The sequence below is a fragment of the Rhizobium sp. LARHSG275 genome (genome assembly GCF_052871115.1).
Window position 1 is genome coordinate 1 of the sequence record NZ_JBIXJN010000013.1, and the last position, 108,573, is coordinate 108,573.

A 108,573-nucleotide genomic window follows, 5' to 3' on the forward strand; every position below is an offset into this window, starting at 1 on the left:
CGGACCACTTCTGTGGCAGGCCGTCCGTAATCTCCTCACGCGAAGTCGTCGCCACCTCTGCGAGCCGCCGCGACGACGCCGAAAACAATGCGATTATCTCCGCGCCCGCCTAACCTAGCGCATATGAGGGTTAGGGTGAGGGGCAGCCGCTCGCGCCAACCGGACAGCAGTGGGCCTGACCCGAGTATCCATGGAGCCGCCCCCGCAGACGCAATTTCCGTAAAGCGACGGCGCGGTTTTGCGCCCGGAAATTGCGCAAAATCCCCTGACGAGCAATAAACACCAGAAAAGGTCGGCTTCCTCGCCCCTCGTAGTCCATTTGGGTGATGCTCTTTTCGCTGACTTGCATTAGAAGTTGTTTCAACGCAACCTAATTACCCTGCTCGAAAGCGGGCGATCAAAGGTTGTGCATTGTCGAATTTGCGTGCGGTTTTCCGGGCGAGGGCAAGAACCGGAAACCGAGAGCAAATCTTGGGAAGGTAGCGATCTGTTTTCCCAGGAATTGCGTAAGACGAGGTCAGGCGGTTCTGCTTTACAAGAAAGCTGAGCCGCTCCTGGGTTGAGGGACCCCCCGTCCGGTTTTCCTGGCCGGACGGAAACAAGGCTTTGCGGGACATTGTTGCAGTCCCGCAAAGCTTTTTTTGTGCCTTGTTTTCTGTTTGGGCACCTTTCAACCGTTTCAACGCCGGCCGCAGCCAAGATTTATTGTGCAGCGCAACATTCTGCCGCATTTGTCGATTTTCATTTCAACACCAACGGATTAAGCTAGCCCCGATTTGGTGTTGGGGGGAAGATGACCAAGTGGGTCTATAGGTTCGGCGACGGGCAGGCTGAGGGCCGGGCGCGCGATCACGAGATTCTGGGTGGCAAGGGCGCCAATCTCGCGGAAATGTGCGCTCTCGGACTTCCGGTGCCGCCGGGGCTGACGATCGTCAGCGATGCCTGCAACACCTATTACAGGAACGGCCGTCACATCGAGGATGCGGTGAAGGCCGAGGTGCGCGCCGGCATATCGGCGATCGAGGCGATCACCGGCCGCCACTTCGGTTCCGTCAGCCAGCCGCTGCTGCTCTCGGTGCGCTCCGGCGCCCGCGTCTCCATGCCGGGCATGATGGACACCGTGCTCAATCTCGGCCTCAACGACGAGACGGTGCAGGCGCTCGGCCACGATGCCGGCGACGCGCGTTTTGCCTGGGACAGCTACCGCCGCTTCATCCAGATGTATGCCGATGTCGTCATGGGCCTCGGCAACGACGCCTTCGAGGAGATCCTGGAAGACGAGAAGGCCAAGCTCGGCCATGAATTCGATACCGAACTCAGCGCCTCGGAATGGCAGCACATCGTCTCGCTCTACAAGAAGCTGATCGAGGAGGAGCTGGAGCAGGAATTCCCGCAGGATCCCGAAGTCCAGCTCTGGGGCGCGGTCGGCGCCGTCTTTTCCAGCTGGATGAGCGCGCGTGCCGTCACCTACCGCCAGCTGCACAATATTCCGGAAGGCTGGGGCACGGCGATCAACATCCAGGCGATGGTCTTCGGCAATCTCGGCAATTCGTCGGCGACCGGCGTTGCCTTCACCCGCAACCCCTCGACCGGCGAGAGGGCGCTATACGGCGAATTCCTGGTCAATGCCCAGGGCGAGGATGTGGTGGCCGGCATCCGCACGCCGCAAAGCATCACCGAGGAGGGGCGGATTTCCTCCGGCTCCGAAAAACCCTCGATGGAAAAGCTGATGCCGGAGGCGTTTCGCGAGCTCTGCCGCATCTGCACCGAGCTCGAGATCCATTACCGCGACATGCAGGATATCGAATTCACCATCGAGCGCGGCAGGCTGTGGATGCTGCAGACCCGCTCGGCCAAACGCTCGACCCGGGCGGCGATGAAGATCGCCGTCGACATGGTCGACGAGGGGGTGATCACCGAGGACGAGGCGGTGCTGCGCATCGAGCCCTCAAGCCTCGACCAGCTGCTGCATCCGACGATCGATCCGCGCGTCACCCGCCAGGTGATCGGCACCGGCCTGCCGGCTTCGCCCGGCGCTGCCACCGGCGCCATCGTCTTCACCGCGGAGGAGGCTGTCGAGGCCGAAGCCGAAGGCCGCAAGGTCATTCTGCTGAGGGTCGAAACCAGCCCCGAGGATATTCACGGCATGCATGCCGCCGAAGGCATTCTGACGACCCGCGGCGGCATGACCAGCCATGCGGCAGTCGTTGCCCGCGGCATGGGCATCCCTTGCGTCGTCGGCGCCGGCACCATGCGCATCGACCAACGCAACGAGCGGCTGCTCGGCGTCGGCGTGACGCTCAAGAAGGGCGATATCATCACCATCGACGGCTCGGCCGGCCAGGTGCTGAAAGGCGAGGTGCCGATGATCCAGCCGGCGCTGTCCGGCGATTTCGGCCGCATCATGGGCTGGGCCGACCGCGCCCGGCGCATGACGGTGCGCACCAATGCCGATACGCCGGCCGATGCGCTCGCCGCCCGTTCCTTCGGCGCCGAAGGCATCGGCCTTTGCCGCACCGAGCACATGTTCTTCGAGGGTGAGCGCATCCATGTCATGCGCGAGATGATCCTGGCCGTCGACGAGAAGGGCAGGCGGCTGGCGCTCGACAAGCTCTTGCCGATGCAGCGGCTGGATTTCACCGGCCTCTTCACCGTCATGCACGGCCTGCCGGTGACGATCCGCCTGCTCGATCCGCCGCTGCACGAATTCCTGCCGAAAACCGACGACGAGGTCGCCGAAGTCGCCTTCGCCATGGGCATGGAAGCATCAACCCTTCGCCAGCGCGTCGATGCGCTGCACGAGTTCAACCCGATGCTCGGCCATCGCGGCTGCCGGCTGGCGATCTCCTATCCCGAAATCGTCGAGATGCAGGCCCGCGCCATCTTCGAGGCGGCGGTCGCCGCAGCCAAGGAGACCGGTGCTGCCGTCGTCCCGGAGATCATGGTGCCGCTCGTCGGCCTGCGCACCGAGCTCGATTACGTCAAGGCGCGCATCGACGAGGTCGCCGGCGAGGTGATGCGCGAGGCCGGCATGAAGATCGACTATCTCGTCGGCACGATGATCGAGCTGCCGCGCGCGGCCCTTCGCGCCCATGTGATTGCCGAAGCCGCCGAATTCTTCTCCTTCGGCACCAACGACCTGACGCAGACCACCTTCGGCATCTCGCGCGACGACGCCTCGGCCTTCATCCCCACCTATCAGCGCAAGGGCATCATCGAGCACGACCCCTTCATCTCGCTCGATTTCGACGGTGTCGGCGAATTGATCAGCATCGCCGCCGAACGCGGCAGGCGCACCCGCAACGACATGAAGCTCGGCATCTGCGGCGAACATGGCGGCGACCCGGCCTCGATCCGCTTCTGCGAAACGATCGGCCTCGATTATGTCTCCTGCTCGCCCTTCCGCGTGCCGATCGCCAGGTTGGCGGCGGCGCAGGCGGTGATTGCAGGCAGTCTGGAAGAGATCCGGCGCGGTCCGAAAGACCTGCGGGCAATCGTGTAGGATATTCGCTGGAGTTTGGGGCAGGGCGCCCGTGGCAGTCAGTGATACCGCCGCCAGTGATCGCGATAGATATAAGGCCCGTTCAGATCCCAGGCCATGTCGTTCATCAGCTCGGCACTTTGCGCCCGCGATTCGGCACGCCGGTCGAGATCGATGCGCTGCAGGCAGGTGGCAAACCCATCCGTGCCACGCCGGAAGCCATAGCCCAGACAGCGCTGCTCATCCGCCGCCCGCCGCTCCTCCGGCGTCATCGTCTGGCAGGCGGACAGCCCGGCGACGATGGCGGCGAGGGCGGTGATGAAAATGGGGATGCGCATGGGTTTGGTCCTTGGAATGCTTTTGCCTGAGGAAAGGCCATTCGGTAGGGGGCGTCAAGCTAGTGCCTCGGTTCGGATATTGCCGAGACTGGGTGATTAGGCGAGCCGTGTACCGTGCGGCCCCCTTCCGCCCTACGGGCACCTTCTCGAGGGGAGAAGAGGGCATCGAGACGTTGCGGCACATTCCCTTCTCCCCAGCGGGGAGAAGGTGGCCCGAAGGGTCGGATGAGGGGCCGCACGGCACGCCATTCATTGTTGCCTTCGCTTGCGCTCAGCGCATTCGCGACTTTGCGGCTCACCCTTCACGCCGCCCCAGCCGGATCCCCGATCGGCAGCAGCGCCGGATCAACCGGCGGATCCAGAGGATTCTTCGTATCGTCCGGATCCTGCGCCGGCGTCTGTGGCGGTTTTTGCTGGATGCGATCGGGAGTGCCTGATGTCGGCGTCGGGCCGCGCGGCATATCGGCATTGGGTGTCGGGATCGGGTGTTTGTTGGGCATGAGTGCCTCCTTTTCGAAAAAGGAACGGCAGCCTCGGCACTTGGTTCCACTTTTGCCGGCCAACCTTTCTATGCATCAGGGCCATTCCTATGTATGAGGAAAGCTTGCAAACCTTGGAACGAGCATGGCCCTTCGCGATCGATTTTCGAAAAAACTGAACTGTCCGCAATGCGGCAATGAGGGCTTTGCCGAAGCCTCGGAAGTCGATGATCCCAAGCGCAAGCATCCGGATTTCAAGGTCGATCAGCTGCCGCGCGGTTTTGGCGTGCAGCGGCCGTCCAACCACCAGGAAAATTTCGTGATCAAGTGCGAATGCGGGCGCAAGTTCCCTTTCCGCAGCGTCGCGGAAGCTGCGGCCGAGCGCCGGTAGAGCAATTCCAGGAAAAGTGTGAAGCGGTTTTCCGTCCGGAATTGCGTAAAAAAATGAAACTCAGATCCGCTGCAGCACTTCGATGAAGGCATCGGCGAAACGCACCAGCGGCGCGGTCTCTTCGTCGGGCGCCTGCATGCGGATTTCGGTGCCGTTATCATCGAGCAGCGCCAGCACGACGCGCATCTCCCGGCCATCGCCTGGAATGCGCAGCACGGCGATGCGCCGGCAATCGTCGATCAGGCCGCCGGCCGGCAGGTCGAACAGCAATTCGCCACCGGAGCGTGCCGCGGCCTGGCGCACCGCCGCGCAGAAGTCGGTATCGCCGCCGGCATAGCTTTCGAGCGAAAGTTCGAGCTCGAGCAGTTCCAGCGGCAGCATCGTTTCGGATTGGTGGTCGATCCCGCCAAGCGCGGACGCCTGCGGCCTTGCTGCCATGTCGGGTGAAATCATCCCGTCTCTCCTCTGCATCTGGAGATGAAACCGCGGCAGAATGGCCTTTTTTTGACATATCAGCAAGGGCTTATGAAGAGGGCCCCGCTTCGCCATGGCCATCGCCCAGGATTCCAACGCAATGCTTCAGACAATCGTTTCAATTTAGCCGAATCTTGCCCCATAGCCGGATGATTTTAGGCCGGGCCGGCCTAAAATCTGAATCCGGATCTAAATCAAAGAATAGAGCATGATGTCGTCCGAAAACCGCTTCACACTTTTCGACATCATGCTCTAAACAGGGTTGAGGCGATTTGCGTGGTCGAACGCGCGGGCGCTGACGAGCAACCGGTAAGTTTGATGGCCATCCGCTATGACCGCCCCGTTTCCAGCGCCGCCCGCTTTTCGCGGCTGCTCGGGGCGTTTTCCCTGGTGCTGGCGCTGGCTGTCATGATCGCCCATCGCTTCGGTGGCCTCGCCACACCCTATCTGGTGCTGCTGCTGATTGCCGCCGCCGGCGGCGCGCTTCTCGCTGTCATGCTCGCCGCACTCGGGCTGCGCAGCCTCTGGATGACGGGGGCCGAAGGCGGGCTGGCGGCGCTGGCGGCGCTGATCTATGCCGCCTTTCCGCTCGGCCTCGGCACCTATGCCGCCGAGCGCTACATGACGCTGCCTGATATCTATGACGTTTCCACCGATCCGGTCTCAGCACCCGACTGGCTTTCGCAGCCGTATTTCAACCAGATCTGGCTGAAGCGCAGGGTTGAGGTGACGGCGGAGGATCGCGAAAAGCAGCTCGCCGCCTATCCCGAACTCACCGGCCGGCGCTATGAGGGCGCGCTCGACCGCGTGCTGGAGGCGGTGCGCAAGGTCGCCAAGATGAGCGGCATGACCATCACCAGGAGCAGTGGCGACACCGAGCCCGGCCGCGATCCCGAGGACAGACCGGTCAAACCGCCCGAGGCGAGCGACGATGCCGTGGCCGATGCGCCCGATATCATCCCCGTGCCGACGCCGCGCCCCTATGACGACGATGTCGCCAAGCTGATCCGCGGCGTCAACGGCGTGACGCTGCAGGGCACTACCCGCACGCTGATCCTCGGCCTGCGCTTCGATTTCATCATTCGGCTGCGCGAAGAGGCCGAAACCACCTTCGTCGACATCCGCGTCGCATCCCGCTACGGCCAACACGACCTCGGCTTCAGCGCCGAAATCGCCGGCGATTATCTGAAGGCGCTGGATGCCGAGCTGTTGGGGATTGCGGGTGGGTGAGCAACGGTGGCGCAGAGCGCCAGCAATCGATCCAGTGAATCGATTGCAGTTGCGAACGCCCTGAGCCTAAAGCGAAGGGCCGGGAGAGGGTGCGGCAGGCTCGACAACCTTCTACCCCAATAAGAGGACAGGGGCTGTTATCCGAAGCGAGGCCCCGGCCGAGGAGATCGCCGAGACCTGCCCCTCATCCGGCTGCCGCCACCTTCTCCCCGTAAACGGGGCGAAGGGGATATGCCGCGACCTCTCGGTTCCCTCTTCTCCCCAGCGGGGAGAAGGTGCCCGTAGGGCGGATGAGGGGGCCGGCGAAGCCGGTCTTTCTTCACAACGCTCATGCGGAATTCGACAGCGCTCGCGTCGGCATGGCGGGATAGTTAAAATGAGAGGGCGTGCCGTGTGGCCCCCTCATCCGACCCTTCGGGCCACCTTCTCCCCGCTGGGGAGAAGGGGAGACATGCCCCCCCTCACTCCACCACCAACCACCCCGTATACCGCACCACCAGCCCCGTCAGTCGCCCACCAATCTCCACATGGAAGTGGAAGCGCCCATCGCGCTCCTCCTCATAGGTCTCCCCGCCAGGCGCCAGAAACATCGGCAGCGGAATGCCGCAGAACCGCCAGCCGCGCACGACGAGCCGCAGCTTTTCCCCATCCGGCACCAGTGCCATCAGCCCCCGGAACGGCCCGAAGACCTCGGCGAGCAGATGCCGGTCGCGGCCCTTTGCCTCGACCTGCCAGCTGCGGAACATCGTGCCGCCGAAATCGCGTGTCCAGATCTCCTTGTCGCCATCGGGCACGAAACGCACCGTGACCGGCACATCCTCGCCCGCCGGAGGAAAGCCGATCACCCGAGCGACGATCCTGGCCAACAGCCCGCCGCCGCGCTCGATCAGCGCCCGGCCGGAGGCGACGCGGGCGCCGCCGGCATGCAGGGCGGCGAGGGCGGGCGGCAGCTGATCCCAGGCGCTGCCGAGGATTCTCTGGTAGAGCGGCTGGCGTGCCTCCTCGTTTTCCATCGTTATGCCGGATGTGATCGAAAACCGCTGGAAGGCCGCTTCGAAATCCGCAAGCTGCAATTCGCCGGCCGCCGGCCGCGCCCCATTCTCCGGCCGCACGCCGGTCAGCAGCCGGCGCACCAGTGCTTCGACGCCGATCACGGGAATGAACGGCCCGTCATCACCTTCGGCAATCAGATGCCAGCCGCAGGAGAGCCGCTTTCCGGCGTGATCGACGCCGCCGACGCGGACGAACATGCCGCCGCGATGTTCGCCCATCGCGAATGCGTGGCTGGCACGCTGCAGCAGCCGCGCAAACGGCAGCAGCGACGGCAGCAGCCGGAGGCGGACGAGCCTGGCCGCGAGGCTGAGCAGGTGCTGCAGCGGCTGCGGCTCCGTGCCGACCCCGGTGAAAGTCGATTGCAGGCCAGCAAAACGCGCCGGCAGCAGCTTGAGATCCGGCGCATCCACCAGCAGGAATTTCCGGCTGCGCAGCGGCTTGACCCCCGGCGGCGCAACCGTCACCCGCATCGCATCGATCAGCCCGCGCCCGGAGGCCGGCTGCCCATCGCGCAGCACCGTGATCTTCTTGCCGGCATAGCTTGATATCGCCCTCACGACATTGAGCCCGATCTTGACATGCGCCGACGGGGCGATGCCCGCCGCGACACTGTCGACCTGGGAAAAATGCGGCGCCATCGCCTCGAGCGCGGCGAAGGAAAGCGCAGGCAGGCTGCTGAGCCCCGACAGAGCGAAGGTGCCCTTGGCCTTGGCCGTCGCATCCAGCCCACCGATGCCGGCGACGAAGCCGGTGCTGTCGGCGATATCGGCATAATCGATGCCGAGATCGATGCAGGCTTCGGCCACCTTATAGGCATTCTTGCCGAAGCTCTGGAATGGCCCCGAGGCATCGACGACCAGATCAGGCCTCATCCGCGTCAGCTGTTCGGTGAGATCGCCATCGCGATCAAAGCGCACCGCCTGCACCATCGCGCCGAGATTGTTGCTGCCGAGGCCCTCGGCGCCATCTTTCGGAGTCCGGAGATCGGCAACGAAATCGTCAGCCTTCTCAAGCGAGCGCCCCGCAACCAGCAGCCTCAGCCGCGGTTCATCGCCCAGCAGCCGGGCAAGCCGCCCGCCAAACGTGCCGTAGCCGCCGATGATGAGCAGGCAAAATCGCTCGCCGCTCATGCGATGAACCGGCTGCGATGCTGCGGCGTCGGCACCATGCAGCTTTGCCGGCCGGCAATCTTCAGCCTGTTGCGGGCGATGAATTCATAGAGCGCATCGGCCGCCCGCCGCGGCAGCAGCCGGAAGAGCTTGACCAGCGAATAGGGAAAGCCGAGCCCCGCCACCATGCGGATCGAGCCGTCGGACTTGAAGAAGGCGCGGCCGTTTTCGATGAGGATATTGGTCTCGTAGTCGCGCGCATGCAGCCCGTAATGCCGGTAGAGCGCTGCGCCGAGCGGCGTCTGCGCCGCGAGGAAGCGGTATCGCTGCTGCTTGTCATGTTTCAGCGCGAACTTCACCCAGCCGGAGCAGAACACGCATTCGCCATCGAAGACGATCAACGGCCGGTCATCGGCAAAATCAGGCACATCAGGATCTTCGCGATAGCTGTATTCGGCGCGCCCCATGCTCATTTCTCCCCTCATCTCCCTTACGCCGGCCGGTAGCTGGCGGCAAGCGAAGGCGGCCCATCCGCCGCAATCATACCGCGCTCCATCAGATCCTCGATATGGGCGAGCACGGAAAGGGCGGCCGCCCCATGCAGCTTCGGATCGGTATCGCGATAGATCGCCTTCACCATCTCGGCGATGCCACGATCGCCCGCCCGGATCCGCGCCAGCACCGCCTGCTCGCGCTTCAGTCGATGCGCTTTCAGCGCCCGCAGGAAACTTGCGGGCTCAGTCACCGGCCCGCCATGGCCGGGCAGCAGCAGGCCGTCCTGGCGCTCGATCAGCCGGTCGAGCGATTCCATGTAATCCGCCATCGAACCATCCGGGGGTGCCACGATCGAGGTCGACCAGGCCATGACATGATCGCCGGAGAACAGGATGTCGCGGCCTTCAAGCGCGAAGGCGGCATGATTGGCCGTATGCCCCGGCGTCAGCACCGCGCTCAGCGACCAGCGATCGCCCGCAATCGTCTCGCCATCGCCGATCGCAATGTCAGGCACGAAGGACAGATCCGAGCTTTCGGAAAAGGGATTGATCTCGCCATCCCTCAGCGGCCGCGCCGGCCGGTGCGGCCCTTGCCCCACCGTCACCGCCCCCGTTGCCGCCTGCAGCCGCCTGGAAAGCGGCGAGTGGTCGCGATGCGTGTGGCTGATGAAGATATGCGTCACCGAGCGGCCGCCAAGCGCTGCCATCAGCGCCTGGAAATGCGCCTCGTCCTCCGGCCCGGGATCGATGACCGCGACCGAGGAAGCCCCGACGATATAGCTGTTGGTGCCGAAAAAGGTGAAAGGCCCGGGATTCTCAGCCGTGATCCGCTCGACCCCTGAAACGACCGGCACGGCCTGCCCATAGGCCGGCTCGAAAGCGGGGTCGAATGCGGGACTGTCCATGAAGGAATGATCTCGGGCCGATGACGTCGCCAATTCCTAGCACGACGGCGGCCGCCGCGCATATAAATCTGCGCCGGGTTAAACTTAGTCATTGTGACGGGCGAAGAGCTTTGCTAATCAGGCGTCGATTTGAGCAGGCGGTTTCCGCTCAAGCTCTGGTGGGGCGTCGCCAAGCGGTAAGGCAACGGTTTTTGGTACCGTCATCCCTGGTTCGAATCCAGGCGCCCCAGCCAAGCTAAATTTGGTCCGTTCTGGACACATAGGTTACGCTTTTATTCCTCATCTTTGCGCCGTTATGAGGAGGCACCCCTCGTCGCCTATGGTAACATTATATAGATAACCATAGGATTGTATTTATATCTTCGCCGTCGTCGGATCAGACCTGAACCAAGTCTTCCAGGAATTCCGAGCCCGGTTTTAGGGCAGAGACGAAAAGATGATCCCTCGCGCGGGTCGCAGCGACGTAGAACAGCTGCCGTTCAGTCGCCACAACCTCGTCCAACTCGAACTCGTCGGCGACGTCATTGATGCGCGCTGCCAGCGGCAGGACGCCTTCATCGCAGGCGACGATCAGCACCGCACGGAATTCCAGCCCTTTTGCAAGATGCATGGTGCCGATTAGCACCGCTTCTTGAGCGTTTCGTCCCGCAAGCGATGAAGTGGTTCTAACGTCGGCAAGTTCGGCAATCTTCGATGCGCGGGCGATCTGGTCGTTTGACCGGCAAAATATGCCGATCTCGTTGGGACTTATCCCCTGTTCGAGAAGGTTGATGAGGAACCTAGAGGCAGTCATGGCTTCGTCCTCGATGGTTGGGGCGACGACGATAATCGGTTCGACGCCATTGAAGACTGAAACGGTACCCTTGCGCTGGTCTTCCTCGCCGTCGACGTCTCGAACATTATCGGGCAGGAGGCGATCCGCCATTCTCCGTATCTGATGCGAGGTTCGATAGTTGAGCTTGAGCGTGAACGACCGCCCTCGGATGTCGACGCCGAGCCCCTTCCAGGAGAAGGGTTGCTGGAAAATTCGCTGGCCAATATCACCCGCGAAGAAAAGTGCATCCTGTCTGTCGGGCACTATGGCGCTCAAGAACCGCAACTCTGCGACGCCAAGGTCCTGGGCCTCGTCAACAACGACATGCGTGTAAGGCTTTTCGCCGCGATCCCGGAAATGTTCGGTGACCACCGTGAACAGATCGGCGGAGGTCAACAGCGACTTCGACCTCAATTGCTTGCGAACATCGCCAAAGACAGCCCAGAGTTCTTCCCGTTGCTTCGAACCAAGCCGGTTCTTTCGTCCCATCCTCGGTACGGCCGCATAGGCTTCGGCGCTATCGATCTGCCAAGCGTCGATAACGTGCTCCCATTCGGAGTTCAGAAATTGCGGCGTGTATTTGGTGACGCTGGCGGCGATTGCCGCCTCGTTGACAATTGCCCGGAGTTTTTCTCGACCGACCAGATATGCTCTCCTTCCGGTGATAAGAGCGTACAGGTCAGCCGCGGCCTGCTCGAACGATGACATCGTCACGCTGTCGGCGAGGGAGGGGTTATCAACAAGCAGCACATTAAGCTTGCGCTTCAGAGCGGCGGCGAGTGGCTCCGAGAAGGTTGTCAGAAGCAGTTTCGCTTGCGGCTCGTTGCGTAGAGTGCGAGCGACACGGTGCAGCGCGACCACGGTCTTGCCGGTGCCGGCGGAGCCGACGACGCGAACTGGCCCGGAGGAGTCCCGGTCCACCAGCGCCCGCTGCGATGGATGAAGGAACACCGCCCACTTTTCGAACGGCTGATCCAGAGCGGCCGCCAGTTCCTCATGCCCTTCCAGGATACGGAAGCGCCGCTGTGCATCGGGATGGCTATAGGGATCGACAGCGACCGGCGCGGACTTTTTCAGAATTCCCGTTGCCGCATAATCCAGCAGCGCCTCGGCGGCTTCCTGCGGCAAATGATCCGCGAGCGCGAAGAACTTTTCCTCGCTGGCGTCAAGCACATCCTTGACCCAGTCCTCGGGAACGCCAATCGACAGAGCATCATCGGTGGAGAGTTTCGCAAACAGTGGCAGTGTGGAAACCGACGGGGCGGCCGGAACGAGGAACGGAAGTTCGGGCTGTCTTGCCGGTGCCAGCTGGACTGCAATCTCCTCGACGCGCTCGCGCACCTCTACGATCTGCACAGCGCCGGTGCGCGGATGGGTCTCGATTCTGCGTCGCTCTGCCCATTTGTAGGCATCGTCGTGATGGTCGACGTAGGCGAGCATCACGCTGTCGCCGGTCTTGTGGATAATAATCCGGAGATCACGGCTGACACGCACGGACCAGAAGTTCGGGTCCTTGGATGCATCGATCCTGTGGAACTGCAGACCGGGGCGGTTCGGATCGGTCTGCAGGTCGAACGCCGTCAACTTCACCTGCTTCTGCTCGTCATGGGTGAGCTTGGCGAGTGCGGCGGTGAAGCTGTCGGCGAGGATGGTTGTCATGGACTAGCTCAAGAAGTACCGACCGAGTTCGTCGCGTCTCAACCGACCCATTGAGGCAGCTCGGCTTAGAGAGGCAGGCACTGACGACAGTTTCATGCCGGGCATAAACTTCTCGATTGCCTCTTTTACTTCCCCGGACGTAAGACCGCCGCCAGACTCTGTGATTGCGCGGACGCAGAGCTGCAATATCTGCCCGTGTCCAGCACGCTGCGGATTTTCCTCAAGACCCAGGAAAATCTCGAGCTGTTCCTTGCGCTTTTCCAAAGCCTCAATCTGTTCGACAGTCTTTTCGAGTTCGGCGAGCGCTTCATCGCGCATTGCGGCCTCTTCATCAGCGATGCGTTGTTTCTCTTCTGCGATTCGCCGAAGTCTTTCTTCCAGTGAACTCACTTGAATTTCCTTTTTACTCTGCTGCTTCCGCGCCGAATTCGGGATCGCCCTGCAGCGACGCCAGTTTCTGCATGATCCGCTTTTCCCGCTCGGCAACGAACTGAGGAAGCATCATGATTGACCACAAATGCTCGTCCTCGGGGATCAGGTGCTTGGCGAGGAAGGAGTGATCCCGCGTCCTGATCCAGTCTTCGAAAGTTGCGTTATTCTTTTCAAGATTTTCTGCGCCGACGAGCAACTGGAGATTTCCAACACGGTTGGCGCAAGAGATCAACTCATCGATCTTCGACATGGGGATATTGTTTTTCATCAGGTGTCTGCGATCGACGCGGCTCTGGGGAAAAATGTGGTCAATGTGATGGGTGGTGGTCCCCCAACTCTTGTTATCGTAGAGCAGCGACAGCAGCAGGAACATTTGCTTGCTCCCATACTGCAGTTCCATCACCCCCTCGAGGGTCTCTCCGGTGAGGTAGGACGGCCGCTTGATTTGGCGCGACAATGCGGAGTTGAGATCGACGAGCGGAAAATTTCTTGAGGTCGATATTGCTGCTGCAATCGTATTCTTCGCTGCCCCGATCGTGCTGTCTGAAGTCCCGCCGAATACCCGGTTCAGAAGAGCTGCGATGAGCCAGCGGCGAATGCGCTCGGCATTCGAAATGTAGAACGATGTGGTCGCACTCATCAGGTCGAGATCGAGCTTGTGGAGGTAGTAAGCAATCGGCAGCAGAGCGTTCAAACTCGTAAGGTTCTCGCGATCGATACCGAAGCTGTTGACGAGCTGGAAGGTTCGCTTGAGGGATTGCTGGATTTTGGTCCAGTTCCCTCGCATGATTTCCAGATTACGGTTGGTGAAGTTCTTCACCTGATAGACATGATCGAGGTCTGAAAGCAGCAGGCACGCCTTCATCACGAAGTCTTTGTTGACATCGTTCTTACGATCCAGCCGGCTGTTCAGTGTTTCGACGAAATTGTAGATTTCTTCGCGCGCCGAGATGTCCGTCCATTTGGACGAGATCATCGACAGCATGAGATCGGACTTGCTGAGCTTGGTGCCACCGTCATTGGCGCGCACAAAAATCCCAAGTACACGGTCGTAGTCCTGGTTGGTCTCGGTATAGTAGCTCACAATCCTGTCGACCCAGATCATCTGGTGAAGTCGATCGAGATTTCGTTTCGCGGTCTCCTCCGTCATCCAGGTCTTTGATGGAGGCAGCCGACCTAGGGTTCTTTCGACAAAGACCTTGAAACTCTCGGGGTCCGGATAGTTCAGTATGTCCCCAACCTTGATCCATAGGTTTGCAGGGCCTGATTGTGGCGGTTTGTCGAAGAGCTCGAAACCATAGGGGTGTTCGATATCGTCATTGACGTCTTCTGATTTCGGAATCAGCGACGGATCGACAAGCAAATCAATGTAAAGCGTCTTCCGCTGCCAGGCATCAGGACTGTCCCAACGCCTGCCCTTTGATTTGACGGTGAAAGAGCCGCGCAGGCCGATGAGCAGGGACGTCAGCCGCTGCTGACCATCGAGAACCAGCGTCAGCTTACGTCCCTGTGTGCCGGCGAGCTCATTGTGCACTTCGCCGAACCGGAAGTGCTCGGCGAATTTGTAGATCTGCCAGCTCATCTCATTCTCGGGTGCGACGTCCCAGAGCAGGAAGGAACTGATTGGGTAGCCCTTCATGAGAGAGTCGAACAACGCAACCATTTGTTCGGGGCCCCACACATAGGGGCGTTGGATGGCCGGGAGGAAGTATTCGGCGTTGATCTTCTCGACCGTGGCAGCAATGGTCGTTGAATCATATGGCATTAAGTGTGTTCCAATCTGAAATCAGGCAAACCCGAGAGGATGGCTTAGGTCATTTGCGTTATTATCCAGTAACCAACACCTTCATCGCCGCAGCCGCCCTTGCAAGGTTTACCGTTCTTGAAGCTTCGAAACATTCAGCAAAATTGCTGCAGCGCTCTATACTTCTGATCTAGTATCCTTAGGGGAACCCGTCCGTCTCTGAAAAATCCTTCCCGTCAGGGATTTCCCAAATCGTGGCGGGGATGACCAGCTTGGCAAGATTGATGGGATCCAAGACAGAAACAGCTAACCGATGGAGGCTTATGATATCGTCTACATCAATAATGTCGTCCGGATCATTACAGGAGAAAGCTGTCGTCCGTTGACCGTCGAAATGCAGACGGTTTGCTAGAACTATCTTTCGCTCGGCCAACAGCCAGACCTCTGTGACCGAGGCGAGCACCCAATCATCTGAGGCCTCACTGGCGGCTACAGTGCCTCTGAGCGGAGTGCCCGCGTCCAGGGCCGCTATCACGATTTCTTTTCTTGCTCTGGCACTGACAAATTCCGACGGAGCCATCCTCCTGCCGAGCGACCCCCGAGGCGGTGGGCGCTTGTCCGTGCACTGATGCTTTGGCCAATCGCCTCCGAGGTCATCAAAAAATACACGCGATCCAAATTCGTTTTGATAGTAGTAGACCCGCGCCCCACACACTGGGCAGTGCGCGTTTGGATTCACGAAACTCGCTGCTTGTCGTCGTGACGAGACGTAGTACTCGCTTAGAACGCGTCTAGCGCGTTCGACACTGTCCTGACGAACATAAATTCGACGCGAGGAGTAGCCGCCAGGGTTCCAGCACCATCCGCAAGTGCAGTTCGAATAATGGTTGTGACCCGGCATATCTCCTCACACCCCAAACACTTTCAGCACCTCGTCCCCGAAGTGATTGATGACCTTCACCGCGATCCGTCCCGTGCTCGGGCGCGCAAACGGCCGTGACGTATCGGCATAGAGCGTCTCCCAAGCGTCCGGATCGATCTCCGCCTTCAGCGCAGTCTTCAGCGACTTGTAGGGATCGTTCGCGCCGAGGAAATAGGCGTGGCGAACGAAGAAGCTTTCCTCGTCATAGTCGGTATCGATGAACCAGGCAGCGATGCCCTTCACGTCATCGGAGCGGATATCGCCGGTGGAGGGGTCGAAGACGTCGACGCCGTGCACCTTCACCTTGATTTCGCCGTTAGGCGCATCGAGGATTTCGACGTCCGGCTCGCCGAACACGACGAAGAGGTTGCCCTTCCCGGTGTTCTTCAGGTCCGCGGCCATGTGCAGGTCGGGGTTCATGCGCGCCTTCAGGATGGCGAGTGGGCCGAGGCGGTTGAGGTCGGTCGCCTGGGCGTCGAAATTGAAGGCGGAGGCGACCAGCACGTCGAAGCGGGCGTCGGAGGCCTCCCGGGCGGCGGCGGTGATCTGGCTGCGAGTCAGCGTGCCGAATTCCGGGCCGATCAGGATCGCCGCGCGTTTCTCCACCGCGCCGCCATCTGCATAACGGCCCTCGGCGGCGATATAGTTGCCCGGCCAAGGCTCGATGGAGTTGAAATGGATCGTGTCGGCCTTGGCCTGCTGGTGCACGCCAGCTCTGCGCAGATGCGAGAGCACCATCTCCCCAAAATCGGCCTCCGGCATGTTGGCAGGCGTGGAGGCGCGCGACGTGATCGTGCCTGATGCCGCAAGGTCCGCTCCCAGTGTATCCTCGCGTGCGGCTACGACGCGGTGCGGCGACAGGCTCTCGACGGTGAAGGGTCCGGCGACGCGCACCTTGCTCTTGTCCTCATAGGGGCGGTCATAGAGCAGCTCGACATCGGCAGCGCGGGCGATCGAGGCATCGATCTCCGTCTGCCGGGCAGTGCGGCCTTCCCACCAGTCGGCATGCAGTTTCCGCGCCTTTTCGGTCATCAGATGCACCTTGGCCTGTCCGTCCTTGCTGTCCAGCCAAGCGTCCAGGTTGCGGGGGATTTCCCATTCCTCGAAGGTAGTCGAAAGCGCGTTGTTCAGTTGTCGGCGCAGCGGCTCTAGTACCTCCTGCCACTTCTCCCAGATCACATCGATCTCGGCATTGTCAGCGATGCTTTTCAGTGTGATATGCGGCGCGCGCTCATAAATGAAACCCTGACGGATATCAGCCGTTATCGGATTGTCAGCAAGAATCCTGCCGGAAACCACCTGCTCCTTGGCCCGGCCTTCACGGGAGTCAGCCAACAAGTAATAGGGATAGCGTGCGCTCATCAACCTGGTGCGAGCCAGCGCGAGCGCCACCCGGGAGGTGTCGATGGTAATCCAGCGACGGCCCCACTGTTCGGCAACATAGGCTGTGGTGCCGGAGCCGCAAGTGGGATCAAGCACGAGGTCGCCGGGATCGGTCGTCATTAGTATGCAGCGCTCGATAACTCTCGGAAGAGTTTGCACCACGTAAAGGCGATCTTCCCCGAACCCAGAAGTTTGTGTGTCCGTCCAAATGTTCGTGTATGGCGTGACGGGGTAGTCATCTATGAAGTATACAAAACGCAAGTTCTCGCCTTGAGGATAAAGGCGCTTGGTTTTTGCAATACGCTCGACGCCACTGTTAGTTACACTCCAATGGCGTCCTTTCGTGGGATTATAATTTCTGCCCTCATAGAAGATCGGCCTATCTCGTTCGCTAGGTCCCATAGATACGATGGGATAGGGCTGAAAGATCTTGCGTACTTCGATTTTTTCTTTCTCAAATTGTGTGAGTGAGGCTCGAACACCATTTGCGGCTTCGCCATACTTGTACTGTGTTGCACCCTCGTCTCCGGGTTTTCTGTCGAAGTATAGCCGGCGATATTTGGTGGAGGCAGATCTTCCATACCAAAGCACAGTGTCAAAAATAGACGAGATATATGAGCTGCTGTGACCGCCTGTGGTCTTGAATTTCAACTCAGAACGAAATCCATCTTCCCCAAACACCTCATCCATCAGCGCCCGAACGCGATGCACGTTCTCATCGCCGATCTGAACAAAGATCGAGCCGCTTTCGGCGAGTAATTCCCGCGCCACCATCAGCCGGTCGCGGAGATAGGTGAGATAGGAGTGGATGCCGTCCTTCCAGGTGTCGCGGAAGGCCTTCACCTGTTCCGGTTCGCGGGAGACGTCCTCCTTCTTTCCGTCCTTCACGTCCCGGCTCATGGTCGAGACCTGCCAGTTCGAATTGAACTTAATGCCATAGGGCGGGTCGAAATAGATGCACTGCACCTTGCCGCGCATCTCCTCGCGCTCTGCTAGGCTCGCCATCACCTGCAAGCTGTCGCCGAGGATGAAGCGGTTCTGCCAATGCTTGGTATGCTGGTAGAATTCGGCCCGCGCCTCCGGATCGGCAATGCCGTTGAAATCGGCAAACAGATCGGGCGCGTCGGTTTTGTCCTGGCGCGCCTTGTTGGTGCCACGCTTGAGATCGTCGATGATCGCCTTGGGATGCACCTTTTCCTGAATATAGAGCGGCGGCGCATTGACCACGAGATCGGACCAATCCTGCCGGTCCTTGCCGCGCCAGACGAGTTGGGCATCGCCGATCTCCATCTCGCCCGTCTCGGCAAGCTGCCGCATCTGCGCTTGCGTGATCTTGATCTTCGCGCCGTTCCAGATGATCTGCGGATCGCGGTCCAAATCCCGGTCGCGCTGCTCGCCCTTCGCCAACGGCCGGTCACGCGGGATGCGCATCTCGCGTGCTCCTTCTCCGAGCAGCTCAACCTGCTGCTCGTAGAGGGACGCCATCTCAGCCGTCGGGTTGTTCAGTCGCACCGCTCCGTCATGGGTCAGCGTGGAAACGTCTTTTTCGCGCGGCGCCTTGGCCATGATTACTTCTTCCTGCTTGTTTTAGGCCGCTCGGAGATAAGGTTTTGCAAGCGTCCTTCGAAACCGCCCTCAATCATCTTTCCCATTTTCAGCAATCGTCTGCTTTGCTCTGATCCAATTGCATCCAGAAAAGCACTAATCTTATTGATGATGAGCGATCTGCCGACGGGATTGCTGGCGGATAGCCAGAGATATTGATCGACAATGCGTTCCGCGTGAAAATGCCTAGCGGCGAGGCCGTTATGTTCCAGTGCGGCATTCATTTCCTGTGTCAGAGCGGCAAACTCGGCGTTGGCGAGCCTCTCGTAGAATTTAACGGCCTTCTCCCGCGCCGTTCCCGACTTGATGCCCAGCGCCTCTGCGGCCAACCGGTCGAACATCGTCCAGCCGTCCGGTGCGACAAACCACGAAAGCTTGGTGACGCCAGACACTAAATCGTAATGAGTGAGGCGGTCGTTATCGTCATGGTTTCCCTTCAGCTCGGTCACAATATCAAGGCACAAGTTGAACCGATCCGTCATGCTTTCGCATGCGCTGAAGTCACGGTTACGGCGGTTTACCGCTTCGGCGATCCTTGTTGCTCGTCTCGCGGAAATTTCACCGTCCGGATCGTTCTTCTCTTTTCGAATTCCGCGGGCTATCCCGTAATCCTTGGCGATCGATCTCACCAATTGCGCGTCGATAGCTCCTGTTTGACCGATACGCTTTAGATAGGCGAGATCGTGGCTCGCCCACCACCACCAATATCGAATGGCGGCCAAGACCGGGAGCGAATTGAGATTTCCCTCTGACTGTCGAGAATCGATCATGCCGACTCTCGCGCTGTCGTCGCACCAAAGGCTTCGACGAGCTTCGCGTATTCCTCCTCCATCGCAAACGCGTCACGGAATTCTGCAAAAGCCCAGCGGCCATAGACCTTTAGATTGTTCACCCCCGGCACCCAGAGGTTCGTCATGGTCTCGGCCTTGATTTGTTCGTCGAGACCACGGAAGCCTTTGACCTCGATGATCAGGTTCAACGGATCGTCCGGCCCCCGGTCGTCAGCGAGCTGAACGATGAAATCGGGCAGGTAGCGACGCGGCGCGCTGCCGGAGCGATAGGGGACTTCAAAGCCGAGCGCCTGATTCTTCACGTAGGAGATCGTTGCCGGATGGGCTTCCACGACACGGGCAAACTCTGCCTCCCAATCACTGTCGCAGACCACGTAGTTCACGTGGCTAAGCCGCGTTTCCCAGAGGGTCTGTTTCGTCGTGATGAAGGAAACGTGGTCAGTGTAACCGTGCGGATTGTAGGGATCGAGCATAGCCTTCACGACGCTCTCGCCCTCTTCGCCGGCGCTGCGGACGATCGCCTGGTAGATCAGTTCCGAAGCTTTCTCCGCCAGCTCGGCATAAGTCAGCATGCCCGCTTTGGTGCCTCCGGTTAGCTTCAGGCATTCGTTGACCCAGCGACGCGTGATCGGCTGCACTTGATTATAGAGCATGTAAGGCGGGTCTTCAGTGCCGTCTCTGAGGTAGCGTTCGATCAGGAATTTCGTCAGACGGATCGCCACTTCCGATGTCCGCATATCGTCGAGTGCGTCGGGCGAGATGTCGATGCCTTCGCCGACAAGCCCCTCCAGCCGAACAGTACACGGGCCGACAAGCTCTGGTGTTAGCGTCAGGATGGAATCTGGGCCGAAGGAAGCGGAAAAGTGATCTGAGGGAAGTTCTGTGCGGTAACCCGCAACGCGCGGAAACTGGATGGAGAGGTTCGAACGCTCCTTGAGTGCATAGACGCGCGTTGTTGGCTTTGGCGGATTGCGAACTACAGTTTGCGGTTCGGTTGCGAAATCGAAAGGAATGCCAAGAATGTCGGCATATTCCGTATTGAAGAGACCGCGATCATTGAGTTCATAGGACTGTCGGCGAAGACCGCGACCGATAACCTGTTCACACAGCAACTGGGTGCCGAAGGCGCGGACACCCAGGATATGGGTCACGGTGTTGGCATCCCATCCCTCCGTTAGCATGGATACGGATACGACGCAGCGGACTTGCTCGCCAAGCCGTCCCTTTTGCCCGACTGTATTCATCACCTCGCGGAGAAGCTCGGCTTCACTGACTTTTTCTGCTTCGGCAGCACCATCACGTTCGGCTTTTTCGCGTTTGAACTGCTCGATCTCCGCCTTGGCGATCTCGCGGAAGTTGCTGTCGAGAGCTTCACCGGACTCCAGCTGCTGCGAGTCGATCAGCAGCGTGTTCATTCGCGGCAGCGGGTTGCCGTTGCGATCGTAATTGCGAAATAGCTCAAGGTTTCCTTGGTGCTTGGTCTGTCGCTCGCCTTCGACCTCTCGTTCCCAGCCCGAAATCCACTCGTAAATCAGCTTGGAACTGGAGGTGTTGTTACACACGACGATGAAGACTGGAGGCACACCGATGCCCACCTTTCGCCAAGCCTCGAACTCTTGTTCGTAATGTGAGTAAAGCGAATAGAGCGCAGTCTGTAGTTCGGCCGGTAGGCTGTGTGGGTCGAGGTCGCCCGATTTCCCCGCCCCCTTCTTCGGCATCTTCTTGCCGATGTGGTCCCACAGATTACGATAGACAGGCGTCGCTGCATTGACGGAGTTGTCGGACACCGGAACCCGAGGCAACTTCACAATGCCGCATTCGATCGCGTCGACCAAAGAGAAATCCGAGACGACCCAAGGAAATAGCGTTCCCTCCTCATAACCTGAACCGCGCAGGAAAAAGGGCGTCGCCGAAAGGTCATAGACGGCACGTACGCCAACCTTGCGCTTCAACGCTTCAATGCCTGAAATCCAGAGGCGAGCCGCTTCGTTGTTCTCCTTCGCCTCCTCCTTTTCCTCGCCCTTTAGTTCGTCCTCTTCATGGGTCCCCGGGCGTTCGCGATAGCAATGGTGGGCTTCGTCGTTAATCACCACGACGTTCTTCATCTGGAGGAGATCGCCGCAGGCGCGCTGCAGCATCTGTCCTTCCGTTTCCAGTTCCTCGATCTGCTCGCCTTTCCAGCCCTTCATCAACCGGAGGCCGACGGCATTCAACTCGTGTGCCTTGCGGCGCTGAAACACGTGGTAATTGACGATCGCGATCTTCGCCTTGTTGAGATCGGCCATCATGTCCTGAGGCACGAGCTCGCGCGAGCGGTAATAGCTGTTGCCGTCGGAAGGGTTGAGAACTCGCAGACGGTCCTTGATCGTGATGCCCGGCGCAACGATCAAAAAGCCGCGGGAGAAGAGAGTGGAGTTCGGCTGACGCGCTGCATTGATCGACTGCCACGCGATCAGCATTGCCATGACCGTCGTCTTACCGGCGCCGGTCGCGAGTTTCAGAGCGAGGCGGAAAATCTCGGGGTTTGCATCCTGATTGGCCTCTTCCAGATGTCGGAATAAGTGCGAGTACTGCTTGTTTTTCCGTGCGACCTCAGAAAGCCAGATCGCGGTTTCAACCGCTTCCGCTTGACAGTAGAAGGGCCGAGGGCCGGAGAAGCTATCGCTCCGCCAATGTTGAAGCAGACGCTGCGTGACTGGTGTTACGCCCCAATCGTTAGGATTGGGAAGAGAGCGCCACGATGCGATATGGCCGCGAATTTCGTTGATGATCGGCGTCGGATTATAACGGCTGCCGCCATCCCGAGCCTCTTGGTCGAGATCAAGCGAGGCTTGTGTTTTTTCTCCGACCTTGCTCTTCCGACTCTTGGGTACGGGAGCGACATATTTCGAGCGACGCCGGCCTTCGATAGGCGGATGATCGAGCGGCTCCCCGCTTTCTGATAGTGCATGATGCCGCGTGGGAACGTCATATGGAGAGTTCAAAATTGGTTCGGCGTAAAAGGGTTTGGTCATATTCATGCGCTCATGAGTCGGCGCGGTAATTGAAATCTGAGAGCGGGCGGTTTTGCAACTTATGATTTCTTCTATCCATAAGAAACTCCAAACGATATCCGGTGAATTTCGGCCAGGATAGAATTTTAAGAGGGCTCAAGGCGCGTTGATCCAGCCGCTCTCTTCCCGATAGTCTTTCAGTTCGAGAGTAGAATGCGGCGATGGGTGCCGCTCTTGTATTTGCGAAAGCAGGATGATGAGCAGGCAGCACGCGCCTCCCTTTTAGTACAGCGGGAGGCGAGCCGGGGACTAGGTCGCAAGGGTAATGTCCTGCTGGACGAGAGCGCGCTTGACCTTACTCCCTCCCCACAAACAGCCGGACGCCAGTCAGTTCCGCAAGCTTCCCCACCAGCGCATCCTGAAACCCAGCATGCGTAACCTCCGGCGAAGCCTCCCGCCGCTGCCGATGATACCAATACCCACCGCTGAACCTGGCAGCTTCGTCCTCGCTCGTCGCAAGCCATGTCTGCGTAAGATGCCCCATTTCGAGGTCATCGGGCGCGCCGGGCGCCGCCCATCTTGGTCGGCACCCAGCCGGGGTCGACGGCGTTGCTGAGCACATCCGGCCAGTGGCGGGCGACGGCGGCGGCGAGGGTGGCGATGTAGAGCTTGCTTTCGGAATAGGCTTGGCTGGCGTTCCACGGCCGCTTCTTCCAGTCGATATCGCCAAGGGCGCTGCCGCCGCTACGGTGCATGCCGCTGGTGAGATAGATCAGGCGATCGGGGGGGCGGGTGATCCAGGCGGTGAGCAGATAAGGGGCAAGCACATTCACCGCCAGCGTCTTGGCGTGACCATCAGGCGTTTCGCCGCGGCTCCGCTCGAGGTAGATGCCGGCATTGTGGATGACGGCGTCCATGCGGCCGATGGTGTTGACCTGAAGGGCGATCGATCGCGTTTCGACGGCGCTGGCGAGATCGCCGATGACGATGCCGAGTGCTGCAGCCGAAATTTCGGAGATATCGGAGGCACGCTCGCTGGAGCGGGCATGCAGCACGACCTCGTGGCCTTCCTTCATCAGGGTGCGAGCGGCGGCGAGGCCGAGGCCATCGGTGGAACCGGTGATGAAAATGCGGCTCATGGGGGCTCCTTTCGCGGTCGTCGCGCGTTTGCCCGTTCTCGTTGCCAGCTTTGGTGCGAGCTCATTGACTCTCAAAGAATAGCGATTTCAGACCTCAAGCCAGGTTGACTGTCACGAATCAAACTCAAAACTACTTGTCTATCAATATCTGCATTTTTTGATAGACAAACGCCGTTGAGTTGATCATGGTGCAGACAAGGCTATTTGCCTTGCAAATTTCGCGAAATCTGGAAGTCAAATATGGTCCAACATCCTCTCGACCTATCGGATGCTGTAGAATACCACTACGATCAGTTTCCTCCAGAGAGGATTGATGCCAACCAGCTTATAATGCCGATCGCCTCGGCATCAGCCGCGCTTGCCCGTTATGATCAGATGCTGAAAGGCATGCACAATAGTGAAATCCTGCTTGCGCCATTGCGCAATCAGGAAGCTGTCGTCTCATCCCGAATGGAAGGAACCGTAAGCACTCTCGACGAAGTCCTACGGTATGAGGCAGATCAGGAGGAAAGCGGTAACGAGCCGGAAGGCCATTATCGGAATGAAGCGATCGAAGTCTTCCTCTATAGCCGAGCCCTGACTGCGGCGCAGCGCAGCATCGAGCAAGGCGCGCCCCTTTCAAGCTTCCTTATCAAGAGCGCTCACAAGGTTCTGCTCGGCTTTGGTCGAGGTGCACATCTTTCTCCCGGTGAGTTCAAGATCGAACAAAATTACCTGGCCGACCGCATGCGCCGCAAAGTGCATTTTGTCCCGATGCGCCCGGAGCAGCTTAATGATGGGATGGAGCGACTTTTCTCGTTCGTCGAGGATAGGAATTGGCAGATACTGATCAAGACGGCCGTCGCCCACCTTGAGTTTGAGGCATTGCATCCTTTTAAGGACGGCAATGGCCGAATCGGGCGAATGCTCATCACCCTAATGCTATGGAAATATGGAGCAATATCCGCTCCGCACTTCTATATCAGCAGCTATTTCGAAGATCGACGCGACGAATATATAGACGGGATGCGCGAGGTTTCGAAATCAGGTGCGTGGACCGAGTGGATTGTGTTCTTTCTAGAGGCGCTTGAAACCCAGGCGAATAAGAACCTTGCGACCGCAGAACGGATTCGTGATCTTTACGACGAGCTCCAGCGGGAATTTCCGCAGATCCTCACATCTCAATGGAGCACCTCGGCGCTCGACTTTTTGTTCTCGCGTCCCGTGTTCCGGAACAATGTATTTACAAGCAAATCGGGGATTCCGGAAGCAACTGCACACCGGTTCACGCGCATCCTGGTCGAGAAGGAGCTGGTTAAGACATTGGAGCCCTCCGCAGGCAGGCGTCCGGCTCTATACAGCTTTGAGCCGCTGCTGCGAATTGTTCGCGAATAGGCGCCGGCTGCGCCTCACCCGCGCTCTTCAAACAACCGGACACCAGTCAACTCCGCAAGCTTCTCCACCAGCGCCTCCTGAAACCCCACATCACCAACCTCCGCCGCCGCCTCCCGCTGCTGGCGATGATACCAATACCCACCGCTGACCTTCGCGGCTCCCGCATCGCTCGTCGCAAGCCATGTCTGCGTAAGATGCCCCATTTCAAGATTATCGGGCGCGCCGGCACCGCCCATCTTGGTCGGCACCCAGCCAGGATCCACGGCATTGCTTAGAACATCCGGCCAATGGCGGGCGACGGCGGCGGCGAGGGTGGCGATGTAGAGCTTGCTTTCCGAATAGGCCTGGCTGGCGTTCCACGGCCGCTTCTTCCAGTCGATATCGCCAAGGGCGCTGCTGCCGCCGCGGTGCATGCCGCTGGTGAGATAGATGAGGCGATCGGGGCGGGTGATCCAGGCGGTGAGCAGGTAGGGGGCAAGCACATTCACCGCCAGCGTCTTGGCGTGACCTTCCGGCGTTTCGCCCCGGCTGCGCTCGAGGTAGATGCCGGCATTGTGGATGACGGCGTCCATGCGGCCGATGGTGTTGACCTGAAGGGCGATCGATCGCGTTTCGACGGCGCTGGCGAGATCGCCGATCACGATGCCGAGCGCCGCAGCCGAAATTTCGGAGATATCGGAGGCGCGCTCGCTGGAGCGGGCATGCAGCACGACCTCGTGGCCCTCCTTCATCAGGGTGCGGGCGGCGGCAAGGCCGAGGCCATCGGTGGAACCGGTGATGAAGATGCGGCTCATGAGGTTTCCTTTCGCGGTCGCGTGGAGGGCGTCTGTCAATCAGCTCAATGCGGGAGTTGGGGTGTGGGTTCCTGGGGTTGGTCGATATGTAGGCGGTTCGGACCGATCTAAGACCCCTCCCCAACCCCTCCCCACAAGGGGGAGGGGCTAGCCCAGCATCACCGCTTTGCCCGAGATCATCTCGTCGTTTGCCGATCTGGAGTTTTGGGAGATGCGGTGCGGCAGGTTAAGCCCCTCCCCCTTGTGGGGAGGGGTTGGGGAGGGGTATTTGCCCCGCAAGCGGGGGTCCGAAGAAGGGGTGCCGGCAGGTGGACGAGGGCTTTTTAGGCGGAGATTTCAGCGCTTTGACTCGAAGCTCATGCAGCACTCATCGGCAGCGGCATGGATCCTCGGGGCAAGCCCGAGGAGGACGGAGAGTGGGGAGAGGCGACCGGCCAGAGGCGCGACGTCGGGCGTCGTTTCCCGTTTCCCTCAACCTTTTAACGTCAACCTCGCTGTCTCGGCCCGGTCTGTTATCACGCCGGCGATCGCGTCGATCGGGTCTCGATCGGGCGATACGTCTGCCAACTCATCGGCGACCTTGCCGGTCAATGTCAGCACCTTGTCGCAAAGCTCGTTCACGCGGCGGCGCAACAGCGGAGTGCCGATGCCGGCTTCTTCCGCAAAGGCCTTCCAGCCCTCGGCATCCATTTCGGCCAGTGTGGCGCACTTGCCGATTCTCATCGCCAGCCTTGGCGACAGTTCCGGATAGATCACGGTGGAGACGAGGTCATAGAGTCTTGCCAGCCGCGGGCCTTGGCTATCGTAGAGGATGGAGAAGTTCTTGCCGTGGGCATCGGCATTTCCGGCGATCAGGTTGAAGATGGCCGCGTCCAGCAGCCTCAGCACGTCGACAGCCGGCCTTGCCGAAATCCGTCTTATGAGATCGAAGCAATCCTTGAAGGCCGGCCCGCCTTCACTCGCATATTTCGTTTCCGGGGGTACGTTGAGTGCCTGGCAGAAATCTTCCTGATGGATGCGATGAACCAGGCCGCCGGCGCCGCGCACGCGGTCATATCGTTCGACCAGAAGGAACGGGCGTCCCTGCACATATCGCGGTTCGACGGCCGCGACATCGAGCCCGATGGCGGCCGCAAGCCTCATCACGAAAGCTTCGTTCTCGGTCGTCGCCTTGAAGCGAGCGATCGGCGGCTTCAGAATATGGGTTGTGGCCTGGCCGGGCAGGGGAAGCCCGATCCGGCCATCGACCAGAACAACCGGCAGTTTGGACTGCGCGCCGGCGAGCGACAGTCTGAGGCCCTCCTCACCGGCCAGCAGAGGCCGCACGGGCAGCGCCTCCAACACGGCAACGATGCCTGCTTCGTCCAGGGGCACGAGCTGGCGATCGGCAATCGGCCCCGTCCCCGCCGGTGCTTCACCTCCGGCAAGCAGTTGCAGCGCACCGGCGACATCGCCGCCGAGGTGATCGAGAAGCGCAAAGTCATTGGCGGGAGACACGCCCAAGGCCCGTGCTGCGGCCAGGCGCTGGCTTTCCTCGGGCAGCAGGCCGGCGAAAAACGGTCGGCATTCCCGGCGGGTAAATCCCTCCGCTCGTTTCGGCAGAGAGGCCGAGAGCGGTAGCGTTTTGTCATCGTCCAGCCAGGCTCGCGCATAGACAAAGCCGATATCGCCGTGTCTGTCCTGCGTGAATTGACCGACAATGCGGCCGCCCCACCAGACGTTGAGAAGCCTTGATGTCATCGCCTGCGCTCGCCGGGAGCCAGAATGTCGAGGGAGCAGCCAAGCGTTTGCAGAACCTGCAGGACTTTGCCGATCTGCGCCGTGGGCTTGCCGGCTTCGAGGTCGACGATAAAGCGAAGCCCGACACCGGCAACGCCGGCAAGCTCGTCCTGCCGCAGATTTTGCTCCTTGCGGGTGCTTCGAACCAGGGCGCCGATGTCGGCTGGACTCTGTACGTGTTTTGGCATGTGGTTTTCCCGATCGGGAAAATATAGCGAATGCGGAGACGGTGTCCAGAGAAATTTACCGATCGGGATATTTCGAGGGATGCGGAGCGGGTTGATGCACCAAATTTCCCGCTCGGTAAGATGGCGAGTGGCGCTTCGTAGCTCTCTCCTCATGAGGATTTACGGCCCCCTTCGTGCCTGGCTGCCCCTCACCCTAACCCTCTCCCCGTAAAAACGGGGAGAGGGGACGTGCCATACGAGACGCGAGAGAGGGACGGAGAGGTTGCGGCATATCCCCTTCGCCCCGTTTACGGGGAGAAGGTGCCGGCAGGCGGATGAGGGGCTGGTCTCGCCGATCTCCTGAGCCCGGACCAAAACACTACCCCCCATCACCTCCGCCGCTCCGCCCCCGCCGCGATCGTCTGCACCAACTCATCCACCTCCCGCGCCAGCCGCTCCAGCGGCAGGCCGACGAAGCGGCCTTCGAGGCTGATGCTGACGACGCCGTGCACGGCGCCGAACAGCGTGCGGGCGCGGATGGCGCGGTCTTCGGGCGGCATGTCGGGTTGCAGTTCGGCCAGCGGTTCGGCGATCACGTCCATCAGGAAGAGGTGCTCGTTAAGATGCCATTGCGGCGTCGGGCTCGATTCCGGCGGGAAGTGGTCGAACAGCGCCTTCCAGAGGTTCCGGTGCTCGACGGCGAAGGCGAGATATCCCTGCGCCAGGTTGCGCAGCCGGTCGGTCGGTGGCTTGTCGCGGGTCTCGGGCAGGGTGAGCCTCGCCTCCAGCGCCTTCAGCGTGGCGGAGTTGACGTGGATGACGAGCTCGGCGAGATCGGAAAAGACCGTGTAGAGGCCGCCAAGCGCGCAGCCGGCATCCTGGGTGATGTCGCGAGCCCGGAGATTTGCCAGCCCGTCCTTGGCGATCCGCTCGCGCGCCGCCTCGATCAGCCGGGCCTTCAGGTCTTCGCGTTTTTCTTCTCGCCTGCCGGCCATTAACCATTCCCCTTCGATTTTTGAACGTCGTTCAAAATTTATCTTGAACGACGTTCATGATTCTGCCATAACAGCGCTCGTGAACAACGTTCATAAACCGGAGGAAGGAAATGTTCAAACTGATTTCCATTTTGTTGCGGGGCAGGGCGCATGATGCCGAGCAGGCTTTTGCCGACTGCCACGCCGTGCCGCTGCTTGCCCAGCAGATCCGCGATGCCGCCCAGTCGATCCAGTCGGCCCGCCGCAGCGTGGCGGTCGCCATCGCCCAGAACGAACAGGAGAAGGGGCAGCATGCAACGATCGTTGCCCGCATCGCCGATCTCGAGACCCGCGCCTCCGCCGCATTGGCGAAGGGCAATGAGGGCCTGGCCCGTGAGGCGGCCGAGGCGATCGCCTATCTCGAAGCCGAGCGCGATGCGTCGGAGAAGGCGCAGAGCCAGTTCACCCAAGCGATCGACAAGCTGAAGGGCATCGTCCGCGCTTCGGAGGCAAGGCTGCAGGAGCTGCAGCGCGGCGAGCGGCTGGCGCGCGCCACGCAGGAGGCGCAGAAGCTTGACGTGGTTGTTGCCGGCCCGGGCCTGGCGACGCTCGACGATGCCGAGGAGACCCTAGCCCGCCTTCGCCTGCGCCAGAGCCAGAATGAGCTGACGGCCGCCGCGCTGAAGGACATGGAAGGCGCCATCCGCCCGGCCGGCATCATCGAAAAGCTTGCCAATGCCGGCTTCGGCGCGCCGCTGCGCTCCTCTGCCGATGATGTGCTGGCGCGGCTGAAGAGCCGCATCACGCCTGCTGCCTGAAACCGCATCCATCCAAGCATTCATCCATCGAACCATAGGGACAAAGACAATGAACGACAGTTTCCAGAAACATTCCGCCAGCTGGGTCAGCTTCTCCTACATCTCCTTCGGCTCGGCCGCCTTCATGCTGGCGCTCGGCCTCTACATGATGCCGCTCGATCTCTGGGGTAAAGGCTATCTCGCCATGGGCATTCTGATGCTGGTGCAGACCACGGTGAACGTCACCAAGACGCTGCGCGACAACGCCGAATCCGAGAAGCTGATCCGCAAGGTCGAGGATGCCCGCACCGAAAAGCTGCTCGTCAAGTTCAATCGTAGCGATGAAGATTGACCTTCCTTAACCACAGCGCAGAGTTGTTGACGCATTCAACTTTTGCGTAACAACTCTGTGGCCTTCTCGTGTCAGCCGAAAGAGGAACACCGCCGTGCAACACAATCTGATGACCTCAAGGAAATTCGCGCCGCTGTTCTGGACCCAGTTCCTCACGGCCTTCAACGACAATTTCCTCAAGAACACCCTGGTGTTCCTCATTCTCTTCAAGATGTCGGCAAGCGAGGGCGCCGCCCTGGTGACACTCGCCGGCGTTATCCTCATCGTGCCCTTCCTGCTGCTGTCGGCGCTCGGCGGCGAACTCGCCGACAAGCATGACAAAGCTGAGATTGCCGAACTGCTGAAACGCTGCGAGATCGCGGTCGCCGCCGTTGCCGTCGTCGGTCTGGCATTCTCCTCCATCTTCGTGCTGATGGCGGCGCTGTTCGGCTTCGGCGTCGTCTCGGCGCTGTTCGGGCCGATCAAATACGGCATCCTGCCCGATCATCTCGAACGCCGCGACCTGCCGAAGGCCAATGCCTGGATCGAGGGTGGCACCTTCATCGCCATCCTCGCCGGCACGATCATTGCCGCCTTCGCCTTCTCCGGCGGCGACAATGTGCTGATCTTCGGCACGATGATGATGGGGCTTTCGGTGCTCTGCTGGCTGGCCAGCCGGATGATCCCGCCCACCGGCTCCAAGGCGCCGGATCTCGAAATCGACCGCAATGTCATCCGCTCCAGCTACACCCTCGTCATGGAAATCCGCCAGGACAAGCGCCTGTGGCGTTCGGCGCTGATGAATTGCTGGTTCTGGCTGGTCGGCGCCTTCGTCCTCTCCATCCTGCCGACCATGGTCACCGAGCTGCTCGGCGGCTCCGAGATCGTCGTGCCGGCCTATCTCACCGTCTTTGCCATCGCCGTCGCTGTGGGATCGGCGATTGCCGCCTGGATGTCCTCCGGCCGCATCGTGCTGCTGCCGGCCCCTGTCGGCACGGCGCTGCTCGGCCTCTTCAGCCTCGATCTCGCCTGGAACCTCTGGGGCCTGGCTTCGGTGAGCCATGCAACGACGATCGCCACCTTCTTCGCTGGTCAGAACACCATCCGCGTCGCCATCGATCTCGCCGGCATGGCCATCTCGGGCGCCTTCATCGCGGTGCCCACTTTCGCCGCCCTGCAGACCTGGGCGCATGAGGACCGTCGCGCCCGCGTCATCGGTGCCGCCAATGTGCTGTCTGCCCTGTTCATCACCGTCGGCCTCGGCCTCGTTGCCGCCGTCCAGGCGATGGGCGCTTCCATCCCTCAGATCCTGATCGGCCTCGGCATCATCAATTTCGCCGTTGCCTGGCTGATGCTGAAGACGCTGCCGACCAATCCCTTCCGCGATTTCATCTCGATCCTGTTCCGCGCCTTCATGCGCCTCGAAGTCGAGGGTCTGGAGAATATCAAGAAGGCCGGCCGCGCGCCGATCATTGCGCTCAACCATGTCAGCCTGCTCGACGGCGCCTTGGCGCTTGCCATCACCGAGGAAGAGCCCACCTTTGCCGTCGATTACAAGATCGCCCAGGCCTGGTGGGTGCGCCCCTTCCTGAAGATGTGCAAATTCCTGCCGCTCGACCCGACAAAGCCGATGGCGACGCGTTCGCTGATTAAGGTGGTGCAGGACGGCAACCCGATCGGCATCTTCCCCGAGGGCCGCCTGACGGTGACCGGCACGCTGATGAAGGTCTATGACGGTGCGGCCATGGTCGCCGACAAAACCGGCTCGATGGTCGTGCCGGTGAAGATCGACGGGCTGGAGAAGAGCTATCTCTCCTATCTCGACAACGGCAAGATCCGCCGCCGGCTGTTTCCCAAGGTCAAGGTCACCATTCTCGAGCCGGTAAAGCTCGACGTGCCGCCGGAGCTGAAAGGCCGCAAACGCCGCACGGCGGCAGGTGCTGCCCTCTACCAGGTGATGTCGAACCTCTTGTTCCAGACCGCCGATACCTCGTCGACAGTGCTCGATCGCGTCATCCGGGCGGGCCACGAATTCGGCATGAAAAAGCTTGCCGTCGAAGATCCGGTCACCGGCCGGCTGACCTATGGCAAGCTGCTCGCCGGTGCTGCCGTGCTCGGCGCCAAATTCCGCACGATGTTCCCGGAACAGAACCTCGGCGTCATGCTGCCGAATGCCAATGGCGCTGCCGCCACGCTTTTGGGCGTGATGACCGCGGGCAAGGTGCCGGCCATGCTGAACTTCACCGCGGGTGCTGCCAATATCCTCTCCGCCTGCAAGGCCGCCGAGGTCAAGCATGTGCTGACCTCGCGCGCCCTCGTCGCCCAGGCGAAACTCGGCCCCGTGATCGCCGAGATGGAAAAGCAGGTGACGATCGTCTGGCTCGATGATCTCCGGGCCGAAATCTCATTCAAGGACAAGATCATCGGTCTTCTCCGCAAGAGCCGGCCGCTGGTCAAGCGCCGGCCGGACGATCCCGCCGTGATCCTCTTCACCTCGGGCTCCGAGGGCACGCCGAAGGGCGTGGTGCTGACCCACCGCAACATCCTGTCGAACGCCGCACAGGCGGCTGCCCGCATCGATTTCCACAGCGGCGACAAGGTGTTCAACATCCTGCCGGTGTTCCATTCCTTCGGGCTGACGGCCGGCACCGTGCTGCCGCTGATCTCGGGCGTGCCGGTTTATTTCTATCCGTCGCCGCTGCATTACCGCATCGTGCCGGAGCTGATCTATGTCTCCAACGCCACGATCATCTTCGGCACCGACACCTTCCTCAACGGCTATGCCAGGACGGCGCATCCCTACGATTTCCGCTCGATCCGCTATATCTTCTCCGGCGCCGAGCCGGTGAAGGCCGCGACCCGCCAGACCTATATGGAAAAATTCGGCCTGCGCATCCTCGAAGGCTACGGCGTCACCGAGACGGCGCCGGTGATTTCGATCAACACGCCGATGTACAACAAGTCTGGCACGGTCGGCAAAATCCTGCCGGGCATGGAATGGAAGCTCGAACCGGTGCCCGGCATCGATGAGGGCGGAAGGCTGCATGTGCGCGGCACCAATGTCATGGCCGGTTATCTCCGTGCCGAAAAACCCGGCGTGCTCGAGCCGCTCGCCGACGGCTGGCACGATACCGGCGACATCGTCACCATCGACGAGGACGGCTTCGTCAAGATCCGCGGCCGCGCCAAGCGCTTCGCCAAGATCGGCGGCGAAATGATCTCGCTCGCCGCCGTCGAGACGCTCGCCGCCGAGCTCTGGCCGGGCGCTCTCTCGGTCGTCTCCTCGATGCCCGACGCCAAGAAGGGCGAGCGCCTGGTGCTGCTTACCGACGCCCCGACCGCCACCCGCACCGAATTCCTCGCCTTCGCCAAATCCAGGGGCGCCATGGACATGATGGTGCCGGCCGAGGTCAATATCGGCAAGGTACCGGTGCTGGGTTCCGGCAAGGTCGATTTCGTCGCGGCGCGGAAGTTGGCGGAAAGTGCGGTGCAGCCGGGGGAGGCGGCGTAGGCGTCGTGTGGCAGGCCTCAGGCGCAAACCGGAATTGTTGCAGGCGCGTTGCAAGACCCCTCCCCAACCCCTCCCCACAAGGGGGAGGGGCCAAGCCGTGGTCCCGGCGGCGACCAAAGGAGAGGTCCTGCCGGCTGTTACCGTTAGTTTGGTACGATGCGGGGTCACGTGAAGCAGTGCGGCACGTTAGCCCCTCCCCCTTGTGGGGAGGGGTTGGGGAGGGGTCTTGAGACGGGCGCCGGCGCGGTGATCCCCCGCAGGATCGACAGGCAGACGCTGTCGAAATCGCTTTCGACAACTGGCTGCGCGTCTTTGCGCTGACCTGGAAGAACAGCCCGTCATCGTGAGGCTAGGACGATTTCGTCGCGCGGCTGGTCGTCTTGAAATTGCGCTCGGCGCGGATTTCGAGAGATTATCGGCCGCGCTCAGCGGCTCGATACACGCACTGCGCCGGCAGCTCGGAGACTGCGCTGGACGGCGGCGACCTGTCTGGATGCGATATCCACCGAGACCTCGATCTCGCCTTCGAGTGGCGCATCGCGACGGGCGCCATCGTCATGAGAGGCATCCCCGCCTGATGGCGCCGAGCCGGCGCTGTTCCGGTCGCTTGCCGACTGGATAAAGATGTCGGGCCTCGAAATCCCATGCTGCTGAACCAGATGTTCGACCGCCAGGTCGGCGGCTTCGCGTGTTTCGAACCTGGCTCGGATCGTGGTCGTGCTGTCGTCCGCCATTGGCTGCCTCCTGATATCGATGTCCACAGGATGAGAACGCCTTGGGCGGCTGGTAGTTTCGACGGCGGTCCCGGCCGCCGACTGGAATTGTTGATATCGCATTCCGAGCCTGCTATGTTCTGTTTTTGTTTCGGCGCGCAATGTCAGAGGCCGATCCCATCGCGATCGCTGAAACCGCCATGAACGAGACAAGCTCACCCCCCATCCGGAAAATCGTCCATGTCGACATGGATGCTTTTTATGCGTCGGTCGAGCAGCGCGATAATGCGGACTTGCGCGGCAAACCGATTGCCGTCGGCGGGTCGGCCGCCCGGGGTGTGGTGGCGGCGGCGAGCTATGAGGCCCGCAAATTCGGTGTTCACTCGGCAATGCCGTCTGTGACCGCCAAGCGCAAATGTCCTGACCTGATCTTCGTGCCGCCGCGCTTTGCCGTCTACAAGGCGGTGTCGCAGCAGATCCGTGAGATCTTTGCCGAATACACGCCGCTGATCGAGCCGCTGTCGCTCGACGAGGCCTATCTCGATGTGACGCAAAATCTGAAAGGCATGACGATCGCCACCGAGGTGGCTCTGGAGATCCGCGCCAAGATCAAGCAGGTCACCGGCCTCAACGCGTCGGCCGGGATTTCCTACAACAAGTTCCTTGCCAAGATGGCAAGTGACCTCAACAAGCCGAACGGCCAGGCTGTCATCACGCCGAAGAACGGGCCGACTTTCGTCGAGCAGCTTCCCGTCCGGAAATTCCATGGCGTCGGACCGGCGACCACCGAGAAGATGCATCAACTCGGGATCGAAACAGGCGCCGATCTCAAGGAGAAGACGCTGGAGTTCCTCGTCGAGCATTTCGGCAAGTCGGGGCCCTATTTTTATGGCATCGCCCGCGGCATCGACGAGCGCCAGGTCAAGCCCGACCGGGTGCGTAAATCCGTCGGCGCCGAAGATACCTTCTCAGAGGACCTCCACGCCTTGGAGCCTGCTCGCGAAGGGCTCCAGCCGCTGATCGAAAAGGTGTGGGCTTACTGCGAGGCCAACGGCATCGCCGCCAAGACAGTGACGCTCAAGGTGAAATATGCCGACTTCAGCCAGATCACGCGCAGCAAGACGGTTCTGGCACCCCTGCCGGCAATCGCCGACCTCGAGGATCTGGTCAACCTGCTGCTCGCGCCGATCTTTCCGCCGCGAAAGGGCATACGGCTGCTCGGCGTCACCCTCTCCTCGCTGGAAGGACGAGCACCGGCAGCGGAACCGCAGCTGCGGCTGACTTTTTAGACCGTGGCGCCGCATTACCGAGCGCCAATTCGAACGCCTCATCCGACTCTTCGCTGACATCCTGAGCTTTGCTCGCGCTCTCCTCGCGTCAATGCGCCTGGCGTCTTTGATATCGGTCGCCAACCTGACGCGCCGGTCTGGGCGGATGCGCGGCGGGTTTGGCCTTCCAGGGGGCCAGCACCGTCGGCATGCCGGCTTCCAGGCAGGCTGCGACAAAAGCCTCCCGCGCGACCATGCTTGGTATGATGCCGTTGAGGGCGCCGCGACACGTCTTCACCGCCCGATCATGGCGCTCTCCATGACGCAGCGGCCACTCGTTCTCGAGAAAATCCAGGGCGTCGTAGACGCTTGTGAAGGCGCGCTCCAATCCGCACTGCAACCGGAGTCTCACCGGCCGAACCCATGGGACATCGTTCAGCGGCATTTTTTCCTCCTTTCACGCCACCAATGATCCTGATCGAAATGATATTGTGGGCGACAGCGGACCGTTCAAGAGCCTAGGACCAGCCCAATTTTTGATCGGCGCGATGACGCAACCTTGCGTCTCCGGCTGCCGCAGGCGCCCGGTGCCCATCCTTGAACGACCGCGACGATCGTCCGTCGCCGCGTTGGATTTCATCCACCCGGATATCCCCGATTTCGAGCCGGGCCGGAACCTCCTCGGACCTCCGAAGTTTGCGGGACGAGGAAATTCCACATGCATCTGATACGCCAAATCCAAGGGCGCCATGGACATGATGGTGCCGGCCGAGGTCAGGATCGGCAAGGTGCCGGTGCTGGGTTCGGGCAAGGTGGATTTCGTCGCGGCGCGGAAGCTGGCGGAAGCTGGGGTGCAGGCGGGGAGGCGGCGTGAGGGCGTAGCTTATGAGATTGTTGAAAACTCAGCCCCTCACTGTAACCTTACCGGGGTCGAGCCACGTGTCTCGCCCCGTCCTGCAGACCCCCGTAAACGGGGCGAGGGGACGTGCCCTGCCAGAGGTTGGTGTGGAACGGAGAGGTCGCGGCGTTGTCCCTTCGCCCCGCGAGCGGGGAGAAGGTGGCGGCAGCCGGATGAGGGGCGGCTCTCGGCACCAAGCAACAATGGCCCCGTGCCGAGGAAACCGTCCGTTACTTCTGTTCGGGCGCCAAAAACTCTGCGCAATAGGACGGGCCGTCGACGCCGGGGATGTCGGCGACGGTGCGGATGTCGCGGATCGTGTAATCGGAGTTGGTGGTGATTTCGGCCTGGCAGCGCAGATAGGCGGTGCGGGCCGACGCGATCTGCTTGCCGCGCTTGCCATCGGCGCCTTCGGCATATTTCGCCGGGATGCGCAGGGTCTTGTAGCCGCCCCGCCAGGTATAGATGGTGCTCGAGCCTTGCTCGCTGTCGCTGATCGGCGGCCCGTAGGCGGCAAAGAAGACGCCGGCCGATTTGCCCACCCAGCGGGCCTCGATCGGATTGCCGGCGGAAGGAATGGTCGTGCATCCGGCAAGCGCAATGGCAAGCCCGGCCGCGGTCATCATGCGGAAATTCATCGTGTCGTCCCTGATCTCTAGCGCATTGGCTGGCAAGCCGCCCCCGTGAGCGGTTTCGCCTGTCCCGTCTGCCCTTTAGCGCGGAACCCGGCAAAAGAAAATTGCCCCATTGAGACTTAAGTTCGATTTGCGGCAGGTGTGTCTTTTTGCTGCAGCCGCCGACCTCCCAACCTGTCACAACCCCGTCAAAATTTCCGCCGGCTTTTTGGAATTTGGTGCTTGTGCAACCAGATAGGCTGTTCTATAGAAGCGCCGCTGGTCACGGAGTGTAGCGCAGTCTGGTAGCGCACCACGTTCGGGACGTGGGGGTCGAGTGTTCGAATCACTCCACTCCGACCAGTCTGAAGCCCCGCTCCGGCGGGGTTTTTCGATTCTGCGGATCTCAGCCAAAATTCCCCAGGATTTCACCATTCGATTCATGCGACACGCTTTAGCTCTTGGTTTTATGCATGTCGGCATCCCAGAACAGCACACTTCCTGGATGGGCACGGTTCAACCGCGGCGACCGAAAGCCCGTCCTTCCCTTCGTTATGCTTTTTCTGCAGGAAAGTTATAACCAGGCGCGGCTGAACAGGAACGGTGCATCGGCTCCGTGAGGCGCAGAACCTGCGTGTGGCATCATCGCCAAATCCTGCCGCGTCCCTGGCCGTCCTCGCGCCTTGCGCGCTATGGATCAAAAAGAAGCCCCGCCGGAACGGGGCAAATTGGGAACGGACGGATCGCACAGGAAGGAAGGGTTGGCGTACGGCCCCGTCACAAGAGGGGCACCTGTGCGATCCTTTTGAACTAACCCATTGATACTCGGAAAAGTTCCTGTGCGGTTCCGCACCAATCGTCAGCTGGATCGCTCGTCGCACCAGTCGTTCCGCCGCTTCGGTCACAAGCCGTGAAAAGCCAGCGCCTGAAGGATTGCAGTCGGCACCTTGTTTCATTCGAATAAGAGCACATTTCGATGGAGTAAGCGTCGTCAGGAAAACAAATGGCTTACGAGCCTGATATGGCCATCGTCTTCGATAGCGTGACAAAGGCGGTGATCGTCAGTTTCCGCGGCGTCACGGTCTATCTGCCAGGTCCTTACGTTGACCGAAAGGCGGCGGTCCTGACCGCCGAAGCGCATTGCCGCCGACTTGGCTGGCGAGATTGATTGCGGCTTTTAGCAACGATCCGCAAAAGGCAGATATTTATTTTGTGAATCGCTCGTCCTTTCGCAATGAGCGCGCATGCCGAGGCAAAATGTGCTAGGGTCTTTGGCCGGTATCGAAAGGCCGCTGCCGGTTTATCGCCGCTGATCATCAACAATTTCAGCGGCTTATGTGCGGTTTTGTCATAAACGCACACTTCCCCGGGACCTATGGCCAAACCAACGGCCGTCCCGTAGTTTTTCACCAACTCACAGGCGTTTGGTTTTGACATCCAAGCTCCCATGCGGAGCCGCTATGACTCACATTGACCAATCGACTGTCGAAAATACCCTGCTGAAAATGTTGAGCGCGGAACGCTTCGCACGCCTCTCGGAAGGGATGGAGCGCGTCGACCTGCCATTACGGCATGCTCTTGTCGATCACGACGTGCCGACTACGCATGTCTGCTTCTTGGAAAGAGGCCTGGCATCCATGGTTGTCAGCAGCATCGACGAAGAAGTGGTGGAAATTGGCCATATCGGGCGCGAAGGCGTATCCGGGATGCACGTCGTCCTGGCGGTAGAGACCACCCCCACGCGCACCTTCATGCAAGTCGCAGGGTCGGGAATTATAGTGCCGATGGAGACGTTTCAGCGCGCGCTCGCCGATGATCCCGAGATGAAGGATTTCTTCCTTCGCTATGTTCACACAACCGTGCTGCAGCTCGCCCATTCGGCGCTCGCGAACGCCCGCTACAATATGCATGAACGGCTGGCTCGGTGGATCCTGATGTGTCATGACCGCCTTGAAGGCAACAACCTGGCTATTACCCATGAATTTCTGGCGTTGATGCTCGGCGTCCGGCGTTCCGGCGTCACCAATGAACTACACGTCCTTGAGGGCGTCCACGCCATCCGATCGACCCGCGGAAACGTGCGAATATTGGATAGGGAAAAATTGATCGAAATTGCCGGTGGCTGCTATGGAGTGCCGGAGCGCGAATACGAAAAGGTGCTGGGTCTTCCGCTCCGCGCCAGGTAGATCAATCCATTCGCTTAACCGCTTCCGAAAAGGGCAACACGAGCAGGATATCGCCTGCTTCATTTCTGATCTCGATGCTTCTTGACGTAATGTCATATCCGAGCAGCACGGCACTGCTCATCAATGCGCGAGCATCACGCACCGCTTCCATGCGAGCAGCGTCCAGACCGGGAAGCTCGGTTCCTTCCCAGTCTTCGAGCGACCCGGCTTCCGACAGGATATTGAAGTAGAAGCGTGGCATTCGAAATCCTTCAAAGCCCGGCAGGATAAGTCGCTTATTTTGCCGTTCAGCAGGTTTCAAATCAACAGTATCGGGCATGCTTTCGTCATCGATGCCGATGCCCTTACGGCCACTGTGCGCAACCGCACTGATAGTTGGCAGCGAGGAGCCAATGGCTTAAATTTTTTAGCGCGAGCTTGAACTCAAGATTAACCCGGAGCGGCAAGGCGTAGGAGGATGATATGATCGATTTCAATCTCTCGCTCCGGACGAAAGACGTGAACGTGCTTACGGAGGCTATTCGGACCTGGTACCGGCATAATCATGTCACGCCGACGGAACGAGCAACGCAATTGCTCTGCAGCGCGGCTGCCGATCTTTATAGCCAAGGGCACAGGACGCCGGAGGAACTGGCTACGCTGCTGATCACCAGGTTTGACAGCCCCTATTCGGTGCAGGTCAACGCAGCGACGTCCACTGCTCATCACTAAAGCATGTCGCGCAAAAGTGTGCAGCGGTTTTGCGACAACGACATGCGTAAAAACAAAGACCTAAAGCGCGACAAGCGAATCTGAAAGATCGCGACGCGCTTTAGCGATCGGTTTCATCCCTTGGCGGACCGTAGGCGCTCTCGGATTTTGGAGGCATCGAAATGCTTCAGTCCCTCATTACATTGTCCGATCAAGACATCGAAGTCGTCATCACTGCGGTTCGGCAGTGGTGTACAAAGAACCACTGTGAGATCGATAGCAACGAAGGCCGCCACGCCCTGACCCTGGCCATCGATCTCGTCCAGAACTCCGCCCGGGATAGGCTCCTCCAGAACCTGACGGAGCGCCTTGGCCCCCGGTCCGGTCAGATGGACGCGGAAACCTTCGGCGCTGGCTGACCAGCAACGAGTGCCTCCATCTAGGGTCAGGACTCACTAATCAGAGCCAGAAGATGACGGCCGCAGCTGTGGGAAGACGTTGCCGCTAATAGCCGTCTTTGGCGCCTCGCGGACGTTATAACCATTGCTGGATCTGTCGTATTCGTCCCCCGTGGATGGAACTGCTTTCATAGTCGGGCGTTTTTGCCAGTTAGATCGGGTACTGCCGGCATTCCGCCGGTGCCGAATGGGAGAAAAATCATGAGAACGATATTGATTGCGATAGGCGCGTTAACTGCTTTAGCCGGATCCGCTTTTGCGGCCGAGCCTGCCAAGATGGTGGACACGAAAATGGGCAAGGTCCTGGCGACTGAAAAAGGCATGGTCCTTTACACCTTCGACAAAGATACAAACGGCAAATCCAACTGCGATAAGGATTGCCTGAAGAAGTGGCCGGCTTTCCACGCCGGAGCCAAGGCCAAGGCAGAAGGCGAATGGACTCTGGTCAAAGCTGCGGATGGCAAAGAGATGTGGGCCTACGAGGGCAAGCCGCTCTACACCTATGTCGAGGATAAGAAAGCCGGTGAAGCCAAGGGCGACGGCGTTGGGGGAGTTTGGCACGTGGCCAAATAGCTGAACCGGCGACCGTCTGAACTGGCGGTCGCCGGATCGCCTTGAACCGCAAGACCGAGAAGCCGCGGCCGATGGAAAATGCGGCGCTGCGCTGCGATCTCAGCCGCCGACTGTGATCTCACCACCCGCAACACGTTTGACAAATATCTTCAAACCGACATGCCTGAGTTTCTTCCAACTGCCGTCGGAAACCATAGACCGACTGGATCGGAGCGGCGATCTCGCACTTGCAATGACACGTTGATTGCAGCAGTTTCCGAAGGTACCTTTGGATTCATTGCGGGATCGCATGACCAGTTCGCTCACGAAATTCGCTTGTCTCGACTGCCAACGGGTTTTCAAACGCCGTGCCGATGCTACCCAAAAGACTTGTCCACGTTGTTCGGGCATAACTTACAGGACCGGATCAGATTTTCGGCCGCCGACCGCGACGGACAAAAAGGGTTGGGCTGTCGCGGCCTTCCTTATCAGGAGGGGTTTTCCTTATTACCGCCTTGGCCTGAAATACCCCACTTCCCTGAAGGAAGCTCAGCAGTTTGTCGAAAAAAATGCTGCCTTGGCCGTGGATATGACTAACAACAGGTCCGTCCCGCTGCACTGGCCGAGAGATCATCGCGCATAAGCCTCGTGGCCAACCCGCGTTCGGCATAGTGCCCATACCAGCCTCGGGTAACCCATCAACCGTGGGCGTCCTGTCAATGTGGGAGCAGAACGACGCTTATGGTTCAGATCGGCGCGGATGCAATGTAGCGACGACACCCAAGTCCAACACGGAATTCTGGACGAGCAAGTTCGAGAAGACCGTAGTAACCGATGTTCAGACGACAGAGATAATCCCGACACCTGTATCGAAGTTTTGAAGTTCGACTTGGCTTTCAGAGGCGCGAACGGACGTGTTTATCTCAACATGCGGGGGCAGCGACTCGAAAATAAGATAATTATTGGGAGGAGGTAAGCTTCTTCAAGTATATCCGAATAAATCAGTCCCGACTGCGATAAGTGCCTGAACAATGTCTTCTTGGGGCAAAGCTGCCGCCCGTCATGGTGGCAGTCTTTGAAACGGCATAAAGCCTCGCGGTCAAGGTGCGAGAGGGACAGCGCTTGCAGACCGTATCACCTGATCGGCGCATCATGGCCGAGATTGAAAGGTTGGGTTGGCCCGGATGCGGCAGGGTCGGCGCTCGAGCCTATTGGCTCGGAGCCCCGGCGCTCAACAGCGCTCGCACCAATGCCGCCTGGTTGCGGACGCCGGTTTTGTCGAAGATGCGCTGTAGCTGGGTGCGCAACGTGTTGACACTGACCCCGAGCAGATCGGCGGCGGCGGTGAGGTCATGGCCATCGACGATCAGGCGCGCAAGCCGGGTTTGCGCCGGCGAGAGGCCGAAAACCTCCCGCGCACTCGCGATCCGGCGCACCAGCGTCTCGGCGTCGTCGAAGGAGATGAGCGTCTTGCTGTCCTCGAGCAGGACCCAGCAGTGGAGCGGAATCCCCGCCGCGTCCTCGCCGAGCGCCACCGACCAGGCCTGCTTCGGCGCGATGTTCAGCGGTCTCTGGCTCTGCAGTTCGCGAAATGCCAGGCGTACCGCCTCGCGCAGCGCAGGGTCGCGTTCGCGCCGCCGGGCACGCAGGCGGCCGGCGGCGGCGGCGAGCCCGGGATGGCCAGGCATCCGCTCCCGCGCCAGCCGGTTCGTCCAGAGAATCCTTGCATCCGCGTCGACCTCGATCAGCGGGCAGTTCGCCTCCTCGACGCTGCTCTCCATCATCACCATGCAGCCGATCTTCCAGGCGCCGTCGATCCGGTGGAGGATCCGGAGCTGGCGCTTACGATCTTCGCCGGTGTCGCTGCCGATCTGATCGAAGGTCATCCAAGCCATGTTGCCGTCGACGACGAGGTTGACCTTTTCCCAGCGGACGCGCTCCGAAAAGGCGTGTTTCTCCGGGAATCGCTCGACGATTTTCCTGATCCGCGCGGCGATCGGATCCCAGCCTTCGTCCACCCGGACGCCGAGCGAGGCGAAATATTCCATCCGCCGGGTCTGCGGCGACTGCACCCAGTGGCTCGCCAGCGCCTCGAAGTCCCGCTGCAGCCAGGCCTCGGTTTCGGCGCGGATCACGGCCGTGATCGCCGCCCGGTCAGCCTCGCTGTCGTCCATCGCGCGGTCCCCCACAACGGATCGCAGCATAGCATGATCGCTCTGTCGGAGCATGACGGCACCTCATGTGTGGATGACGCCAGCCAGAAGCAGCGTCAGGCCGGCGGTCGCGGCAGTCAGCCCGAGGAGCCGAAGCCTCAGGCGCGGCACGGTGATCTGATTTCGGTAGTATCGGTCCTCGGCCGCGGCACCCATCGGCGTCGGGCGGCGGCGGTTTGGCATATGCGCGGCGACGAGACTCTGAAGGTCCATTGTGTTGCCTCCCGGTTCGGGCTTCATCTGCCGCATTCTCGCACGCATCCGAGCCGGGCTCTGTCATGCGGGCGGAGGACATAGGGCTCGGCGCGCGGCTGGCGAACGAAGAATCATCTCAACTGGAACGAGTCCCGAAGTGATTCGTTGAGTCGCGTGTCCAGCGTGAGGGGGCTGCATCATGAGCAAGCGACGAAGCTTCAAACCGGTGAAAATCACCATCAATGGCAAGACCAGAACGGTCTACAATGTCGTTCAGGCCGGCAACACTTTGCTGAACGATTGGCCCGAGCAGACGCCGGCGGCCAAGGTGGCCGAACGGCTTGTACTTGATGTGTTCAATGATGCCGCCGAGCCCGAGCAGGTGCGGCGGGCATTCATCACCGCGGCGAAGGCCAGCGACATCAAGTTCAGCTCCTGATCGGCGTGTCTGGCAAAGTCCTGGCTCACTTCCATGATACCTGCTCCTGGTTTCGCAGATCCCGGGTTTTGAACTGCGTCTCCATCCAGCCGGCCGTAACGATCGCCGCGAGGAAGCCGAAGGCGAGGCAGGCGATGGCCTGGGTTCGCCACGAGACGAAGGTGAGCGGCGCCGGGGTGGTGGGCTTTTCAGCGCATTTGCCGGACGGGCAGGCGCAGCCGGAAAAGGCCTTGATCAGGCAATTGCGCATGCTGCGCCGCCTTTCACCGTGTCGATGGCGGAGAGGATCTTCTGGTGAAGCGGGCATCCGTGATCGGCGCTGCCATCGAAAAAGCGTTCGGCCTCCACCAGCGCCGCCAGCAGATCGGGTGCCCCGGCGGCGACGCGGGCCTTGGCGCAGGTCCTTTCGGTTGCAACGGCCCGTTGGGCGGCAGGAAGGGAAGGGCGCTCGGTGGAACCAGGTGTAAGCTTGGCGGCAGGCATCTTCGTTCCCCTCAGGCGTAGAATTGATCGTTGTTGGCGATGCCCATGATCTCACGGGCGTAGCGGTAGTGCTCCTCGACGGAAGCCGCCGCACCGCGCAGCCAGGACGGGCCGCGGATTAAATGTTCGGGACGGCGCAGGAACGCAAAGCCAAGCGCGCCCATGCGCTGGGCCTCGATCGCCATATAGGCGCGGCAGTCGCCGATCGTCTGCGCGCCATTCCAGCGGGCATCCCGCCTGCTTTCCTCGGTCTCGATCTTGCGAATGTGCTGCTCGCCTGTCCTCTCGCGCCTCTGATCGGCTTATTAGCGAAAGGTATATATAATACCCTATCGCGTCAACCATGAAAGGTATAAAAAATACCTCAGCGGTTGACGGGGTACGAATCATAGGTCTATGTCTGGGGCCAGTGATTGGGCGACCGGGTGCAACTCCCGAGCTGACGAAGCCCAGCGGCGCGGGAAGCGAAAGTCCTTAAGTGCGCTGTCAGAAAATCAGGACGAGGGCGAAGCGAATGGCCCCTCTGGCACGTGTCCCATCCCGGCTCCGGCCTTCAGGACTTGGCCAATGCTCCCCCGGCTTCATGGGCTTTGCTCATGGGGTAGGGGGAAGCTTTGGCCGGAACCCTCCCTCACCAGCCTTCAGGAACCTTCTCCTCCCAAGCCTAAGAGATAGGGTAGAGAACTGAAGTTGAAGTATGAAGCTACGAGAAAAAAGAGGCCGGCCATGCGCATGAAATCGAAATCACCGACGAGGTGATCGAGGCGGGCCTGGATGCCATCCGGCAAGGTTCAGAGCGAAATCCTAAAGACCATAGATCTCCCGCGCGGCGCTGAACGCCAGGAGAAACACTGCAAAGGTCACGATATAGAACCAGATTCTGCCGGTGCGCGATGTCGGTTTTAGCATCTTTTACCCTTCGTACGACGTTTGAATCATTGAGATATTCTTTAACGGACGACCTGACGTCGCGACGTTATTGGCAATCGCTTGCCCTCAGATCGAAACTCGACTGCCCATCCTTGAAGGCGTAGTTGTAGACGGCGAGTTCGGCCTCGCCCGAATCAAGCTTCGGCTTCCAGAAAGAGCACACGGACGGGGCAATGCCTGATTTCATAACGGCCCCATCCGTTAAAGGGAGGGAATCGCTCAGACGGTAAAAATATCGGACCGTCTTCCCCTCGACAGAGATGCGCTCAAGAGTGGTAATGGCGTCAATCTTCTGCGGCAGGTTAGCGTTCGCCTCGTCATTCTGGATTCTGGGAATGACGATCAGTTTGGTGACTTGGCTTGAACTGGCAAGAAACAGAACAACAATGATCGTTCTAGCGTTCGGAAATCGCTTGGCCGCCAGATGGCCGATAGCTGCGCCGATCGCCCCGAATATCCCCCCAACCAGGCCGTAAACAACTGGCGCCGGCCATGTTCCCATAAAAGCAAGCATTTCCCCTCCAATGTTATCTTCTGCTGATCTGCCCGGCAGCTTGGTGATGTGCGCACACGGGTGCCGGTAGTACACCCAAAAACGGTGAGATCCTCGAGCGCGCCTGGCATGGAACCTCACATCTCGATGATCGATCGGCGGACGCGGCCGACGATGGTGACGGCGCCCTGGAATTCCGGCGGCGGCACGTCTTCGTAGGAAGCCGGCTGAAACGGCGGCTCGTCGTTCGGGCGATAGCGCTTGTAGGTTGCAGCCCCCGTTTCGTCGGCGACGACATAGAGCGCGTTCGGCGCCAGGCGCTTGTCGCGCAGATTGACGAAGATGATCGAGCCGGGCGGCGAGATCTTGTTCATCGAATTGCCTTCGACCTCGAGCGCGATCCATTCGCCATCGGGCAGATCGAGGGCGGCGACCGTCGGGAATTCCGAAAAATCGGTGATTGGCGCCTGCTCGCTCAGTTGCCCGGCGCTGACCCAGGAGATTTTTGGCACGTCGGCGACGGAGGCGGGCAGTTCATCCGGATCGAGCGCGTTGCCGGCGCCGAACTGCAGCCAGTTGAGATTGACCTTGAAAGCGCGGGCATATTTCTTCGCATCGGCAATGCCGAAGCCGTTGCGGCCGGATTCATGCGCCTTGTAGACATTGGCATTCCAGCCGAACCGATCGACGATCGCCTTCGGCCCGGCAAAGCCCGCATTCTTTCGGGCCATGACGAGGCGCTTTGCGCGTTCTTCGCGCTCAAATTGTTCCTGATCTTTCAACATGATATAAAAAATACCCTAAAATAAGGTACATGTCATGCCCTAATATGCTTGACATGTAGGGTATTAAATGTACCCTAATCGCCATGACAAACAGCGACATCATCAACGACGGGCCACGTTCTGCGGCTGGGGAGACGGCACCATGAGGTTCACCATTTCCTCGGAAGAGCGGCTCGCCATGGACGTCATGCCGACCGGCGTCATCATTCATCGGCCGCAAGGCCCAAGGGGAGGGCGGATGTCGGTGATATCAGTTCGCAACGAGGATATTCCCTTCCTCGCCAGGGCCCTGCAGCAGGTGCTGAACGCCAACCGGAAGGTGGAATCGATATGACCGTCTCCACCGCAACACCCGCCCGCTACACCGGCTGCCCCATGTGCAGCAAGGCGCTGTCGATCGCCGAAGTGATCGAGCGCCACTGCGAAAATTGCGGCCGGCCGACCAGCCCGGAAGACATGCGGGAAACGATGATCCCGCCCGGCGCTCTATCGATCCCCAACCCCGATAGCCCAGCCCCTCCCTGAAGGCTATCGGCCGCTGGCGTCGTTGCCCTCCCTCGGCGACGCCAGCATCTCGGACGCGACTCTGTCGCGCCGAGCGGGCGCGGCGATGCCGCGTCCGACCCAGGCGGCGGCCTGGCAGACGACCGGAGCCTTTGCTCGCGCAAGAGCCGGCTCCGGTCGTCACCGATGAATTTGAAATCAAGCACGTGGCGAGTTGCCCGCTCCGGCGGGAACGGCGAGCCGCGTTCGAAATCGGAAAGAAGGATCAAGCGATGAGCTTCCAGGCCGAGGCCGCGCCGGCGCATCAAAGCACTGACATGAACGTGCTCGACCTCTTCCGCACCGGCCGGGACTACATCGAAATATCAGCCATCCTCGGGGTGTCGGTGCCGTCGGTGGAAACCGAGATCCACCGGCTCCGAAGCGCCGAGAAGGGCGACACCGCCAGCAGGACCAAGCCGGCTCAGAGATCCGGCGGTTTGCCCGCCGCACCGCCAGGCCCGGCGCCCCGGTCAATTTTGCCGGCGGGCGGCTGAGGCTGCGGATTTGAAGAGGCCGTCTCAAGCGGGAAAGGCACATCGCATGGCTAAGGACACGGTGAGTGAGATCATGGAAATCCTCCGCCCGGTGCTGGGGGAGGAACTGGCGGCAGCGATCATCGAGCATCGCAAGCGCACGTTGAAGAAGCCGCTGACGGTCTATGCCGCGCGGATGCAGGCCAGGGAATATCTGATGACCGGCGATCCGGTCGGCGCCGCCGAGATGCAGATCTTCCGCGGCTGGCAGGCGATCAAATGCGACTGGTACCTCAAGGAGAAGGCGAGGGAGGCCGGGTCGGTCAACATCAGCACGAGAAGGACAGCAGTGGATGCCGCACGAGATTTCCCCTCTGGTGAAGATCATTTCGGGGATGCTTTCTGGCTTCCCGGCATCCGCAGGCACTGATCCCGACATGCAGATCCGCGCCTATCTCGTCGCCGTCGAGGGCCTGCCGGCAGAGGCGGTCTGGCGGGCCGCCAAACGCTTCATCTGCGGAAAGGTCAGGGATCATAACCGCGCCTTCGCCCCGAGCTCGGCGAGCTTTGCCGAAGAGTGCCGCCATCAGCAGGCGGCGATCGAGGCCGAGCGCCGGCCGCGCCTCGAAGCGGACCCCGAGGTGCCGCGGCCGAAAGTGCCGGCCTACAAGATGCAGCTGCTGCGCGATGCGGCCAATGGCAGCCGCAACGCCAAGCGGGAGCTCGCCCGCATGTTTCCCGACAACCCGATCATCGCCCGCGCCGCACGAGATGCACAGGAGGCCACCAAGTGACCATCACCTTTTGGACGGAAGACAAGATCGTCAAGGCGGAAAAGCTCTGGAAGGAAGGGCTGTCGGCGAGAGAAATCGCCAACCTGTTCGGCTCGAAGAAGAACACCGTCATCAACATGGCGCATCGAAACCGCGACAGGTTTCCCTCCAGGCAGGACACCTGGCATCCGCAGCCGAAGGCGGGCCCGCCCGTCCAGCCGATCCGCCACCCCGACCGCGTCACGCGGGTGACCCTGTCGGGCGCCCATGTGACGATGCCGCGCGTGCCGTCCATCGATGGGCCTGCGGAGCCATGAGCCACGTCACCCCACGCGAAACCGAAGTGATCCGCTGGATGGCGGCGGGCAAGACGGCCGCCGAGATCGGCACCATTCTCGGCATCTCGCCGATCACCGTGAACACCCACATCGCCAACGCCAAGATGAAGCTCGGCGTCTTCAAGGAAACGGCGCTGGTCGCCGCGGCACTCAGAAACGGCATCATTCGATAGAAGGACGATCAGCATGGGCGGCAAAGCCACCAAGGTGAAGACAGGACGGGTTAACAAGGGCGCCGGCCGGCCGCGCAAGGAAAATGTCGAGCGTTTTCCCGGCGGCAAGATCAAGCCCTTCGAAACCGAGAAGGACAATATCAGCGTGGCGATCTCAGCCCGCCGCCGCATCCACGGCTTCGGCCGGACGGTTGATGACGAGACGGTCAGGAGCCCCTTTGCCGGCTACACCCTCGGCCGCATGTTCCTCGACGGGCTGATCACCGCCGAACAGCGCCAAGCCGGCGACGACTATGCCGAGGCGATCGCCCGCTACCACAAGACGACAGGCATCCCGGCCCCGAGCCCGAGGGCGCAATCGCTGTTCTCCGTCAAAGGCCACGAAGGCGAGCAGACCGAAACCTTCGCCGACCGCGCCCGCAAAGCCAGCAACCGCATGATGGCGCTGCAGGGCATCCTGCTCCGCTGCCCGGACGGGCCGCAGGTGCGCAGCATGGTCTATAACGTCACGGTGATGGACTACGCCCATCTGCGCCAGATGCCGCCGCAGCAGCTCTTGTGGCTGCGGAGGGGGTTGACGGCTTTGCGGGGGGCGAGGGGTGGTTGACGAGGTGAAGGGTGTGAATGCCTTCTCACGGCGCGCCACGCCGAGGGTTGCCCCTCACCCTAACCCTCTCCCCGTTCTGACGGGGAGAGGGGACGTGCCATACGAGACGCCAGAGAGGGACGGAGAGGTTGCGGCATATCCCCTTCGCCCCGTTTACGGGGAGAAGGTGGCGGCAGCCGGATGAGGGGCAGGCGACGATCTCTGTGCAGGATCGCCGCATGAGATGACATCCCCCTGCTCGTATCCAAAACGCCGCGGGTCCATGTCCGGTTGACGCCGGAGCTACTCGGCCCACCGCCGTTCAAAGAACTTCGTCTTGACGCCCAGATAAATGAGCGCGAGCAACAGGCCGATGCCGACATAGGAGTTGGTGTAGAATGTTGCGAGAAAGGTCAGGGCGATGCCGCTGCCGACGATGAGCCCGAAGCGGATCGAGTATGGTTTACCTTTTCCTGCCCAGCCGAAAACAACGGACATGACCAGCCACACCAGGAAAATGAAGGTGATCGGCCCCCATTCGGATAACCAGAACGGTCGGAGCAGCACGCCCGACATGGACAATGCCAACCCCGACACCAACAGCAAGGCTTTCGTCATCCACGTCTTCATGATCCACCCGCCGAAAAAATAATAGGCGTGGCTTCAAAAGCTTTATAAGCGGTTAATGGAGTGCCTTCCGTCGTCTGCTCTATGGAGCGCTACGGCAGCTATCCACCGATGGCGGACTCTTATCGACGTCGGACGGACCCTTTTCGTTGCCGCTCCATCAGAGTATTTTGCTCCCAAACTGTCTCAACTTGGCGCTGGAGAGTGCAGTGTTTGCGGACGGCGGGCGCACGTTTCTGCTCTTTTTGGCCGTCGCATCGTGTCAGCTGACCTTCGCGCCACGATTGGGTGCGGCAGAGGACACCGTGACGATCGACAGCGGAATGCTGAAGGGTGAGAGGTCGGGCACGGTCGTCAGCTTCAAAGGCATACCCTATGCCGCGCCGCCGGTGGGTGACCTGAGATGGCGCAATCCGAGACCAGTGGAGACATGGAGCGGTATCAAGGATGCCCGCGATTTCGGCCCGTCCTGCATGCAGACCGACGACCTACCGAAGTCGGAGGATTGTTTGACCCTCAATGTCTGGACACCCGCCAAGCGTTCCAGGACACCCCTGCCGGTGATGGTTTGGATTTACGGCGGCGCTCTTGCCCATGGAAACACCCCTCAATATCCCGGTGGTCAGCTAGCCGCCCAGAGAGTTGTGTTCGTCAGCATGAACTACCGCATGGGGCGATTGGGTTATTTTGCCCATCCGGCGCTGATGAAGGAATCCCCTGACGAGCCCGTCGGCAACTATGGTTACATGGACCAGCTTGCAGCCTTGAAATGGGTCCAGAAAAATATCGAAGCCTTCGGCGGCGATCCGAAGAAAGTGACGATATTCGGAGAGTCGGCCGGTGGCGGCTCGGTGATGGCGCATATGATATCGCCGTTGTCACGGGGGCTTTTCCGCGGCGCCATCCTACAGTCACCGGGTCTGCCGACCGCGCGTGCTGAGGTCACGCCTTTGTCAACATTGAAAGAAGCAGAGAAAACTGCGTTGGACTATGCGGCTTCCCTCGGAATCAATGGAAGCGATGCCGAGGCTCTCACGGCCCTTCGGGCGCTGCCAGCGGAAAAGCTGACCGAAGGTGCATCGGCACAAGAGGTGCTGGCGGGGATGTCGACAGGCAAGCCCGTCATCGGCATCTCAGGCGCGATGATTGACGGACGCTTTTTGCTCGAAACGCCGGAAGCGGCTTTTGCGGCCGGCCGTCAAGCGCAGGTTCCGGTCATCGTTGGGGCAAATGATCGGGATATCGGTATCGGTCAGGCCGCGACGAAAGACGATCTCTTCGCGCTCTTCGGGAAGCATGCCAGCGAAGCCCGCAGCCTCTACGATCCCACCGGCCAACAAACCCTCGATGAGTTGAAGCAGCAGGTTCTGGCCGACAAAACGCTTGTCGAACCATCCCGGCACCTCGCTGACGAGATGATCCGCGCTGGTCAACCGACGTGGTGGTATCGTTTCTCCTATGTCGCCGAGGCTCTGCGTAACGATCCGGCATGGAAAGGCACTCCGCACGGCTTCGAAATTCCGTTTACGCTCGACATTCCAGACGCACTGGTGAAAGACAAGGTGACGCCTGCCGACTGGGCGATGGCCACATTGGCGAGTGCTTACTGGGTCGAATTTGCAACGAGCGGTGACCCCAATGGAGGCTCACGGCCAAAATGGCCTCACCACGACCCCTTCGTCCACAGGGTCATCGACTTCACCAATCACGGCGTGACGTTCGGAGCCGATCCGCTGAAGCCACGGCTCGACCTCTGGGAAAGGTACTGGGAGGAACAGAAGTGACGGGGTGGTGCGTCGGCGAAGCCCGATGTCAGGGTTCCCAAAGAGACGGGTGGCGGACGTTCAGAGGTGCGGAGATCGTCGTGACCCGACCCGGAACGACCGCGTTGGGCGGCCGGCAGCATGACGGAGCCGTCATTGCGTGAGGCTGCACCACCGGCCGCGTCCACATCCGTCATGGCCAACGCGATCTCAACCAGGATCGCCCTGGGCCGCGGCTGAAATTTGTTTCTTGCCCTCTGTCTCCCTGCTATCATGGACGTCGGGAGACAGCGCCATGAGCGAGAACCGAAAGCTGGCTGCGATCCTGGCCGCGGACGTGGTCGGGTACAGCCGCCTTGCCGGCGCCGACGAGGACCTCACCCTGGCGAGGTTGCGCACGCTGCGCAGCGATCTCATCGATCCGACGATCGCCGTGCACCATGGCCGGGTGGTGAAGCGCACCGGCGATGGTGCGCTGGTCGAGTTCCGCAGCGTCGTGGACGCCGTGCGCTGCGCCATCGAGGTGCAGAACGGCATGGTGGAGCGCAATCACGGCGTCCCGCAGGACCGTCGCATCGAGTTCCGGATCGGTATCCATTTGGGCGATGTCGTCGAGGAAAGCGACGGCGATCTGATGGGCGACGGCGTCAACATCGCTTCGCGATTGGAGGGCGTCGCCGCGGCGGGCGCCATCTGCCTGTCCGAGGATGCCTATCGCCAGGTCAAGGCGAGGCTCGACCTCTCGGTCAACGATCTCGGCAGCACGCAGCTCAAGAACATTGCCGAGCCGATCCGGGTCTATTCGCTGCAAGTCGGCAGCGCAGCGACCAAGTTAGCCGCGGCCTCGGAAACCGCAACGAGCCAACCGGCGACGGCAGCGCCACCGAAGCTGTCGATCGCCGTCCTGCCCTTCGCCAACATGAGCGGTGACGCCGAACAGGACTACTTCGCCGACGGCATCTCGGAAGACATCATCACGGCGCTGTCGAAGCTGTCGCAGCTCTTCGTCATCGCTCGCAATTCGTCGTTTACTTTCAAGGGCAAGAACGTCCATGTGCAGGAGGTGGGCACGAAGCTCGGCGTGCGGCATATCCTTGAGGGCAGCGTACGCAAATCCGGAAACAGGGTACGCATCACCGCGCAGCTCATCGACGCGACCACCGGCGGGCATCTATGGGCGGAGCGGTTCGATCGCGACCTCACCGACATATTCGCGGTTCAGGACGATGTCACCCAGCAGATCGTCGGCGCGCTTGCGGTCAACCTGACCGAGGGCGATCGGCAAAGACTTGCGCCGGGTCAGACCCGGCATCCCGAGGCGTATGACTGCTTCCTGCGTGGCCGGGAGCTGTGGCACCGGCTGACGAGGCAAACCAACAGCGACGCCCGCGATCTTGTGCAACGTGCCATCGAACTGGACCCGAACTTCGCCTCGGCGCACGCCTTCCTCGCCCTGACCCACGGGCTCGACTACCTGAACCGGTGGAGCGCGTCGCCGCAGCGCTCGCTCGAGCAAGCCGAAGCGGCGGCGACGCTGGCGGTAGCGCGGGATGATAGCGATCCCGTGGCGCACTGGGCGCTCGGTATGGTCAAGCTTTACTCGCGACAGCACGATGCAGCCATCAGCGAGGCCGAGCGTGCGATCGTCCTCAATCCGAACTTCGCCGAAGGGCAGGTCAGCCTCGGCGAGACACTCATCTATTCGGGCAGGCCTGAGGAGGCACTCGCCTATTTCGATCGGGCGAGGGTCCTGAACCCGTATTTTCCGGATATCGTCCTTCACTTTCAGGCCTTGGCCTTGTTTCAACTGCGAAGGTACCAAGAGGCCGTCGAACTGTTGCTGCAGCGCGTCAGCCGCAACCCCGTCACCGATGTCTCGCGCGCGCTTCTGGCCGCCTGTTACGGGCACCTCGGCCGTTTCGAAGAGGCTCGCGCGACGTGGCAAGAGGTGATGCGCGTCAATCCCGACTACTCCCTGGAATACCGTCGCAAAGTCTTGCCCTTCAAGAACCCCGCCGATTTCGAGCTCGTCGTCGAGGGGCTACGCAAGGCCGGTGTCGTACAATGACGGTGATGAATGTCCGATCTCGAACCTGTTGCCGCCATGTGCACAGAGGATGAGCAATAGCAGCGCCGGCGCAACGACGACCTCCAGCGTGATCGCTGGCAAGATCTGCTTTCAGGAAGAAGCTGCGGTGTCGTGCAGGACTGCGCTTCGCTCAAGGCCGCAAGACGCGGCCAATCAGAGGTGTGTTGCCATAGTCACCGCATCACTTTCATCCGGTCATACGAGCAAGCGCATTGCCAGATTTTGGACCGTCTCGCGCACGTCGCCGCCCTTTGCTTCCGCCAGATAGGACATCGATCCGCCGATGATATAGGCAGCTTTTGCCGAGGCATCCTGCACTCCGCGGAGGGACAGCTCCAGTTCGAGCCGCACCTTAAGCGCCGTCCGAAACCGGGGCAGCAAAGCATCGCCACGCTTGCCCGCCATTGCGCCGGCGAAAAAATCCGGTGCTGCGCTCACGTGCGAAACCAGCCAGTTCAGCGTCGCCAACGGTTCGCTTGGCCGCGTTGAAGGCTTTATGTCACCCAACATATCGGAAAAGATTTCGTCCAGTAGGTCAGCTTTGGTGTCGAAATGCTCGTAAAAGGAGGAGCGCGCAACGCCCGCTCGACGGCAGATGGCGCTTGCAGTGATTTCGGACCAATCACCCTGCTGTAACAACTGCATCAGGGCCTCCTTCAATGTGGCTCGCGTGCGCGCGGCGCGCGGATCATCGGACATATTGGTCTCCACCTGTCCGTGATGATCACGGCTCATCTGGTTCTGCCGCTCAAATTTGTTACCTCTCTCGAACTTATCAGACACCTGTCTGAAAACTCAAGGAGGGCCGAACATGGCTATCGAGAATAAAATTCGGCGGGTCATCCGCTGGGGACTGTACCCGGTTTCGTGGATCTGGGTGGTCTACGCGCTGAACCGATTCCTGGCGATGGGTGTGGACGAGCGCCCCGCCTGGATATTGATCACCCTGCCACTCTTGTTGACCTATCTGGTTATCGAGTTGACGTTGCCGATGCAGAAACGCTGGTCGATGACCTGGCGAACACTGTTGCCGGACCTTGCCTATATCGTATCGTCCGGGACGACCGTGGCATTGGTCTCCGCGGGACTTGCGATGCTGACGATCACCATTTCCAGCAAAACCGGTGGCCCAGCACGTGATTGGCCGATCTGGATTCAATTGCCAGTCCTGTTCCTCGTCTTCGAGTTCATGAATTACCACCTCCATCGAGGCATGCATGAACTGCGGGGGCCACTGGGAAGGTTGCTCTGGCGAATCCACGCTGCGCATCACTTGCCGGAACGGCTTTATCTGCTGATGCACGCTGTTTCGCATCCGTTCAACGCAGTGCTCGTTCAGGCGTTTGCGATCATTCTGCCGATCTGGCTCATGGGATATTCGCCCGACACGGTTCTGATCTTTCTCGTGATCAATGCCTTTCATGGCATCGTCAGCCATTTCAACGTTGATCTGCGCCTGGGATGGGCCAATTACATCTTCGTTGGTCCGGAAGTGCATCGTTACCACCATTCTGCGGACGTGAATGAGGCCAAGAATTACGGCGCAACCCTGACACTTTGGGACCAGATCTTTGGCACCTTCGTTTTCCATCCGGGCCTTGCACCACAGGACCTGGGCGTCTCTCCGGACGCAAACCTGCCCCCCTATCAGCAGATTCCGTCAGTCCTGGTCTTACCCTTCCGACGCTCTGGTCAGGAAAAGCCTTGAGCAGGCGGACCATGTTTTCGATAAGTGAGATCTCGGTGCTGATCGTAGGCCGTCTGTTCCAAATCTCGTTTGGCGGTTAACTCTTGACGTTTTTAGGACGATTGTCCTAAATAGCTTTGTAGGGCACGCAACCCGCTCTTGAACGCGCTGCCGGATCAAGTTCTGGTCGAAATCAGCGACATTCCAACCCTTCGGGACACAACAGCCGCTTTCCTGGCGGAGGCCTTGGAATCCCGTTGCGGGCGCAGCGCGGCCCTCAACCGCCTCTGTGAAGTGATGGTTTTGCTTATTCTGCGGACGGCGATCGACCGCGGTGCAACCGGACCTGGCTTACTGGCAGGCCTGTCCCACCCCTCATTATACCGGACATTGGTAGCTATGCATGATGCTCCGACTCGCGCTTGGAACATCGAAGACCTTGCTGCGATGGCGGGGATGTCACGGAGCCATTTCATGGCGCTGTTTCGCGAGGTGGTCGGCACAACGCCGCAGGCTTACTTGACCGGATGGCATTTGACCGTTGCTCGACGGAAACTCACCAAAGGAGCGAAGGTGAAGGCGGTGGCGCGTCAGGTCGGCTTCGGCAGTGCTGCTGCATCTTCTCGAGCATACTTCCGGAAGTTCGGAGTGTGGCCATCAGTCCGATCGTAGCACTGAGTATCTAAATCATGTTCTGCGGACCTTCCCTTTCGGATTGTTGCATATGTCGAGGCTGGTCACTCGCAGCATCCATTTCCGGGTTATCGAGAGCTTTGTGGTCAAGGTGACCCAGCCGTGGCGTCACTACGGCCGGGCCTTGGCAGGTCAATCTTGCTAACAGTTTGACCGAAAGAGCTGGATCAGGCAGCCCGGCGGTCAAACCAACGTGCAAGCCAATGGTCGATCGACAGTTTTCCCGGCCCCCATGCCATGAGCGACAGCGCCATCGCAGCCCAGGTAATGTGGATCGGCCATCCGTCCGGCACCGTGATCTCGACGATCAACGTCATGAACAGCAGGCCGGTTGCCGCAAACCGGGTAGCGAAGCCCAGAACCAGCAAGATCGGAAAGGTGATCTCGGCAGCGCCGGACAGGAAGGCCATGGTGACTGGCGCCGGATAGGCATAGGGACCGCCCGGCAGATGGAGCATGAATTCGTCGGTGAACAATGTGATCGCCGTATCGTTCAATTGCAGGAAACCATCCCACTTCAGAATGCCCGACTTCCAAAAGGGCACGGCCAGAGCGAGGCGCACAACCGCCTGAACGATGCTCGGCTGCGCAAAGGCCCGAACCAGTCTCTGTGCCATCTCCACAAGTGTCACGATCGGCTGAAACCTGTCTCTGATCGAAGTCTGTTGGGTCGTCGATATCATCATGCGTCTCCCAGAGTGATGCCGCAAAATACCCCCGCTTCGATCATGCCGGCCACGCTGGCCGCGATGTCGAACGACGGACAAGCGTCGATAGCCTTGGCTGCGGCGACACTAAGCGGTTCGCCGGCAATGAGGGAAATCAGGAACTCCGCGCCGCCCAAAGGAAGATGACGCACCGCCACCTCCATATCCGGCCGCGTTATAAGCGCATCTTCCGGGTCGACCGCTTCGATCGGACTTAAGGAGCCGTCACCGCGATTGGCGGCAAAGATCGTCAGCGCCGGATAGTCCGACCGAACGATCCTTGTTGCCGGGTGCGCTGCAAAGACCAATTCACCGAGACGGTCCGGCGGAACGCAAGCAAGAGCATCAGCGGCAAGCGGCTCGACATCCGTTGCATGGTAGGCGTCCAGCCAAGCCCGTTCGATCCGGGCGACATCGGCAAGCCAGGGCAAGGACTGGGCATATTCGTACTGTTCGATGAAAGCGGGAAAATCCCGGCCATATTCGAAGAGAAGCGGCGATGCCGGTGGCGTGGCGCGCAGGTGAAAGCGCGCCATGGCGCGGAAAAACTCCGCCCCCGTCAGGCGTTGGACCGCCGGGAAAATCCCGGCGAGGGCATCGATCAGACTGACGGTGACGTTGTTGCGGTAGACGTTGTAGCGTTTGATCGCTCCCTTGCCGTTTGGCCCGACAACGCCGTCGGGCGTCCCAGCGTCCGGGTTGGTCAGGGCCGGCGCAAAATCCGCAGCATAAGTCAGGGGCTCTATGCCAAGAGATGGGGGATCAAGCCGCAACATGACTTTGATCCTGCAACGCGATGGAACCATGGTGATCCATGATCGCCTGCGCTGCGAGGGCCTCGCCACGCAGTATCGGCCAATCGGGTATGTTGCTGTCCCACTCGATGAGCGTTGGGATGGGGCCACTACGGCCAATGACGATCTCGTAAAGCTTCCAGACGGCATCGGCGACCGGACCGTCATGGCTATCGATCAGCAGCAGTTCGTCCTCGTCGTCGGTCTGCTCGGCGTGGCCTGCGAGATGGATCTCACCAACCGCAGCAATGGGAAAATCGGACAGGTAGTCGAGCGCTGAAAACCCGTGATTGGTGGCGGAGACGAATACATTGTTGACGTCGAGCAGAAGACCGCAGCCGGTGCGCCGGACGATGGCGCGGATGAAATCGGTCTCACTCATCGTCGATTGGCGGAACGTCACATAGGTGGATGGATTCTCGAGAAGGATCGGGCGTCTGATGGTCTCCTGCACCTCCTCGATATGCTCGCAAACCCGCGCCAGGCTTTCTCGTGTGTAGGGAAGAGGAAGGAGGTCGTTGAGGAAGGTCGTGCGATGCGTCGACCAGGCCAGGTGCTCGGATACCAGAGCTGGTTCGTAGCGTTCGACGAGAGCGCGGAAACGTTCGAGATGGGCCCGGTCGAGCGGCTGAGGTCCGCCGATCGACATGCACACGCCGTGAAGCGACACCGGATTGTCACGGCGGATCTGTTCGAGAATACGATGCGGCGGCCCGCCGGCCCCCATATAATTCTCGGCATGGACTTCGAAGAACCCGCGATGAGGCCCCTCCGCGGCTATGGCGGCAAAATGCTCGTGCTTGAAGCTCGTCCCCGCGAGCCCCTCGATCGGATGGAGGGGAAAGCGGAGAGTCGTTGCCGCAGACGCGGTCGTCGAAATTTGATCGGTGCTCATGGCGTCTCTCCGCCTCCTCATTGTCATCGCTGCCGCGTGTAGAAATTACATTGCCTTCAGCGTGCCGTGCTTGCCGTTCGGCAGGACGATGGAGGTGCAGGTGCCGCCCCGTACGAACTTCCAGGAATTGCCCTGGAAGTCGACTGTCGAGGTACCCTGGCAGGACGTGCCGGGGCCGGCTGCACAATCATTCTGGCCCTTCAGGGCAACGCCGAAGCATTTTTCCTTGTGAGCGGCCATTGCAGCAGCACCCTCGGCTTTGGTGAGCGGTCCGGCGCCGGCCATCGAAGCAAGGGCAGTGGTGACAGCGCCGGCGAGGACGACGGAGTTGATGGTGGATTTGATGGACATTGGGTTCTCCCGATGGTGAATGGACGCTCTCGTTGAGCGCATATTCAGGTTCGCAATCTCCCCGACATTCGTTACACCGGTCGCTATCACGAGTTCGTGAAAGCTCGCCATGCCACCGGAAACCGGCACGGCCGCGGAAAGGCCTGTAATTGCGTCTCGTACGCCTGCCGGCGCCCGAAACTCTTCACGTCAGGAGACCGTCCGCTGCAAGCACATGCAACGCAACAAGCGGGCAACTGAGTGCTGCGCGCAAGGCTTGGGGACCGACCTGGAGCCGTCCGCACTGAGCGCTCAGCCAGCCATCAACCTCCCCCCGTTCCGATACAGGATGTAACCCGCGACCGCGAAGATCAGCGCTGCGAACAGGCGGTTGAGAATGTTCTTGTAGGCGCTGAGCCGGGTGGCGAGCAGCATGCCGAGTAGGCCGCCGCCGATGCCGCCGCCGATGAATTCGGCGGCAAGCCACCAGTCCACCAGTCCCGAACTGGCATAGTTCAAGGCCGTCGCCAGTCCGAACGCACCGACGGAGAGGAGCGATGTGCCGATCGCGTTGATCATCGGCATGCCCGTTGCCAGCATGAGGCCGGGAACGATCAGGAAGCCCCCGCCGATGCCGAAGAAGCCGGACGCAGCGCCCGCGGCGAGTGCCACGGCGGCGGTGGCAAGGCACATCCTGAGGTCGACCGGACGGCACTCTACCGTCACCGCCTTCCTGGGCTTCAGCATCAGAGCGCCGACGACCGCCATCAGGACCCCGAATAGCAATATCAGGCTGTCTCCATCCATCGCCTTGCCGAGGCTGGAGCCGCCGAGGGCGCCGATCACGCCGAGCGCGGAGAAGACGGCTGCGCAGCGCCACCAGACGTGCCCCTTGATCGCGTGGCTTGCGAAGTTTGCGAAGGCATTCACCGAGACCGCAAGCGCACCCGTTCCGATCGCGATATGCGGCTGGGTCACGCCGACCACGTAGAGGAGCAGCGGCGTCGCCAGGATGGACCCGCCGCCGCCGAGCAGGCCGAGCATGAAGCCGACGATTCCGCCGGAGCCAACGGCCGCCAAAATGACGGTGCTCACGTCCGTCTGCTCCATACTCTGTCATGCAAGCTCATCCCGACCAGCATCGCGATGACGAACAGGAACGTCTGGGGAAGGCCGACCGACAGGGATGCGACGGCCGGACCGGGACAGAAGCCACCGATCCCCCAGCCCAGGCCGAACAAGGCCGAACCAACGACCAGCGGAGCATCGATCCGACGGTTCGTCGGCACGTGGAACCTGTCGTCGAAGGCGGGACGCTTCATCCGTGTCATGATCTGGACGCCGGTGAATGCGACAACGATCGCGCCGCCGAGAACGAAGGCAAGGCTCGGATCCCAGGCGCCGAACACGTTGAGGAAGCCCTGGACCCGGACCGGGTTCAGCATGCCGGACAGGGACAGGCCGAAGCCGAAGACGATACCCGAGGCGAGAGTGGCCACGAATTGGAAAATGTTCCGGTTCATAGCCCGAGACCTCGCAGTGTTGCGACGGCGATAACGCCGGCCGTCAGGAACGTGGCGACCGCCACCATCGACCGCGGCGACAGGCGGGCAAGCCCAAGCACGCCGTGGCCGCTGGTGCAGCCCGATCCCATGCGCGAGCCGAAGCCGACGAGCAGCCCCGCGACGACGATCAGCGGCCAGCCGGCGGTGATCCGAACAGCCGGCCAGCCGCCGAACGCCAGCAGGTAGGTGAACGGCCCCAGCAGCAGCCCGAGCACAAAGGCGAGATTGGTGCTCAAGCCGACGCCTTGAGCAAGACGCCCGACGATCCCGCTGATCCCGGCAATGCGGCCGTTGAGGAGCAGGAGCATTACCGCGGAGGTGCCGATTAAGATGCCCCCGGCCAAAGAGGGAAGATAGGTGCTCATTCGCCTTGGCCGACGCAGAAGATGTCATAGAGGGCGGCAACCAGCTGGGCGGCCTTCTCCTCCGTCAGGCGATAGAAGATCTGCTTCCCCTCCCGCCGCGTTTCGACAATCCCGGAGCCACGCAGCACGGTCAGATGCTGCGACAGATGCGGCTGGTGGACGTCGATCTTCTCTTCAAGCTCCCCGACCGAATGCTCGCCTTCCACGAGCGTGCAGACGATCATCAGGCGCGCCGGATGGGACAGCGTCTTCATGAGGTTCGCCACCTCTCCGGCCCGGCCGGCCATCTCGGCGGGGGAAAGCCCCGCCTTCATCATCGCCTTCAGATCGCTGGTCATTCCCATGCCGCTCCCTGCAATGCATCCAGCGGAAACTTGAGGTAGCGCTTGCCGTTGGCTTCCGGGTCCGGCAGGCGCCCGCCGCGGATGTTCACCTGCAGGGCATGCAGGATGAGCTTTGGCATAGGCAGCGTATTGTCGCGCTTCGTCCGTAGCGCAACGAATTCTTCCTCGTTCACGCCGGCGAGATGCGGGTTGGACTTCTTCTGCTCGGCCACCGTGCTTTCCCATCGAGGTGCCCGACCCTCTGGCTGGTAGTCGTGACCCGTGAAGATCCGCGTCTCGTCCGGGAGCGCCAGGATCTCCTGGATCGATTTCCACAGGACGCGCGCGTCGCCGCCGGGGAAGTCGGCGCGCGCCGTGCCGCTGTCGGGCATGAAGAGCGTGTCGTGCACGAAGGCCGCGTCGCCGATTACATAGGTAATCGAGGCGAGCGTGTGTCCCGGAGAGAAAAGCACTTTGGCATCGATCGAGCCGACCTCGAAGGTCTCGCCATGGGCAAACAGCCGGTCCCATTGCGAGCCGTCGGTGGCAAGCTCAGGCCAGTTGTAGATGCCCTTCCACAGCTTCTGGACATCAACGACGCGCTCGCCGATCGCCGTTTGTGCGCCGGTCTTCTCTTGCAGATAATGGGCGGCGGAGAAGTGGTCGGCATGGGGGTGGGTGTCGAGGATCCACTCGACCGTCAGCCCGTTGTCGCGGATGTAGTCGAGGATCGCGTCCGCGTTGATGGTCGCCGTAGCTCCGGACTTCTCGTCGAAGTCGAGTACCGGATCGACGATAGCGCACTTGCGGGTCACCGGATCGGAAACCACATACTGGACGCTCCAGGTGCGCTTGTCGAAGAAGCCCTTCACCTGCGGCCTGCGGGCAGCATGTTGCTTGAGCCAGGCTGCGGCGGCGCTGGTGTCGAAGCCGCGGCTGCGTCCGAATTCGACGACCTTGTCGACAGACATGCTGCCGTCCAGAACCTCTCCAATCAGATAGAGGTTAAGCGCGCGCTTGCCGGTCTGGCAATGTGCGAGAACGGGTCCGTCCGATTCATCGACGGCCCGCTGGAAGGCACGAACGTCCGCCTCGGTGATCGTGTCGGCCGTGACGGGAATAAACGCATAGGACAGGTCGCAGTGCTTCGCTTGCTGTCTTTCGATCCGCGTGTTCGGCTGAGACGTATCCTCGTTGTCCGGCCGGTTGTTGATGAGGGACTTGAATCCTCGGTCGCGGAGCGACCGGATGTCCTCGACACTTGGCTGCGGCGAGACCGACAGTTTCTCGGATATTGCGGTTACAGGCATGATTGGCTCCGTGGCGCTTAACAATATACATTATAATATATTATATAATGATAGATATGCAATGGTGGGCAGGGAACTTTGTGCTCGCCTTGTGGTTCCCGTGGGAGGCAAGGCAAGACTGGCAGGCTTGCCTCGCGCATCTTCATCAGGAAGACCCAAGCGCTCTTGTACTGGCAGCCGAGTTCGCGGGAGAGCGGAAGGGCGCTCTTGCCGTTCGCGCTGTTCACAGACAGCCACAGTCCCATCAGAATGTCGCGAAACGACATCTTCCGGAAGGCGAAGACCGTCTGCGAGGTGACCGAAAATTCGCGGCGGCACGTCTGGCATTTGAAGCACTGCCGTCGGATCGGATAGCAGCGCTCGTGCCCGCAGTTGCTTCGGAGGGGGCGCGGCAACGGCCCTGGCTGTATTGCCGTGATGCTTCAACCGTCGGCATCGATTGAAAATGTTCAAGCAATATTTATGTTTGGCGACAAATATCAACCAGTGGCTGCGGTTGACGATGCCGTTGCAGGTTTGATCTTTCCAAGATCTCGCTTGCTATCTGTATCACGGAGTAATATATAAATTGCCAGTGAGAGTTCTGAAGGATTTGGAGTTCGAGGACTGGGCCGCAGAGTACAATGTGACGGATGCCATGTTGTGCGATGCCGCGAAAGAGATCGAAGCTGGATTGGTCGACGCCAGATTGGGCGGCTTTCTTCTCAAGAAGCGAGTGGCAGCACCAGGTCGCGGCAAGCGTGGAAGTTATCGGACCATCGTTGGCCATCGTCAGGGCGACAGGCTCATCTTCGTGCACGGCTTCGCCAAGAACGAGACCGACAATATCACGAAGAAGGAAAAGGAAGCCCTTCGAAAGCTATGTGATGTCTACATGCTCGCCGACGACAAAAAGCTCGCTGAGATGATTGAACTGAAATTGATACTGGAGATTCAGTGCCATGAGCAGAATTCTTAAGAACGTCCATAAGTCTGCTGCGCGACTGCACGAAGCCGGCTTTGTGGACGATGTGACGATGCGGGAGTTCGACGCTCTCTGCCTTCCTCCTCTTCGTGACTATACGCCAGAAGAGATCAAGAAAATCCGGAACTCAAACAAGGTCAGCCAGGCCGTGTTTGCTCAATTCATCAATGTTAAGAAGATCACGGTTGCAGCATGGGAGCAGGGAACGAAAAAGCCCAGCAGCACGGCCATCAAGATCCTTGATATTGTTGAACGAAAAGGACTGGAAGTGCTGCGATAGCAGCTTGCTGTCAGTAAGGAAGGATTTGCCCGCCCTGTGCGGGCATTTTCATTTCAAGAGTTCGATTTCAATACCGCATTTTGGCGCTTGGTGGCGGCTCCTACATAATTGCGCAAACTTGACCGGGGTGCGATATCGGGACACTCGAGGCGAATGCCTCAACATTGGCATTCACCGGGGCAATACTGGCAACCGTTGCCGATGCGAGGAACCATGTGAGGGATTAAGCAAGACGGAGGGTGCAATGGCGATCAAAGTCTGCTGAACGTGCCGGAAGCCGTTCTTCCCGAGAATAGGCCGCACGCGATCAGCATGATTTACCCTACGGCTCCCAATTAGCATTCACCGCGACAAACCACCCGCCTGTATGTGACAAACCCACTGAATGGCCACTCTAAGCGGACTGGCGACTTTCAGGGACGTGAGCGGACGGTGGGGCGACCGGAAGGCCGGCCGCCGCTCGGAACGGAAGACCTTGAAGATCGGGCTGGTCTTAGGCGACGACGGGCCATGGGCCTTTCGCCAAGTGATCGATCCGCCTTGACGGTGACGACCAATCTCGTAGTCGAACTCGTTCGGGCGGCGAACGGCGTTGGAAGGCTGCCGCCCGTCGAATGCCGGCGCCTTCTCCAACGAGGAGGCCGCGTCGGAAGCGCTTGGAGGGCTGCTCGTCAAGACGGGAAAAGTCGCGCTGATGGACAAGTCGGCCGAGCGCGCGGACATGAGGTCGACCTGATTGACTCCCGCCCGAATTCTGGCACCGTTGTCGCGCCATTCAGCGGGGGCAGCGAATGTCATCATCCCACTATACGCATGGATCGAGCGAGGCCGAGCAACAGCGGTTGACCGCACTGAACAGGCGGCTCAATGAGCGGTGTATCGATGCCGCGCAGCTCGCCGCCGGTGAACGCGTCGTCGACTTCGGAGCCGGCCTTGGTCAGTACTCGCGGATGATGGCACGGGTCACCGGCGTCCCGGTGCTCGGGCTGGAGCGAAGTCCCGAACAGATCGCCGAGGCGTCGCGCCAGGCGGCGGCCGACGACGAGACCGCAATGATCGAGATGAGGCAGGGCGACGTCCTCGATCCGCCCCTTCGCGACGACGAACTGGGTCAGTTCGACGTCGCTCACGCTCGCTTTGTCCTTGAGCACATACCCGACCCGCTGCAGGTCGTCCGCAACATGGCGCGCGCGGTGCGGCCGGGTGGCCGTGTGATCCTGTCCGATGACGACTACGACGGTCTGCGGCTATGGCCGGAACCCCCAGGATTCTCGTCGGTCTGGAGCGCCTATCAGCGCACCTATGACAGGCATTGCAACGACCCTATAGTCGGGCGTCGCCTTGTGCAGTTGCTTCACCAGGCGGATCTACGGCCTCGCCGTAACACGCTTGTCTTCTTCGGCGGTTGCGCGGGTGATCCCGATTTCGTGGATGTGGTTCGCAACATTGCGAGCATCGTCGACGAAGCGATCGACGACATCGTGGCGACCGGGCTTTCACGAGACGCGGTTACGGCAGGTCTCGACACTTTGATCGCCTGGAGCAAGGCGCCGGATTCGGCGGTGTGGTTCGGCATGTCATGGGCGGAAGGGATTCGGCCCCTCTGACGTCGGCATCCCTGAGATCACGGCAGGGCTCCTGGCCCTTCGGTGGACGGCTTCAGCCTCCGCGGTTGGACGATCATCCGCAGGATCAGCGTCGCGGTCATACGCTGTCCGCAGACTGCCGATTTCCGCGATGATCGCATCGAAGACGTCCTCCTGCTTCGCACCGTCGACGACGAAGGTGTCGAGCCTCAGCCGCAGCGCTTCTCTCCAGCGCTGCGTCACGCGCGCCGTCCGTCAGGCGGACGCCTCTGCAAGGCGGTCCCCATCTGGGGCAATGGTCCGCCTGCAGGTAACCGGTGTTCCACTCCCACGTTGCCTTCACTGCTCTAATCTGTGATCGCTTTTCCATGGACAAGCAACGGGAGTTTCTCCATGGACGCCAATCGCGGCTCTCTTCCTGCTCATCTTCCTCGCGTGGAAGAGATCATAGAGCCCGAAAGCTTGATCTGTCCGTGCGGCGGATGCCAGCATTGCGTCGGCGAGGACGTGTCCGAGCGGCTGGATGTCATCCCGGCGCAGTTTCGCGTCATCGTCACTCGTCGCCCCAAGTATGCCTGCCGTGCGTGCACCGACGGCGTATCCCAGGCACCAGCGCCAGCACGACTGATCACCGCCGGATTACCAACCGAGGCCACTATCGCGCATGTGTTGGTGGCGAAGTACGCCGATCATCTGCCGCTCTACCGCCAGGCCCAGATCATAAGCCGACAGGGCATCGACCTTGATCGATCCACTCTCGCCGATTGGGTCGGTCGGGCAGCGTTCGAACTGCGCCCGGTCTTCGACGCTCTGATCGCAGACCTGAAGCGGTCAACGAAACTGTTCATGGACGAGACCCGTGCGCCAGTCCTTGATCCCGGCTCCCGCAAAACCAAAATCGGATATTTCTGGGCGCTGGCCCGCGACGACCGACCACGGGGCGGCGGCGCTCCGCCCGGTCTGGCCTTCACCTACGCACCCCGTCGCGGCGGGCTACATGCCGAGCGGATATTGCAAGGATTCACGGGCATCCTTCAGGTGGATGGCTACGCCGGATATAATCGGCTGATCGCGCCGGACCGTGTTGGTCCAGACATCCGGCTGGCCTATTGTTGGGCACACGCAAGGCGCAAGCTGGTCGAGATCACCCGCACTGGCTCGACACCGATTGCCGAAGAAGGCGTGAAGCTGATTGGCAATCTCTATCGGATCGAGGCGGAGCTACGCGGCCTTCCCGCCGAAGTTCGGCTTGCAGGAAGGCAAAATCGGTCCGCGCCGTTGATTGCGGACATGCGAACTTGGCTCACGCAGCATCGTGCCGGTGTCGCCGGTAAGTCGCCGCTCGGCGAAGCTCTTGCGTATATCGCCAAATACTGGGACGGCCCCTGTGTCTTCCTGACTGATGGCCGCATCGAGATCGACAACAACACCGTCGAAAGAACCATCCGACCGGTAGCATTAAATCGGAAGAACGCTCTCTTCGCCGGTCACGACGCCGGGGCCGAGAACTGGGCGACCATTGCCTCGCTCATCGAGACTTGTATGCTCAACGGCGTCGATCCGTTTGCGTATCTGACCGCCACGCTCACCTCCATCGTTAATGGCCACAAACAGAGCCGGGTGAATGAGCTTATGCCGTGGAATTGCGCAGGACGAACAAGCGACTGAAGTCTGCTGTAGGTCCTAAGCGGCCGTTCGGGGCGACACAGACCAACGGCAATTTTTCCTCGGGGAGAGCAGACCTCCACGCTACCGGCAACCCGTGAGCACGGCCGGCGCAAAGCACGCTGGAATACCAACGGCGGAACGTCTCGCGCTCACGCGCCTCGTTCCCCTCCTGGCCGTGATCGCGCGATCAATTGATCATCTCTCCTGGAACAGCGTCTCGATCAGCGGACATTCCGGGAGCGTGCCGTCGCCGCACTGGGCAACGACGTCCTTGAGCACCCGCTCCATACGCTTGAGGTCCGTGATCTTCGACTGGACGTCGGCAAGGTGGACGGCAGCAACGTCGCGTGCCTCGGTACAAGGCCGGTCGCGCTCGTCGACGAGGCGCAACAGTTCACGGATTTCATCGAGGGAGAAGCCGAGCTCACGCGCCCGCAGAACGAAGCGAAGCCGTCGCTCGTGGGTGCCGTCGTAGCTGCGATAGCCGCTCGCCGTGCGCGGCGGCTCCGGCAGAAGGCCGACCTTCTCGTAATAGCGGACCGTCTCCAGATTGCACCCTGTGCGCCCGGCGAGTTCGGCGCGCTTGAGGCCTTTCACGCCAGCGTGATCACGCATCCCAAAATACCTCTTGACCCTGTAGTTGCTACAGACCGCACATTAGCCCCCGGATAGGTTTTCGACAAGAAGAGCGAGGTCGAACATGAATGCATCGCGACACGGACCAGCAGACGTTGCACCAACTGCGGCAAACCTGACGACGCCAGAGCGAAGCGAGGCCGGGCGACAGCGCCTGGTCGCCGCCGGTGGCATACTCGGCGCTATCGCCGCTTCGTCCTGCTGCATCATTCCGCTCGTCCTGTTCAGCCTCGGCATCGGCGGCGCCTGGATCGGCAATCTGACGGCGCTTGCGCCCTACAAGCCGCTGTTCGTCGCCGGAACGGCGGGCGTGCTCGGCTATGGCTTCTACCTTGTCTACTGGAAGCCGAGGCAGGCCTGCGCCGATGGCGCCGCCTGCACGCGCCCGGTCCCCAGCCGCATCGTCCAGGCCGCGCTCTGGATTGCCACGGTTCTCGTCGTGGCTGCCTTCGCCTTCGACTACGTCGCCCCGCTGCTGCTTTCCGCCTGACACCAAGAGGAGACCCCCATGAGGAAGAGTTTGAGCGCTTTCACTTTGATCGCGTCGCTGATGACTGCGCCTGCTGCCTTCGCCGCCGAACGCACTGTGACGTTTGCCGTTGACAACATGACCTGCGTCTCGTGCCCCTACATCGTGAAGACCACGATGGCGGCGATCCCCGGTGTCGCGAAGGTGACCGTCTCGTTCGAGGCGAAGTCCGCGACTGTGACCTTCGACGACGCTAAGACGAGCACTGATGTCATCGCAGCCGCCAGCATGAATGCCGGTTATCCGGCCCACCCGACGCAGCAGGGCAGCTAGATGACTGATCGCGCTGCAATCCGCGCAGGTGCCGTGGCGCCGTCCTCGCCGCGATCTGCTGCGCGGCGCCGCTCCTCGCCATCGGCCTAACCCTGGCGGGTCTTGGCGCGTGGCTGACAGGTGTGGGTGCAGTAGTGCTTCCCCTGATGGTCGCGGGCTTCGGCTTCGTCGCATGAGGCCTCCATCATCGCCGGGCAAGAGCCACGGCCTATGAGACGAAGATTCGCAAGGAAGGCGTGAAGCCATGAACGATTGCTGTGCAACCTCCTCCCCGGACAAACCGGCCGATTCTCAGCCCACGACACTGGCGAGCTTTGCCGTTCGACCGGGCGTAACGTTTCCGGATTGGTCGGCGGTCACGTCGCCTGTGGTCAAGAACGCTCTGCAGGCGATGGTCGGATCCGACCACGTGCTCAATCGCTGGAGCGGTTACGATCCCGCCACCGACAAGGTGCGTGTTGCGTTGCTCCAACTCTACGCCGACTATGGGCGTGCCCCGGCCATAGGCGCGCTCGCGGAGCGTACAGGACTCAGGGAGACGGCCATCGGGCCGCTGCTCGACGAGCTCCGCCGGCGCGACCTCGTCGTTCTCGATGGCGAGCGGATCGTCGGCGCCTATCCCTTCAGCGATCATAACACCGGCCATCGGGTCACGCTGGACGGGCGCACGCTGAATGCAATGTGCGCGGTCGACGCGCTGGGCATCGGTGCCATGACCGATCGCGACACCGCGATCGCCTCGCCCTGCCGCCATTGCGGCGCGCCGATCCGGATCACCACGCGTGACCGAGGGCGGGCGCTCGCCGACGTCGAGCCGCAGTCGGCCGTCATGTGGCAAAGCGTCCGTTATGAAGGCGGCTGCGCCGCGAGTTCGCTCTGCGCGACGACCACCTTTTTCTGCTCGGACGAGCATCTTTCAGCCTGGCGCGACGAACGCGCCGCCGACGAACCGGGTTTCCGGCTGTCGATCGAGGAAGGGCTGGAAGCCGGCCGTGCTCTCTTCGGACCGAGCCTCGCCGGTCTCGATCTGGCGTCGAAGAGCCCGGTGGTCGCCAACCGACCCCTCCGCGCCGATGGCCGCAACGGAGGCGCCTACGATCTCATCGTGATCGGCGCCGGTTCTGCCGGCTTCTCGGCGGCGATCACGGCCGCCGATCAGGGTGCCCAGGTCGCACTCATCGGCAGCGGCACCATCGGCGGCACCTGTGTCAATGTCGGTTGCGTGCCGTCGAAGACCTTGATCCGCGCCGCCGAGACGCTGCACAATGCGCGCGTGGCGGCCCGTTTTGCCGGCATCACGGCGGCGGCCGAGCTGACGGACTGGCGCGGAACCGTTCGTCAGAAGGATGCCCTCGTTTCCGAACTGCGCCAGGCCAAGTACGTCGATCTGCTCCCCGCGTACAACGGTATCGCCTATCGCGACGGGCCGGCGCGCCTCCTCGACGGCGGTGTCGAAGTTGACGCCGCGCCTATTGCCGCTAGCAAGATCATCATCGCGACCGGCGCGCGGCCGGCAGTTCCCGCCATTCCTGGCATCGGGACCGTGCCGTATCTCACCAGCACGACGGCGCTCGACCTCGAGGAATTGCCGCGCTCGCTGCTCGTCATCGGTGGCGGCTATATCGGCGCCGAGCTCGCCCAGATGTTCGCCCGCGCCGGCGTCAAGGTAACGCTCGTCTGCAGGTCGCGCCTGCTTCCCGAGGCCGAGTCCGAGATCGGCGCGGCGCTCACGGGGTATTTCGAGGACGAAGGCATCACCGTTGTCTCCGGCATCGCTTACCGCGCGATCCGCAAGACGGAGAACGGTGTGTCACTGACGATCACGCGCGAAGGCCAGGATATTGCGATCGACGCCGATCAAGTGCTGATCACCACGGGGCGCACGCCCAACATCGAAGGCCTTGGGCTTGCCGACCTCGGCATCGCTGTCTCGCCGAAGGGCGGCATCGTCGTCGATGACCGCATGCGCACGACCAGAGCCGGCGTCTATGCCGCCGGCGACGTCACCGGCCGCCACCAGTTCGTCTACATGGCCGCCTATGGCGCCAAGCTCGCCGTCAAGAACGCCCTCAACGGCGACAGCCTGCGCTACGACAACAGCGCGATGCCCGCTATCGTCTTCACCGATCCACAGGTGGCGAGCGTCGGGCTGACCGAAGTCGCCGCGCGCGCAGCCGGGCATGAGATCCGCGTTTCGACGATCGGTCTCGACCGGGTGCCCCGCGCGCTGGCCGCCCGCGACACCCGCGGGCTGATCAAGCTCGTCGCCGATGCTGGCAACGGCCGCCTGCTCGGCGCCCACATCCTCGCGCCGGAAGGTGCCGACAGCATTCAGACCGCGGCTCTCGCGATCCGCCAGGGTCTCACCGTCGATGACCTCGCAGACACGATCTTTCCCTATCTCACCACCGTCGAAGGCCTGAAGCTCGCGGCACTTTCGTTCGACAAGGACGTGGCGAAGCTCTCATGCTGCGCCGGCTAGACCAGCAATCCGTTTGCCTGAATAGCCATAGGTGCGTCCGCCCCCTGAACGCGCTCGACAGGCCGGGATTTAAGATTCGAGAAGCCACCTATTGTGCGTCCACCATAGTTCCGGCCGAACCGCTCCGCTGGGCAGGACTTTGCCTTACACTCGACGGAAGCTACTCGGTGGACTGGGGTCGCACGCGGCTCGCCTGCGGTCCGGCATCGCTCATCTTCCTTCCGCCTGGAGAGGATTACAATGCGCGCATTACGCACGAAGGCAGCCACTGCCTGACGGTGGCTATCGACCCCGAGATGCTCAGCGCCGGCGACACTGTCGTCGATTTCGAGCGCTTGAACGCAGCACGCCGTGCGCCGCCGCATTGGCTCGCCTTTCAATTACGCCGGGAAATTGAGCCATCGGACGATCTGTCGCCCACCTCCGTTGCGCATGGAGATCCGAAGGAAATTCTCTCGAAGCTCGGCCTAGCCGACTGAAGGCGGCAACCGAGTTGGAACGTGACATTTCGAGTGGCGGTCGTGAACGACTGCTCATGGCGCATTCTTGCCATCAATGTCGCAGCGGTAGCTTTCGGAACGGCCTACCGCGCTTGGTCAATGTGCGAGGAAAACACCGCTTACGCCTTCAGTCGAGGGGGGCAGGGCCTTCGTCTGGTTCGGGGTCAGGCAGCGGCTCGCCTGGCATACGATCCGGATCCGGCGCCGGGTTGAGAGGCGGTACGGATGGCGGCGGCACGATCGGCTCGAATGGAACTGACATTTGGTGTTCCTCCTCGCCTCTGAACGTCGTGTTGTTGCGCAAGTTCCGCCGGTTCAGGGTAGCCTCAGCGATACTGCCGTCCGATCGATAATCGGGACCGATCGAATCATCCCGTGGATCGTGCCGTTCCCGCCGTAACGTTCTGGATTTCGAGCTTCACGGGTTGTCCGCTTCAGGCAAAAGTCCGGCATTATGGAGCAGTTGCCACAAATCTGATTGCAGGCTCATGGATGGGTATTTGCCGACTAAGCAGGTTGATGATGTCGACCGCTCCGGCGACATTTTCGATCAATTATCGATTTTGGATTGTTCAAACCTTGGAAGTGTGGAGCCGGCCGTGCTCACACGGCCTCTGGCAGTTTCACTTAGAGATCACGCCATACTCTGCGTTCTCAATCTCAGTGAGTAGCTCGTCATCGATCTCGCTGACATGAAGCACCTGCACCTCACGTCGCTTGAGACGGTTGAAATGTTCAAGCTCGTCTGCGCTGATGTAGGCACCCACGACTCTGTTATGCGACGTGACTTCAATCACCCCGGCCTTATGGACTGCTTCGCGAACTCGTCCAAAGTGACGAGAGAATTCCGATGCGGGGATTTGAAGCGCTGCACCCATAATCTATCTCCTTTGTTGACATGTAAATTACGTATTTTGCGTAAATCGTCAATGCAGAAGATTACACGGTGGTTCCCAAGCTGCCGGATTTATGGAGCAGGGGCCATCGAACATAAGGTTTGTGGCAACTGCTCCATAATGCCGCAAAAGTCGAACCCGGTGCTGTCCCACATGCGGCTTGTGGCAGGAACCGATTCTTGCTCACATAAATCCTGGATTCCGCGGCAGGTATTTGACCCAATCGCCGAAGCCGGGTGTTGCCATCAGCAGCATCGGAAAGGTGATACGCATGCCGACATCGATGGCGAGGGTGAGCGCGGCCTCGCATGTGCCTGGCAGGAACGCCGAAACATTGTCGGACGAGCCACCGGCGGCAATCTTCAACGCAGCAGCAAAGGCATCGCCAAGAACGTCGGCACGCGTGACGGCGACCGGTCCGACATGGCCGCTCGCACTGACATAGCTGTAGCCGACGCATTCGTTTCCGGAATAGAGCAGGACAGCGGTGGTCGCGGGGTCGCTGAGCAGGTAGCGGTGGTGCTTGTCTCGCGCAGCGCCGACGGCGCGAGCGTCAATTTCGGCAAGTCTCCTTATCGCAGCGTCGGTATCGACGAGAGCGACGCTGCGCAAGGACGGCTCCTGCAACTTGGCGGCCAGTTGTTCACGACTGGAGCCGACGAAATAGATCGGCATTTTGGGGAAGAGGCCATGCCGGATATAGAGACCCTGCGAAACACGATTGAAGGAGAACGTTATCAGCGCCCGATGGGCTGCGCTTGATTTTCGGGCGTGCTCCATGCTTCGTCTCATCAGCTCATTGCCGATGCCTTGACCCTGTTGCGCCGGGTCGACAAACAGCTGGGCAAGGAACCAAAGCTCATCGCACGCCCAGCTCCAGGCGAATCCGACGATGTCGCTGCCGTTCTCCGCGATCCATAGACCGCCGGGGTCGTCCTCAAGCGAAAACAGCTGGAAGTTGGGAGGGCTTGGCATCGCCATTGGGCCGAAGCCATGTCGGATGGTGAGCTCATTGATGCTGGCGACCACCAGCACGTCGGTGGCGGCCACATCCTCCGCCCGGGCTGGCCTGTAAATGACAGACATCGAGGACTCCCCACACGAATATCAAACGGGGTGAGCACGGGCCGCAGGGTCGCAAATTCCCCGACGTCACGCTGCTCGGCTGATTATTCCAGCGAGCCCACATTCGGTCAACTCGCAAGGTCTACCCGCCCGCCGAGCGTCGGGAAGGGCAAGCAGCCCCTCTCGGCCGCTAAGGCCAATAGGAGCAGGTTAACTTCGACGCGACCTTCATCCGCGCCCGACGCCAATGCGTGGTGTCAGCGCCATTGAGGGTGATTACAGCCGTCTGCCGTCATAGAAAGGCTTCACGAGGCTGAGAATTTCACCATGACACCGCGCTGGCGAAAGTAGGCCTCCATTCGCTTCCTGCCGGAACGGTTATTCTGCACGAGCCGAGCCGGGTCGAATACGGCCTCTTTTAAACCCGCCCGCGTCAACGCCGCCTTGAGGGTCGCGATATGCACGTCGATGTCGGCATTGTCCGCCTGCAGCGACTCATAAATGCGGTTTGTTGCATCTGCTACGGTCGGTTCGCTCACGATTGCACTCCTGTTGTCGTCTGGTTGGCCTGACCCCTATTGGGGTGAAAACCGTTCACGTCAATGGGTGACGATGGATTGGAACAAAGCGTTCCCAGGTAGAGTGTCTTCTCACCAGATCGAAGGCCATGATAAGCAGCGCCCATGGGAATCAAGAACTATCTGATCGAAGGCGGTTCCGGGACTGGGAAAACGTCCGTCGCTACCGAACTGGAGCGGCGGGGCTACCATGTCGTGCATGGTGACCGGGTCTTGGCCTATGTCGGCGACCCCGAGACGGGCCAGGCGCTCGCAGGACCACCCGCAGGCGCGGACAGCATCGTTTGGGGATACGCCCACTGGATCTGGCCTGTCGACAAGGTCCGCGCCATTGCTGCCGACACCACCCATCCTGCCACCTTCTTCAGTGGCGGCTCGCGCAATTTCCACAAATTCCTGGACCTTTTCGACAAGGTTTTCGTGCTCGATACAGACGTTGAGACCTTGAACCGACGATTGGATGGGCGGCCAAATGAGCCGGGCTTCGAGCCGGCCGAGCGGGCGCTGGTGCTCCGCTACCATCATACCCGGGAATATCTTCCCATCGGCATCAATATCGACACGACGGGTACGGTCCCAAGTGTCGTCGACGCTATCCTCGCTCAAACTCACCTGACGCCCCGAAAGTATTGAGTGTGGGATGGAAAGCGGCGGCGAGTGGGACATGCTAGACACTTGAGCCATTTGCAACGACAATCCCTATCTTCCGGAAGGCAGGAATCCCGCCACCTTTCAGGCCCCACCCTTGACGTCTTTAGGTCAATTGTCCTAAAGAGTTTCGTAGGGCATTTGTCCACTCGATGAGCGATGGCAATGGAGAACCGGGCACTTGGGGGCAGCGACCACACGACTGCAGATTGTTGAGGCTGCAGACAAGCTCTTTTATGAGCGAGGATTCGAGGCGACGTCCTTCGCCGACATTGCGGCAGTCGTCGGACTTTCGCGAGGCAATTTCTACTATCACTTCAAGACGAAAGACGAGATTCTCGATGCGGTGATCGCCCATCGTCTTTCAAAGACCAAGGCGATGCTAGATGCGTGGGAGGCTGGGGCTGAAGCTCCCAGCGAACGGATCAGAAGCTTCATCTATATGCTCATCATGAACCAGACAAAGATCATGGCCTTTGGCTGCCCGGTCGGCACGCTTTGCAACGAACTCGCCAAACTCGACCACACTGCCAAGGACGAGGCGATCAAGCTTTTCACTCTGTTTCGCAATTGGCTTTCGCGCCAGTTCGCCGCACTTGGCCGTGAGACCGATGCCGACGCGCTTGCCATGCACATCCTGATGCGAAGCCAGGGTGTGGCCGCACTCGCGACCGCCTTCCGCGACGAAGCCTTCGTCCGCCGTGAAGTCGACGATATGTGCCTATGGTTGGCAATGCAGCGGCCCAATCTATCCGATCACCCCGAATCCGTTTCCATCCAGAATTCCTGAAGGGCCCCTGTATGCTCGTCGTTACACTTAAATTCTCCGCCAACAAGGCCCGAGCCTCCGCCCTTATGGAAGGGCATAATGCCTGGATCAAACAGGGCTTTGACGATGGTATCTTCCTCCTTACCGGAAGCCTTCAGCAAAGTGCGGGCGGAGCGGTTCTCGCCCACAACACATCCCGCGCCGATCTCGAAATGCGCCTCCAGCAAGATCCTTTTGTTGTGGGGGGTGTCGTAAGCGCAGACATTCTTGAAATTGCACCGGGCCGAACCGACGACCGCTTGGCCTTTCTCAGGGCGTGAGAAAATGAGCGCGACGATCTTCGGCCCGGATGGGCAGCCGCGTTGCCGCTGGTGCGCAGCCGCTCCGGAGTTCATGTCCTATTACGACACCAAGTGGGGCTTTCCGGTAGATGATGATCACCGTTTATTTGAGAAGCTTTGCCTCGAAGGCTTCCAGTCAGGTTTGAGCTGGCGCACTATCCTGTCCAAGCGCGAGAATTTTCGGGCTGCCTTTCTCGGTTTCGACTTTGACCGCATCGCGCAATTCACGGAGGCCGACATTATGCGCCTGCTCCGGGACGCTGGCATCGTGCGCCATCGCGGCAAGATCGCGGCGGTCATAAACAACGCGCAGCTGAAGTCCGCTGTCCGCCCTGAGTAATCATGCCGCCTCTGCTGCCATGAGCATTAACATCATATTGTTTTGCCGATATAGATGCGAGCATGAAGAACACGTCCAGAGGCCAGCGTGGGAGGCCGCCGAGGGAGGAGGCGACCCTTACCCGTGTCGATGTTATGGGTGGGTTCGATTACCTTTCGGCCGAATACACCAAACAATATTTTCCCAGGCACGCCCATGAGCAATATCTCATCGGTCTGATCAAATCGGGTATGCACGATGTCTGGTGTCGAGGCGAGCTTTGGCATGCAGGGTCGGGCGCGATCGCTACCTTCGCGCCGGGTGAGCCGCATTTTGGCGGCGCGGGCGTCGAGAGCGGATGGACACAAGGAATTCTCTACCTGCCTGAACGGATCATTCGGGAAGTCCTGTGGGAGGGCTCGGACACTCATAGCGGAACATTGAGTTTCCGCTCGCCTTTCCAGCACGATGCGCGATCCGAAGCGAGCTTGCGGCAACTGATAGACTTGCTTGAGGAGCCGGCTTCATCGCTGGAGATCGAGGAGGCGCTGTATGATCTGCTACCACCGCTGTTTGCGGGAACGAACACGGATAACAAGATTTCGAAATCGGCTTCGGGTGGCCTCGAACGCGCCCGCGAATACCTGTATTCCCACTACAGCGAAAACATCAGGCTTGAAGAACTGGCACGCGTTGCCGAGCTTTCCAAGGGCAAGCTGATTGCAGGGTTCAATGCCAGCTTCGGGGTGCCGCCAATGCGCTATCTCATTCAAGTCCGGCTGGAAAAAGCGCGTGAACTATTGCGGCAGGGATTGGGGATCGCCGACGTCGCCTATGCTGTCGGTTTTGCGGATCAGGCCCATCTTACACGACACTTCAGGGCTATGCTGGGTGTCACGCCCGCTCGCTATCTTTTACCGGAATAGAAATATCGTTCAATAATCAGGCCGCAAGTTGGTCCATAGGGATGCCATCAAATTCCAGTGACGGAAGCGGCAATCCATGATGAACGTAAAGGCACCTTCAATTCAACCCCCGGCCCGCGGCTTTACCAGCGACAACATCGCAGGCATTTCCCCGGAAATGATGGAGGCAATCGTCCGTTGCAATGCGGGGCAAGCCGCTCCTTATGGAAACGATGAGGTGACACAGCGGCTTGAGGTGCGCATGTCGAATATCTTTGAAAAGGACGTGAAGGTGTTCCTCGTTTCAACAGGCTCGGCGGCGAACGCCCTATGTCTGGCAACGATGACACCTCCTTGGGGCAGCGTGCTGAGCCATGCAGATGCCCATATCAATCGCGACGAATGCGGCGCTCCGGAATTCTTTTGCGACGGTGCAAAGCTGGTTCAGCTTGGCGGCGAGAACGCCAAGATCGATCTTGCCGCGCTTCAGGCCCAGTCCAAGCGGATGGTGGGAGATGTCCATTCCGTACAACCCTCCTGCGTGAGCATAACCCAGGCGACGGAAGTCGGAAGCGTCTATTCGCTAGACGAAATCGAGGCGATTGGTGCCGTTTGCCGTGATGCCGGACTGGGCTTGCATATGGATGGCGCCCGCTTTGCCAATGGCTTGGTGACGCTGGGTTGCTCGCCAGCCGAGATGACGTGGAAGCGTGGTGTCGATGCGCTTTCCTTCGGTGCAACCAAGAACGGTACATTCGGCGTCGACGCGATCGTACTGTTCAATCAGGACTTGGCACAGCCGTTGGCCTTCCGCCGAAAGCGTGCAGGTCAACTTGGATCGAAAATGCGGTTCTTCTCCGCACAGATGGAAGCCTATCTCGCCGACGATCTCTGGCTCAGCAACGCCCGCCATGCCAATGCCATGGCAAAGGCACTTGCAGCAGGGCTCGCATCTATTTCGGGTGCCAAGGTCGATCGCGACCCTGAAGCCAACATCCTATTCTGCAAACTGGCGGACCACCTGATTAACGGGCTTTTGTCGGCTGGTTTTCGCTTCTACCACGACCGCTGGGAGGCGGGGACCGTTCGGTTCGTCACATCATTCGCCACGACACAGGCGGACGTTGATGATCTGCTCGCCGCAGCGAACGATCTTGCACAGCTTGCGGTGAGGCGGTCCTCGTGACCGCCTATTGCGCAATCGGAGAGCTGAAATCTTGGCCGGCCGCTCGTAATAGGCATTCCAGGCATTGACCTCGTTATCGGCATCATAAGCCGCGGCGAACGCATCATAATCATTCTCGGCCACGATATCTTTCCCTTTGCGAAGACTGTTCGAGGAAGCCAGGAGCTTGATCGATCGACCTGCAAAATGGCAGAGATTGCTTCGCCGGCAAAGTTTGAGCTCGGGCCCCAAGCTCGGTGCGTTTGGGAACGTCGGTTTGAGTGGCCGATGCCGCGCTGTATCTTACGCTGGCGCGACGACCGAAGGCCGTAGTACACTCGCCTTGCCAATCAAGACGAGATGGGTGACGCGAACAGAGCCTGAGGGAGGCTGCTGTGCAACGGTTCATTCTCAGGCAAAATATCGGCCGGTTTCGCACGCTGCTGCTGGAGCAGCGGAACGAGCACGATACCCACTTGCTCAAGGTCATGCTCTCGCAGGCGACGAGAGCGGCCACCCCGCGAGCCACCAAAAACCTGTCGGCAGGCAATCCCGTTATCGCGGATGGCAAGGTTCCCGACTTCCGGCTGCAGAAGCAGGACGAAGGCGGCTGGCAGGTGAGGGTGGTGAGCACCCGCGGATCGTACTGGTTGCGCGCCAACCATCTTGAACGTTGCGACCGGGAAACCCTCATCGATCTGTCACATGCGAATTCCTTCCTGCGCGAAGTCCGAAAGAATGGGTTCAAGACCGAGTATATCGGCCCCGAACGGCAGCGCTGTCATTTAGCAGCCAAGATCCGCAAGCGCGCTTTCCCATTCGCTCAGGCCGGAGATTCTCAAGGTCTCGCATTTTTTCGGGCCGATGCGCTGGCGGCGGGATACCTGTCTCGCCGGCGAGGGGCCGCTCGCCGCCGAGTGGGGAAGAAGGTCCAGCAAGGGTGCTGCAAAAGGCAGTCGCCCGCCCCTACGGCGTCACCGTCAGCCTGGCTTCCATCCCGGCTTCGTAGTGGCCCTTCATGTTGCAGAAGAGCAAATAGGTTCCCGGCGCGAGCTTGGTATTCAGCTTGCCGCTGGCGCCCGGCTTCAGATCGGAAACCTCGCCCAGGCTTTTCAGCTTCGATTCATCGACGCGGTTTTTGGCAGCGTTGACCGGAATAGGCAGGTCCGGAGATTTCAGGCGAACGACGACCATTTCATGCTGCTCCGTCATCGCATCATTATGGACTGCGAAGGTCGCGGGGCCGGCTTTGACCGTTGGCGGGTCGAGCTTCAGCGACATCGCCCCACCGCCTTCTCCATCTTCCGTGACATTGATCACGCTGGTGGCGGCAAAGCTTGCTCCGGCCGAGCAGGCGATGGCGACTCCGGTAAAAAGCGGCAACAGTCTGGCACGTGGTTTCATCGTTGGTCTCCGTCGGGTTTGAGAGCGGGCGCTGAGCGGCTTGCTCAAGCCAAGGGTCATCCGGCACGGCACGCAGTGGGTCGCTGTCGTCATCGAAGGCGCGCTGGTTGTCGTTCGATCGCGGGAAGGGAGGCGTCCACTGCATGCCGCAGGAGAGCTGGTAGCGCGGCATTCTTACGCGTTCTTTGCCGGGATCATACCAATCCGTAAGAATGCCGGCCCGGCCGTTCGACCTCCGCACTTTACCAAACTGTATAGTTCCAGCGAGGTCCCCGTGAGGTTTGGAGCGCAGGCTTGGCGCCATCAATGCCAAGTCGAAGGTCAGCTCTCTCATGAACATGCGCGCCACACCTGCCGCCCTTATGCCGGCCCTTCATCCGGTCAGCCTGCGGGTGAACACCTATCTGATCAATCTCGATCGTGCGTCCTTGCGCAGGTTTCGAATGGAACGCCTGCTGGAAAGCTTCGGCCTTGCCTTCGAGCGCGTGGCGGCGGTCGATGGGGCGGGGCTCAGCCTGCCGCATCCGGGCTTTGACGAAGCAGCCTATCTCAGCCGGCACGGCCGCCGGCCGAACCCTTTCGAGATCGGCTGTTATCTCAGCCACGTCGAATGCGCCAAGCGGTTCCTCGGCAGCCGTGCCGAGTTCGCCCTCATTCTGGAAGACGATCTCGATTTCGATGACGACCTGGCCGAGCTGCTCGAAGCCGCCCTCAAGCACCAGGCGCGCTGGGACATCCTGCGTCTGTCCACCGTCAATTCCGGGAAAAAGCACAAGGTGGAGCCGCTGACTGCGTCGCGCTCGCTTGCCATCGCGCTCACCCGCGAGAAGGGGTCCGGCGCCTATCTGATCAACCGCAAGGCAGCAGGCTGGATTGCCGGCGTGCTGGTCCCCATGCGCCTGCCCTATGATCTCGCCTTCGATCTGGAGTTCGACGATGGGCTTTGCGCCTGCTTCGTCGATCCGCTGCCGGTCAGTCAAAGGGCCGATCCCTGTTCCCAGATCCAGTCAGGGCTCTCGGCCTACCGGCTTGGCCGCCGCCGGCCGTGGAGCGTGCTGCCATATCGCGCCGCCGCCGAGCTGCGCCGCTTTGCCGCCCGCTTCAGCCGGCTCGCGGCATGGCGGATGAGAGGTTAGGTGTTTAGTCCCGGCATCAGCGGGAAGCCGATCGAAACGACGAGGCCGGGATGATTGTCCGCCATGCCGATCTCAGCCGAATGCAGGTCGGCGATCGCCTTGACGAGGCTGAGCCCGAGGCCGCTTCCCGGCGTCGCGCGGCTCTTGTCGAGCCGGTAGAGGCGCCGGAAAACCTTGTCCCTCTCGTCGGCGGGAATGCCGGGGCCGCTATCGGCGACCGAGAGGATGGCGCGGCCGTCCTGGCGGCGGAGCGAAACCGTGATGCCGGTTCCGGCCGGGCAATGGTTGATGGCGTTCTCCACCAGGTTGGCGATCATCTGCGTCAAGAGATCGCGGTCGCCCCGGATGAGCGCCGGACAGCGTTCCGCGATCGTCAACGCCATCTGCGCGTCTTCGGCGACGTCGACATAGACCTCGGAAATGACGGCAAGCACGGCGTCGAGATCGGTCGCCTGGAAACGCTCCTTGCGGGCACCGGCCTCGATCTGGGAAATGCGCAGCAGCGCCTCGAAGGTGGCGTTGATCCGGTCGCTCTCGTGTCTGGCTTCGTCAAGCAGCGCCGAAACATCCGCCTGCTGGTCGTTTCCGGCCACCGCCGCATCCAGCGTCAGGCGCAGCCTGTTGAGCGGCGTCTTCAGATCGTGGGCGATATCGGCGCTCACCTGCCGCATGCTCTCGACCAGTCTCTGCAGCCGCTCCAGCGCCGCGTTGATCTGGATCGCCACCGTATCGAGGTCGTCGCCGTTGCCGGTGATCGGAATGCGGGCGTCGAGCGCGCCGTGGGAGACATGGTTCATGGTATGGGCGACCCCGTCCAGCCGTGCCTGGGCCCGGAAGGCGAGGAAGACGCCGCCTCCGATCGCGGTCGCGACGACGATCGCGGCGGCCCATTCGAAGCTCACCAGCACGATCCGCAGCATCTCGTCGACATCGTTGAAATTTTCCGCCACCACCAGGCTGTAGGGGCCGATGGTCGAGACCTGCATCCGGTAGCGCTCATGGCCCTTCAGCCCGACATCGCCTGAGGTGACGGTATAGACGCCGTTCGGGATGCGGGGGGCGGCGAAATTGCCGGCAAGCTTGCGCCCGCCTGCATCCGTCAGCGAATAAAGCCCGTCGGAGGTCGACTGGAAGTTCGCATAATTGTTCAGCGTATTGATCAGGTCCTCGGGATCATTGGGCTCGTAGGTCGAGACGATCAACGAATTCATTTCGCCCAGCGACTGTTCGAGATCGCGCACGAGGCCGAGCCGCAGCATGTGATAGATGATCGCGCCGCTGAGGATGAAGGCGACGACGAAGAGCACGCCGAAGGTCACGGCAAGCCGGAACGGCGTGCTCCTGCGCAGGCTAGATGCCGAAAAGTGTGCGCGGTTTTCGGAGGACATCATGCTCTTGCTCTTCAAATTGCGAACAGGATTTGAGATTTTCCTGTTCTAGAGCGGTTCAGCTTTTCACGGAAACGCAGAAGCGCTCTAACTTTTTGTTTTTACGCAATTCCGGACGGAAAACCGCTTCGCACTTTTCCTGGAATTACTCTAGCGAGGCGCATGCAGGCTGTATCCGGTGTTGCGGACCGTGTGCAGAAGCTGGGCCTGGAACGGCTTGTCGACCTTGGCCCTGAGGCGGCTGATATGGGTCTCGACGACGCTGGTCTTCGGATCGAAGTGGAAGTCCCAGACCCGCTCCAGCAGCATCGTCTTGGTGATGACCCGGCCTTCGCCGCGCATCAGCACCTCGAGCAGGGTGAACTCGCGCGGCTGCAGCTCGATCACCTGGCCGGCGCGGCGGGCCTCCCGCCGGATCAGATCGAGCTCGAGATCGGCCACCTTCAGCACCGTCCTCTGCTCCTGCACCGGCGGCCGGCGGCCGAGCGCATTGACGCGCGCCATCAGCTCGGAAAAGGCAAAGGGTTTGACCAGATAATCGTCGCCGCCCGCCTCCAACCCCTCGACCCGATCGTCGACGCCGCCGACCGATGTCAGGAACAGCGCCGGTGTGCCGACCTTGGCCGCCCGAAGCGAACGCACGATCGCCAGCCCATCGAGGCCCGGCAGCATGCGATCGACGACGATGACGTCATAGGCCTCGCGCTGCGCCTGAAACAGCCCATCGCGGCCGTCGCCGAACACGTCACAGACATGCCCGGCCTCGGAGAAGCCCTTGGCGATATAATCGGATGTTTTCCGGTCGTCCTCGATAAGCAGGATTCGCATCAGCCCGATCGTTCCCGGCATGCCTGGGGCGAGATTTAGCCGAGAGGATGGCTTGGCGACAACTTACGGATTGGTAAGGTGATGGCAGGGGGAGTGGCCTTCCGCCGCAGCCGGGCGCCAGGAGTTTCCCGCCATTCCTTGGAAAGAAGTGATACGTTGAAGTCTCACCCGAAATGGCGTGCGGTTTTCACGTTCGTATCGATCTCCTTGCGAGGCGGCGGATATGAGCGACGAATGTCCAGGCCACGGCGCTTTCGATGGTGGCTATCGAGGAGAGACATGTTGATTTACCCTGCTTGCACGATTGCTACGCCCCACACCAGCATCCGGGACCTAAACGCATGACCAAAGCGCGCGCCGTGCCCATGCCTGGCAACAGCGTGCTTGCGCCGCTTTACGCGGGCGCGGACCTTTTAGACGCCTTTGCAATTCGACTGCCGGCGGGGGCAAGCGATGATCTGGAGGTGCTGGCACGCGCCGGCTTCGAGCGGCCGGCGGGGTGGATTCGTGCGCTCACTCGTATCCGCGATGTGGTGATGGCGACAGTCGGCGTCAAATCGTCGCGCGCCATCGGTCTTGCCGCAGCGGGGCGTGGGCCGGTTATCGGCTACTTCCCGCTGCTGTCAAAGAGCGCGACGGAGTTGGTCGTGGGCGAGGATGACTCGCATCTCGACTTCCGCGTCACGATCCAACTTCGCACCGATGCAGCAAATGGGCGCGAGCTGGTCGTGGGTACGGTGGTGCATTGCCATAATCGACTGGGGCGTATCTATCTCACGATGATAGCGCCGTTTCATCGCGCGATTGCGCGGGCAAATTTGGAACGGGCAGCAAGAGCAATGAAGATTTAAGCATGCTCGGTTCGACAAGAATGCCGTTCCTTCCATTTCGCTCTTCGTTGCAAGATAAAGCAGCGTAGATCTGTGATGTCCGCGCAACGCGATACAGGTTTGGTGAGATGGGTAAACTTTGGCAGCGGATCACCTATTACCGTCATCGCAGCGAGCTCTGGGCACTCGCTTTGGCGAAGCGGGCGCCTTGCTTGGCTATCTATCCGATTGGAATTGTCGTCTTGTTCTGGTGGGTGATTGCTCCGTTGCCGATTCTTTTCCCGATTCTCTTGCTCCAGAACCTCGGCAAGCTCGGCGAATTAATGTTGGCTCTCTTGGCAATCCCGGCTCTTGTGGCGTTGGGGTTCGCCTTACCATGGTTCTCCAGCTGGTGCGAAATTGGAACCAGTCTGATGTTTGGTCGCTTTATGGCCGCGAACGCCAAGGAGAAAGCCTTGACGGAATCAATCTATGCCTACCGGACGAGGGCCATTTGACCCCGCAGTGAGAGCTTTCACAAACTCCATCGCAGGGGCCTCTTCTGGAGAGCACGACGATCCGATCTTGTCTCCGGATGCGGCTCTACCCGTGAGGCCAACCCGCCCCGGCCGCCTCGACCTCGACGGACAACAGCTGGCCAGTTCCGCCCATCTGGTCCATCTTGTCCATCCCGAACCATCTGGCGGCAGTAATGTAGAGGGTGGTTCGATCAGGTCCACCCAGCATGCAGGCGAATGCGCCGCGATCGAGCTTGACTTCATCGAGGAGCGCGCCGCCTTCACGAACCCTGCGGCAGTAAGCATTGGGGACGTCGGCGTACCAGATCGCGCCTTCAGCGTCGAAGCATATGCCATCGGGCGGCCCGGGAAGATCGGCCCAAACTCTTCGATGGGAGAGTTGCCCGTCGGCGGCGACATCAAACGATGTCAGCCGTTTCGCCCAGCTTTCGGCGCAAACCAGCGTGCGCCCGTCCGCAGAGAGAGCCATTCCGTTCGGAAACTGAAAGCCTTCCGCTTGTGTTTCGACCGTCCCGTCTGGATGTATCAGCAGGATCGCCGGGCCGTTGACGTAGATGCGGCCTTGCGGATCGATCACGATCTCGTTCCAGCCATTCGCTCCTAACTCGGCGAATTCTTCCAGTCCGGAGCCGTTGAACCGCAGCAGATGCGATGCCCCGGACGCGATGACGTACATGTCGTCCTGTGGTCCGAAGTCGAATGACAGGGGCGGGGCTTTGGCGGTTGTCGCCACTCTGACAGTTCCGTGCTCGCTGAAGGCCAGGATTTCGCCGCTTGTCCAATCCGCGAACCACAGCTCGCCGTCATGCCATCTTGGGCATTCGACCAGCCCCCGGCCTTCCAACCGAACCCTTGCCCTGTTCATTTCGGCCTCCTGTCGCTCTGCGCCTCGGCCCGTCGAATGGAGCCACGGTGTAAAGACGAACAAGCAAAGCCTATGCCGACATGTGTCTGGCGAAAGGGCAATCATGGCCGCGACTGGTTACGCAGAAAGTGCCACAAGCCTTGCCGGTATGCGGCGTCGCAAACGGGTCCGGAGTACCCCCTCAAAGGGCGGCGGGTGGCACCACCCGCCAACCCAGAGTCTCAGATCACGCTCGACATGCCGAGCGCGCTGAGCAGGTCGTTCTGAATCGGGCTTACCGAATCGTTCAGCCGCTGGACACCGAGATCCATGCCCTCAGGCATGACGACCGTGCGCAACGGACGCCGTTCCGTGGCCTCGACCAGCCGTGCGATGGCATCGGCAACCATCTGGGGCCGCGGCGGATTAGCCTCGTCATGTCCGTCGTTGGCGTGGGCCTTGATCTGACCCGGTATCGCCGCAACCTCGCCGTAGGATGCAAGCACGGTCTGGTCGGATGGCTCCGGGCTCGACGAGATGAGGTTGCTCGGGAATGGCCCCGGCTCGACGATGACGGAATCGATTCCAAATCCCTTCAGCTCGTACCGATAGGCTTCGGCAAGCGCTTCGAGCGCGAACTTGCTCGCGGAATAGGTGCCGAAGAACGGAAAGACCACCCGACCCATCAGCGATGTCACATGGACGAGCAACCCGCTGCTGGCGGCACGCATATGCGGCAGAACGGCGCGGTCGGCCCGCACGGCGCCGAAGAAATTGACCGCAAATAGCCGTTCGACGTCCGCGACAGTATAGGCTTCCGTGACCCCGACAGGCATTATGCCGGCATTGTTGATCAGGGCATCGATCTTTCCGTGCTGCTTGACGACCTGGTCGATCGTGGAATTGACCGACGCCTCGTCGGCAACGTCCATGTCAAGGACTTGCAGCACACGCCCTTCAGCTTTCACCGCCTCGATAAGATCGCTCCGCACCTGGGCATTTCGCCCTTCGACGTCCCGCATGGTCGCAACCACCGTATGGCCCCGCCTTGCAAGCTCCAATACCGTGAGTTTCCCAAAACCACTGCTCGCACCTGTTACAACAACGACTTTTCCGCTCATCCTAAGTCCTTTCCATGAAATCCAAGGGGCGTCGCACCATATAGACAGACCTGTATGTGCTTGCAATCACAAAGTTGACAGAATAGTCTGTCTATAAGCGGACAATGAATCTGAGGTGATGGAAGATGCCAACGCGCAGCGTGCTTGAATTTGTGGATGTGGAGGGACAACCGCTTAATGCGCTTTCCCCGCGAGAACGAATATTAAAGACGGCATCGGACCTGTTTTACCGGTTCAGCATCCACTCTGTCGGGATCGACCGCATCATTGCCGAAAGCGGCGTGGCGAAGATGACGTTCTACAAACACTTTCCATCGAAGGCCGACCTGATCGCTACCTATTTGCGTTACAAAACGGACACCTGGTTTCAGATGCTCGCAACCTCGACTGAAAGAGCCGGGCTGTCGCCGCTGGAGCGTGTCCTCGCTATTTTTGACGCGATGGAGGAACCGTTCCGCGCGCCTTCTTTCCGCGGCTGCCCATTCGTAAAGGGGTTGGCCGAGTTCGGACCGGAGGCCAATTCCCCAGACGTACAGGCGACCATCGCCGGGTATTTCAGGGGCTTGCATGAATTTGTTGCGTCACTCATCGAGCCCTTGGCATTGAGCAATCCCGAAAGAGCCGTGATCCAGATCCTGTCGCTCTTCCAAGGCGCGATCGTGATCGCACAATCGACGCGCGATCCTGCTATTGTGGAGGCAAACCGCGATGCAGCCAGAGTGTTGCTGGAAGATGCGTTGATCTCGTCGTCCGAACCCGGAGTTCGTTAGGTGGTGGGGTAGGCGACCCGGCGCCACCGTCGCTCGAGGTCGCGGCTTCCCACGTCTCCGTTGGAGTGCGTTGAATCCAATATTCGCAGCAAAGGAAATGTTATGAAGATCGGAATTATCGGCGCAGGGAACATCGGCGCGACGCTGGCGCGAAAGCTCGCGGCCGCTGGGCACGAGATCAAGCTTGCCAATTCCAAGGGCCCGGAATCTATTCGCGAGCTTGCAGCGAAAGTTGGTGCGACGGCAACGACCAAGCAAGATGCCGTGGCGGGGGTGGATGTTGTGATCCTTTCGGTCCCGTTTTCGGCTCATCGCGATCTTGCCGATTTATTCGCAAATGTTCCCGAGAACGTCGTTGTCGTAGACACGTCCAATTATTACCCATTCCGTGACGGAACGATCGCCGACGTCGATGATGGCAAACCGGAAGCGGTCTGGGTCAGCGAGCAGATCAACCGACCGATCATTAAAGCCTGGAATGCGGTGCTTTCTGCGACGCTCGCGGAAAAAGGCGTAGACAAGTCGCAACCCGGCCGCATCGCCCTTCCGGTAGCGGGTGATGACCTCGAAAAGAAGTCGATTGTCATGCAACTGGTAGAGGCGACGGGCTTCGACGCTCTCGATGCCGGGGGTCTCGCGACCTCGTGGCGACAACAGCCAGGCACGCCTGCCTATTGCACGGAACTGTCTGCCGACGAGCTGCAAACGGCGCTTGAAAAAGCTGATCAGAACCGCTCGGCGGGCAACCGCGACGCCCTGATCAAGGTCTTCATGGACAAAGGCGGCAGCCTTACTCACGATGAAATCGTAGCCCGAAACCGCACCGGGTCCGCGTGAGCGATAAGGAGACATCATGAAGTCCTCAGACCAATTCACGCCATGATGGCGGATGACGGGAGCTCTTATGCATAAAGGCAGCTGTCTCTGTGGCACAGTGAAATACGAAGTTCGCGGCGAGCTAGGTGCGGCGATCTATTGCCATTGTTCGCGTTGTCGCAAGGCGACCGCTACCGCATTCGCGAGCAATGCGCCCGTCGCGACCAGTGACTTCGTCATCATTGAGGGCGAGCCGGCGCTGAAGGCATTCGATTCTTCGCCAGGCGTTCATCGCCTCTTCTGTTCCAACTGCGGTTCGCCCATCATCAGTCGCCGCGATGCGGTGCCGGATGTCGTGCGCTTGCGGCTGGGGACGCTCGATACGCCGCTGCCAGCGCCGCCGACCGCGCATTACTTCGTCGCCTCGAAGGCCGAGTGGTACGATATACACGACGACTTGCCACAGTTCGCGTAGCACATCATCGATGCCAGCACGAAAGCCATCCCCGGTGACGATCTCAGCCAAACCGCGATCTTGAAGAGCGGAATTCCGTTGCCTAAATCAGCGGCACTCACGCCATGAAAGGAGGTAAACGATGGCACTTGATACTTTTGAACACCCGATTTACGCGCAACGGAAGTACTTCGTGCAAGAGATCGCCGGGCTTGACGATCTTTTTGATTTTCTTGACGAATGGCCGGAGGAGAAACGCGATGTCACCTATGAGGTGATGTTGGACGCCTGCCAGAAAGCCGCCAACCGTCAACTTCCCGCGTCGGTCGTCGCGGCGAATTTCAGTCGCTTTCTCAGAACGCATGGCAAGCTCGCAGACATAGAAGACGTGCCCCCGCACCTGCGGCGGGTCAGCGATCGAAATGTCTCAGAGATCTAGTACCGAAGGTGATAGCCACGCGGCCCAGGGAGGCCCGAGGGGCGCGCGTCGCCCAGCTCATCCGTCCGGTTGAAAGTAGATGTCCTGGTAGGCGTTCAACGCCCTGGAGCCATCCGCAATTGCCGAGCGGTTCGACCGGGCTCCCTGCGTTCGCAATGACCACACTTCGAAGACGACGTCGGCGGCTGCCTGCGAAAGCGACGCGCTGTTGCGGAAGAAGACCAGCTAGCGAGCCATTGCGCCGGAACCAAAACACGCTCGCTGAGTTCGGCAAAATGAAGTCCTGATGGGACTGGGAAGGCCTACTGGAAAGGAGGACGCAGGAAGCAGCCGTTGCAAATTTAGGATTCAACTGCCGCATGCCTTTTAGTATGCGGCCCCGATTTTTGCGGTCGACTCTCTGCTCACCTGAGGAGATTTTGCCGATGAAGATCGCTCAGATTGCCCCGCTTGCAGAAAGTGTTCCGCCGAAATTGTACGGGGGAACCGAGCGGATTGTTTCGTATCTTACCGAAGAGCTGGTGGCCCAAGGCCACGATGTGACGCTGTTTGCCAGCGGTGATTCCGTTACCGATGCCCGCCTCGTGCCGTGCTCGAACGTTGCCCTGAGGCTAAATCCCGCCATCAAGGACCACCTGCCGCATCAGATCCTTATGCTTGAGGAAATCCGCAGGCGCGCGCACGAATTCGATGTCCTGCATTTCCACGTCGATCTGCTGCATTTCCCGCTGATCCGACATTTTGCCGACCGCACCGTCACGACGCTGCATGGGCGGCTCGACCTGCCTGATCTCTGGCCTTTCTACAAGGCGTTTCCGGATATTCCCCTGGTATCGGTCTCCAATGACCAACGCCACCCAATGCCGCCGGTCAACTGGTTGGGGACGGTCTATCACGGCCTGCCCGCTAGCCTCCTGTCTTTCACGGAAAAGCCGGCGGGCGGTTACCTCGCGTTCCTCGGACGGATCGCTCCGGAGAAGCGGCCTGACCGGGCGATTGAAATCGCCGCCAAGGTCGGCATGCCGCTGAAGATCGCCGCCAAGATCGACAATGCCGACAAACATTATTGGGAAACGGCAATTCAGCCGATGGTGATGAGCCATCCGAACGTTGAGTTCATCGGCGAGATCAACGATCATCAGAAGGCGGACTTCCTGGGCAATGCCGGCGCGTTGCTTTTCCCGATCGACTGGCCTGAGCCCTTCGGGCTTGTGATGATCGAGGCGATGGCCTGCGGCACACCGGTTCTGGCCTTCCGCTGCGGCTCGGTCCCGGAGGTGATCGACGACGGGATCTCGGGAATTTTGGTCGATACCGTTGCCGAAGCTGTCGAGAACGTCGAATGGGCACTGCAGCTTGATCGACGCAAGGTGCGGGCGAACTTCGAGCGACGCTTTACTGCGGGACGTATGGCAAGAGACTATCTCGCGGTCTACGGCCAGCTGCACGGATTTTGCGCAAAAGCCGCGCACCGCCGGCGCCCGAACCCTGAGATATCCATTGGCCAGGTTGTGGCATAAAAACCGGAGGCGACAATGACGACATCGGCAGGCGGCAATCCAAATCCCGCCGCAACGAAGCAAGTGGCGCCGATAGCGCAGTTCTTCATTCCCGCTGCCGCGTCGCTGCAGGAACGGCAACCACGGACACTGAAGCATGGCGATACATTTGCGGTTTTCGACCACAATGGCGATGCTCTTTGCGGGCCAGGAAGTCCCGACGGGCTCTATCACCGCGACACGCGATATCTTTCGCATCTCTACCTGACGCTCGAGGATAGGCGTCCGATGCTGCTGTCGTCGACATTGCGCGACGACAACGCCACGCTCACCTGCGATCTCACAAACCCGGACTTCCTTGGCAAAGATGGAAAGCTGCGTCTCGAGCATGATCTCATCCATATTCGAAGGACACGCTTTCTATGGGCGGGGCGTTGTTATGAGCGCCTGGCAGTGACGAACTATGACGACAGCGATCATCACCTGCGGATGAAGCTGCAATTCTTTTCGGACTTTGCCGACCTCTTTGAAGTGCGAGGCACCGTGCGGGCAAAAAGAGGCCGTAGCCTGCCGGCCGTCATCGAAGATGGAAGCGTCCTTCTGTCCTATATCGGCCTCGATGGAAAAACACGGACAACCCGCGTCTCGTTCGATCCGGCTCCCGATGAACTCGCACCGGATCTGGCGGTCTACGACCTCCACTTGAGCGCGCGCGGCAGTCGCTCGATCTTCATCGAGATCGACTGCGACCGTTCGGACAAGGATCGCCGCGTCAACGGCTTTTTCCTGGCCATGCGCGATGCTCGACGGGCATTGCGGTCTTCGATGGCAAGGACGGCATCGGTCTCGAGTTCCAACCAGATCTTCAACCAGCTTGCGCGGCGAAGCGTGTCCGACCTTTACATGTTGATCACCGACACGCCTGAAGGGCCGTACCCTTATGCCGGGACGCCGTGGTTCAGCACGGTGTTCGGCCGCGATGCGATCATCACCGCGCTGCAGACGCTCTGGCTGGATCCCGCCATTGCAAAGGGGGTGCTTCGCCATCTCGCCGCCAACCAGGCGACCGAGATCAATCCCGCTTCGGATGCCGAACCCGGCAAGATCCTCCATGAGGTTCGCTTCGGTGAAATGGCCGAGTTGGGGGAAGTTCCGTTCCGCCGTTACTACGGCAGCGTCGATTCGACCCCGCTGTTTATCATGCTGGCGGGGAGTTACCTGGACCGCACCGGTGACACGGCCACCCTTCATCAGCTTCTGCCGCATATCGAGGCGGCGCTGACCTGGATCGACGAATATGGCGACCGCGACGATGATGGCTTCGTCGAATACGGGCGCCAGACCTTGGAGGGCCTGATCAACCAAGCCTGGAAGGACAGCCACGATTCGGTCTTTCATGCGGACGGGACACTCGCCAAGGGACCGATCGCGATTGCCGAGGTACAGGCCTATGTCTATGGCGCGTGGCAAGCGGGCGCGGAGATATTCCGCCGGCTCCACCGGCCCGAGCGCGCGGCGAAATTGCTGGCGAAGGCAGAAGCGCTGCGGCGTGCTTTCGACCTCCGTTTCTTCGACGAGGAACTCGGTACGTTCGTGCTGGCGCTGGACGGAGACAAGCGAGCCTGCCGGGTTCGCTCTTCGAATGCCGGCCATGCTCTCATGACCGGCATTGCCTACCCCGAAAGAGCCGAACAGGTGGTTCGCACCTTGATGAACGCCTCGTCCTTCTGCGGCTGGGGCATTCGCACTATTCCCGCCACCGAGGCGCGCTACAACCCGATGAGCTACCACAACGGCTCGATCTGGCCGCACGACAATAGTCTGATCGCCATGGGGCTTGCGCGCTACGGCTTCAAGGCAGCAGCAGCGCAGATCTTTGAAGGTCTGTTCGCAGCCTCGACCTATATCGATCTACGCGGGCTTCCCGAGCTGTTCTGCGGTTTTGCCCAGCGGCGGTCGCACGGACCGACCTTCTATCCCGTGGCGTGCTCGCCGCAGGCCTGGGCCGCGTCAGCGCCTTTGTCGTTGCTGCAATCGTGCCTCGGCCTGGATTTCGACCCGAACGCCTCACAGATCAGCTTCAACCAGCCGCGCCTGCCGGCATTCCTGGATGAGATCACCCTGCGGCATCTTATGGTTGGCTCCGGATCCGCTGACGTCGCCATTCGCCGATCCGGCCGACAGGTCGTCGTAGACGTCGTGGGTCGCAAGGGAGATGTACGCGTTCTCACGACCGCTTAGTTCGGCAACCTCCGCAGCATCTGCTCGGCGGCCCCACCCAAAGGTGCCCCCTGCGCTTGCGCACAAATTTGGAACTTAGACGATCGATAGCGGGTTAGTTGATGATCGAATTTTTATGACATTGCCTTGTTTGCAGTGAGGAGATGCATTTTGATCCTGTGTTTGTTGCGGAGCAGCTCTACCGACGTTGCAAAAGCTTCGATGTCACAACTTTCGCGGCATAAGCGGCGAGGCAGGTTTCCTCCATTTTGGAAAATAGCTTTATCGGCGTTTCTATCGCTGTCCCTCGTCTCCTGCACGAACGAGAATGAGCGGTTCGATAAGCAAATGCAGCAGATCCTCTCCTGGAGTGCCAGCGCCGAAATGATCCTCGATGCCCGCATCGCTAAAAATGTTCCAGAAGGTTTCACCGATCTCGCAGTCGAGAAATGCCAGACGGAGATCTCCGATATCGCATCACAGCTGCCGCAAACGGCGCGAACCGCCCACGCCAGAGCTGCCGTCGTCATGCTGAATGGATTGATCTCTGCGGCGCATGACGAGATTGGCCATGGCCGCCTTGAACAGGGGCACCAGCACATCGCCGAGCTCCACCGCTATCAGGCCGAACAGCGTTCGACCCTTGGAGCGGGCGGATGAAAAAGCTGCTTCAGATATCACTTGGAATCGTAACCAGCGTCGGAGGGTTTATCGAAACCGGTCAGATTGCGACCTCGGCCCAGGCCGGCGCAGCATATGGATTCAGCCTGCTTTGGGCCATTGCCATTGGTACAGTCTGCCTCATTTTCCTGATCGAAATGTCCGGGCGATTTGCCATCGCCAGCCACCACACCGTTGCGGATGGAATGAGAGAGCGATTTGGATCGAACTATTTTCTGCTCACGCTGCTGATCGTTTCGATCGTCAATCTTCTCGTCCTGGCGTCGGAGATCGGCGGCGTTACCCTGGCATTGCAGTTCGTCAGTGGCGTGGACTATCAGTGGTGGGCCTTGCCTGTCGCCTTCATCGTGTGGCTTCTGCTCTGGAAGGGCACGTTCGGCATGATCGAGGACGGCGTCGCTATACTGGGCCTGGTAGCGCTGTGCTTCGTGGTCGGGGTATTCGTCATGGATCCGCCCTGGCTGGAGGTGGCCAAAGGTCTGGTGCCGACGCTGCCGGACAAACAGCCGCTGCACTATGGATTCATTGCCGTCAGCATTCTCGGTGCCGTCATCGCTCCGTTCCTGTTCCTGTTCTACTCGTCAGGCGCAATCGAAGAAAAATGGGACAAGAGCTTCTTTGGCGCCAATCGCGTAATCTCGACGCTCGGCATGAGCTTTGGCGCCGTCATCGCAGCCGCAATCTTGATCGTGGCGGCACTCGCCTACCCGCCGCGCGGCATCACCGACATCGAAGGGTATGACCAAATTGCGCCGGTCTTGACTCCGGCTTTGGGCAAATGGGGTTTTTACCTGTTTGCAGCCTCGCTTGGCATCACCTGCTTGGGCGCCGCGCTGGAAGCTAGCCTTGGTCAGGCCTATCTGGTTGCCCAGGGTTTCGGCTGGAACTGGTCGGAAGACGCCAAGCCGAGGACCAACCCGGCCTTCTCGCTCGTCTATACAGGTTTCATCGCAGTTGCCTTCATGCCGATCGCGATTGGGGTCGATCCTCTCCAACTCACTATTTTTTCGATGGCGATCACGGCCTTGGCCTTGCCCTTTGGCGTGGTTCCGTTTTTGTTTTTGATGAACGATCGGAATTATGTCGGCGATCATGGCAATGGATGGATCAGTAACACTGCCGTGCTGGTCATCATCGGCCTCTCGTTTATCGTCGCTCTCATAACCATTCCGTTGCAAATATTCGGAGGATGATATGCTTCTGATCCGCGACGTTCTTGACAAGCAAATGGTTGACAAAGAGCAAAATCGTATCGGTAAGGCAGACGGGATCGTCCTGTACCTGTCTGATGGGAACGCGCCCGAGGTCGCGTTCATTGAAATGGGCAGTTTGACGCTGTCGCGGCGGCTGGGCCGCCGGCCCCATCGCTGGATGCTTTGGATTCGCAGGGCCGCAGGCGCAGAGGGCGCGGCCGAGATTTTTCGTGTGCCATGGGCAAAAGTGAGAGACGTGGGTGTCGACATCGAAGTGGACGTGGATCGACGCGTGACGCCGTTGGGGCGATGCCAGGAATGGCTGGAGCAGCACGTGATCAACCGGATACCGGGAGGGCAATCATGAAAGAGGTCCAGCTCGAGTTGCTTCTGGGCAAACAGGTCTACGACCTTGACGGCAAGCCTGTCGGGCGTGTGGAAGAGGTCAGGGCAGAAGCACGCGGTGAGAATTTTTATGTCATCGAGTATCACCTCGGTGCTTACGGCCTTTTTGAACGGCTGTCCGCCCTGGCCATTGGCCGCGCCGTTCTGACCGCCCTGGGGGCGGCAGGACCTGGCAGCAAGATATTGGTACCATGGGACCAGCTCGACATAAGTGATCCAGAGCATTTGCAGGTGACATGCCGCAAAGCTGCCCTACAGACTCTTGGCTGAATCGGTCGGCAATAATCGATTGTAGATTGCGATCGCTCTCCCACCAAGACCCTGCGGCAACGTCCGCATCCTGGATCGCGACAAGCCGATCGAGATCGCCGGCGGCTGCTATGGGGTCCCCCGAGCAGGCGTACCAGCGGCTGATCGATGGGCCGAATCTGAGATGGTTCGTCCGGTCGCGCGCCCCGGCAGACCGCATGCCATCGTCGCGCGGTAGCCCAGAAGCTGCCTCCGGCATTGACACGATCAAGCAGAAGGACGTCAGGCCCGTGGGTCGGTGATCCCGATCGCGGCCAGCCGTGATCCCGATCGCGGCCAGCCGTGATCCCGATCGCGGCCAGCCGTGATCCCGATCGCGGTTCAGTCGTGATCTCAAAGTCGTTGTCATGAACGATAAGCCCTGGAAAACCTGAAGCCTTCGCAAACCTGCTCGAAATTGCCTTCATCCCCGACGAGCCGGGAACCGAACATGCCGCCGTTTGTTTTCACAGCGCATAAGCTGAGCACGTCGGAGCGAGCACATGAACCCGAAAAGCACGTTGAGCATCGCCGGCCATCCGATCCATCCCATGTTGATCCCGTTCCCGGTGGCCTTCTTCGTCGGAACGCTTGTCACCGATATCCTTCACAGCCAGTCCGGCGACCCGTTCTGGCCGGCGGCGTCGAACTGGATGCTGGCGGCCGGCCTCGTCATGGCAGCACTGGCGGCACTCGCCGGATTGACCGACTTCTTCGGCGATAGCCGCATCCGCAGCTTGCGGGCTGCGTGGTTTCACATGATCGGCAACATCGTCCTCGTTCTGATCGAGGCCGTCAGCCTTTGGCGTCGGGTCGTACAGGGCCCTGATTTCATCGTGCCGACCGGGCTGGCGCTGTCTTTGATCGCCGTTGCGCTGCTGCTGTTCAACGGCTGGAAAGGCTGGGAAATGGTGTATCGTCACCGGGTCGGCGTCAGCGAAGAAACCGGCAATTCAACGCGGTGAGGGAGGCGGCAAACGTCCGCACGTCTAGCGTCCTCTGGCCGACGGACAACCCTCCTTGCGGCGCGCAAGGACTCGAGCCGGGTTTAGATCGCCTTCAGTCCGTAGCTGTCGTTTAGCGATCTCGAGGTAGACGACCGCTTCGCGCCCGGTCCGGTCCATTCACAAAAAGAGGACCATGGAGCGGAAGCATAGCGAGCATTCCGTGCCGGCGAGCGCCGCCAGCTGCTTGCGACTGCCCTGTAAGCCGGATGTTGTTTGACACCAGGTTCCGGAATTACAGGGAATATTACGGGGCGGATCCTCCCACTTCATCAGCAACGTCTTAAAAAGCAATTGCCCCGGATTGGGTATCGATTGTTCGGTTCCGCACGGGAACGGTTCTGTTGCCTTGACCTGCCGAGGCAGGATTACATCTAAATAAGTAGTTCCCAATGGCATGGTCGAATGTGTAGTCGCGTTTATATCAAGGAATCGCTTCACGAGCTTGCGCGTAGGTTCGCTTTCGCCGGACAAGGCGACCTTGACGGCCTGGTTGACCGCATCCCTCGATATAACGGCGCGCCGCGGCTGGTCTACGCGATCATCATCCAAGACGCAGGGCCGGAGACGGATATCATGGCGCCGGTCTTTGCAATGGCGGTATGGGGCCTGGTGCCCGCATTGATGAAACCGAGCGACCGGCGTCTCCCATTGATCAATATTCGCTGCGAAAACATTGCCACGCATGGACTTTCCGGACCTGCCTATCGGTCGCGCCGCTGCCTGATCCCAGTCAATGGCTTCTTTGAGTGGAAGTACGCCAGCGGCCGGGACAAACAACCTTATGCTGTCGCGATGAAGACCGACGTTCTGTTCGCTCTTGCCGGCATTTGGGAGGTCTGGCGTCACCCGGCTGGCATCGATATCCGCACCTTCGCTGTCATCACCTGCCCGTCGAATGAGTTGATGGCGAACATCAGTAAGCGAATGCCCGTCATCCTCCGTCAAAAGGATTATGAGCGCTGGCTATCTCCTGATCCAAATCCATCCGACCTGATGAAGCCATACCCGGCGGAGCTTATGACCATGTGGCCGACCGGAACGGGCGTTGACAGCCTGAAGAACACCGGCCCCGAAATCATCCAACCCGGTTGCTCTTGATCCGCAGCGTTGGAATTGTCGGCCTAGCTGAGGGGCCGCAACCGCCGTCCATGCTGCCATGACGTCAGCCATCTTGAAAAGGAATAGAGTATCGCGCACCTGAACACAATAAGAACATCGGCGCTGCGGCCGCCAAATCTGAAGATCAGAACGTCTTGCTCATAAGCAGGATAGGAACCGGAGCCCCGCCACGCTCGTCGAAGAATTTCTTGACGGGTTGGTACCAGCAGGCGCGATATAGTGGCTCTCCGGCCGCGGTAGCTGCCAGCTCAGCACGGGCGAAACCCTCGGCCTTGGCGGCACGCTCTTTTGGCCCTTCGAAAATCTGAAATCTTCGCAAACCTGCTCAAATCTCGAGGGCGGCGGCAAACGTCCGCAAACTCCATCGCAAGAGCTTCCCTTGGGCCGGCATAGGGACGGTTTCGCGTGCTCTGGCCGACAGCCAACTCTCCTCGCGAGGCGCAAGGAGGGTTGAACTCAAGGCCGATTAAACGGCTGTCCGCCGATACCGGTCGCGCTCTTGCGCGATCTGCTCGGGGGAGTAGCGATCGGGCGCGTCGTCGAACCGGGTCCATCCCTGCTCGTTATAGGCACGCCGGCGCCGACCGGGTCGACCCGGTTCGAACCCTGGAGGATGGCCTGCGCCTCGGAGGCGCGGGCGTCGTCGACCTTGGCCGTGACCAGGCTGCCGCCACGGCGGACACCTTCGGCATAGAGGTGGGCATCGTCTTGCGAAACACCCGAGTCGGTGAGGGCGCCGATCAGGCCACCAACCGCACCGCCAGTGACGGCGCCGGCGACAGCCCCGGCCGCAGTCACGGCGAGCCAGCCTGCGGCAACCGCCGCTCCGACACCAGGAATGGCCATCAGGGCCAGTCCGGTGAGCAGGCCGCCGGCGCCACCGACGGCAGCGCCGATGCCGGCGCCGATCGCTGCATCCTCAGCAACGCCGGAGCGATGGACCCGGCCAGCCTTGTTGGAGACGATACTGATGTCGTTCGAGGGAATACCTGCCGCTTCCAATTTGGTGACGGCGGAGCGAGCGTCCGAATAGTCGTCGAAAACTCCGGTTACAGTTCTCATGATGCTTCTCCTTGGGCTACCTGGCGACGATGTTGCCTCGATAATCGAGGGCGGAGACGGCTTTCCCGTCCTTCATGCCGCAGGCCATCCAGATCCCATTGTCGTCGAGCTTGAGATTCTTGACTTCGGTGTAACCCGCTTCCGCAATACGATCCTTCGCCTGAGCTTCGGTAAGGCTGTTGGCGCCCTCAACGGGCGCAGTCGGATTTTTGGTGTCTGGGATTACAACCGCAGATATATCTCCATCCGCAGGTGGAGCCGGTGTTGTCTGGGCAAGGGCTGCAACTGTAGACGCGCAGAGAATGGTCGCCGCAAAGGCGATCTTCTTCATACGTGGTTCCTCCACTTTGCGGATCAGATGAAGATCCTTGCGGTCAAAACACGCAGAGGCGATCTTTGTTCCCGGAGAATATGTGCTTGATTTTTCTATATATATGGCAAGGCAGGCGGCCTGTCGGACTATTCTCTATCGTGCCGGGCCAATGCAAGCAGACAACAATGGAAGGGACATCCGGTGATCCATGCCACGCCTCCAGGAAGCTTCTGAGAGTGAGATCGGATCTTTAAATCTAAAGTTGTGATACTGTTAAATGGTCAGGAGGTGGCAGGGCGGGGCCGCTCTTCTGCCGGGCGCTTCGTGCGGCGACGGATGCGGCCCCGCCGATGTCAGTGACTTCACGGAATACGGGCGATGACCTTGATCTCGAAGTCGAAGCCGGCAAGCCAGTTGACGCCGATGGCGGTCCAATTCGGGTAGGGCGGCTTGCTGAACATCTCCTGCTTGACCGCCATGATCGTTCCGAACTGGTTTTCGGGATCGGTGTGGAAACTGGTGACGTCGACGATATCATCCAGCGTTGCGCCGGCGGCACTCAGCGTCGCCTTCAGGTTTTCGAAGGCAAGCCGGACCTGGCTTTCGAAATCGGGTTCGGGAGTCCCGTCCGAACGGCTGCCGACCTGTCCGGACACAAACAGCAGATCACCGGATCGGATCGCGGCGGAATAGCCGTGCTTTTCGTAAAGAGCGTGCCTGTCGGCCGGAAAGATTGCTTCGCGATGGGTCATTCTGATCTCTCTTCATTGTTGACAACGACCGTTGAGCGCGACGTATCGCTTCACATCTCACGCCCAATTTGATATACGGATCGTATGTGAAATGTATGAGATGCGCATCGTATGCCAAGTCCATATACGCTTCGTATATGAAACTGAGGGATGGAATGGCTAGGAAACGCAGCGAAACGATGCAGGAAAACCGCGTCAAATTGATCGCGGCGGCGCGAAAGGCTTTTGCGGAAAAGGGCTACGCCGCAGCATCGATGGATGAGTTGACGGCCGACGTCGGGCTGACACGCGGCGCGCTCTACCACAATTTCGGAGACAAACGCGGGCTGCTGGCGGCGGTGGTCGATCAGATCGACACGGAGATGGCGGTGCGCGCGCAAGAGATCGGGGCGCGCGCAGGCAGCGATTGGCACGGCCTGCTCGCCGAGGGTGCGGCCTATATCGAGATGGCGCTGAACCCGGAAGTCCAGCGCATCGTTCTGCTCGACGGACCTGCGGTGCTGGGCGATCCCTCGCAGTGGCCGAGCCAGAATAATTGCCTGCAGGTGACCAGGAGCACCGTTGCGCGCCTGATCGCTCAAGGCATGCTCAAGCCGCTCGACCCGGAGGCGGCCGCCCGATTGCTGAGCGGCGCGGCTCTCAATGCCGCCCTCTGGATCGCCGCCAGCGAAGACCCAGAGAGCGTGATGCCAAAGGCGGTCGAGGCTTTCCATGCCTTGGCGGCAGGCCTGCTGGCGGAGCATTTGTGATCTGCCAAAGGGCGAAAGTCGAGCGAAGGGACGGGGGACAACGGAAAAGCCATCGAGAAACAGACTTGCGAATCGCATAAGTGTGTGCTTATGTGTGTGCATGATCGAGAATGACATTTTCCGAGCCTTGGCTGACCCGACCCGCCGCGCGATCTTCGAGAAGCTGGCGGCGGGCGGCATGAACGCCAGCGCCCTGCGTGAGGGCATGGAGATCAGCCAGCCGGCAATGTCGCAACACCTCTCGGTTTTGCGGAGCGCAAAGCTCGTGAGGGAAGAACGGCAGGGGCGTTTCGTGAATTACGAAGTCGATCCGGAGGGGCTGGCTCTCATCGCACAGTGGTTGGCGAAATATCGCGCCTACTGGCCTGCCCGCATCGAAGCTCTCAAGGTCTTGCTGAAGGATATGGACCAATGAACGATCAAAAGGCCAAGGAGCAGAAAGGCGGCATAGAACTGGAGTTCGATCTGGATGAACCGCCGCAAAAGGTCTGGCGGGCAATCAGCATTCCGGAATTTCGGGAAAACTGGTTGCCGAAAGACGCTTTAGCCGATCCCACCCCAGCCACGATCACACCTGGCGAGGAAGTCCGTTACAGCCTGCGCGACGACGCTCCACCTTTCCTTGAAAGCACGGTGACGTTCACGATCGTCCCGAACGCGACCGGCGGCACCCGCCTGCGTATTATCCACGAGCTTACCGACACGAGGCTTGACCGGATGGCGAAAACGGCCGCGAACAGCAACGCTCCGGCCCTCATGCTCGCCGCCTGACGCGGCAAGCTCTCCCCTTTGATTTCTGGAAGATTGGAGTTCGCCGATGCGCGAAGCGATGCAACTCGTCCCTATGGTCATAGAACAATCCAGCAGAGGGGAGCGGTCCTTTGACATTTACTCCCGCCTTCTGCGCGAACGCATCATCTTCCTCAATGGCGAGGTCAACGATACCGTTTCCGCTCTGGTCTGCGCCCAGTTACTGTTCCTCGAGGCCGAGAACCCAAACAAGCCGATCAATCTCTACATCAATTCTCCGGGCGGCGCCGTGACCAGCGGCCTCGCCATGTACGACACCATGCGCTTTATCCGCGCGCCGGTTCATACGCTTTGCATGGGGACAGCCCGTTCCATGGGATCGTTCCTGCTGATGGCAGGCGAGGCCGGCGGAAGAGCTGCTTTGCCCAATGCCAGTATCCTCATTCACCAGCCATCCGGTGGCTTCCAAGGGCAGGCTTCCGACATGCTGATTCATGCCGAAGAAATTCTGAAGACCAAGCAGCGCATGACGCGGCTCTACGCGGAGCATTGCGGACGCTCCTATGAAGACTTCGAGCGCGGGATGGATCGCGACCGCTTCATGACGGCGGAAGAAGCATTGGAATGGGGTCTTATCGACCGTATTCTAAAGGTTCGGGAAGCCGAAGTTCCCGATTGAAGCGACACTTGTTTTCCCAACTTTTGCAACTTCGCAGAATAGACGGTTTTGCGATGCCGGCAAAAGAGTCCAGGCCGGGCGGAACCGTTGCTGCGGCTATCGGTTAATCCGCCGAGGTCGCGGCGCGCCAATCGGACGTGACGGAGATGGTATACGCACCGGTTTTTCCGATTTCTCGGTGCAGGCAACGAAATGCCAGGCGAGCACCTTACCCGCCGCGATCTCATCCCAACAGGATTTGGCGAGGATCGACCGTCAGCCAGGGAAGCAAATCGATCGCTGTCTCCTGCGCGCGGAAACCGCCGCCCGCCATCAAAGGCGGAGGAACATGTGAGCGACCATGCTCCGTGTGGATCGATCAGAGGAGGAAAAGGTCATGAGCAAAAATAATTGGAAGGTCGGGCTTCGCGCCAAGCTGGAGCATCTCGTCGACGACTGCGTTGTGGCCGGGGCCAGGCAGCAGGACGTCTTCGATGCGATCATCAAGGAGATCGGCAATCTGCGAGCAGCCCTTGAGCGCGACCCCGACCCTGCCGACGACGATGTTGCCGTCATAGAGGAGCCTGCGAACGATTGGCCGGCAGCCGACAAATGACCTGAAGCAGATCGAGGAGGGGCACGCGAGCGCTTTGGGGTGCTTATGGAACCAACTGGCGCGGCAAAGATTTACAGTCTTGTCGCTTGGCAATCGGTTTAACTTGGATCTGCGAGATCTGATTGCCCGCGCCGGCCGCTCATCATTCACAAGGGGGAATTGCTATGGAAAGTGCAGGTATCGGCTGGATCGCCGCAATCGTCATCGGCGGCATTGCCGGCTGGCTCGCCGAATTGCTCATGAAGAGCAACATGGGCGTGCTGATGAATATCATTCTGGGTATTGTCGGCGCCATCGTCGCCAACTTTATCCTGTCGCTCTTCGGCGTCGTCCTTGGCGGATGGCTGGGTTATCTCATCGCGGGCTTCATCGGAGCCTGTATCCTCATCGCTGTGGCGAGAATGGTCAGGCGGACGGCCTGATCAAACAGGAGGCGGCCTCGCAAACCGGCCGCCTTCATTGCTTGCTATGTCGTTTTCGTAGATGCAGGCGCGGGATCGCAGTCACCGTTCTCTCCCAACTGCTAAGCATTGCCTCGCGCGCGACCAACATGCTTTTACTAGTGGCGAGAGCTGAGCCATGACGGGAAAGTCGACGACACTCGAGACGCAATCATCCGCCGCAAACATCAATTGCGGCCAGATCATTCTCGACGGGACGGTTCAGTTTGAATTGCTGATGCAGACCCACGACTTGGGCGCGATAGATGACCAATAATCGGTTGAGTGCGCTGAGAATCATGTCCGCATCGTATTCGCAGTAAGAATCCGTAAGGGCTTGCTGCACATCTGGAGTGGACCGTCGGTCGAACCTAGCGAGGACGGTTATCTCCGGGGTTCGGTCATTGAGCCAATCATCAGACTGCATTATGTGTTGGCGCAATTCGTCCAGCAGGGTTTGAGAGTAAAAGAGTTCGCCGCGCTTGGCTCGCCTGTATGTCTCGTGCGCCGCCGCGAGCCCCTTGCTGATAGAGATATCGATCTCGTCTGTCGTTAGGGCGAAGTTCAGCTCTTTGGAGCGATCAACGAGGCCAGTGACGATTTTTTCAGGATCGTAAAGGATAATCATGGGGAGCCGATACCAAGGTGAAGGCGTGAGCTTCTCAGTATCGAGATAGAAGACATCGAGCTTGTTGAAGGGTTGGAAATGTGAAACGCAGTGCCCAGTGCCGGGCATCCACTCGTTAAACAAAAAGCCCGGCCATTGCTGCGGTAACTCCCGCCGATGCTCAACGAACCAGCTATGGCGTTCATGGCGCACAACAACTCGAAGGTCTATATCGGAATATGCGTCCGAACTTCCCGCTGCGAGCGAGCCGGAAACGAAAATGCCTAACACATTTGGGTCGACGCTAAAGTAATCGAAAGCCACCGAAATCAATCGGTCTCTCTGGCGTTGGCAGGCGTGGCCCAGTGCGAGGAGATGAGCTCGCCGTTCCAGCGGTTTGCTGAGCGGTGCCTCGAACACGGGCCGCGCTACTTATCCGAACGGCGCCGACGAGGTTGTGGCGAGCGTCGTCGCCGAACAGCAGATTGAAAACAAACTCTGTCGCCGGCGCATCTTCTGATGTGCGTAGATCAATCCATGACATGCAGGGCGGAGACCGGCGGCACGCCATCCGCCGCCTGATTGTTCCCCCCGGGAATTCCGGCGGCGCGCAAGGCGCCGCCGGGACATGCCTGCTAAAGCAATTCCAGGAAAAGTGCGAAGCGGTTTTCCGTCCGGAATTGCGGCGAGACAAGAGGTTGAGCGGTTCTGCTTTTCGATGAAAAGCTGAACGGCTCTAGGCCTCGATGATGTAGACAATCTCAAGAGTATCGGGATCGACGATGATGATCCGGCCATCCGCAAGGATGAAGTAGCGGTAGCCTTCATACTGCGGAACGATCTTCACGATGCGTGGCGGCAGTGGTTCGAGACGAACCTTCTTCGGGATCTTCGTTCCGACGGAGACCGTGAAATTCACTTCCTTCACCGGCGCAACATGGACCTCCTTCACCGCTGTTCGAATTTCAGTCTGCTGTTCGACGGAAATGTTGACGTTGGTCTTGGACGTCTGATTGTTCGTCGTGGTGTTGTTGTTGACGTTGGTTTCGGAAGAGCTCTTGTTCGTCGTCGAAGAGTTCTGGTCGGTCGGCTGCTTCGTGGTGGCGGCGTTGCCGGAGCCCTCCGCAGGCTTGGCATTTTGCGTGCTGCTGTTCGTGCCTGAGGTGGCTGAGCCGCTTGTATCGGTGCTGCCGGACTTGGCGGCGGGCTTCTGTTCGGTCGTGGTGGCGCCGCCGGCGTCTTGCGATCCGGGTTTGGCTTCTGTCGAAGACTTGCCGGAGGCAGTTCCGCTCGTCGAAGAATTATCGTTCGAAGGCTGCCCGGCGCTCTTTTTCATGTCCGAGCCCTGGCCGGATTTCTGCTGCGATGACTGGTCCTTGCCTTGTGGGCAGGCTCCCGACGCGTCGGGGGTGCAGTCGGTGCCGGTGGTCTTGGAGCCGGACTGCGAACCGGCATCCGTACCGGTCTGTGAACCGGATTGGGCCTGGCCGCCGCTCTTTGTGTTCTGTTGGGCTGCGGCGGGCAATGTAGCAAGTGGAGAGACACTGAGTGACAGCGCCGCCAGGAGCATGGTGAGATGGTTGCTTTTCATGATCAATCTCCGAGGTTTCGGGCGCGCGATTCCGTCCCGCATTCTCATGCGTTTGCATGCATGCCCTGATTATCGTAAGGGCGGCCGAAGCCGCCCGAAGGTCACTGAATGACCTGGATGACCTTCCGGGAGGAAGGTTCGACGATCACACGCTCATCATTGACGATCGCGTATGCATATTTGGGGTCATCGGGAACTGGCGTGACGACCACGGTCTCCGGCAGAGGTTGTCCGACGACGACCTTCTCCTTGACCACGACGCGCTTGGTCGGGGCGGGAGCCTGCTGAACATAGGTCACCACCTTCTGCGGCGGCGGTTCGATGGCGCTGCCTGCCACGCCGCCGGCGATGCCGCCGACAGCAGCACCGACCGGGCCACCAACGGCTGCACCCGCTGCAGCGCCGCCTGCTGCGCCCGTGACCGTCGACGACTGCGCAAAGGCTGACGTCGATGCCAACAGGATGCCGGCGGCGATTCCTACTAGTTTGGTATTCATCTGTTTTCCTCCTTGGATGCGGTTGGTTTCGCTGCGCAGCCAAACCGAAAGATGGAGGAAGTGTTCCTGACGTGGGACTTCATGCCGGGGTTTGCTCAGACCTTCGTCCTATCGGCAGGATTCGGTTGTCTACTGCGGGGGAAAACGGCTCAGCATCCGGTCCTGGACGTTCTCTTCGCCGACGATCATCGCAGCAAGCGAGATGGCTTTCTCGCGGTCTGCGGCGTTGCTTATATAGCCTTCGAGCAGGACGACAGGACCGAGCATCCTGATCTCGATCGCACTGCTGTCGATATCCGGATCGGCGGAAAGCGCCGCTTCGATCGTCGCGATGGTCGACGCCGAACTGTGGCCTTGCGAGCAGCGCTCTTCGTGATTGGAGTGGTCGGGGCCGAACTTCATATTCTCCTCCTATCCGCCCCTCCACGGACCTTCACCTTACTTCGCATGACATATGAGCAGCGTCTCCTGACGTCGCCAGCCGGACTTAAGTCCGACTTTCCTTCGGCCCGATCCGGCTTAGATTCTCCTGATCCTTGTTGAAAGGACATCAGGGAGGTTTTAGCAATGTTGCTGAGTTCCAGTCAAAACCTCCCTGATGACGCGTCAAGTAGTCGACCTGCTCTAGCGCCAACCTTCCTGCTATCGGCACGCGAATAGAGAGCCGAAAGAGAGTCTGTTTCCTTTCAAGAAATTCCAGAACGGCCACGGCTGCCCCAAGGTACAATATCGCGGCGGGCCGCCGTTTGGTAGGTTGCGCGCCGTGAGCCTCCTTTCGCAAACCGAGGGACCTCACGCTTGGGCGGCGCCGTTCCCAATTGAAGGGCGTCCGAAACTGAAATTGCTCCAGTTGTTTCGATTGAATTCAGAGTGAATACGCGACTGCGGCGCTCGTTGAATTTTGCTGCCGTGCGTTCTGATGAATCATCGTTCGGCCGGAATTCACAACGGAGGAGTCACATGTATCGCAAGATCATCTGCGGCATCGGAGCATTGGCTGCTTCGGCCGTTCTCTGGGGCGCGCTTGTCCCGGCGCAGGCACAAGAAGCGCAAAAGCCCAACATCATCGTCATCATGGGCGACGACATTGGCATGTGGAACATCGGCGCCTATCACCGCGGCTTGATGGCCGGCCGTACGCCGAACCTCGACAAGATCGCCGCCGAGGGCATGCTGTTCTCCGACTATTACGCCGAGGCGAGTTGCACGGCGGGCCGGGCGAACTTCATCACAGGCGAGCTTCCGATCCGTACCGGCATGACCACCGTCGGGCAGGCAGGTGCCAAGACCGGCCTGCCGGCGGAAGCGGTGACGTTGGCGACAGCCCTCAAGGACATGGGTTATTCCACCGGCCAGTTCGGCAAGAACCACCTTGGCGACCTCAATGAGTTCCTGCCGACGGTTCACGGGTTCGACGAGTTCTTCGGATATCTCTATCACCTCGACGCGATGGAAGATCCCTCACATCCCAACTACCCGCAGGACTTGCTGGACAAGGTCGGGCCGCGCAACATGATCCATAGCTGGGCAACGACAACAGACGACGCGACCGTAGACGCGCGCTGGGGGAAGGTCGGCAAGCAGAGAATCGAAGACGCCGGCACGCTCTATCCGAAACGGATGGAAACGGTGGACGACGAGATCCGCGACCAGGCCTTGAAGTTCGTGGAGAAGGCCAAGGCGGAGAACAAGCCTTTCTTCCTATGGCTCAATCCGACGCGCATGCACGTCATCACTCATCTTTCGCCCAAGTATGAGGCGCTGCGGACTGCGGCGAATGGCTGGTCGCTCCAGGAAGCCGGCATGGCTCAACTCGACGACGACGTCGGCCTGGTGATGCAGAAACTCAAGGATCTGGGCGTCGACGACAACACCATCGTCCTGTTCACCACCGACAACGGCACGGAGACATTCACCTGGCCGGACGGCGGCAACACACCCTTTCGGGGGCAGAAGGGTACGATCTATGAGGGCGGCTTCCGCGTGCCGGCGTTCATTCGCTGGCCCGGCCAGATTCCTGCCGGAACTGTGGAGAACGGCCTGATCTCCGGACTGGACTGGCTGCCGACTTTCGTCGCCGCTGCCGGAAATCCGAACATCACGGACGAACTGTTGAGGGGAAAGCAGATCGGAGACCGGACCTATAAGAACCATCTCGACGGCTACAACCAGTTGGATCTGCTCACTGGCAAAGGCCCGTCGAAGCGCCACGAGATCTTCTATTTTGGCGAAAGCACGCTGGGCGCAGTGCGCATCGATGACTACAAGTATCGCTTTATCGAGCAGCCGAATGGCTGGCTCGGAGCCAAGGAGCATGTCGACGCGCCCTCGATCACGAACCTGCGCCTCGATCCCTTCGAACGCCTGGGCACGCCGGCAAACGGAACGCTGGACGGCGCACAGGGGTATTTCAACGAATGGTTCATGTTCGAATTCTGGCGCTTCGTGTTTGTCCAGCAGGAGGTCGGAAAGCTGGCGGAAACCGCCATCGAATTCCCGCCGATGCAGAAAGGCGCGAGCTTCAACCTCGACGCCGTCAAGGCGCAAATCGAGGCGGCTAGAGCCGCAATGGCGAAATAACCGAAAGTATGCTGCGGGCGGCTTGCAACGGCCGCCCTCTGGCCTCCACGAAACCACCGCTGGGATGCCGGCTCAAATGTCTGCTTTTCGCGTCCGGCTGCGGAGACGGGGCTTGTGGTTTATAGCCATCGGAGTGAACCCGTTCGCTAGAGGCTCAAAGATTGAGCTCAGCTTGGCATCCACCTCCGTCAGCCGCATCAGGTGTCGTCGAAATTGTGCGGTCTCATCCGGCCGTTCGACAGGGGAAGGGATAATTTGCGGGTCGAATTTCGGCCTAGTCGTTTGCGGCGGATCTTGACCGTTTGCTGTTGTGGTCACGAGACGAAGACAACGTTGTATCAGGCGCAGGCATTTATCGAGTACAAGTCGAACCACGAAATATGGCTCGCTTCGTGATATCGAAAAAATGGTTGCAAGTGACAGATATGTGTTCCTGGCTTGGCGGAATTCCCAAAATGCATATTTCTGAGTTGCGTTGGTTGCGCTACGCGCTGCGTATTTTGGAAGCGGAGCATTTGCGGCCAGCGAACGCCTGACAACTTCCAGAGCGCTTTGGCCCATTTGCAGGTGATTGGACGACATGTTGCCGGGATACTGCCTGTATCCCACCAGGCGTTCAGGGATGACCTCGACATGATAGCGCGCTGCCAGCCTGAGTTCGAAATCGAGGTCTTCGCAGCCGCCAATTCCTGCTGCAGCATAGGAGCTGTCAAATCCGCCAATCTCGAGCGCGACATCTCGACGGACAAGAAGCGCGCTTCCGTTGCCAACATATTTGAAAGTCAGATGCCGGGCGTAGATATATCCTCTGGCGACAACCGGCCGGCAGGAGCGAATGATCTCATCGTCGTGATTGATGATATAATGCAGCACATACACGGCTGCCGACTGTGGGGATAAGCGCTCGAGAGCATTTACCTGCTTTTCGATTTTTGTCTGGTGCCAGAGATCGTCCGCGTCAAGGAATGCCAAAAATCGACCTGTTGATGCCTGGATGCCGGTGTTCCTTGCAGCGGCAACGCCGCGATTTGCCGTAGACAGCAGGCGAATCCGGGAATCTTCCAGTGCCACTTGCTCGACCACCTTTGCGGTATCATCGGTAGAGCCGTCATTGACGACTATGATCTCCAGGTTCCGGTAGGTCTGGCGCCCGGCAGATCGAAGTGCACGTTCAACGAAGCGGGCAGCATTGAAGGCGGGAATGACCACTGAAACCAGCGGCTGGGTCACATGACGAACGTCCCTCAGATTCTTGTCTGAAGAGGAAAACATTCCAG

Annotated in this window: 118 protein-coding genes, 2 tRNA genes and 8 pseudogenes; 67 read left to right on the forward strand and 61 right to left on the reverse strand. The window is 60.3% G+C overall.

Annotation, left to right across the window (positions count from 1 at the left end):
- Window positions 1-374: 374 nt before the first annotated feature.
- A complete protein-coding gene (locus ACIPSK_RS18460; protein WP_162118279.1) occupies window positions 375-731 on the reverse strand; it encodes a hypothetical protein in 357 nt (118 codons plus the stop codon).
- A 62-nt stretch (window positions 732-793) separates the two neighbouring features.
- Between ACIPSK_RS18460 and ppdK the strand changes: the two genes are divergently transcribed.
- Window positions 794-3,502, forward strand: a complete 2,709-nt coding sequence (gene ppdK, locus ACIPSK_RS18465; protein WP_162118278.1) for a pyruvate, phosphate dikinase — start codon at window positions 794-796, stop codon at window positions 3,500-3,502.
- A 38-nt stretch (window positions 3,503-3,540) separates the two neighbouring features.
- Here ppdK and ACIPSK_RS18470 read toward each other — a convergent pair whose 3' ends face one another.
- The 3 genes and pseudogenes from ACIPSK_RS18470 to ACIPSK_RS18480 all read right to left on the reverse strand — a co-directional run bounded on the left by ACIPSK_RS18470 (window position 3,541) and on the right by ACIPSK_RS18480 (window position 4,319).
- Window positions 3,541-3,819 carry a hypothetical protein gene (locus ACIPSK_RS18470; protein ID WP_162118277.1) on the reverse strand — a complete coding sequence of 93 codons (279 nt, stop codon included), beginning with the start codon at window positions 3,817-3,819 and terminating at the stop codon, window positions 3,541-3,543.
- A gap of 119 nt (window positions 3,820-3,938) precedes the next feature.
- Window positions 3,939-4,072 (reverse strand): annotated as a pseudogene (locus ACIPSK_RS18475) (endonuclease domain-containing protein); the annotation flags it as partial.
- Between the two features lie 49 nt (window positions 4,073-4,121).
- Window positions 4,122-4,319 carry a hypothetical protein gene (locus tag ACIPSK_RS18480; RefSeq protein ID WP_162118276.1) on the reverse strand — a complete coding sequence of 66 codons (198 nt, stop codon included), beginning with the start codon at window positions 4,317-4,319 and terminating at the stop codon, window positions 4,122-4,124.
- A gap of 124 nt (window positions 4,320-4,443) precedes the next feature.
- Here ACIPSK_RS18480 and ACIPSK_RS18485 point away from each other — a divergent pair, with 124 nt between their 5' ends.
- Window positions 4,444-4,689, forward strand: coding sequence for a hypothetical protein (locus tag ACIPSK_RS18485; RefSeq protein WP_003546063.1), 246 nt, complete (start codon window positions 4,444-4,446; stop codon window positions 4,687-4,689).
- Between the two features lie 60 nt (window positions 4,690-4,749).
- Here the strand turns inward: ACIPSK_RS18485 and ACIPSK_RS18490 are convergent, their stop codons facing one another.
- Window positions 4,750-5,142 (reverse strand): hypothetical protein, encoded by a 393-nt coding sequence (locus ACIPSK_RS18490; protein WP_162118275.1) that lies wholly within the window; start codon window positions 5,140-5,142, stop codon window positions 4,750-4,752.
- A 339-nt stretch (window positions 5,143-5,481) separates the two neighbouring features.
- Here ACIPSK_RS18490 and ACIPSK_RS18495 point away from each other — a divergent pair, with 339 nt between their 5' ends.
- Window positions 5,482-6,393, forward strand: coding sequence for a DUF1499 domain-containing protein (locus tag ACIPSK_RS18495; protein ID WP_162118274.1), 912 nt, complete (start codon window positions 5,482-5,484; stop codon window positions 6,391-6,393).
- A gap of 461 nt (window positions 6,394-6,854) precedes the next feature.
- On the opposite strand, the gene ACIPSK_RS18500 is transcribed toward ACIPSK_RS18495, so the two are convergent.
- Genes ACIPSK_RS18500 through ACIPSK_RS18510 form a run of 3 tightly spaced genes read right to left on the reverse strand, consistent with a single transcriptional unit; the run spans window position 6,855 to window position 9,954 of the window.
- Window positions 6,855-8,576: an SDR family oxidoreductase gene (locus ACIPSK_RS18500; protein WP_162118273.1), complete on the reverse strand. Its 1,722-nt coding sequence runs from the start codon at window positions 8,574-8,576 to the stop codon at window positions 6,855-6,857.
- Window positions 8,573-9,022, reverse strand: coding sequence for a thiol-disulfide oxidoreductase DCC family protein (locus ACIPSK_RS18505; RefSeq protein ID WP_162118287.1), 450 nt, complete (start codon window positions 9,020-9,022; stop codon window positions 8,573-8,575). Before ACIPSK_RS18505 ends, ACIPSK_RS18500 begins: the two co-directional genes overlap by 4 nt.
- 23 nt (window positions 9,023-9,045) lie before the next feature.
- Window positions 9,046-9,954 (reverse strand): MBL fold metallo-hydrolase, encoded by a 909-nt coding sequence (locus tag ACIPSK_RS18510; protein WP_162118272.1) that lies wholly within the window; start codon window positions 9,952-9,954, stop codon window positions 9,046-9,048.
- A gap of 159 nt (window positions 9,955-10,113) precedes the next feature.
- Here ACIPSK_RS18510 and ACIPSK_RS18515 point away from each other — a divergent pair.
- Window positions 10,114-10,187, forward strand: a tRNA-Gln gene (locus ACIPSK_RS18515).
- A 143-nt stretch (window positions 10,188-10,330) separates the two neighbouring features.
- Here ACIPSK_RS18515 and ACIPSK_RS18520 read toward each other — a convergent pair.
- From ACIPSK_RS18520 to ACIPSK_RS18555, 8 genes and pseudogenes are all read right to left on the reverse strand, one after another.
- Complete coding sequence (locus ACIPSK_RS18520; RefSeq protein WP_162118271.1) at window positions 10,331-12,427, reverse strand: 3'-5' exonuclease; 2,097 nt, start codon at window positions 12,425-12,427, stop codon at window positions 10,331-10,333.
- A 3-nt stretch (window positions 12,428-12,430) separates the two neighbouring features.
- Window positions 12,431-12,817, reverse strand: coding sequence for a hypothetical protein (locus ACIPSK_RS18525; protein WP_162118270.1), 387 nt, complete (start codon window positions 12,815-12,817; stop codon window positions 12,431-12,433).
- Window positions 12,818-12,830: 13 nt separating this feature from the next.
- Window positions 12,831-14,624 carry a GmrSD restriction endonuclease domain-containing protein gene (locus tag ACIPSK_RS18530; RefSeq protein ID WP_162118269.1) on the reverse strand — a complete coding sequence of 598 codons (1,794 nt, stop codon included), beginning with the start codon at window positions 14,622-14,624 and terminating at the stop codon, window positions 12,831-12,833.
- 178 nt (window positions 14,625-14,802) lie between these two features.
- Window positions 14,803-15,183 carry a hypothetical protein gene (locus tag ACIPSK_RS18535; RefSeq protein WP_162118268.1) on the reverse strand — a complete coding sequence of 127 codons (381 nt, stop codon included), beginning with the start codon at window positions 15,181-15,183 and terminating at the stop codon, window positions 14,803-14,805.
- A 327-nt stretch (window positions 15,184-15,510) separates the two neighbouring features.
- Window positions 15,511-18,474 (reverse strand): site-specific DNA-methyltransferase, encoded by a 2,964-nt coding sequence (locus ACIPSK_RS18540; protein ID WP_162118267.1) that lies wholly within the window; start codon window positions 18,472-18,474, stop codon window positions 15,511-15,513.
- 2 nt (window positions 18,475-18,476) lie between these two features.
- Window positions 18,477-19,283, reverse strand: a complete 807-nt coding sequence (locus ACIPSK_RS18545) for a hypothetical protein (RefSeq protein WP_162118266.1) — start codon at window positions 19,281-19,283, stop codon at window positions 18,477-18,479.
- A complete protein-coding gene (locus ACIPSK_RS18550; RefSeq protein WP_162118265.1) occupies window positions 19,280-22,318 on the reverse strand; it encodes a BPTD_3080 family restriction endonuclease in 3,039 nt (1,012 codons plus the stop codon). Before ACIPSK_RS18550 ends, ACIPSK_RS18545 begins: the two co-directional genes overlap by 4 nt.
- A 334-nt stretch (window positions 22,319-22,652) precedes the next feature.
- A pseudogene (locus ACIPSK_RS18555) lies at window positions 22,653-23,436 on the reverse strand (SDR family NAD(P)-dependent oxidoreductase).
- 240 nt (window positions 23,437-23,676) lie between these two features.
- On the opposite strand from ACIPSK_RS18555, the gene ACIPSK_RS18560 reads away from it, so the two are divergent.
- Window positions 23,677-24,810, forward strand: coding sequence for a Fic family protein (locus tag ACIPSK_RS18560; RefSeq protein ID WP_162118264.1), 1,134 nt, complete (start codon window positions 23,677-23,679; stop codon window positions 24,808-24,810).
- 14 nt (window positions 24,811-24,824) lie between these two features.
- On the opposite strand, the gene ACIPSK_RS18565 is transcribed toward ACIPSK_RS18560, so the two are convergent.
- From ACIPSK_RS18565 to ACIPSK_RS18580, 4 genes are all read right to left on the reverse strand, one after another.
- Complete coding sequence (locus ACIPSK_RS18565; protein ID WP_162118263.1) at window positions 24,825-25,604, reverse strand: SDR family NAD(P)-dependent oxidoreductase; 780 nt, start codon at window positions 25,602-25,604, stop codon at window positions 24,825-24,827.
- A 471-nt stretch (window positions 25,605-26,075) separates the two neighbouring features.
- On the reverse strand, window positions 26,076-27,344 hold the full coding sequence (locus ACIPSK_RS18570; RefSeq protein ID WP_162118262.1) for a type II toxin-antitoxin system HipA family toxin: 1,269 nt from the start codon (window positions 27,342-27,344) through the stop codon (window positions 26,076-26,078).
- On the reverse strand, window positions 27,341-27,571 hold the full coding sequence (locus tag ACIPSK_RS18575; RefSeq protein WP_162118261.1) for a helix-turn-helix transcriptional regulator: 231 nt from the start codon (window positions 27,569-27,571) through the stop codon (window positions 27,341-27,343). Before ACIPSK_RS18575 ends, ACIPSK_RS18570 begins: the two co-directional genes overlap by 4 nt.
- A 368-nt stretch (window positions 27,572-27,939) precedes the next feature.
- A complete protein-coding gene (locus ACIPSK_RS18580; RefSeq protein ID WP_162118260.1) occupies window positions 27,940-28,545 on the reverse strand; it encodes a TetR/AcrR family transcriptional regulator in 606 nt (201 codons plus the stop codon).
- A 110-nt stretch (window positions 28,546-28,655) separates the two neighbouring features.
- On the opposite strand from ACIPSK_RS18580, the gene ACIPSK_RS18585 reads away from it, so the two are divergent.
- The 3 genes from ACIPSK_RS18585 (at window position 28,656) to ACIPSK_RS18595 (ending at window position 33,163) form a co-directional block, all read left to right on the forward strand.
- The gene (locus ACIPSK_RS18585) at window positions 28,656-29,342 is read left to right on the forward strand and encodes a PspA/IM30 family protein (RefSeq protein ID WP_162118259.1); all 687 of its coding nucleotides are present in this window, start codon (window positions 28,656-28,658) and stop codon (window positions 29,340-29,342) included.
- A 49-nt stretch (window positions 29,343-29,391) separates the two neighbouring features.
- The gene (locus ACIPSK_RS18590) at window positions 29,392-29,673 is read left to right on the forward strand and encodes a YiaA/YiaB family inner membrane protein (RefSeq protein WP_162118258.1); all 282 of its coding nucleotides are present in this window, start codon (window positions 29,392-29,394) and stop codon (window positions 29,671-29,673) included.
- 94 nt (window positions 29,674-29,767) lie between these two features.
- Window positions 29,768-33,163: an acyl-[ACP]--phospholipid O-acyltransferase gene (locus tag ACIPSK_RS18595; protein WP_446532954.1), complete on the forward strand. Its 3,396-nt coding sequence runs from the start codon at window positions 29,768-29,770 to the stop codon at window positions 33,161-33,163.
- Window positions 33,164-33,588: 425 nt separating this feature from the next.
- On the opposite strand, the gene ACIPSK_RS18600 is transcribed toward ACIPSK_RS18595, so the two are convergent.
- Window positions 33,589-33,897, reverse strand: a complete 309-nt coding sequence (locus tag ACIPSK_RS18600; RefSeq protein ID WP_162118256.1) for a hypothetical protein — start codon at window positions 33,895-33,897, stop codon at window positions 33,589-33,591.
- Between the two features lie 179 nt (window positions 33,898-34,076).
- On the opposite strand from ACIPSK_RS18600, the gene dinB reads away from it, so the two are divergent.
- Window positions 34,077-35,165, forward strand: coding sequence for a DNA polymerase IV (dinB, locus tag ACIPSK_RS18605; protein ID WP_162118255.1), 1,089 nt, complete (start codon window positions 34,077-34,079; stop codon window positions 35,163-35,165).
- A gap of 88 nt (window positions 35,166-35,253) precedes the next feature.
- Here dinB and ACIPSK_RS18610 read toward each other — a convergent pair whose 3' ends face one another.
- Window positions 35,254-35,589: a DUF982 domain-containing protein gene (locus ACIPSK_RS18610; protein WP_162118254.1), complete on the reverse strand. Its 336-nt coding sequence runs from the start codon at window positions 35,587-35,589 to the stop codon at window positions 35,254-35,256.
- 683 nt (window positions 35,590-36,272) lie between these two features.
- Window positions 36,273-36,680 (reverse strand): hypothetical protein, encoded by a 408-nt coding sequence (locus ACIPSK_RS18615; protein ID WP_162118253.1) that lies wholly within the window; start codon window positions 36,678-36,680, stop codon window positions 36,273-36,275.
- Window positions 36,681-36,942: 262 nt separating this feature from the next.
- On the opposite strand from ACIPSK_RS18615, the gene ACIPSK_RS18620 reads away from it, so the two are divergent.
- The 3 genes from ACIPSK_RS18620 (at window position 36,943) to ACIPSK_RS18630 (ending at window position 38,842) form a co-directional block, all read left to right on the forward strand.
- Window positions 36,943-37,019 (forward strand) — tRNA-Pro (locus ACIPSK_RS18620).
- Window positions 37,020-37,659: 640 nt separating this feature from the next.
- The gene (locus ACIPSK_RS18625) at window positions 37,660-37,824 is read left to right on the forward strand and encodes a hypothetical protein (RefSeq protein ID WP_168724903.1); all 165 of its coding nucleotides are present in this window, start codon (window positions 37,660-37,662) and stop codon (window positions 37,822-37,824) included.
- A 292-nt stretch (window positions 37,825-38,116) separates the two neighbouring features.
- On the forward strand, window positions 38,117-38,842 hold the full coding sequence (locus ACIPSK_RS18630) for a Crp/Fnr family transcriptional regulator (RefSeq protein WP_162118252.1): 726 nt from the start codon (window positions 38,117-38,119) through the stop codon (window positions 38,840-38,842).
- A gap of 1 nt (window position 38,843) precedes the next feature.
- Here ACIPSK_RS18630 and ACIPSK_RS18635 read toward each other — a convergent pair whose 3' ends face one another.
- Entirely contained in the window at window positions 38,844-39,083 is a 240-nt protein-coding gene (locus tag ACIPSK_RS18635) for a DUF6894 family protein (protein ID WP_162118286.1), read from the reverse strand.
- 221 nt (window positions 39,084-39,304) lie between these two features.
- Between ACIPSK_RS18635 and ACIPSK_RS18640 the strand changes: the two genes are divergently transcribed.
- From ACIPSK_RS18640 to ACIPSK_RS18650, 3 genes are all read left to right on the forward strand, one after another.
- Entirely contained in the window at window positions 39,305-39,553 is a 249-nt protein-coding gene (locus ACIPSK_RS18640; protein WP_162118251.1) for a hypothetical protein, read from the forward strand.
- A 161-nt stretch (window positions 39,554-39,714) separates the two neighbouring features.
- The gene (locus tag ACIPSK_RS18645) at window positions 39,715-39,951 is read left to right on the forward strand and encodes a hypothetical protein (RefSeq protein WP_162118250.1); all 237 of its coding nucleotides are present in this window, start codon (window positions 39,715-39,717) and stop codon (window positions 39,949-39,951) included.
- A gap of 240 nt (window positions 39,952-40,191) precedes the next feature.
- The gene (locus ACIPSK_RS18650) at window positions 40,192-40,563 is read left to right on the forward strand and encodes a COG4315 family predicted lipoprotein (protein ID WP_162118249.1); all 372 of its coding nucleotides are present in this window, start codon (window positions 40,192-40,194) and stop codon (window positions 40,561-40,563) included.
- 1,187 nt (window positions 40,564-41,750) lie between these two features.
- Here ACIPSK_RS18650 and ACIPSK_RS18655 read toward each other — a convergent pair.
- On the reverse strand, window positions 41,751-42,770 hold the full coding sequence (locus ACIPSK_RS18655) for a helix-turn-helix transcriptional regulator (RefSeq protein ID WP_162118248.1): 1,020 nt from the start codon (window positions 42,768-42,770) through the stop codon (window positions 41,751-41,753).
- 9 nt (window positions 42,771-42,779) lie between these two features.
- The gene (locus ACIPSK_RS18660) at window positions 42,780-42,968 is read right to left on the reverse strand and encodes a hypothetical protein (RefSeq protein WP_162118247.1); all 189 of its coding nucleotides are present in this window, start codon (window positions 42,966-42,968) and stop codon (window positions 42,780-42,782) included.
- A 181-nt stretch (window positions 42,969-43,149) separates the two neighbouring features.
- Here ACIPSK_RS18660 and ACIPSK_RS18665 point away from each other — a divergent pair, with 181 nt between their 5' ends.
- Window positions 43,150-43,389 carry a DUF982 domain-containing protein gene (locus tag ACIPSK_RS18665; protein WP_131643076.1) on the forward strand — a complete coding sequence of 80 codons (240 nt, stop codon included), beginning with the start codon at window positions 43,150-43,152 and terminating at the stop codon, window positions 43,387-43,389.
- Between the two features lie 25 nt (window positions 43,390-43,414).
- Here the strand turns inward: ACIPSK_RS18665 and ACIPSK_RS18670 are convergent, their stop codons facing one another.
- The 5 genes from ACIPSK_RS18670 to ACIPSK_RS18690 all read right to left on the reverse strand — a co-directional run bounded on the left by ACIPSK_RS18670 (window position 43,415) and on the right by ACIPSK_RS18690 (window position 46,080).
- Window positions 43,415-43,639, reverse strand: coding sequence for a hypothetical protein (locus ACIPSK_RS18670; RefSeq protein WP_162118246.1), 225 nt, complete (start codon window positions 43,637-43,639; stop codon window positions 43,415-43,417).
- Window positions 43,624-43,872: a hypothetical protein gene (locus ACIPSK_RS18675; protein ID WP_162118245.1), complete on the reverse strand. Its 249-nt coding sequence runs from the start codon at window positions 43,870-43,872 to the stop codon at window positions 43,624-43,626. The genes ACIPSK_RS18670 and ACIPSK_RS18675 overlap by 16 nt, the downstream gene beginning before the upstream one ends.
- 11 nt (window positions 43,873-43,883) lie before the next feature.
- Entirely contained in the window at window positions 43,884-44,138 is a 255-nt protein-coding gene (locus ACIPSK_RS18680) for a hypothetical protein (RefSeq protein ID WP_162118285.1), read from the reverse strand.
- Between the two features lie 710 nt (window positions 44,139-44,848).
- Window positions 44,849-45,316 (reverse strand): hypothetical protein, encoded by a 468-nt coding sequence (locus ACIPSK_RS18685; protein ID WP_162118244.1) that lies wholly within the window; start codon window positions 45,314-45,316, stop codon window positions 44,849-44,851.
- 116 nt (window positions 45,317-45,432) lie between these two features.
- Window positions 45,433-46,080, reverse strand: a complete 648-nt coding sequence (locus ACIPSK_RS18690; RefSeq protein WP_162118243.1) for a S24 family peptidase — start codon at window positions 46,078-46,080, stop codon at window positions 45,433-45,435.
- Between the two features lie 142 nt (window positions 46,081-46,222).
- On the opposite strand from ACIPSK_RS18690, the gene ACIPSK_RS18695 reads away from it, so the two are divergent.
- From ACIPSK_RS18695 to ACIPSK_RS18730, 8 genes and pseudogenes are all read left to right on the forward strand, one after another.
- Window positions 46,223-46,414: a hypothetical protein gene (locus ACIPSK_RS18695; protein ID WP_162118242.1), complete on the forward strand. Its 192-nt coding sequence runs from the start codon at window positions 46,223-46,225 to the stop codon at window positions 46,412-46,414.
- Entirely contained in the window at window positions 46,411-46,605 is a 195-nt protein-coding gene (locus tag ACIPSK_RS18700) for a hypothetical protein (RefSeq protein WP_162118241.1), read from the forward strand. The genes ACIPSK_RS18695 and ACIPSK_RS18700 overlap by 4 nt, the downstream gene beginning before the upstream one ends.
- A 251-nt stretch (window positions 46,606-46,856) precedes the next feature.
- Window positions 46,857-47,134, forward strand: a pseudogene (locus ACIPSK_RS18705) (sigma-70 family RNA polymerase sigma factor).
- 32 nt (window positions 47,135-47,166) lie between these two features.
- The gene (locus ACIPSK_RS18710) at window positions 47,167-47,529 is read left to right on the forward strand and encodes a hypothetical protein (RefSeq protein WP_162118240.1); all 363 of its coding nucleotides are present in this window, start codon (window positions 47,167-47,169) and stop codon (window positions 47,527-47,529) included.
- Window positions 47,495-47,893: a hypothetical protein gene (locus ACIPSK_RS18715; protein WP_162118284.1), complete on the forward strand. Its 399-nt coding sequence runs from the start codon at window positions 47,495-47,497 to the stop codon at window positions 47,891-47,893. Before ACIPSK_RS18710 ends, ACIPSK_RS18715 begins: the two co-directional genes overlap by 35 nt.
- Window positions 47,890-48,189 carry a GcrA family cell cycle regulator gene (locus ACIPSK_RS18720; protein WP_162118239.1) on the forward strand — a complete coding sequence of 100 codons (300 nt, stop codon included), beginning with the start codon at window positions 47,890-47,892 and terminating at the stop codon, window positions 48,187-48,189. Before ACIPSK_RS18715 ends, ACIPSK_RS18720 begins: the two co-directional genes overlap by 4 nt.
- A complete protein-coding gene (locus ACIPSK_RS18725) occupies window positions 48,186-48,383 on the forward strand; it encodes a response regulator transcription factor (protein WP_162118238.1) in 198 nt (65 codons plus the stop codon). The genes ACIPSK_RS18720 and ACIPSK_RS18725 overlap by 4 nt, the downstream gene beginning before the upstream one ends.
- A gap of 13 nt (window positions 48,384-48,396) precedes the next feature.
- A complete protein-coding gene (locus tag ACIPSK_RS18730; protein ID WP_162118237.1) occupies window positions 48,397-48,990 on the forward strand; it encodes a hypothetical protein in 594 nt (197 codons plus the stop codon).
- 282 nt (window positions 48,991-49,272) lie between these two features.
- Here ACIPSK_RS18730 and ACIPSK_RS18735 read toward each other — a convergent pair whose 3' ends face one another.
- Window positions 49,273-49,599: a hypothetical protein gene (locus ACIPSK_RS18735; protein ID WP_446532955.1), complete on the reverse strand. Its 327-nt coding sequence runs from the start codon at window positions 49,597-49,599 to the stop codon at window positions 49,273-49,275.
- 206 nt (window positions 49,600-49,805) lie between these two features.
- On the opposite strand from ACIPSK_RS18735, the gene ACIPSK_RS18740 reads away from it, so the two are divergent.
- Together ACIPSK_RS18740 and ACIPSK_RS18745 are read left to right on the forward strand one after the other, a co-directional pair.
- Window positions 49,806-51,380, forward strand: a complete 1,575-nt coding sequence (locus tag ACIPSK_RS18740; protein WP_162118236.1) for a carboxylesterase family protein — start codon at window positions 49,806-49,808, stop codon at window positions 51,378-51,380.
- 274 nt (window positions 51,381-51,654) lie between these two features.
- Window positions 51,655-53,427 (forward strand): adenylate/guanylate cyclase domain-containing protein, encoded by a 1,773-nt coding sequence (locus ACIPSK_RS18745; protein WP_162118235.1) that lies wholly within the window; start codon window positions 51,655-51,657, stop codon window positions 53,425-53,427.
- A gap of 216 nt (window positions 53,428-53,643) precedes the next feature.
- Here ACIPSK_RS18745 and ACIPSK_RS18750 read toward each other — a convergent pair whose 3' ends face one another.
- Entirely contained in the window at window positions 53,644-54,183 is a 540-nt protein-coding gene (locus ACIPSK_RS18750) for a TetR/AcrR family transcriptional regulator (protein ID WP_162118234.1), read from the reverse strand.
- A gap of 76 nt (window positions 54,184-54,259) precedes the next feature.
- Here ACIPSK_RS18750 and ACIPSK_RS18755 point away from each other — a divergent pair, with 76 nt between their 5' ends.
- The 3 genes and pseudogenes from ACIPSK_RS18755 to ACIPSK_RS18765 all read left to right on the forward strand — a co-directional run bounded on the left by ACIPSK_RS18755 (window position 54,260) and on the right by ACIPSK_RS18765 (window position 55,807).
- Window positions 54,260-55,156, forward strand: coding sequence for a sterol desaturase family protein (locus ACIPSK_RS18755; protein WP_162118233.1), 897 nt, complete (start codon window positions 54,260-54,262; stop codon window positions 55,154-55,156).
- Window positions 55,157-55,291: 135 nt separating this feature from the next.
- A pseudogene (locus ACIPSK_RS18760) lies at window positions 55,292-55,453 on the forward strand (cupin domain-containing protein); the annotation flags it as partial.
- Window positions 55,433-55,807, forward strand: a complete 375-nt coding sequence (locus tag ACIPSK_RS18765) for a helix-turn-helix transcriptional regulator (protein WP_348642938.1) — start codon at window positions 55,433-55,435, stop codon at window positions 55,805-55,807. The pseudogene ACIPSK_RS18760 and the gene ACIPSK_RS18765, both read left to right, overlap by 21 nt.
- A 188-nt stretch (window positions 55,808-55,995) precedes the next feature.
- On the opposite strand, the gene ACIPSK_RS18770 is transcribed toward ACIPSK_RS18765, so the two are convergent.
- The 9 genes from ACIPSK_RS18770 to blh form a co-directional block, all read right to left on the reverse strand.
- Window positions 55,996-56,514, reverse strand: coding sequence for a DoxX family protein (locus ACIPSK_RS18770; protein WP_162118232.1), 519 nt, complete (start codon window positions 56,512-56,514; stop codon window positions 55,996-55,998).
- On the reverse strand, window positions 56,511-57,311 hold the full coding sequence (locus ACIPSK_RS18775; RefSeq protein WP_162118231.1) for an HvfC/BufC N-terminal domain-containing protein: 801 nt from the start codon (window positions 57,309-57,311) through the stop codon (window positions 56,511-56,513). Before ACIPSK_RS18775 ends, ACIPSK_RS18770 begins: the two co-directional genes overlap by 4 nt.
- On the reverse strand, window positions 57,298-58,224 hold the full coding sequence (bufB, locus tag ACIPSK_RS18780; RefSeq protein ID WP_168724902.1) for an MNIO family bufferin maturase: 927 nt from the start codon (window positions 58,222-58,224) through the stop codon (window positions 57,298-57,300). Before bufB ends, ACIPSK_RS18775 begins: the two co-directional genes overlap by 14 nt.
- Before the next feature lie 45 nt (window positions 58,225-58,269).
- Window positions 58,270-58,575: a BufA1 family periplasmic bufferin-type metallophore gene (locus ACIPSK_RS18785; RefSeq protein WP_162118230.1), complete on the reverse strand. Its 306-nt coding sequence runs from the start codon at window positions 58,573-58,575 to the stop codon at window positions 58,270-58,272.
- 291 nt (window positions 58,576-58,866) lie between these two features.
- Window positions 58,867-59,664, reverse strand: coding sequence for a sulfite exporter TauE/SafE family protein (locus ACIPSK_RS18790; protein ID WP_162118229.1), 798 nt, complete (start codon window positions 59,662-59,664; stop codon window positions 58,867-58,869).
- Complete coding sequence (locus ACIPSK_RS18795; RefSeq protein ID WP_162118228.1) at window positions 59,646-60,077, reverse strand: YeeE/YedE family protein; 432 nt, start codon at window positions 60,075-60,077, stop codon at window positions 59,646-59,648. The genes ACIPSK_RS18790 and ACIPSK_RS18795 overlap by 19 nt, the downstream gene beginning before the upstream one ends.
- Window positions 60,074-60,484 carry a YeeE/YedE family protein gene (locus ACIPSK_RS18800; protein ID WP_162118227.1) on the reverse strand — a complete coding sequence of 137 codons (411 nt, stop codon included), beginning with the start codon at window positions 60,482-60,484 and terminating at the stop codon, window positions 60,074-60,076. Before ACIPSK_RS18800 ends, ACIPSK_RS18795 begins: the two co-directional genes overlap by 4 nt.
- Complete coding sequence (bigR, locus tag ACIPSK_RS18805; RefSeq protein WP_170261948.1) at window positions 60,481-60,828, reverse strand: sulfite-sensing transcriptional repressor BigR; 348 nt, start codon at window positions 60,826-60,828, stop codon at window positions 60,481-60,483. The genes ACIPSK_RS18800 and bigR overlap by 4 nt, the downstream gene beginning before the upstream one ends.
- A complete protein-coding gene (blh, locus tag ACIPSK_RS18810) occupies window positions 60,819-62,117 on the reverse strand; it encodes a bifunctional sulfur transferase/dioxygenase Blh (RefSeq protein WP_162118225.1) in 1,299 nt (432 codons plus the stop codon). The genes bigR and blh overlap by 10 nt, the downstream gene beginning before the upstream one ends.
- A gap of 574 nt (window positions 62,118-62,691) precedes the next feature.
- Between blh and ACIPSK_RS18815 the strand changes: the two genes are divergently transcribed.
- The 4 genes from ACIPSK_RS18815 to ACIPSK_RS18830 all read left to right on the forward strand — a co-directional run bounded on the left by ACIPSK_RS18815 (window position 62,692) and on the right by ACIPSK_RS18830 (window position 64,968).
- On the forward strand, window positions 62,692-63,075 hold the full coding sequence (locus tag ACIPSK_RS18815) for a type II toxin-antitoxin system RelE/ParE family toxin (protein ID WP_348642937.1): 384 nt from the start codon (window positions 62,692-62,694) through the stop codon (window positions 63,073-63,075).
- Entirely contained in the window at window positions 63,059-63,361 is a 303-nt protein-coding gene (locus ACIPSK_RS18820) for a helix-turn-helix domain-containing protein (RefSeq protein ID WP_112507876.1), read from the forward strand. Before ACIPSK_RS18815 ends, ACIPSK_RS18820 begins: the two co-directional genes overlap by 17 nt.
- A 592-nt stretch (window positions 63,362-63,953) precedes the next feature.
- On the forward strand, window positions 63,954-64,097 hold the full coding sequence (locus ACIPSK_RS18825; protein WP_162118223.1) for a hypothetical protein: 144 nt from the start codon (window positions 63,954-63,956) through the stop codon (window positions 64,095-64,097).
- 55 nt (window positions 64,098-64,152) lie between these two features.
- Complete coding sequence (locus ACIPSK_RS18830; protein WP_162118222.1) at window positions 64,153-64,968, forward strand: class I SAM-dependent methyltransferase; 816 nt, start codon at window positions 64,153-64,155, stop codon at window positions 64,966-64,968.
- Here the strand turns inward: ACIPSK_RS18830 and ACIPSK_RS18835 are convergent.
- Window positions 64,939-65,190 carry a hypothetical protein gene (locus ACIPSK_RS18835; protein ID WP_312876412.1) on the reverse strand — a complete coding sequence of 84 codons (252 nt, stop codon included), beginning with the start codon at window positions 65,188-65,190 and terminating at the stop codon, window positions 64,939-64,941. The genes ACIPSK_RS18830 and ACIPSK_RS18835 overlap by 30 nt on opposite strands.
- A 156-nt stretch (window positions 65,191-65,346) precedes the next feature.
- Between ACIPSK_RS18835 and tnpC the strand changes: the two are divergent.
- Window positions 65,347-66,615, forward strand: a pseudogene (tnpC, locus tag ACIPSK_RS18840) (IS66 family transposase); the annotation flags it as partial.
- Window positions 66,616-66,810: 195 nt separating this feature from the next.
- On the opposite strand, the gene ACIPSK_RS18845 reads toward tnpC, so the two are convergent.
- Window positions 66,811-67,230: a MerR family transcriptional regulator gene (locus tag ACIPSK_RS18845; RefSeq protein WP_162118221.1), complete on the reverse strand. Its 420-nt coding sequence runs from the start codon at window positions 67,228-67,230 to the stop codon at window positions 66,811-66,813.
- An 85-nt stretch (window positions 67,231-67,315) separates the two neighbouring features.
- Here ACIPSK_RS18845 and ACIPSK_RS18850 point away from each other — a divergent pair, with 85 nt between their 5' ends.
- The 4 genes from ACIPSK_RS18850 (at window position 67,316) to ACIPSK_RS18865 (ending at window position 71,014) form a co-directional block, all read left to right on the forward strand.
- Entirely contained in the window at window positions 67,316-67,741 is a 426-nt protein-coding gene (locus ACIPSK_RS18850; protein WP_162118220.1) for a mercuric transporter MerT family protein, read from the forward strand.
- A gap of 18 nt (window positions 67,742-67,759) precedes the next feature.
- On the forward strand, window positions 67,760-68,053 hold the full coding sequence (locus ACIPSK_RS18855) for a heavy-metal-associated domain-containing protein (protein ID WP_162118219.1): 294 nt from the start codon (window positions 67,760-67,762) through the stop codon (window positions 68,051-68,053).
- Window positions 68,054-68,297: 244 nt separating this feature from the next.
- Window positions 68,298-70,535, forward strand: a complete 2,238-nt coding sequence (gene merBA, locus ACIPSK_RS18860) for a bifunctional organomercurial lyase/mercury(II) reductase MerBA (RefSeq protein ID WP_162118218.1) — start codon at window positions 68,298-68,300, stop codon at window positions 70,533-70,535.
- Complete coding sequence (locus ACIPSK_RS18865; protein WP_348642936.1) at window positions 70,520-71,014, forward strand: AraC-like ligand-binding domain-containing protein; 495 nt, start codon at window positions 70,520-70,522, stop codon at window positions 71,012-71,014. Before merBA ends, ACIPSK_RS18865 begins: the two co-directional genes overlap by 16 nt.
- A gap of 644 nt (window positions 71,015-71,658) precedes the next feature.
- Here the strand turns inward: ACIPSK_RS18865 and ACIPSK_RS18870 are convergent.
- The 3 genes from ACIPSK_RS18870 to ACIPSK_RS18880 all read right to left on the reverse strand — a co-directional run bounded on the left by ACIPSK_RS18870 (window position 71,659) and on the right by ACIPSK_RS18880 (window position 73,538).
- Window positions 71,659-71,913 carry a type II toxin-antitoxin system prevent-host-death family antitoxin gene (locus ACIPSK_RS18870; protein WP_162118216.1) on the reverse strand — a complete coding sequence of 85 codons (255 nt, stop codon included), beginning with the start codon at window positions 71,911-71,913 and terminating at the stop codon, window positions 71,659-71,661.
- Between the two features lie 201 nt (window positions 71,914-72,114).
- Entirely contained in the window at window positions 72,115-73,017 is a 903-nt protein-coding gene (locus ACIPSK_RS18875) for a GNAT family N-acetyltransferase (RefSeq protein WP_162118215.1), read from the reverse strand.
- A gap of 284 nt (window positions 73,018-73,301) precedes the next feature.
- Window positions 73,302-73,538 carry a hypothetical protein gene (locus ACIPSK_RS18880; RefSeq protein WP_155755784.1) on the reverse strand — a complete coding sequence of 79 codons (237 nt, stop codon included), beginning with the start codon at window positions 73,536-73,538 and terminating at the stop codon, window positions 73,302-73,304.
- A gap of 141 nt (window positions 73,539-73,679) precedes the next feature.
- Here ACIPSK_RS18880 and ACIPSK_RS18885 point away from each other — a divergent pair, with 141 nt between their 5' ends.
- The 6 genes from ACIPSK_RS18885 to ACIPSK_RS18910 all read left to right on the forward strand — a co-directional run bounded on the left by ACIPSK_RS18885 (window position 73,680) and on the right by ACIPSK_RS18910 (window position 77,742).
- The gene (locus ACIPSK_RS18885; protein ID WP_162118214.1) at window positions 73,680-74,207 is read left to right on the forward strand and encodes an AAA family ATPase; all 528 of its coding nucleotides are present in this window, start codon (window positions 73,680-73,682) and stop codon (window positions 74,205-74,207) included.
- Between the two features lie 196 nt (window positions 74,208-74,403).
- Window positions 74,404-75,012 carry a TetR/AcrR family transcriptional regulator gene (locus tag ACIPSK_RS18890; protein WP_162118213.1) on the forward strand — a complete coding sequence of 203 codons (609 nt, stop codon included), beginning with the start codon at window positions 74,404-74,406 and terminating at the stop codon, window positions 75,010-75,012.
- Window positions 75,013-75,023: 11 nt separating this feature from the next.
- The gene (locus ACIPSK_RS18895; RefSeq protein WP_162118212.1) at window positions 75,024-75,311 is read left to right on the forward strand and encodes a YciI family protein; all 288 of its coding nucleotides are present in this window, start codon (window positions 75,024-75,026) and stop codon (window positions 75,309-75,311) included.
- Between the two features lie 4 nt (window positions 75,312-75,315).
- On the forward strand, window positions 75,316-75,672 hold the full coding sequence (locus tag ACIPSK_RS18900) for a DNA-3-methyladenine glycosylase I (protein ID WP_281410330.1): 357 nt from the start codon (window positions 75,316-75,318) through the stop codon (window positions 75,670-75,672).
- Between the two features lie 62 nt (window positions 75,673-75,734).
- Window positions 75,735-76,577, forward strand: coding sequence for an AraC family transcriptional regulator (locus ACIPSK_RS18905; protein WP_162118211.1), 843 nt, complete (start codon window positions 75,735-75,737; stop codon window positions 76,575-76,577).
- Window positions 76,578-76,653: 76 nt separating this feature from the next.
- Complete coding sequence (locus tag ACIPSK_RS18910) at window positions 76,654-77,742, forward strand: threonine aldolase family protein (protein ID WP_162118210.1); 1,089 nt, start codon at window positions 76,654-76,656, stop codon at window positions 77,740-77,742.
- A gap of 33 nt (window positions 77,743-77,775) precedes the next feature.
- Here the strand turns inward: ACIPSK_RS18910 and ACIPSK_RS18915 are convergent.
- Both ACIPSK_RS18915 and ACIPSK_RS18920 read right to left on the reverse strand, forming a co-directional pair.
- Window positions 77,776-77,865 (reverse strand): annotated as a pseudogene (locus ACIPSK_RS18915) (SAM-dependent methyltransferase); the annotation flags it as partial.
- An 822-nt stretch (window positions 77,866-78,687) separates the two neighbouring features.
- Window positions 78,688-79,125, reverse strand: a complete 438-nt coding sequence (locus ACIPSK_RS18920; protein WP_162118209.1) for a copper resistance protein — start codon at window positions 79,123-79,125, stop codon at window positions 78,688-78,690.
- A gap of 332 nt (window positions 79,126-79,457) precedes the next feature.
- On the opposite strand from ACIPSK_RS18920, the gene ACIPSK_RS18925 reads away from it, so the two are divergent.
- Complete coding sequence (locus tag ACIPSK_RS18925; protein ID WP_162118208.1) at window positions 79,458-80,261, forward strand: glycosyltransferase family 25 protein; 804 nt, start codon at window positions 79,458-79,460, stop codon at window positions 80,259-80,261.
- Here ACIPSK_RS18925 and ACIPSK_RS18930 read toward each other — a convergent pair.
- Window positions 80,258-81,652: a HAMP domain-containing sensor histidine kinase gene (locus ACIPSK_RS18930; RefSeq protein WP_168724901.1), complete on the reverse strand. Its 1,395-nt coding sequence runs from the start codon at window positions 81,650-81,652 to the stop codon at window positions 80,258-80,260. The two genes, ACIPSK_RS18925 and ACIPSK_RS18930, sit on opposite strands and share 4 nt — an antisense overlap.
- A gap of 147 nt (window positions 81,653-81,799) precedes the next feature.
- The gene (locus ACIPSK_RS18935) at window positions 81,800-82,477 is read right to left on the reverse strand and encodes a winged helix-turn-helix domain-containing protein (protein ID WP_026154042.1); all 678 of its coding nucleotides are present in this window, start codon (window positions 82,475-82,477) and stop codon (window positions 81,800-81,802) included.
- A 341-nt stretch (window positions 82,478-82,818) separates the two neighbouring features.
- On the opposite strand from ACIPSK_RS18935, the gene ACIPSK_RS18940 reads away from it, so the two are divergent.
- Complete coding sequence (locus ACIPSK_RS18940; RefSeq protein WP_162118207.1) at window positions 82,819-83,328, forward strand: DUF2867 domain-containing protein; 510 nt, start codon at window positions 82,819-82,821, stop codon at window positions 83,326-83,328.
- 107 nt (window positions 83,329-83,435) lie between these two features.
- Window positions 83,436-83,804: a hypothetical protein gene (locus ACIPSK_RS18945; RefSeq protein WP_162118206.1), complete on the forward strand. Its 369-nt coding sequence runs from the start codon at window positions 83,436-83,438 to the stop codon at window positions 83,802-83,804.
- Window positions 83,805-83,889: 85 nt separating this feature from the next.
- Here ACIPSK_RS18945 and ACIPSK_RS18950 read toward each other — a convergent pair whose 3' ends face one another.
- Both ACIPSK_RS18950 and ACIPSK_RS18955 read right to left on the reverse strand, forming a co-directional pair.
- A complete protein-coding gene (locus ACIPSK_RS18950; protein ID WP_162118205.1) occupies window positions 83,890-84,690 on the reverse strand; it encodes an SMP-30/gluconolactonase/LRE family protein in 801 nt (266 codons plus the stop codon).
- 221 nt (window positions 84,691-84,911) lie between these two features.
- A complete protein-coding gene (locus tag ACIPSK_RS18955) occupies window positions 84,912-85,790 on the reverse strand; it encodes an SDR family oxidoreductase (RefSeq protein WP_162118204.1) in 879 nt (292 codons plus the stop codon).
- 125 nt (window positions 85,791-85,915) lie between these two features.
- On the opposite strand from ACIPSK_RS18955, the gene ACIPSK_RS18960 reads away from it, so the two are divergent.
- From ACIPSK_RS18960 to ACIPSK_RS19020, 13 genes and pseudogenes are all read left to right on the forward strand, one after another.
- Complete coding sequence (locus ACIPSK_RS18960; RefSeq protein ID WP_162118203.1) at window positions 85,916-86,560, forward strand: TetR/AcrR family transcriptional regulator; 645 nt, start codon at window positions 85,916-85,918, stop codon at window positions 86,558-86,560.
- A gap of 102 nt (window positions 86,561-86,662) precedes the next feature.
- A complete protein-coding gene (locus ACIPSK_RS18965) occupies window positions 86,663-87,397 on the forward strand; it encodes an NADPH-dependent F420 reductase (RefSeq protein ID WP_162118202.1) in 735 nt (244 codons plus the stop codon).
- Between the two features lie 67 nt (window positions 87,398-87,464).
- On the forward strand, window positions 87,465-87,851 hold the full coding sequence (locus tag ACIPSK_RS18970) for a GFA family protein (RefSeq protein WP_246709835.1): 387 nt from the start codon (window positions 87,465-87,467) through the stop codon (window positions 87,849-87,851).
- 121 nt (window positions 87,852-87,972) lie between these two features.
- Window positions 87,973-88,269: a DUF982 domain-containing protein gene (locus ACIPSK_RS18975; RefSeq protein WP_017963265.1), complete on the forward strand. Its 297-nt coding sequence runs from the start codon at window positions 87,973-87,975 to the stop codon at window positions 88,267-88,269.
- Between the two features lie 425 nt (window positions 88,270-88,694).
- Window positions 88,695-89,789 carry a glycosyltransferase family 4 protein gene (locus tag ACIPSK_RS18980; protein ID WP_162118200.1) on the forward strand — a complete coding sequence of 365 codons (1,095 nt, stop codon included), beginning with the start codon at window positions 88,695-88,697 and terminating at the stop codon, window positions 89,787-89,789.
- Between the two features lie 15 nt (window positions 89,790-89,804).
- Window positions 89,805-92,009 carry an amylo-alpha-1,6-glucosidase gene (locus ACIPSK_RS18985; protein ID WP_162118199.1) on the forward strand — a complete coding sequence of 735 codons (2,205 nt, stop codon included), beginning with the start codon at window positions 89,805-89,807 and terminating at the stop codon, window positions 92,007-92,009.
- A 150-nt stretch (window positions 92,010-92,159) separates the two neighbouring features.
- Complete coding sequence (locus ACIPSK_RS18990) at window positions 92,160-92,648, forward strand: hypothetical protein (protein WP_162118198.1); 489 nt, start codon at window positions 92,160-92,162, stop codon at window positions 92,646-92,648.
- Window positions 92,645-93,862: an Nramp family divalent metal transporter gene (locus ACIPSK_RS18995; RefSeq protein WP_162118197.1), complete on the forward strand. Its 1,218-nt coding sequence runs from the start codon at window positions 92,645-92,647 to the stop codon at window positions 93,860-93,862. Before ACIPSK_RS18990 ends, ACIPSK_RS18995 begins: the two co-directional genes overlap by 4 nt.
- Before the next feature lies 1 nt (window position 93,863).
- Window positions 93,864-94,229, forward strand: coding sequence for a hypothetical protein (locus ACIPSK_RS19000; RefSeq protein WP_162118196.1), 366 nt, complete (start codon window positions 93,864-93,866; stop codon window positions 94,227-94,229).
- A complete protein-coding gene (locus ACIPSK_RS19005) occupies window positions 94,226-94,537 on the forward strand; it encodes a PRC-barrel domain-containing protein (RefSeq protein WP_162118195.1) in 312 nt (103 codons plus the stop codon). Before ACIPSK_RS19000 ends, ACIPSK_RS19005 begins: the two co-directional genes overlap by 4 nt.
- A 55-nt stretch (window positions 94,538-94,592) precedes the next feature.
- Window positions 94,593-94,818 (forward strand): annotated as a pseudogene (locus ACIPSK_RS19010) (hypothetical protein); the annotation flags it as partial.
- A gap of 240 nt (window positions 94,819-95,058) precedes the next feature.
- Complete coding sequence (locus tag ACIPSK_RS19015) at window positions 95,059-95,520, forward strand: DUF2231 domain-containing protein (RefSeq protein WP_162118194.1); 462 nt, start codon at window positions 95,059-95,061, stop codon at window positions 95,518-95,520.
- Between the two features lie 444 nt (window positions 95,521-95,964).
- Complete coding sequence (locus tag ACIPSK_RS19020; RefSeq protein WP_017963273.1) at window positions 95,965-96,660, forward strand: SOS response-associated peptidase; 696 nt, start codon at window positions 95,965-95,967, stop codon at window positions 96,658-96,660.
- A 487-nt stretch (window positions 96,661-97,147) separates the two neighbouring features.
- On the opposite strand, the pseudogene ACIPSK_RS19025 reads toward ACIPSK_RS19020, so the two are convergent.
- From ACIPSK_RS19025 to ACIPSK_RS19035, 3 genes and pseudogenes are all read right to left on the reverse strand, one after another.
- Window positions 97,148-97,743: pseudogene (locus tag ACIPSK_RS19025) on the reverse strand (general stress protein).
- 16 nt (window positions 97,744-97,759) lie between these two features.
- On the reverse strand, window positions 97,760-98,074 hold the full coding sequence (locus tag ACIPSK_RS19030; RefSeq protein ID WP_162118193.1) for a PepSY domain-containing protein: 315 nt from the start codon (window positions 98,072-98,074) through the stop codon (window positions 97,760-97,762).
- Between the two features lie 344 nt (window positions 98,075-98,418).
- The gene (locus ACIPSK_RS19035) at window positions 98,419-98,808 is read right to left on the reverse strand and encodes a RidA family protein (protein WP_162118192.1); all 390 of its coding nucleotides are present in this window, start codon (window positions 98,806-98,808) and stop codon (window positions 98,419-98,421) included.
- Window positions 98,809-98,963: 155 nt separating this feature from the next.
- Here ACIPSK_RS19035 and ACIPSK_RS19040 point away from each other — a divergent pair, with 155 nt between their 5' ends.
- The 6 genes from ACIPSK_RS19040 to ACIPSK_RS19065 all read left to right on the forward strand — a co-directional run bounded on the left by ACIPSK_RS19040 (window position 98,964) and on the right by ACIPSK_RS19065 (window position 102,003).
- Window positions 98,964-99,557: a TetR/AcrR family transcriptional regulator gene (locus ACIPSK_RS19040; protein ID WP_162118191.1), complete on the forward strand. Its 594-nt coding sequence runs from the start codon at window positions 98,964-98,966 to the stop codon at window positions 99,555-99,557.
- A gap of 100 nt (window positions 99,558-99,657) precedes the next feature.
- Complete coding sequence (locus tag ACIPSK_RS19045) at window positions 99,658-99,972, forward strand: ArsR/SmtB family transcription factor (protein ID WP_003546150.1); 315 nt, start codon at window positions 99,658-99,660, stop codon at window positions 99,970-99,972.
- A complete protein-coding gene (locus ACIPSK_RS19050; RefSeq protein WP_162118190.1) occupies window positions 99,969-100,328 on the forward strand; it encodes an SRPBCC family protein in 360 nt (119 codons plus the stop codon). The genes ACIPSK_RS19045 and ACIPSK_RS19050 overlap by 4 nt, the downstream gene beginning before the upstream one ends.
- A 46-nt stretch (window positions 100,329-100,374) precedes the next feature.
- Entirely contained in the window at window positions 100,375-100,986 is a 612-nt protein-coding gene (locus ACIPSK_RS19055) for an ATP-dependent Clp protease proteolytic subunit (protein WP_162118189.1), read from the forward strand.
- 376 nt (window positions 100,987-101,362) lie between these two features.
- Window positions 101,363-101,581 (forward strand): hypothetical protein, encoded by a 219-nt coding sequence (locus ACIPSK_RS19060; protein ID WP_162118188.1) that lies wholly within the window; start codon window positions 101,363-101,365, stop codon window positions 101,579-101,581.
- 164 nt (window positions 101,582-101,745) lie between these two features.
- A complete protein-coding gene (locus tag ACIPSK_RS19065; RefSeq protein WP_017963287.1) occupies window positions 101,746-102,003 on the forward strand; it encodes a GlsB/YeaQ/YmgE family stress response membrane protein in 258 nt (85 codons plus the stop codon).
- Window positions 102,004-102,193: 190 nt separating this feature from the next.
- Here the strand turns inward: ACIPSK_RS19065 and ACIPSK_RS19070 are convergent, their stop codons facing one another.
- From ACIPSK_RS19070 to ACIPSK_RS19085, 4 genes are all read right to left on the reverse strand, one after another.
- Entirely contained in the window at window positions 102,194-103,048 is an 855-nt protein-coding gene (locus tag ACIPSK_RS19070) for a hypothetical protein (protein WP_348642932.1), read from the reverse strand.
- Window positions 103,049-103,364: 316 nt separating this feature from the next.
- Window positions 103,365-104,219, reverse strand: a complete 855-nt coding sequence (locus tag ACIPSK_RS19075) for a DUF1236 domain-containing protein (protein ID WP_162118187.1) — start codon at window positions 104,217-104,219, stop codon at window positions 103,365-103,367.
- 101 nt (window positions 104,220-104,320) lie between these two features.
- A complete protein-coding gene (locus ACIPSK_RS19080) occupies window positions 104,321-104,716 on the reverse strand; it encodes a DUF1236 domain-containing protein (RefSeq protein ID WP_017963291.1) in 396 nt (131 codons plus the stop codon).
- A gap of 129 nt (window positions 104,717-104,845) precedes the next feature.
- Window positions 104,846-105,118, reverse strand: a complete 273-nt coding sequence (locus ACIPSK_RS19085; protein ID WP_162118186.1) for a BON domain-containing protein — start codon at window positions 105,116-105,118, stop codon at window positions 104,846-104,848.
- A gap of 558 nt (window positions 105,119-105,676) precedes the next feature.
- On the opposite strand from ACIPSK_RS19085, the gene ACIPSK_RS19090 reads away from it, so the two are divergent.
- Window positions 105,677-107,296 (forward strand): arylsulfatase, encoded by a 1,620-nt coding sequence (locus tag ACIPSK_RS19090; RefSeq protein WP_162118185.1) that lies wholly within the window; start codon window positions 105,677-105,679, stop codon window positions 107,294-107,296.
- 72 nt (window positions 107,297-107,368) lie between these two features.
- Here ACIPSK_RS19090 and ACIPSK_RS19095 read toward each other — a convergent pair whose 3' ends face one another.
- Window positions 107,369-108,568, reverse strand: a complete 1,200-nt coding sequence (locus ACIPSK_RS19095; RefSeq protein WP_162118184.1) for a glycosyltransferase family 2 protein — start codon at window positions 108,566-108,568, stop codon at window positions 107,369-107,371.
- Window positions 108,569-108,573: the final 5 nt, after the last annotated feature.

Bases quoted from the DNA above. Each gene is read 5' to 3' on its own strand.
- ACIPSK_RS18460 (WP_162118279.1), bottom strand. From the start codon at position 731: ATGCGGCAGAATGTTGCGCTGCACAATAAATCTTGGCTGCGGCCGGCG.
- ppdK (WP_162118278.1), top strand. From the start codon at position 794: ATGACCAAGTGGGTCTATAGGTTCGGCGACGGGCAGGCTGAGGGCCGG.
- ACIPSK_RS18470 (WP_162118277.1), bottom strand. From the start codon at position 3,819: ATGCGCATCCCCATTTTCATCACCGCCCTCGCCGCCATCGTCGCCGGG.
- ACIPSK_RS18480 (WP_162118276.1), bottom strand. From the start codon at position 4,319: ATGCCCAACAAACACCCGATCCCGACACCCAATGCCGATATGCCGCGC.
- ACIPSK_RS18485 (WP_003546063.1), top strand. From the start codon at position 4,444: ATGGCCCTTCGCGATCGATTTTCGAAAAAACTGAACTGTCCGCAATGC.
- ACIPSK_RS18490 (WP_162118275.1), bottom strand. From the start codon at position 5,142: ATGATTTCACCCGACATGGCAGCAAGGCCGCAGGCGTCCGCGCTTGGC.
- ACIPSK_RS18495 (WP_162118274.1), top strand. From the start codon at position 5,482: ATGGCCATCCGCTATGACCGCCCCGTTTCCAGCGCCGCCCGCTTTTCG.
- ACIPSK_RS18500 (WP_162118273.1), bottom strand. From the start codon at position 8,576: ATGAGCGGCGAGCGATTTTGCCTGCTCATCATCGGCGGCTACGGCACG.
- ACIPSK_RS18505 (WP_162118287.1), bottom strand. From the start codon at position 9,022: ATGGGGCGCGCCGAATACAGCTATCGCGAAGATCCTGATGTGCCTGAT.
- ACIPSK_RS18510 (WP_162118272.1), bottom strand. From the start codon at position 9,954: ATGGACAGTCCCGCATTCGACCCCGCTTTCGAGCCGGCCTATGGGCAG.
- ACIPSK_RS18520 (WP_162118271.1), bottom strand. From the start codon at position 12,427: ATGACAACCATCCTCGCCGACAGCTTCACCGCCGCACTCGCCAAGCTC.
- ACIPSK_RS18530 (WP_162118269.1), bottom strand. From the start codon at position 14,624: ATGCCATATGATTCAACGACCATTGCTGCCACGGTCGAGAAGATCAAC.
- ACIPSK_RS18535 (WP_162118268.1), bottom strand. From the start codon at position 15,183: ATGGCTCCGTCGGAATTTGTCAGTGCCAGAGCAAGAAAAGAAATCGTG.
- ACIPSK_RS18540 (WP_162118267.1), bottom strand. From the start codon at position 18,474: ATGGCCAAGGCGCCGCGCGAAAAAGACGTTTCCACGCTGACCCATGAC.
- ACIPSK_RS18545 (WP_162118266.1), bottom strand. From the start codon at position 19,283: ATGATCGATTCTCGACAGTCAGAGGGAAATCTCAATTCGCTCCCGGTC.
- ACIPSK_RS18550 (WP_162118265.1), bottom strand. From the start codon at position 22,318: ATGACCAAACCCTTTTACGCCGAACCAATTTTGAACTCTCCATATGAC.
- ACIPSK_RS18560 (WP_162118264.1), top strand. From the start codon at position 23,677: ATGGTCCAACATCCTCTCGACCTATCGGATGCTGTAGAATACCACTAC.
- ACIPSK_RS18565 (WP_162118263.1), bottom strand. From the start codon at position 25,604: ATGAGCCGCATCTTCATCACCGGTTCCACCGATGGCCTCGGCCTTGCC.
- ACIPSK_RS18570 (WP_162118262.1), bottom strand. From the start codon at position 27,344: ATGACATCAAGGCTTCTCAACGTCTGGTGGGGCGGCCGCATTGTCGGT.
- ACIPSK_RS18575 (WP_162118261.1), bottom strand. From the start codon at position 27,571: ATGCCAAAACACGTACAGAGTCCAGCCGACATCGGCGCCCTGGTTCGA.
- ACIPSK_RS18580 (WP_162118260.1), bottom strand. From the start codon at position 28,545: ATGGCCGGCAGGCGAGAAGAAAAACGCGAAGACCTGAAGGCCCGGCTG.
- ACIPSK_RS18585 (WP_162118259.1), top strand. From the start codon at position 28,656: ATGTTCAAACTGATTTCCATTTTGTTGCGGGGCAGGGCGCATGATGCC.
- ACIPSK_RS18590 (WP_162118258.1), top strand. From the start codon at position 29,392: ATGAACGACAGTTTCCAGAAACATTCCGCCAGCTGGGTCAGCTTCTCC.
- ACIPSK_RS18600 (WP_162118256.1), bottom strand. From the start codon at position 33,897: ATGGCGGACGACAGCACGACCACGATCCGAGCCAGGTTCGAAACACGC.
- dinB (WP_162118255.1), top strand. From the start codon at position 34,077: ATGAACGAGACAAGCTCACCCCCCATCCGGAAAATCGTCCATGTCGAC.
- ACIPSK_RS18610 (WP_162118254.1), bottom strand. From the start codon at position 35,589: ATGCCGCTGAACGATGTCCCATGGGTTCGGCCGGTGAGACTCCGGTTG.
- ACIPSK_RS18615 (WP_162118253.1), bottom strand. From the start codon at position 36,680: ATGAATTTCCGCATGATGACCGCGGCCGGGCTTGCCATTGCGCTTGCC.
- ACIPSK_RS18625 (WP_168724903.1), top strand. From the start codon at position 37,660: ATGGCTTACGAGCCTGATATGGCCATCGTCTTCGATAGCGTGACAAAG.
- ACIPSK_RS18630 (WP_162118252.1), top strand. From the start codon at position 38,117: ATGACTCACATTGACCAATCGACTGTCGAAAATACCCTGCTGAAAATG.
- ACIPSK_RS18635 (WP_162118286.1), bottom strand. From the start codon at position 39,083: ATGCCACGCTTCTACTTCAATATCCTGTCGGAAGCCGGGTCGCTCGAA.
- ACIPSK_RS18640 (WP_162118251.1), top strand. From the start codon at position 39,305: ATGATCGATTTCAATCTCTCGCTCCGGACGAAAGACGTGAACGTGCTT.
- ACIPSK_RS18645 (WP_162118250.1), top strand. From the start codon at position 39,715: ATGCTTCAGTCCCTCATTACATTGTCCGATCAAGACATCGAAGTCGTC.
- ACIPSK_RS18650 (WP_162118249.1), top strand. From the start codon at position 40,192: ATGAGAACGATATTGATTGCGATAGGCGCGTTAACTGCTTTAGCCGGA.
- ACIPSK_RS18655 (WP_162118248.1), bottom strand. From the start codon at position 42,770: ATGCTCCGACAGAGCGATCATGCTATGCTGCGATCCGTTGTGGGGGAC.
- ACIPSK_RS18660 (WP_162118247.1), bottom strand. From the start codon at position 42,968: ATGGACCTTCAGAGTCTCGTCGCCGCGCATATGCCAAACCGCCGCCGC.
- ACIPSK_RS18665 (WP_131643076.1), top strand. From the start codon at position 43,150: ATGAGCAAGCGACGAAGCTTCAAACCGGTGAAAATCACCATCAATGGC.
- ACIPSK_RS18670 (WP_162118246.1), bottom strand. From the start codon at position 43,639: ATGCGCAATTGCCTGATCAAGGCCTTTTCCGGCTGCGCCTGCCCGTCC.
- ACIPSK_RS18675 (WP_162118245.1), bottom strand. From the start codon at position 43,872: ATGCCTGCCGCCAAGCTTACACCTGGTTCCACCGAGCGCCCTTCCCTT.
- ACIPSK_RS18685 (WP_162118244.1), bottom strand. From the start codon at position 45,316: ATGCTTGCTTTTATGGGAACATGGCCGGCGCCAGTTGTTTACGGCCTG.
- ACIPSK_RS18690 (WP_162118243.1), bottom strand. From the start codon at position 46,080: ATGTTGAAAGATCAGGAACAATTTGAGCGCGAAGAACGCGCAAAGCGC.
- ACIPSK_RS18695 (WP_162118242.1), top strand. From the start codon at position 46,223: ATGAGGTTCACCATTTCCTCGGAAGAGCGGCTCGCCATGGACGTCATG.
- ACIPSK_RS18700 (WP_162118241.1), top strand. From the start codon at position 46,411: ATGACCGTCTCCACCGCAACACCCGCCCGCTACACCGGCTGCCCCATG.
- ACIPSK_RS18710 (WP_162118240.1), top strand. From the start codon at position 47,167: ATGGCTAAGGACACGGTGAGTGAGATCATGGAAATCCTCCGCCCGGTG.
- ACIPSK_RS18715 (WP_162118284.1), top strand. From the start codon at position 47,495: ATGCTTTCTGGCTTCCCGGCATCCGCAGGCACTGATCCCGACATGCAG.
- ACIPSK_RS18725 (WP_162118238.1), top strand. From the start codon at position 48,186: ATGAGCCACGTCACCCCACGCGAAACCGAAGTGATCCGCTGGATGGCG.
- ACIPSK_RS18730 (WP_162118237.1), top strand. From the start codon at position 48,397: ATGGGCGGCAAAGCCACCAAGGTGAAGACAGGACGGGTTAACAAGGGC.
- ACIPSK_RS18735 (WP_446532955.1), bottom strand. From the start codon at position 49,599: ATGAAGACGTGGATGACGAAAGCCTTGCTGTTGGTGTCGGGGTTGGCA.
- ACIPSK_RS18745 (WP_162118235.1), top strand. From the start codon at position 51,655: ATGAGCGAGAACCGAAAGCTGGCTGCGATCCTGGCCGCGGACGTGGTC.
- ACIPSK_RS18750 (WP_162118234.1), bottom strand. From the start codon at position 54,183: ATGAGCCGTGATCATCACGGACAGGTGGAGACCAATATGTCCGATGAT.
- ACIPSK_RS18755 (WP_162118233.1), top strand. From the start codon at position 54,260: ATGGCTATCGAGAATAAAATTCGGCGGGTCATCCGCTGGGGACTGTAC.
- ACIPSK_RS18765 (WP_348642938.1), top strand. From the start codon at position 55,433: ATGGTTTTGCTTATTCTGCGGACGGCGATCGACCGCGGTGCAACCGGA.
- ACIPSK_RS18770 (WP_162118232.1), bottom strand. From the start codon at position 56,514: ATGATGATATCGACGACCCAACAGACTTCGATCAGAGACAGGTTTCAG.
- ACIPSK_RS18775 (WP_162118231.1), bottom strand. From the start codon at position 57,311: ATGTTGCGGCTTGATCCCCCATCTCTTGGCATAGAGCCCCTGACTTAT.
- bufB (WP_168724902.1), bottom strand. From the start codon at position 58,224: ATGAGCACCGATCAAATTTCGACGACCGCGTCTGCGGCAACGACTCTC.
- ACIPSK_RS18785 (WP_162118230.1), bottom strand. From the start codon at position 58,575: ATGTCCATCAAATCCACCATCAACTCCGTCGTCCTCGCCGGCGCTGTC.
- ACIPSK_RS18790 (WP_162118229.1), bottom strand. From the start codon at position 59,664: ATGGAGCAGACGGACGTGAGCACCGTCATTTTGGCGGCCGTTGGCTCC.
- ACIPSK_RS18795 (WP_162118228.1), bottom strand. From the start codon at position 60,077: ATGAACCGGAACATTTTCCAATTCGTGGCCACTCTCGCCTCGGGTATC.
- ACIPSK_RS18800 (WP_162118227.1), bottom strand. From the start codon at position 60,484: ATGAGCACCTATCTTCCCTCTTTGGCCGGGGGCATCTTAATCGGCACC.
- bigR (WP_170261948.1), bottom strand. From the start codon at position 60,828: ATGGGAATGACCAGCGATCTGAAGGCGATGATGAAGGCGGGGCTTTCC.
- blh (WP_162118225.1), bottom strand. From the start codon at position 62,117: ATGCCTGTAACCGCAATATCCGAGAAACTGTCGGTCTCGCCGCAGCCA.
- ACIPSK_RS18820 (WP_112507876.1), top strand. From the start codon at position 63,059: ATGAGCAGAATTCTTAAGAACGTCCATAAGTCTGCTGCGCGACTGCAC.
- ACIPSK_RS18830 (WP_162118222.1), top strand. From the start codon at position 64,153: ATGTCATCATCCCACTATACGCATGGATCGAGCGAGGCCGAGCAACAG.
- ACIPSK_RS18845 (WP_162118221.1), bottom strand. From the start codon at position 67,230: ATGCGTGATCACGCTGGCGTGAAAGGCCTCAAGCGCGCCGAACTCGCC.
- ACIPSK_RS18850 (WP_162118220.1), top strand. From the start codon at position 67,316: ATGAATGCATCGCGACACGGACCAGCAGACGTTGCACCAACTGCGGCA.
- ACIPSK_RS18855 (WP_162118219.1), top strand. From the start codon at position 67,760: ATGAGGAAGAGTTTGAGCGCTTTCACTTTGATCGCGTCGCTGATGACT.
- merBA (WP_162118218.1), top strand. From the start codon at position 68,298: ATGAACGATTGCTGTGCAACCTCCTCCCCGGACAAACCGGCCGATTCT.
- ACIPSK_RS18865 (WP_348642936.1), top strand. From the start codon at position 70,520: ATGCTGCGCCGGCTAGACCAGCAATCCGTTTGCCTGAATAGCCATAGG.
- ACIPSK_RS18870 (WP_162118216.1), bottom strand. From the start codon at position 71,913: ATGGGTGCAGCGCTTCAAATCCCCGCATCGGAATTCTCTCGTCACTTT.
- ACIPSK_RS18875 (WP_162118215.1), bottom strand. From the start codon at position 73,017: ATGTCTGTCATTTACAGGCCAGCCCGGGCGGAGGATGTGGCCGCCACC.
- ACIPSK_RS18885 (WP_162118214.1), top strand. From the start codon at position 73,680: ATGGGAATCAAGAACTATCTGATCGAAGGCGGTTCCGGGACTGGGAAA.
- ACIPSK_RS18895 (WP_162118212.1), top strand. From the start codon at position 75,024: ATGCTCGTCGTTACACTTAAATTCTCCGCCAACAAGGCCCGAGCCTCC.
- ACIPSK_RS18900 (WP_281410330.1), top strand. From the start codon at position 75,316: ATGAGCGCGACGATCTTCGGCCCGGATGGGCAGCCGCGTTGCCGCTGG.
- ACIPSK_RS18905 (WP_162118211.1), top strand. From the start codon at position 75,735: ATGAAGAACACGTCCAGAGGCCAGCGTGGGAGGCCGCCGAGGGAGGAG.
- ACIPSK_RS18910 (WP_162118210.1), top strand. From the start codon at position 76,654: ATGATGAACGTAAAGGCACCTTCAATTCAACCCCCGGCCCGCGGCTTT.
- ACIPSK_RS18920 (WP_162118209.1), bottom strand. From the start codon at position 79,125: ATGAAACCACGTGCCAGACTGTTGCCGCTTTTTACCGGAGTCGCCATC.
- ACIPSK_RS18925 (WP_162118208.1), top strand. From the start codon at position 79,458: ATGAACATGCGCGCCACACCTGCCGCCCTTATGCCGGCCCTTCATCCG.
- ACIPSK_RS18930 (WP_168724901.1), bottom strand. From the start codon at position 81,652: ATGATGTCCTCCGAAAACCGCGCACACTTTTCGGCATCTAGCCTGCGC.
- ACIPSK_RS18935 (WP_026154042.1), bottom strand. From the start codon at position 82,477: ATGCGAATCCTGCTTATCGAGGACGACCGGAAAACATCCGATTATATC.
- ACIPSK_RS18940 (WP_162118207.1), top strand. From the start codon at position 82,819: ATGACCAAAGCGCGCGCCGTGCCCATGCCTGGCAACAGCGTGCTTGCG.
- ACIPSK_RS18945 (WP_162118206.1), top strand. From the start codon at position 83,436: ATGGGTAAACTTTGGCAGCGGATCACCTATTACCGTCATCGCAGCGAG.
- ACIPSK_RS18950 (WP_162118205.1), bottom strand. From the start codon at position 84,690: ATGAACAGGGCAAGGGTTCGGTTGGAAGGCCGGGGGCTGGTCGAATGC.
- ACIPSK_RS18955 (WP_162118204.1), bottom strand. From the start codon at position 85,790: ATGAGCGGAAAAGTCGTTGTTGTAACAGGTGCGAGCAGTGGTTTTGGG.
- ACIPSK_RS18960 (WP_162118203.1), top strand. From the start codon at position 85,916: ATGCCAACGCGCAGCGTGCTTGAATTTGTGGATGTGGAGGGACAACCG.
- ACIPSK_RS18965 (WP_162118202.1), top strand. From the start codon at position 86,663: ATGAAGATCGGAATTATCGGCGCAGGGAACATCGGCGCGACGCTGGCG.
- ACIPSK_RS18970 (WP_246709835.1), top strand. From the start codon at position 87,465: ATGCATAAAGGCAGCTGTCTCTGTGGCACAGTGAAATACGAAGTTCGC.
- ACIPSK_RS18975 (WP_017963265.1), top strand. From the start codon at position 87,973: ATGGCACTTGATACTTTTGAACACCCGATTTACGCGCAACGGAAGTAC.
- ACIPSK_RS18980 (WP_162118200.1), top strand. From the start codon at position 88,695: ATGAAGATCGCTCAGATTGCCCCGCTTGCAGAAAGTGTTCCGCCGAAA.
- ACIPSK_RS18985 (WP_162118199.1), top strand. From the start codon at position 89,805: ATGACGACATCGGCAGGCGGCAATCCAAATCCCGCCGCAACGAAGCAA.
- ACIPSK_RS18995 (WP_162118197.1), top strand. From the start codon at position 92,645: ATGAAAAAGCTGCTTCAGATATCACTTGGAATCGTAACCAGCGTCGGA.
- ACIPSK_RS19000 (WP_162118196.1), top strand. From the start codon at position 93,864: ATGCTTCTGATCCGCGACGTTCTTGACAAGCAAATGGTTGACAAAGAG.
- ACIPSK_RS19005 (WP_162118195.1), top strand. From the start codon at position 94,226: ATGAAAGAGGTCCAGCTCGAGTTGCTTCTGGGCAAACAGGTCTACGAC.
- ACIPSK_RS19015 (WP_162118194.1), top strand. From the start codon at position 95,059: ATGAACCCGAAAAGCACGTTGAGCATCGCCGGCCATCCGATCCATCCC.
- ACIPSK_RS19020 (WP_017963273.1), top strand. From the start codon at position 95,965: ATGTGTAGTCGCGTTTATATCAAGGAATCGCTTCACGAGCTTGCGCGT.
- ACIPSK_RS19030 (WP_162118193.1), bottom strand. From the start codon at position 98,074: ATGAAGAAGATCGCCTTTGCGGCGACCATTCTCTGCGCGTCTACAGTT.
- ACIPSK_RS19035 (WP_162118192.1), bottom strand. From the start codon at position 98,808: ATGACCCATCGCGAAGCAATCTTTCCGGCCGACAGGCACGCTCTTTAC.
- ACIPSK_RS19040 (WP_162118191.1), top strand. From the start codon at position 98,964: ATGGCTAGGAAACGCAGCGAAACGATGCAGGAAAACCGCGTCAAATTG.
- ACIPSK_RS19045 (WP_003546150.1), top strand. From the start codon at position 99,658: ATGATCGAGAATGACATTTTCCGAGCCTTGGCTGACCCGACCCGCCGC.
- ACIPSK_RS19050 (WP_162118190.1), top strand. From the start codon at position 99,969: ATGAACGATCAAAAGGCCAAGGAGCAGAAAGGCGGCATAGAACTGGAG.
- ACIPSK_RS19055 (WP_162118189.1), top strand. From the start codon at position 100,375: ATGCGCGAAGCGATGCAACTCGTCCCTATGGTCATAGAACAATCCAGC.
- ACIPSK_RS19060 (WP_162118188.1), top strand. From the start codon at position 101,363: ATGAGCAAAAATAATTGGAAGGTCGGGCTTCGCGCCAAGCTGGAGCAT.
- ACIPSK_RS19065 (WP_017963287.1), top strand. From the start codon at position 101,746: ATGGAAAGTGCAGGTATCGGCTGGATCGCCGCAATCGTCATCGGCGGC.
- ACIPSK_RS19075 (WP_162118187.1), bottom strand. From the start codon at position 104,219: ATGAAAAGCAACCATCTCACCATGCTCCTGGCGGCGCTGTCACTCAGT.
- ACIPSK_RS19080 (WP_017963291.1), bottom strand. From the start codon at position 104,716: ATGAATACCAAACTAGTAGGAATCGCCGCCGGCATCCTGTTGGCATCG.
- ACIPSK_RS19085 (WP_162118186.1), bottom strand. From the start codon at position 105,118: ATGAAGTTCGGCCCCGACCACTCCAATCACGAAGAGCGCTGCTCGCAA.
- ACIPSK_RS19090 (WP_162118185.1), top strand. From the start codon at position 105,677: ATGTATCGCAAGATCATCTGCGGCATCGGAGCATTGGCTGCTTCGGCC.
- ACIPSK_RS19095 (WP_162118184.1), bottom strand. From the start codon at position 108,568: ATGTTTTCCTCTTCAGACAAGAATCTGAGGGACGTTCGTCATGTGACC.